Annotated in this window: 110 protein-coding genes and 2 tRNA genes (2 of these 112 cut by a window edge); 45 read left to right on the top strand and 67 right to left on the bottom strand. The window is 62.2% G+C overall.

The genetic code is table 11. The annotated features are described in order from the left end of the window. The 3 genes from DC522_RS06965 to DC522_RS06955 all read left to right on the top strand — a co-directional run. A protein-coding gene (locus tag DC522_RS06965; RefSeq protein ID WP_116527959.1) for a hypothetical protein crosses the window boundary here: on the top strand, positions 1-110 show its 3' portion. It extends 109 nt beyond the left edge of the window; 110 of the gene's 219 nt are visible here — the last part of the coding sequence; its start codon lies off the left edge, out of view; its stop codon occupies positions 108-110. 62 nt (positions 111-172) lie between these two features. Continuing rightward, the gene (locus DC522_RS06960) at positions 173-412 is read left to right on the top strand and encodes a DUF2188 domain-containing protein (RefSeq protein ID WP_116528004.1); all 240 of its coding nucleotides are present in this window, start codon (positions 173-175) and stop codon (positions 410-412) included. Between the two features lie 278 nt (positions 413-690). Then, positions 691-846: a hypothetical protein gene (locus DC522_RS06955; protein WP_245444023.1), complete on the top strand. Its 156-nt coding sequence runs from the start codon at positions 691-693 to the stop codon at positions 844-846. Between the two features lie 240 nt (positions 847-1086). On the opposite strand, the gene DC522_RS06950 is transcribed toward DC522_RS06955, so the two are convergent. From DC522_RS06950 to DC522_RS34685, 6 genes are all read right to left on the bottom strand, one after another. Further along, on the bottom strand, positions 1087-1332 hold the full coding sequence (locus tag DC522_RS06950; RefSeq protein ID WP_116527957.1) for a hypothetical protein: 246 nt from the start codon (positions 1330-1332) through the stop codon (positions 1087-1089). Next, entirely contained in the window at positions 1329-2081 is a 753-nt protein-coding gene (locus DC522_RS06945) for a Crp/Fnr family transcriptional regulator (RefSeq protein WP_245444022.1), read from the bottom strand. Before DC522_RS06945 ends, DC522_RS06950 begins: the two co-directional genes overlap by 4 nt. A 91-nt stretch (positions 2082-2172) precedes the next feature. Beyond that, positions 2173-2355 carry a hypothetical protein gene (locus DC522_RS06940; RefSeq protein ID WP_116527956.1) on the bottom strand — a complete coding sequence of 61 codons (183 nt, stop codon included), beginning with the start codon at positions 2353-2355 and terminating at the stop codon, positions 2173-2175. Between the two features lie 31 nt (positions 2356-2386). Beyond that, positions 2387-2569, bottom strand: coding sequence for a hypothetical protein (locus DC522_RS06935; RefSeq protein ID WP_116527955.1), 183 nt, complete (start codon positions 2567-2569; stop codon positions 2387-2389). Between the two features lie 1223 nt (positions 2570-3792). Next, positions 3793-4122 (bottom strand): response regulator transcription factor, encoded by a 330-nt coding sequence (locus DC522_RS34690; RefSeq protein ID WP_165820074.1) that lies wholly within the window; start codon positions 4120-4122, stop codon positions 3793-3795. 670 nt (positions 4123-4792) lie between these two features. Then, positions 4793-4930 (bottom strand): hypothetical protein, encoded by a 138-nt coding sequence (locus DC522_RS34685; RefSeq protein ID WP_165820073.1) that lies wholly within the window; start codon positions 4928-4930, stop codon positions 4793-4795. Positions 4931-5076: 146 nt separating this feature from the next. Here DC522_RS34685 and DC522_RS06915 point away from each other — a divergent pair, with 146 nt between their 5' ends. Continuing rightward, a complete protein-coding gene (locus tag DC522_RS06915) occupies positions 5077-5349 on the top strand; it encodes a sensor histidine kinase (RefSeq protein WP_116527951.1) in 273 nt (90 codons plus the stop codon). A gap of 339 nt (positions 5350-5688) precedes the next feature. Continuing rightward, the gene (locus tag DC522_RS06910; protein WP_116527950.1) at positions 5689-6045 is read left to right on the top strand and encodes a lysozyme inhibitor LprI family protein; all 357 of its coding nucleotides are present in this window, start codon (positions 5689-5691) and stop codon (positions 6043-6045) included. A gap of 234 nt (positions 6046-6279) precedes the next feature. On the opposite strand, the gene DC522_RS06905 is transcribed toward DC522_RS06910, so the two are convergent. The 3 genes from DC522_RS06905 to queA all read right to left on the bottom strand — a co-directional run bounded on the left by DC522_RS06905 (position 6280) and on the right by queA (position 8798). Next, positions 6280-6355 (bottom strand) — tRNA-Lys (locus DC522_RS06905). A 127-nt stretch (positions 6356-6482) separates the two neighbouring features. Beyond that, positions 6483-7664: a tRNA guanosine(34) transglycosylase Tgt gene (tgt, locus tag DC522_RS06900; protein WP_116527949.1), complete on the bottom strand. Its 1182-nt coding sequence runs from the start codon at positions 7662-7664 to the stop codon at positions 6483-6485. Positions 7665-7721: 57 nt separating this feature from the next. Then, positions 7722-8798 (bottom strand): tRNA preQ1(34) S-adenosylmethionine ribosyltransferase-isomerase QueA, encoded by a 1077-nt coding sequence (gene queA / locus DC522_RS06895; protein WP_116527948.1) that lies wholly within the window; start codon positions 8796-8798, stop codon positions 7722-7724. Positions 8799-8976: 178 nt separating this feature from the next. Here queA and DC522_RS06890 point away from each other — a divergent pair, with 178 nt between their 5' ends. Further along, on the top strand, positions 8977-9435 hold the full coding sequence (locus tag DC522_RS06890; RefSeq protein WP_116527947.1) for a hypothetical protein: 459 nt from the start codon (positions 8977-8979) through the stop codon (positions 9433-9435). 67 nt (positions 9436-9502) lie between these two features. On the opposite strand, the gene DC522_RS06885 is transcribed toward DC522_RS06890, so the two are convergent. From DC522_RS06885 to coaD, 4 genes are read right to left on the bottom strand one after another with little or no spacing between them, the layout of a single operon-like run. Further along, positions 9503-9970, bottom strand: a complete 468-nt coding sequence (locus tag DC522_RS06885; protein ID WP_116527946.1) for a peptidylprolyl isomerase — start codon at positions 9968-9970, stop codon at positions 9503-9505. A gap of 47 nt (positions 9971-10017) precedes the next feature. Continuing rightward, complete coding sequence (locus DC522_RS06880) at positions 10018-10530, bottom strand: hypothetical protein (protein WP_116527945.1); 513 nt, start codon at positions 10528-10530, stop codon at positions 10018-10020. Next, the gene (locus tag DC522_RS06875; RefSeq protein ID WP_116527944.1) at positions 10530-11078 is read right to left on the bottom strand and encodes a peptidylprolyl isomerase; all 549 of its coding nucleotides are present in this window, start codon (positions 11076-11078) and stop codon (positions 10530-10532) included. The genes DC522_RS06880 and DC522_RS06875 overlap by 1 nt, the downstream gene beginning before the upstream one ends. 32 nt (positions 11079-11110) lie before the next feature. Continuing rightward, positions 11111-11611 (bottom strand): pantetheine-phosphate adenylyltransferase, encoded by a 501-nt coding sequence (gene coaD / locus DC522_RS06870; protein WP_116527943.1) that lies wholly within the window; start codon positions 11609-11611, stop codon positions 11111-11113. A 505-nt stretch (positions 11612-12116) separates the two neighbouring features. Here coaD and DC522_RS06865 point away from each other — a divergent pair. Both DC522_RS06865 and DC522_RS06860 read left to right on the top strand, forming a co-directional pair. Further along, positions 12117-12602, top strand: coding sequence for a hypothetical protein (locus DC522_RS06865; RefSeq protein ID WP_133239245.1), 486 nt, complete (start codon positions 12117-12119; stop codon positions 12600-12602). 253 nt (positions 12603-12855) lie between these two features. After that, entirely contained in the window at positions 12856-14130 is a 1275-nt protein-coding gene (locus DC522_RS06860) for a glycosyltransferase family 87 protein (RefSeq protein WP_116527941.1), read from the top strand. A gap of 110 nt (positions 14131-14240) precedes the next feature. Here the strand turns inward: DC522_RS06860 and gyrA are convergent, their stop codons facing one another. Then, complete coding sequence (gene gyrA / locus DC522_RS06855) at positions 14241-16943, bottom strand: DNA gyrase subunit A (protein WP_245444028.1); 2703 nt, start codon at positions 16941-16943, stop codon at positions 14241-14243. A 1257-nt stretch (positions 16944-18200) separates the two neighbouring features. Beyond that, on the bottom strand, positions 18201-19055 hold the full coding sequence (locus tag DC522_RS06850) for a protein phosphatase 2C domain-containing protein (RefSeq protein ID WP_116527940.1): 855 nt from the start codon (positions 19053-19055) through the stop codon (positions 18201-18203). A 69-nt stretch (positions 19056-19124) separates the two neighbouring features. Between DC522_RS06850 and DC522_RS06845 the strand changes: the two genes are divergently transcribed. Continuing rightward, on the top strand, positions 19125-19763 hold the full coding sequence (locus DC522_RS06845; protein WP_116528001.1) for a MarC family protein: 639 nt from the start codon (positions 19125-19127) through the stop codon (positions 19761-19763). On the opposite strand, the gene DC522_RS06840 is transcribed toward DC522_RS06845, so the two are convergent. After that, a complete protein-coding gene (locus DC522_RS06840) occupies positions 19723-20025 on the bottom strand; it encodes a hypothetical protein (protein ID WP_116527939.1) in 303 nt (100 codons plus the stop codon). The two genes, DC522_RS06845 and DC522_RS06840, sit on opposite strands and share 41 nt — an antisense overlap. A 162-nt stretch (positions 20026-20187) precedes the next feature. Here DC522_RS06840 and DC522_RS06835 point away from each other — a divergent pair, with 162 nt between their 5' ends. Further along, the gene (locus DC522_RS06835; RefSeq protein ID WP_116527938.1) at positions 20188-20379 is read left to right on the top strand and encodes a hypothetical protein; all 192 of its coding nucleotides are present in this window, start codon (positions 20188-20190) and stop codon (positions 20377-20379) included. Between the two features lie 26 nt (positions 20380-20405). Here the strand turns inward: DC522_RS06835 and DC522_RS06830 are convergent, their stop codons facing one another. The 5 genes from DC522_RS06830 to DC522_RS34680 all read right to left on the bottom strand — a co-directional run bounded on the left by DC522_RS06830 (position 20406) and on the right by DC522_RS34680 (position 28262). Further along, positions 20406-20945: an RNA pyrophosphohydrolase gene (locus DC522_RS06830; RefSeq protein ID WP_245444021.1), complete on the bottom strand. Its 540-nt coding sequence runs from the start codon at positions 20943-20945 to the stop codon at positions 20406-20408. Then, on the bottom strand, positions 20945-21415 hold the full coding sequence (locus tag DC522_RS06825; protein WP_116527937.1) for a GNAT family N-acetyltransferase: 471 nt from the start codon (positions 21413-21415) through the stop codon (positions 20945-20947). Before DC522_RS06825 ends, DC522_RS06830 begins: the two co-directional genes overlap by 1 nt. A 2-nt stretch (positions 21416-21417) precedes the next feature. Further along, positions 21418-22530 carry a M20 family metallopeptidase gene (locus tag DC522_RS06820; RefSeq protein ID WP_116527936.1) on the bottom strand — a complete coding sequence of 371 codons (1113 nt, stop codon included), beginning with the start codon at positions 22528-22530 and terminating at the stop codon, positions 21418-21420. A gap of 110 nt (positions 22531-22640) precedes the next feature. Beyond that, positions 22641-23153: a single-stranded DNA-binding protein gene (locus DC522_RS06815; RefSeq protein WP_116527935.1), complete on the bottom strand. Its 513-nt coding sequence runs from the start codon at positions 23151-23153 to the stop codon at positions 22641-22643. Positions 23154-23363: 210 nt separating this feature from the next. After that, a complete protein-coding gene (locus tag DC522_RS34680; protein WP_305777709.1) occupies positions 23364-28262 on the bottom strand; it encodes a hypothetical protein in 4899 nt (1632 codons plus the stop codon). A 235-nt stretch (positions 28263-28497) separates the two neighbouring features. On the opposite strand from DC522_RS34680, the gene uvrA reads away from it, so the two are divergent. Next, positions 28498-31467 carry an excinuclease ABC subunit UvrA gene (gene uvrA / locus DC522_RS06805; protein WP_116527934.1) on the top strand — a complete coding sequence of 990 codons (2970 nt, stop codon included), beginning with the start codon at positions 28498-28500 and terminating at the stop codon, positions 31465-31467. Positions 31468-31488: 21 nt separating this feature from the next. On the opposite strand, the gene DC522_RS06800 is transcribed toward uvrA, so the two are convergent. After that, entirely contained in the window at positions 31489-32565 is a 1077-nt protein-coding gene (locus DC522_RS06800; protein WP_116527933.1) for a nitronate monooxygenase family protein, read from the bottom strand. Positions 32566-32707: 142 nt separating this feature from the next. Continuing rightward, positions 32708-33484 carry a DUF4239 domain-containing protein gene (locus DC522_RS06795; protein WP_165820072.1) on the bottom strand — a complete coding sequence of 259 codons (777 nt, stop codon included), beginning with the start codon at positions 33482-33484 and terminating at the stop codon, positions 32708-32710. A 229-nt stretch (positions 33485-33713) separates the two neighbouring features. On the opposite strand from DC522_RS06795, the gene DC522_RS06790 reads away from it, so the two are divergent. Together DC522_RS06790 and DC522_RS36810 are read left to right on the top strand one after the other, a co-directional pair. After that, on the top strand, positions 33714-34523 hold the full coding sequence (locus tag DC522_RS06790; protein ID WP_116527931.1) for a class I SAM-dependent methyltransferase: 810 nt from the start codon (positions 33714-33716) through the stop codon (positions 34521-34523). After that, complete coding sequence (locus DC522_RS36810; RefSeq protein WP_116527930.1) at positions 34524-34739, top strand: YidB family protein; 216 nt, start codon at positions 34524-34526, stop codon at positions 34737-34739. Here the strand turns inward: DC522_RS36810 and DC522_RS37190 are convergent. Beyond that, a complete protein-coding gene (locus DC522_RS37190; RefSeq protein WP_371679038.1) occupies positions 34733-34963 on the bottom strand; it encodes a diguanylate cyclase domain-containing protein in 231 nt (76 codons plus the stop codon). The two genes, DC522_RS36810 and DC522_RS37190, sit on opposite strands and share 7 nt — an antisense overlap. Continuing rightward, positions 34876-35880 (bottom strand): GGDEF domain-containing protein, encoded by a 1005-nt coding sequence (locus DC522_RS06775; RefSeq protein WP_116527928.1) that lies wholly within the window; start codon positions 35878-35880, stop codon positions 34876-34878. Before DC522_RS06775 ends, DC522_RS37190 begins: the two co-directional genes overlap by 88 nt. A gap of 211 nt (positions 35881-36091) precedes the next feature. On the opposite strand from DC522_RS06775, the gene DC522_RS06770 reads away from it, so the two are divergent. Together DC522_RS06770 and DC522_RS06765 are read left to right on the top strand one after the other, a co-directional pair. Then, complete coding sequence (locus tag DC522_RS06770) at positions 36092-36643, top strand: DUF2231 domain-containing protein (RefSeq protein ID WP_116527998.1); 552 nt, start codon at positions 36092-36094, stop codon at positions 36641-36643. A gap of 43 nt (positions 36644-36686) precedes the next feature. After that, positions 36687-36971: a porin gene (locus DC522_RS06765; protein ID WP_165820070.1), complete on the top strand. Its 285-nt coding sequence runs from the start codon at positions 36687-36689 to the stop codon at positions 36969-36971. Positions 36972-37024: 53 nt separating this feature from the next. On the opposite strand, the gene DC522_RS06760 is transcribed toward DC522_RS06765, so the two are convergent. Continuing rightward, positions 37025-37339, bottom strand: a complete 315-nt coding sequence (locus tag DC522_RS06760) for a hypothetical protein (RefSeq protein WP_116527926.1) — start codon at positions 37337-37339, stop codon at positions 37025-37027. Positions 37340-37571: 232 nt separating this feature from the next. Continuing rightward, entirely contained in the window at positions 37572-38402 is an 831-nt protein-coding gene (locus tag DC522_RS06755) for a hypothetical protein (protein WP_116527925.1), read from the bottom strand. A 248-nt stretch (positions 38403-38650) separates the two neighbouring features. Between DC522_RS06755 and DC522_RS06750 the strand changes: the two genes are divergently transcribed. From DC522_RS06750 to DC522_RS06740, 3 genes are all read left to right on the top strand, one after another. Then, positions 38651-39535, top strand: coding sequence for a calcium-binding protein (locus DC522_RS06750; protein ID WP_116527924.1), 885 nt, complete (start codon positions 38651-38653; stop codon positions 39533-39535). 89 nt (positions 39536-39624) lie between these two features. After that, positions 39625-40743 carry a mechanosensitive ion channel family protein gene (locus DC522_RS06745; protein WP_116527923.1) on the top strand — a complete coding sequence of 373 codons (1119 nt, stop codon included), beginning with the start codon at positions 39625-39627 and terminating at the stop codon, positions 40741-40743. A 149-nt stretch (positions 40744-40892) separates the two neighbouring features. After that, positions 40893-41048, top strand: coding sequence for a DUF1127 domain-containing protein (locus DC522_RS06740; protein WP_116527922.1), 156 nt, complete (start codon positions 40893-40895; stop codon positions 41046-41048). Between the two features lie 58 nt (positions 41049-41106). On the opposite strand, the gene DC522_RS06735 is transcribed toward DC522_RS06740, so the two are convergent. Further along, entirely contained in the window at positions 41107-41865 is a 759-nt protein-coding gene (locus DC522_RS06735; RefSeq protein ID WP_116527921.1) for a glucose 1-dehydrogenase, read from the bottom strand. An 85-nt stretch (positions 41866-41950) separates the two neighbouring features. Between DC522_RS06735 and trmFO the strand changes: the two genes are divergently transcribed. Then, a complete protein-coding gene (gene trmFO, locus DC522_RS06730; RefSeq protein ID WP_116527920.1) occupies positions 41951-43369 on the top strand; it encodes a methylenetetrahydrofolate--tRNA-(uracil(54)-C(5))-methyltransferase (FADH(2)-oxidizing) TrmFO in 1419 nt (472 codons plus the stop codon). 222 nt (positions 43370-43591) lie between these two features. Here trmFO and DC522_RS06725 read toward each other — a convergent pair whose 3' ends face one another. The 5 genes from DC522_RS06725 to yajC all read right to left on the bottom strand — a co-directional run bounded on the left by DC522_RS06725 (position 43592) and on the right by yajC (position 47816). Then, positions 43592-44434: a phytoene/squalene synthase family protein gene (locus DC522_RS06725; RefSeq protein ID WP_116527919.1), complete on the bottom strand. Its 843-nt coding sequence runs from the start codon at positions 44432-44434 to the stop codon at positions 43592-43594. A gap of 1 nt (position 44435) precedes the next feature. Beyond that, positions 44436-44822, bottom strand: coding sequence for an Mth938-like domain-containing protein (locus DC522_RS06720; protein ID WP_116527918.1), 387 nt, complete (start codon positions 44820-44822; stop codon positions 44436-44438). A gap of 4 nt (positions 44823-44826) precedes the next feature. Further along, entirely contained in the window at positions 44827-45765 is a 939-nt protein-coding gene (secF, locus tag DC522_RS06715; protein ID WP_116527917.1) for a protein translocase subunit SecF, read from the bottom strand. A gap of 12 nt (positions 45766-45777) precedes the next feature. Beyond that, entirely contained in the window at positions 45778-47385 is a 1608-nt protein-coding gene (secD, locus tag DC522_RS06710; RefSeq protein ID WP_116527997.1) for a protein translocase subunit SecD, read from the bottom strand. A 95-nt stretch (positions 47386-47480) separates the two neighbouring features. After that, positions 47481-47816 (bottom strand): preprotein translocase subunit YajC, encoded by a 336-nt coding sequence (gene yajC, locus DC522_RS06705; RefSeq protein ID WP_245444019.1) that lies wholly within the window; start codon positions 47814-47816, stop codon positions 47481-47483. Positions 47817-48040: 224 nt separating this feature from the next. On the opposite strand from yajC, the gene DC522_RS06700 reads away from it, so the two are divergent. After that, positions 48041-48916, top strand: a complete 876-nt coding sequence (locus DC522_RS06700) for an ATP-binding protein (RefSeq protein WP_116527915.1) — start codon at positions 48041-48043, stop codon at positions 48914-48916. A 231-nt stretch (positions 48917-49147) separates the two neighbouring features. On the opposite strand, the gene DC522_RS06695 is transcribed toward DC522_RS06700, so the two are convergent. The 14 genes from DC522_RS06695 to DC522_RS06630 form a co-directional block, all read right to left on the bottom strand. Continuing rightward, positions 49148-50188 (bottom strand): M23 family metallopeptidase, encoded by a 1041-nt coding sequence (locus DC522_RS06695; protein WP_245444017.1) that lies wholly within the window; start codon positions 50186-50188, stop codon positions 49148-49150. Positions 50189-50360: 172 nt separating this feature from the next. Then, entirely contained in the window at positions 50361-51038 is a 678-nt protein-coding gene (locus DC522_RS06690; RefSeq protein ID WP_116527913.1) for a protein-L-isoaspartate O-methyltransferase, read from the bottom strand. 7 nt (positions 51039-51045) lie between these two features. Next, on the bottom strand, positions 51046-51807 hold the full coding sequence (surE, locus tag DC522_RS06685) for a 5'/3'-nucleotidase SurE (protein ID WP_116527912.1): 762 nt from the start codon (positions 51805-51807) through the stop codon (positions 51046-51048). A 7-nt stretch (positions 51808-51814) separates the two neighbouring features. Continuing rightward, positions 51815-53170: a serine--tRNA ligase gene (gene serS / locus DC522_RS06680; protein ID WP_116527911.1), complete on the bottom strand. Its 1356-nt coding sequence runs from the start codon at positions 53168-53170 to the stop codon at positions 51815-51817. Between the two features lie 100 nt (positions 53171-53270). After that, positions 53271-54074, bottom strand: a complete 804-nt coding sequence (gene tatC, locus DC522_RS06675) for a twin-arginine translocase subunit TatC (protein ID WP_116527910.1) — start codon at positions 54072-54074, stop codon at positions 53271-53273. Next, complete coding sequence (gene tatB / locus DC522_RS06670; RefSeq protein ID WP_116527909.1) at positions 54074-54604, bottom strand: Sec-independent protein translocase protein TatB; 531 nt, start codon at positions 54602-54604, stop codon at positions 54074-54076. Before tatB ends, tatC begins: the two co-directional genes overlap by 1 nt. 67 nt (positions 54605-54671) lie before the next feature. Then, complete coding sequence (locus DC522_RS06665) at positions 54672-54911, bottom strand: twin-arginine translocase TatA/TatE family subunit (RefSeq protein WP_116527908.1); 240 nt, start codon at positions 54909-54911, stop codon at positions 54672-54674. 56 nt (positions 54912-54967) lie between these two features. Further along, positions 54968-56092: an ABC transporter ATP-binding protein gene (locus tag DC522_RS06660; RefSeq protein ID WP_116527907.1), complete on the bottom strand. Its 1125-nt coding sequence runs from the start codon at positions 56090-56092 to the stop codon at positions 54968-54970. Further along, positions 56089-56823, bottom strand: coding sequence for an SMC-Scp complex subunit ScpB (scpB, locus tag DC522_RS06655; RefSeq protein ID WP_165820069.1), 735 nt, complete (start codon positions 56821-56823; stop codon positions 56089-56091). Before scpB ends, DC522_RS06660 begins: the two co-directional genes overlap by 4 nt. Next, positions 56820-57629, bottom strand: coding sequence for a ScpA family protein (locus DC522_RS06650; protein ID WP_116527906.1), 810 nt, complete (start codon positions 57627-57629; stop codon positions 56820-56822). The genes scpB and DC522_RS06650 overlap by 4 nt, the downstream gene beginning before the upstream one ends. Before the next feature lie 39 nt (positions 57630-57668). Continuing rightward, positions 57669-58688 carry a beta-N-acetylhexosaminidase gene (nagZ, locus tag DC522_RS06645; RefSeq protein ID WP_116527905.1) on the bottom strand — a complete coding sequence of 340 codons (1020 nt, stop codon included), beginning with the start codon at positions 58686-58688 and terminating at the stop codon, positions 57669-57671. 72 nt (positions 58689-58760) lie between these two features. Continuing rightward, positions 58761-60206 (bottom strand): SPOR domain-containing protein, encoded by a 1446-nt coding sequence (locus DC522_RS06640; protein WP_116527904.1) that lies wholly within the window; start codon positions 60204-60206, stop codon positions 58761-58763. 106 nt (positions 60207-60312) lie between these two features. Then, positions 60313-62073 (bottom strand): arginine--tRNA ligase, encoded by a 1761-nt coding sequence (gene argS, locus DC522_RS06635; protein ID WP_116527903.1) that lies wholly within the window; start codon positions 62071-62073, stop codon positions 60313-60315. Positions 62074-62274: 201 nt separating this feature from the next. Continuing rightward, entirely contained in the window at positions 62275-63483 is a 1209-nt protein-coding gene (locus tag DC522_RS06630; protein ID WP_116527902.1) for a deoxyguanosinetriphosphate triphosphohydrolase, read from the bottom strand. A gap of 251 nt (positions 63484-63734) precedes the next feature. Here DC522_RS06630 and erpA point away from each other — a divergent pair, with 251 nt between their 5' ends. After that, the gene (erpA, locus tag DC522_RS06625; protein WP_116527901.1) at positions 63735-64061 is read left to right on the top strand and encodes an iron-sulfur cluster insertion protein ErpA; all 327 of its coding nucleotides are present in this window, start codon (positions 63735-63737) and stop codon (positions 64059-64061) included. A gap of 83 nt (positions 64062-64144) precedes the next feature. Then, positions 64145-65998 carry a hypothetical protein gene (locus tag DC522_RS06620; protein WP_116527900.1) on the top strand — a complete coding sequence of 618 codons (1854 nt, stop codon included), beginning with the start codon at positions 64145-64147 and terminating at the stop codon, positions 65996-65998. A gap of 119 nt (positions 65999-66117) precedes the next feature. Here DC522_RS06620 and DC522_RS06615 read toward each other — a convergent pair whose 3' ends face one another. Together DC522_RS06615 and aspS are read right to left on the bottom strand one after the other, a co-directional pair. After that, entirely contained in the window at positions 66118-68421 is a 2304-nt protein-coding gene (locus tag DC522_RS06615) for an NADP-dependent malic enzyme (protein ID WP_116527899.1), read from the bottom strand. Positions 68422-68854: 433 nt separating this feature from the next. After that, positions 68855-70663, bottom strand: a complete 1809-nt coding sequence (aspS, locus tag DC522_RS06605) for an aspartate--tRNA ligase (protein ID WP_116527995.1) — start codon at positions 70661-70663, stop codon at positions 68855-68857. A gap of 381 nt (positions 70664-71044) precedes the next feature. Here aspS and DC522_RS06600 point away from each other — a divergent pair, with 381 nt between their 5' ends. Together DC522_RS06600 and rnd are read left to right on the top strand one after the other, a co-directional pair. Beyond that, complete coding sequence (locus DC522_RS06600; RefSeq protein WP_245444015.1) at positions 71045-71431, top strand: hypothetical protein; 387 nt, start codon at positions 71045-71047, stop codon at positions 71429-71431. A gap of 44 nt (positions 71432-71475) precedes the next feature. Beyond that, complete coding sequence (gene rnd / locus DC522_RS06595) at positions 71476-72636, top strand: ribonuclease D (protein WP_116527897.1); 1161 nt, start codon at positions 71476-71478, stop codon at positions 72634-72636. 96 nt (positions 72637-72732) lie between these two features. Here rnd and DC522_RS06590 read toward each other — a convergent pair whose 3' ends face one another. From DC522_RS06590 to DC522_RS06565, 6 genes are all read right to left on the bottom strand, one after another. Continuing rightward, the gene (locus DC522_RS06590) at positions 72733-73356 is read right to left on the bottom strand and encodes a 2OG-Fe(II) oxygenase (protein ID WP_116527896.1); all 624 of its coding nucleotides are present in this window, start codon (positions 73354-73356) and stop codon (positions 72733-72735) included. Between the two features lie 105 nt (positions 73357-73461). Then, entirely contained in the window at positions 73462-74985 is a 1524-nt protein-coding gene (gene ppx / locus DC522_RS06585) for an exopolyphosphatase (protein ID WP_116527895.1), read from the bottom strand. A gap of 1 nt (position 74986) precedes the next feature. Beyond that, complete coding sequence (locus DC522_RS06580; RefSeq protein ID WP_371679036.1) at positions 74987-77194, bottom strand: RNA degradosome polyphosphate kinase; 2208 nt, start codon at positions 77192-77194, stop codon at positions 74987-74989. 107 nt (positions 77195-77301) lie between these two features. Then, positions 77302-77994 (bottom strand): DnaA ATPase domain-containing protein, encoded by a 693-nt coding sequence (locus DC522_RS06575; RefSeq protein ID WP_116527894.1) that lies wholly within the window; start codon positions 77992-77994, stop codon positions 77302-77304. Beyond that, positions 77987-79102, bottom strand: coding sequence for an AI-2E family transporter (locus tag DC522_RS06570; protein ID WP_116527893.1), 1116 nt, complete (start codon positions 79100-79102; stop codon positions 77987-77989). Before DC522_RS06570 ends, DC522_RS06575 begins: the two co-directional genes overlap by 8 nt. Before the next feature lie 32 nt (positions 79103-79134). After that, a complete protein-coding gene (locus tag DC522_RS06565; protein WP_116527892.1) occupies positions 79135-79665 on the bottom strand; it encodes a CDP-alcohol phosphatidyltransferase family protein in 531 nt (176 codons plus the stop codon). Between the two features lie 198 nt (positions 79666-79863). Here DC522_RS06565 and purM point away from each other — a divergent pair, with 198 nt between their 5' ends. Both purM and purN read left to right on the top strand, forming a co-directional pair. Further along, positions 79864-80931: a phosphoribosylformylglycinamidine cyclo-ligase gene (gene purM, locus DC522_RS06560; protein ID WP_116527891.1), complete on the top strand. Its 1068-nt coding sequence runs from the start codon at positions 79864-79866 to the stop codon at positions 80929-80931. Further along, positions 80931-81575 carry a phosphoribosylglycinamide formyltransferase gene (purN, locus tag DC522_RS06555; RefSeq protein ID WP_116527890.1) on the top strand — a complete coding sequence of 215 codons (645 nt, stop codon included), beginning with the start codon at positions 80931-80933 and terminating at the stop codon, positions 81573-81575. Before purM ends, purN begins: the two co-directional genes overlap by 1 nt. Positions 81576-81688: 113 nt before the next feature. Here purN and DC522_RS06550 read toward each other — a convergent pair whose 3' ends face one another. The 3 genes from DC522_RS06550 to ndk all read right to left on the bottom strand — a co-directional run bounded on the left by DC522_RS06550 (position 81689) and on the right by ndk (position 84950). Further along, entirely contained in the window at positions 81689-82051 is a 363-nt protein-coding gene (locus DC522_RS06550; RefSeq protein WP_116527889.1) for a hypothetical protein, read from the bottom strand. Positions 82052-82285: 234 nt separating this feature from the next. Further along, complete coding sequence (locus DC522_RS06545; protein ID WP_116527888.1) at positions 82286-84439, bottom strand: molybdopterin oxidoreductase family protein; 2154 nt, start codon at positions 84437-84439, stop codon at positions 82286-82288. 88 nt (positions 84440-84527) lie between these two features. Continuing rightward, entirely contained in the window at positions 84528-84950 is a 423-nt protein-coding gene (gene ndk / locus DC522_RS06540) for a nucleoside-diphosphate kinase (protein ID WP_116527887.1), read from the bottom strand. A 289-nt stretch (positions 84951-85239) separates the two neighbouring features. Here ndk and DC522_RS06535 point away from each other — a divergent pair, with 289 nt between their 5' ends. Continuing rightward, positions 85240-85644, top strand: a complete 405-nt coding sequence (locus DC522_RS06535) for a DUF2147 domain-containing protein (protein ID WP_116527886.1) — start codon at positions 85240-85242, stop codon at positions 85642-85644. Between the two features lie 133 nt (positions 85645-85777). Next, positions 85778-86134: a hypothetical protein gene (locus DC522_RS06530; protein WP_116527885.1), complete on the top strand. Its 357-nt coding sequence runs from the start codon at positions 85778-85780 to the stop codon at positions 86132-86134. Positions 86135-86175: 41 nt separating this feature from the next. Here DC522_RS06530 and DC522_RS06525 read toward each other — a convergent pair whose 3' ends face one another. After that, positions 86176-86883: a glutathione S-transferase N-terminal domain-containing protein gene (locus DC522_RS06525; RefSeq protein ID WP_116527884.1), complete on the bottom strand. Its 708-nt coding sequence runs from the start codon at positions 86881-86883 to the stop codon at positions 86176-86178. 188 nt (positions 86884-87071) lie between these two features. Here DC522_RS06525 and DC522_RS06520 point away from each other — a divergent pair, with 188 nt between their 5' ends. Beyond that, entirely contained in the window at positions 87072-87323 is a 252-nt protein-coding gene (locus DC522_RS06520) for a hypothetical protein (RefSeq protein ID WP_133239244.1), read from the top strand. A gap of 148 nt (positions 87324-87471) precedes the next feature. On the opposite strand, the gene DC522_RS06515 is transcribed toward DC522_RS06520, so the two are convergent. Continuing rightward, positions 87472-87930, bottom strand: coding sequence for a GNAT family N-acetyltransferase (locus DC522_RS06515; RefSeq protein ID WP_116527882.1), 459 nt, complete (start codon positions 87928-87930; stop codon positions 87472-87474). Beyond that, positions 87927-88571, bottom strand: coding sequence for a glutathione S-transferase family protein (locus tag DC522_RS06510; protein WP_116527881.1), 645 nt, complete (start codon positions 88569-88571; stop codon positions 87927-87929). Before DC522_RS06510 ends, DC522_RS06515 begins: the two co-directional genes overlap by 4 nt. A gap of 95 nt (positions 88572-88666) precedes the next feature. Between DC522_RS06510 and DC522_RS06505 the strand changes: the two genes are divergently transcribed. Both DC522_RS06505 and DC522_RS06500 read left to right on the top strand, forming a co-directional pair. Then, positions 88667-89077: a DUF4345 domain-containing protein gene (locus DC522_RS06505; protein WP_116527992.1), complete on the top strand. Its 411-nt coding sequence runs from the start codon at positions 88667-88669 to the stop codon at positions 89075-89077. Between the two features lie 205 nt (positions 89078-89282). Continuing rightward, positions 89283-90689, top strand: coding sequence for an adenylate/guanylate cyclase domain-containing protein (locus DC522_RS06500; RefSeq protein WP_116527880.1), 1407 nt, complete (start codon positions 89283-89285; stop codon positions 90687-90689). Positions 90690-90824: 135 nt separating this feature from the next. On the opposite strand, the gene DC522_RS06495 is transcribed toward DC522_RS06500, so the two are convergent. Continuing rightward, positions 90825-91328 carry a GNAT family N-acetyltransferase gene (locus tag DC522_RS06495; RefSeq protein WP_165820068.1) on the bottom strand — a complete coding sequence of 168 codons (504 nt, stop codon included), beginning with the start codon at positions 91326-91328 and terminating at the stop codon, positions 90825-90827. Positions 91329-91330: 2 nt separating this feature from the next. Then, positions 91331-92806, bottom strand: a complete 1476-nt coding sequence (gene gatB, locus DC522_RS06490) for an Asp-tRNA(Asn)/Glu-tRNA(Gln) amidotransferase subunit GatB (RefSeq protein ID WP_116527878.1) — start codon at positions 92804-92806, stop codon at positions 91331-91333. A 337-nt stretch (positions 92807-93143) separates the two neighbouring features. Here gatB and DC522_RS06485 point away from each other — a divergent pair, with 337 nt between their 5' ends. The 3 genes from DC522_RS06485 to DC522_RS37075 all read left to right on the top strand — a co-directional run bounded on the left by DC522_RS06485 (position 93144) and on the right by DC522_RS37075 (position 97320). After that, positions 93144-93479: a hypothetical protein gene (locus DC522_RS06485; RefSeq protein ID WP_116527877.1), complete on the top strand. Its 336-nt coding sequence runs from the start codon at positions 93144-93146 to the stop codon at positions 93477-93479. Between the two features lie 287 nt (positions 93480-93766). After that, positions 93767-94294, top strand: a complete 528-nt coding sequence (locus DC522_RS06480; RefSeq protein ID WP_116527876.1) for a hypothetical protein — start codon at positions 93767-93769, stop codon at positions 94292-94294. 338 nt (positions 94295-94632) lie between these two features. Next, positions 94633-97320: a hypothetical protein gene (locus DC522_RS37075; protein WP_165820067.1), complete on the top strand. Its 2688-nt coding sequence runs from the start codon at positions 94633-94635 to the stop codon at positions 97318-97320. A gap of 96 nt (positions 97321-97416) precedes the next feature. On the opposite strand, the gene DC522_RS06470 is transcribed toward DC522_RS37075, so the two are convergent. From DC522_RS06470 to DC522_RS06455, 4 genes are all read right to left on the bottom strand, one after another. Next, positions 97417-97716 (bottom strand): hypothetical protein, encoded by a 300-nt coding sequence (locus DC522_RS06470; protein WP_116527874.1) that lies wholly within the window; start codon positions 97714-97716, stop codon positions 97417-97419. A 5-nt stretch (positions 97717-97721) separates the two neighbouring features. Continuing rightward, entirely contained in the window at positions 97722-99236 is a 1515-nt protein-coding gene (gene gatA, locus DC522_RS06465; protein ID WP_205769526.1) for an Asp-tRNA(Asn)/Glu-tRNA(Gln) amidotransferase subunit GatA, read from the bottom strand. 126 nt (positions 99237-99362) lie between these two features. Then, positions 99363-99650 (bottom strand): Asp-tRNA(Asn)/Glu-tRNA(Gln) amidotransferase subunit GatC, encoded by a 288-nt coding sequence (gatC, locus tag DC522_RS06460; protein WP_116527873.1) that lies wholly within the window; start codon positions 99648-99650, stop codon positions 99363-99365. A gap of 305 nt (positions 99651-99955) precedes the next feature. Next, positions 99956-100657: a metal-dependent hydrolase gene (locus DC522_RS06455; protein WP_116527990.1), complete on the bottom strand. Its 702-nt coding sequence runs from the start codon at positions 100655-100657 to the stop codon at positions 99956-99958. Between the two features lie 132 nt (positions 100658-100789). Between DC522_RS06455 and DC522_RS06450 the strand changes: the two genes are divergently transcribed. From DC522_RS06450 to DC522_RS06400, 11 genes are all read left to right on the top strand, one after another. Next, positions 100790-102055 (top strand): ABC transporter substrate-binding protein, encoded by a 1266-nt coding sequence (locus DC522_RS06450; RefSeq protein ID WP_116527872.1) that lies wholly within the window; start codon positions 100790-100792, stop codon positions 102053-102055. Between the two features lie 2 nt (positions 102056-102057). Beyond that, a complete protein-coding gene (locus DC522_RS06445; protein WP_116527989.1) occupies positions 102058-103029 on the top strand; it encodes a carbohydrate ABC transporter permease in 972 nt (323 codons plus the stop codon). Then, positions 103026-103850, top strand: a complete 825-nt coding sequence (locus DC522_RS06440) for a carbohydrate ABC transporter permease (RefSeq protein ID WP_116527871.1) — start codon at positions 103026-103028, stop codon at positions 103848-103850. Before DC522_RS06445 ends, DC522_RS06440 begins: the two co-directional genes overlap by 4 nt. A 17-nt stretch (positions 103851-103867) precedes the next feature. Continuing rightward, entirely contained in the window at positions 103868-105004 is a 1137-nt protein-coding gene (locus DC522_RS06435; RefSeq protein WP_116527870.1) for an ABC transporter ATP-binding protein, read from the top strand. A gap of 65 nt (positions 105005-105069) precedes the next feature. After that, positions 105070-105630 (top strand): Holliday junction resolvase RuvX, encoded by a 561-nt coding sequence (gene ruvX, locus DC522_RS06430; RefSeq protein WP_116527869.1) that lies wholly within the window; start codon positions 105070-105072, stop codon positions 105628-105630. Between the two features lie 172 nt (positions 105631-105802). Further along, a tRNA-Gln gene (locus tag DC522_RS06425) sits at positions 105803-105876 on the top strand. A 315-nt stretch (positions 105877-106191) separates the two neighbouring features. Further along, positions 106192-106713, top strand: coding sequence for a hypothetical protein (locus DC522_RS06420; protein WP_116527868.1), 522 nt, complete (start codon positions 106192-106194; stop codon positions 106711-106713). Continuing rightward, the gene (locus DC522_RS06415; RefSeq protein WP_256369841.1) at positions 106685-107203 is read left to right on the top strand and encodes a DNA cytosine methyltransferase; all 519 of its coding nucleotides are present in this window, start codon (positions 106685-106687) and stop codon (positions 107201-107203) included. The genes DC522_RS06420 and DC522_RS06415 overlap by 29 nt, the downstream gene beginning before the upstream one ends. 442 nt (positions 107204-107645) lie before the next feature. Further along, a complete protein-coding gene (locus tag DC522_RS06410; RefSeq protein ID WP_116527866.1) occupies positions 107646-108398 on the top strand; it encodes an ImuA family protein in 753 nt (250 codons plus the stop codon). Continuing rightward, positions 108316-109821: a DNA polymerase Y family protein gene (locus DC522_RS06405; protein ID WP_116527865.1), complete on the top strand. Its 1506-nt coding sequence runs from the start codon at positions 108316-108318 to the stop codon at positions 109819-109821. The genes DC522_RS06410 and DC522_RS06405 overlap by 83 nt, the downstream gene beginning before the upstream one ends. After that, positions 109818-112682 carry the 5' portion of an error-prone DNA polymerase gene (locus tag DC522_RS06400; protein WP_116527864.1) on the top strand. Its footprint extends 393 nt past the window's final position, so 2865 of the gene's 3258 nt are visible here — the first part of the coding sequence; the start codon lies at positions 109818-109820; the stop codon falls past the right edge of the window. Before DC522_RS06405 ends, DC522_RS06400 begins: the two co-directional genes overlap by 4 nt.

The raw sequence follows: 112682 nt of genomic DNA, 5'->3' as shown, positions 1-112682 counted from the left end.
AGTCTCTCTTCGAGACATTGGACATGCCGCAAAAGCCCGATGCCTTGCGGATCTTGGATCAAGGTGGTGATGAGGTGTTTTTCTGGAGTCCAGAGCGCTCCAGCGCCTAAATCCAGAATTGCCCTCTCCTGGTATGCTGTTCGAGTTCATGAAAGCCAACGGGAGCATAGCTATGATCAATGTTCACTACAGGATCGTGGAACACGAGGGCGGGTGGGCCTACAAAGTCGAGGACGTCTTCTCAGAACGCTACGCCACCCATGACGAAGCACGCGAGGCTGCAGAGCGGGCTGCCGCAGGACAGAGGCGGCCGGGTACGACTGAGGACATCGAGTATCAGGATGAAGCGGGTAACTGGCACGAAGAAGTCTCTCAGGGAAAGGACCGGCCGGAGACAGACGTGACGGGATGAGCGGCTAGGCACATTTCAACACTGGCGGCTTGGAGGCCAGACGGTATTCTCGCCTTATTCAAGTCTGCCACAGGGCTGGCCGCAAAACGCTGTATGCTGATCAGAGGCGCGGCCGAAAAGGCAGCCGGAACGGCTACAGCATTCCGGAGCCCGAATGCGAGTGCATCAGCTATCCTTCTTCCAGTGAGGGATCTGAAGATGACGAGGGTACGGAAGCTGTACAGCAGCCCGAATGGGATCGATGGTATTTGATCCGGGATACATCGGGCGAGGTTTTCGTGAGACACGAAGCCAACTTGGCCTCTGGCGGCAATGTTGCTCATATCGAGGTTGGCGCCTTCCTGAGTTCCGGGCGCGGGCCTGAACACCAGGAACTGCTGCGCCTGATTGGAACACTGCTGGACGATGAGGCGGCTCACCCTTCACGGGCGTGAATCTGGCTGACCCGCTGGACTGCTCTTTGGTTAGGCTCTCTTATGGGTCAAACTAGGACCCCCTACCCTTCACCGTTTCCGGTGTTCAGGCCTTCGCGGAGATGCGGTTTACTTCCGAGAAGTGCCAGGAGACATTTCGAGTTCGCTCCATACTCCCGCTGAGCCCTCGATGCGGTACAGGTAAAATCACGCGGAATGCCCTTTGTGAAACCCGAAGCAGCGTATTCGAGCGCGAGCCGCCTACCGTGCCTTTGCGAGGCGCTGACGGATCCATTCCTGGGCTGCCTCCAGATCAGCATAGGTCGGGTGATCCGGACCTTCCAGGCGCCCGAACCCTGCTTCCAGGTACCAATGGCCGGATAGGCCGTCATACTGGTCGCCGAGTTGGGTCAGCACCGCGATAAGCCGCTGCTCCGCATCGAAGACCAGCATGCCCTCTTCATCAATGCCATTGGCAACACGCACAGGCTGGAGGGTGAGGGTCATACGACTGGCCGCTCCTGCACCAGATGAAGGTAGGTTGGGTCAAAGTCGCCGGCCTGCTTCAACTTCTCCCAATCAGGAACTTTCAGCCGGTCGCCTTTCAGCTCGATCAGGCCGTCAGCCCGCAGTTCCTGAAGCACTCGGTTGACGTGAACGGTCGAGACGCCGAGCGCATCGGCAAACTCGCCTTGGGTGATCGGCAGGTTGCAGGCATGGTCCTCGACAAGCCCCACCGCTCTCAGGCGCACCAGCAGCTCGCATAGGACGTGCGCCATCCGCGGGTAGGCTTCGCGCCGCCCGACGTTGAGCACCCACTCGCGGAAGATGGCTCCCTCCACCAGCGTCTCGCGCCAGAAGGCGGCGGCGATCCGGGGATAGCGCATGCAGAGATCCCACAGATCCTCATGGGTGATGAAGCCGACGCTGCACGGGGTCAGGGTGGCCACACTGATGTCCAGAACCTTCAGGTGCAGGCTCTGCACGTCGGGAACGTCACCCGGGATGCAGAAGGCCACGATCTGGCGCTGGCCGTCTCCGGTCATCTTATAGGTGCAGGTAAACCCGCTCAGGATTGTGAAAGACCGGGAGGGATGATCCCCCTCGCGCACGATGTCCTGATCCTCCTTGAGGACGGCCACCTGCATCGGCAGATTAAGGAGGGCCCGCCGCTCGTCATCGGTCAGGGTGAAGATGCTCTCCAGCTTGCGGATGAGTGGGCTGTAGTCGGGATGAGAGTTCTGAGGTGCAGCCAAGATGATGCCCCTGTTTGCAGGCGGGAGCGCACGTCTCTCTCAGCCACCAGTGCCTACGTAGTCGGATCGGCTGGTGATACAGGACAACGGCTCAGATCCGATCCTGTTCGAATGGGCGGACGTAATTCGCAGAGGACGGGTTTTTGACGATCACTGAGCGATGAGCGGGTGCATCCAACATAAGCCGCCGCCGGACGTGCCACTGGTCGAGGATCAACTCCAGTTGCCGGAGCAGGTCTTTGGCTTCGGTCACGTCATAGCCCTTCTCGATCATCCGCTCGATCCGGTCAATTTGCGCCCAAAAATCATGGAATGCGTGAGGTGCCTTGCCGGCTCTCAATGAGTTTGATCTTGGCATCCACCAGATCAGCCAGAGCGCTATCCGGCGTCATGGCCCGCAGATCCTTCGATGCTTGCTTGAGTTCAGCCAAGGTCGCTCCGTCGACAAGCCTTCGCCCTGCAATCTGCAATGCTTTTTCATAAACCATCTATAAATCCATTGATATCAAAAGAGCCGGCATGCAGCCTTTCAAATGCGACTTTCATAGGCTTTCCCGGAGGTCATTTCAGGCTGCTGGTGGCTCTGTTGGCCTGGCAGGTTTCTCGCCTTCCCAGAGCGTCTGCTCAACGCCCTTTGGATCTGACCAATGCACGACTTTCACGAAGTACTCGAAGCAGCCGTTCGTTGAAACCGCCTTGGCAACACAGGATACCTGCAACGTCCCTGGAGATCGTCACACAGGAAGGCAACGTGCTTCCGCCCCAGAACGGCACGGGTCTTACTCAAGCCGCTTGAACTTTGGCTTTATCTGTCTCCAAATGGATGAAACGGCCCACGGGCAGCTCGCCGAGGCCGATCCAGCTCTCGAAGCCGGTGTTCAAGATCATAGCGGCCACAAGCCTCCTCAAGGTACTCCCTATCGCGTTCTGCGTCCGTGGGCAGAAGATGATGCCTGAGTTGTCTCAGATGGCATCCTATTCTGTTGTGCCACGCATCCCAGTTCAGGGAGATGCTCGACAGGCGACGGAATGCCAAGTTGAGATGTGGAATGAAGGACCATGTCATAGCTCCTGGATGAGACATGAGCCTTCCTGGCATTCCCTAAGACGGTCTTCTTCTTTTTTCAGGGGCGCTCGGCGCACCTGAATTGTCAGCGGTGCCCTCCTGCTCTCGTCAAAAGCGAACGATGGCTTCTCCGCTCGACTGTGATCGTACGTCCTACCTTGGACGGGATTGGTGCGGACCTTGCGACGGAAAGGCGCGAGGGGACAGAGCCCTTGAGCGCGAACGGCCTGACCTCGTCCTCTGGCAAACCCATCAACTGGGCTGCGATTTCAACCTGACTGTCGATGTTGCCTGTAAGACCTTGGGCCGCCGTGACAGCATCCTCGATACTCGGCGGATCATGCCGCGTCCGCCTTCGGCTCTGCTCAGGCGGCCTTGTAGACTTCTCTTCCATTTTGACATTCTCCACCGTGCCAAAGGCCAACGCAGAACAAAGGCGATTGTGCGCCGCCCAATTGTCGCAGGAGTATGGAATACCGATATCAATGTCAGCCTCTGAAATTCCCCTCCCCTAGCGACTTTTGCCTAAGCCGGATGAGCGGACCGAAGCATCACTTCCGAGAGGTGCTGACTTCAGATGTGTGGTGTGCACCGAGATCAGCGGCTGAACTGGCTCAGGATGCCAGCCGGGCTGATCCTGCGGTTTCAGGCGAGGTTCATTTGCTCAGAGGCCCACATGGCCGCCTGGGTCCGGTTGGTGGCCTTGATCTTTCGCAGGATCGACTTGATGTGAACTTTGACGGTTGCTTCGGCCAACCCAAGTTCGCGCGCGATCAGCTTGTTGGAGCCTCCCTGGGTTAGACAGTGCACGATCTGAGTCTTTCGCCGTGACAGCTTGTTTGCTGTCGCTACAGCAGCAAAGTCGTTCACTGGGATGAGGGCAACAGGCGCCCCAGGCTTGGGTTGCTGATATCGCGAGGCCGCGCCGAACGCTGCGAAGAGCAGGTTTGCAGGGACGAAGGTTTCGCCCAGCATCACCAGCTCAAGCGCCTTGAGCAGCGCTTCGCGAGCCATTGTCGTCAAGCAGAACCCGTTGAGACCAACCTGTATGGCTAGAGCCAAGGATGTGGGATCCACGTGGTCAGCCAACACGACGATCCGGGCAGATGGACACTGAGTCTTCAGTGTCTCGATTGTCGCGGTATATCCATCACGTGTCGGGCTTTCGCAGACAAGATAAAGAGCCGGTTCATGATCCGACCCCGAGAATACGTCTGATGTGCTTGGGGACCCAGCAGACAGGACAGCAAAGCGTGTCCCGGAAAGCATGCTTCTGATGCCGGCGCTGAGAAGAGTGTTGGGGCAGATTAGGACCGTTGCAATGTGCGGCTGTGGATTGTGTGCTGTGGAGGACGCTTGCGTCCCAGATGCGAAGCCGAGATCCATACCTGTTCTGCCCCTTGTAGATTCATCGTTGAATGCAACGAACCTTGCGCCAGTCAATCCTGATGACCGGGCAAACCCATCGATTGAATAGTGTTGTCCTTGGAGAGCTGATCCACAGAGGCTGGATCACGAGCGACATCAACAAAGGTGAGACATCTTTGTTCCTCTCAGGCCATAACTCAGCCTGCGACATTCTAGGCCTGCCGCGACAGGCACCGTAACCCTGATCTGCGGGGGTGCCTAGAACGCAGGTTTCCGGCTATTGTTCCGGCTGCGGGTTCTGCATGGGAGTCGTTTTGTGCGCCCCCCGCTCCTCGAGCTCCGCCATTGCCTCAAGGTGCCAGGCGACATCAAGCAACTGTCGTTTCGCATCGTTCAGCGAGATCCAGTTGGCCATAGCGCGTGCGTCCTGGGCTTGCCGACGGTAATCGGCAGCTCGACCAAATCGTGGAACATACACGGCCCGCACACCTCGTTGACCGGTAAAGATCCTCAACCATTGGCGGCTGCCATTGTTCGCTGTCCGCTGACGAATTTCACGAAGTGCCGGACCGGGCCGTCCCTCTGGGGCTGGTCCTGAACGAGCTGGTGACGAACTGCATCAAGTATGCGGTCAAGGACCGGACGGACGCGTTCATCAAGGCTCAGTTTCGCGCGGATATCGGCACCACAAAGGCGCTGCTGCGCATCCAAGACAATGGCCTTGGCACGGGTGAACCGAGGCAGGGCAGCACGGGGCTTCGGCTGTCCGCTCCCTGGCATCTCAGCTCGGCCTCGGGCGCCTGCGTGACGATGATCTTCCCGTTGGTCGAATAGCCAGGACGGCGTAGGGACGTGCCACAGACCATCCGCGTCCCATGATTGAGGAGGGGGATCGAACGCATGAAGGTCCGCTCACCAGCTCAAAACAGATGTTCCGGTGCGGCCGTGATTTTTTAAGGCACACTGCAGCCCAACAGCGCCGTCGGATGGTGCCCGCACGAATGCTTTGAGTACCGATCCAGCGAGCACCGCCCAAGGATCTTCGAAAGCATGCTCCTCAGGCGGCAGGGCTTCACACGCCGTTAAGCCTGATCCGAACCTGAGCGATCCCGCAGGGAGCCTGCAACAGGCTGGATGGTTCTCCAGAGGTCGAACTACCGTGAGGAGACGCCGATGACCGGGGACACTCTCCCCCTTACCACCCTCTCGATCCTCCTCCTGATGGCCGCCAGACAGCCGGGGTGGGCTACCAGCTTCGACTGCGCCAAGGCCGAGACGGCTGACGAGAAGGCCGTCTGCGCCGATCGGCAGCTGAACGATGAGGATGTTGAGATCTCCGTCCTCTACTCTCAGCTGAAGCCTCTTCTGGGCATGGGTGCCCGCGGCGATATGGAAGATGAGCAGATCGCCTGGCTCAAACGGCGAGCGGCCTGTGGGGTTGATCGCGCCTGCCTGAGTAAAGCCTATGAGGACCGGCTCCGTCAGTTGAGAAGTGGCTTTGAGGCCCTCGCCAGGCGAGGACCATTCTGAGATAGCAATTCCGACATTCTGCTCGACCGCGCCGTTCAAAGGGCGAGATGAAGGAGCTAAATGGTCTCCGTGTCGAGTTTCAGGGCTCGGAGCGACTTACCTCACAGAACCGGCTTCCAAGCTCAGGCTCCTGGAACAGCGAAAAACCAGGGTGGCTCTCAGCGTCCGGCTACCTATTGGCTACCTGGGAGGAAACGGCTCAAAGGGCAGATGCCGGTAACCCTTTGAAGTTGTTGGTGAGCGCGCTGGGACTCGAACCCAGGACCCTCTGATTAAAAGTCAGATGCTCTACCGGCTGAGCTACGCGCTCCCAGAGGTGAGCCCGAAATAGGGACTCTTCCCCGGCGGGTCAATCGAAAAGCCCCGGTTTGGAGTCGAAATCCTCAACTCCGGCCCTCGAACCCTTGTTTTCCACGGCATGCAGCAGAAATTGGGCGTTATCCTTCCGCCGGCATGGCGATGTTGTCGGCGTGATGACCGATTTCGGGCTTGCTGTCCCGCTCGCCCTTGGCCCAGGCCTCCTTGATCTCGCCGATATGGTCCTCGAGCCGTCCCTCGGCGATAGCCTTGCGCAGGCCCGCCATCAGCTCCTGGTAATAGGCCAGATTGTTCCAAGTCAGCAGCATCATGCCCAGGATCTCGTTCGAGCGGACGAGATGGTGGAGATAGGCTCGGCTATAGGTGTTCGAGGCCGTGCATTTCGAGCTCTCGTCGAGCGGGCGCGTATCCTCTGCGAAACGCGCATTGCGCAGGTTCATACGGCCGTGCTTCGTGAAAACCTGTCCGTGGCGTCCGGCACGGGTGGGCATGACGCAGTCGAACATGTCCACGCCCCGGCGCACCGCCTCCACGATATCGTCCGGGGTGCCGACGCCCATGAGGTAGCGCGGCTTCTCCTTGGGCATGTGCGGCTCGACCGTTTCGATCATGCGCAACATCACATCCTGAGGCTCGCCCACGGCCAAGCCACCGATGGCATAGCCCTTCAGGTCCATGACCGCGAGTTCGCGCGCACTTTCAATACGCAGACGTTCCACAGCGCCGCCCTGGACGATGCCGAACATGGCCTTGCCCGGCTGGTCGCCGAAGGCGATGCGGCAACGCTCGGCCCAGCGGAGCGACAGGCGCATGGCCCGTTCGGCTTCTTCATCCGAGCACGGCAGCCGCACGCATTCATCGAGCTGCATCTGGATATCGGAGCCGAGCAGCCCCTGGATCTCGATGGAGCGCTCGGGCGACATGAAATGCTTCGAGCCATCGATGTGGGACTGGAAGGTCACGCCACTCTCGTCGACCTTGCGCAGCGCCGAGAGCGACATGACCTGGAAGCCTCCAGAATCAGTGAGAATTGGATAGGGCCAATTCATGAACTGGTGCAGGCCGCCCAGTCGCGCCACCCGCTCGGCGCCGGGGCGGAGCATGAGGTGATAGGTGTTGCCGAGCACCACATCCGCGCCAAGGGCCTTCACCTGATCCGGGTACATGGCCTTTACGGTGGCCGCCGTGCCGACCGGCATGAAGGCAGGTGTGCGGATAACGCCGCGAGGCATCCGAATCTCGCCGGTCCGCGCCGTTCCATCGCTCTTGGTCACGGTGAAGGTGAATTGATCAGTCGTCATTCGGTCCTCATGGGATCGGCTCAAGTCCTTGCGGGCACGAAAAGCTGAGATGGAGCGTCAACGCCGAAAGAGCAAACTTGCATCGCCATAGGAGTAGAAGCGATAGCCCGTTTCAATGGCATGCTGATAGGCGGTTCTCATGCGTTCCAGCCCGGCAAAAGCGGATACCAGCATGAACAAGGTCGAGCGCGGCAGGTGGAAATTGGTCATCAGCACGTCCACTGCCTTGAAGCGATAGCCCGGCGTGATGAAGATCGCCGTGTCGCCTGAGAACGGCGCGATGGTGCCATCCTCGCAGGCCGCACTTTCGAGCAGCCGTAATGAGGTCGTTCCAACCGCTACGATCCGCCCTCCCCGCGCCCGCGCCTCGTTGAGCGCCCGCGCGGTTTCTTCGGTGACCGTGCCCCATTCCGCATGCATGCGGTGCTCGGTGGTATCCTCGGCCTTCACGGGCAGGAAGGTGCCGGCGCCCACATGCAATGTCACGAAGTGGTGCGCGATGCCGCGCTCATCGAGACGACGGAACAGCTCGTCGGTGAAATGGAGGCCAGCCGTTGGAGCAGCAACCGCGCCTTCATCCTTGGCATAAACGGTCTGGTAGTCAGTCCTGTCCTTCTCGTCCGTCGCGCGCTTGCCCGCGATGTAGGGCGGCAGCGGCAGCTCGCCCAAGCGGGCGATGGCTTCGTCGAGGAAGGGCCCTGAGAAGGAAAAGCGAAGCGCCACATCACCGCCCTCAGCCTTCTCGAGCACTTCCGCATCGAGGCGCACGAGCTCACAGGCCGTGCTTTCGGATTCCTCGCCGAAGCGGATGCGGTCACCCACATTGAGCTTCTTGGCCGGACGCGCAAACGCGCGCCAACGGTCCGCCCCTTCCCGCTTGTGCAGCATGATCTCGACGCGCGCCGCCGTCTCCTCACGCACGCGCAGACCGTAGAGCCGGGACGGAATGACCTTGGTGTTGTTGAGCACCAGCACGTCGCCCGGCTGCAGAAGATCCGGCAGATCACGGACGATCCGATCTTCGAAACCACTATCGGGCCTGACGACCAGAATGCGCGCGGAATCCCGCGGCTCCACTGGGCGGAGCGCGATGTTCTGCTCGGGCAGCTCGAAATCGAAAAGGTCGACGCGCATGGGGTAAGTTTTGAAGGCCTTGTTTCGGGGCGCCGTTATCGGCCCGAAGCAGGCGCGCCGTCAATGGCCGCTATCCACCAAAGATAAAGCCGTTTCAGGCCTCTTCCTCTCAGGATAACTTGCCAAGAGCTCTCATCCTGTGAAACGATATTTCATGCAAATGTCGAAGGAGGCACTTATGGAAAATGCCGACAACAAGTCCCAGGCCAAGCCAAACCCGTTCCGCAAGCTGTGGCCCGATGTGACGACCGAAGAGGGTCGGAGCGAGGCCATCAAGGCTGGCGCCATTGCCCTGGCCTATATCGCCGTCTCCTATGTCATCGTCATCGCGCTCATCCTTACGACGGGCCAGGATCTGATGGGAGCCCTGGACGGGATTGAGGTTGCCATCTCCCTGGGCCTCAATGTTGTGGCCATTGTGATTGCAAGCCTGATGGCCTGGTTCCTCTACAAGCGCCAAAACTTCATCATTGCCTTCATCGGCCTCGCCTGGATCGTCCTTGAAGTCGTTATGAGGCTCGCGGCAGCCCCTGGCCGCGGCATTGTCGTTGCCGTCCTGGCTCTGCTCTTCAGCATCAATGGTGTGCGCGGCGCGTTGGCGGCCAAGAAGGCTCCGCAGGCTCCTGTCGGGGCTTAAAGCCTGCTCATGAAAAAACCTTCCGCCGCTGGCGGAAGGTTCAATACCTGTCAGATACGCCCGCTCTTTAGGCGACGTCCGCAGCAACCTTCATGGAGACGATGCGGTCCGGATCCTTCACGGGCTCGCCGCGCTTGATTTTATCCACGTTTTCCATGCCCTCGGTCACCTTGCCCCAGACGGTGTACTGCTTGTCGAGGAAGCGGGCGTCGTCGAAGCAGATGAAGAACTGCGAGTTGGCGGAGTGCGGGTAGTTGGTCCGTGCCATCGAGCAGGTGCCGCGCACGTGGGGCTCGGCGTTGAACTCGGCCTGCAGATCCGGCAGGTCGGAACCGCCGGTGCCGGTGCCATGGGGGCATCCGGTCTGGGCCATGAAGCCTTCGATCACCCGATGGAAGGCGATGCCGTCATAGAAGCCCTGGCGGGCCAGGGTCTTGATGCGCTCCACGTGGCCGGGGGCGAGGTCAGGGCGCATTTCGATGACCACGCGGCCCTTCGTGGTTTCCATGATGAGGGTGTTTTCCGGATCTGCCATCGGGTTCTCCTCTGGTGGCGTGTTCGGTCAAATCTGTTCGTGTTCGTTCACATAGGCTGAGCATCGACGAAACGGAAGGAGAAGATTCGTCCCGCAATCGCTGCTCCAAAGCTTTCGGTAAACGGAAAGGGCGTGCAGCGCTCGAAAGCCTCACGGACGGAGCGGGTGAAGGGCCCCCGCTGCTCCCCTTGGGTGCCCGGCTTGTAATAGGTGATCCGCGGTTGCCCGAGGACTTCGCCATTGCGCTTGAAGCTGAGGCGTAAGGTGATCTCCTGGCCGGAATAACCGCTCCCGCTCGGCGGGTGCCAGCAGGCCTGCAAAGCCTGGAAAACCTCGCGCAGGGTGTTGATGTGCGGAACCCGGTCTGCCTTCGAATTCGGCCTTACGACGCCTTGGATACCCTCAGGCAAGCTGGGCGGTGGCTCGAAGGGCTCATACCAGTCATCGTCACGCCTTTGAAAAAGCCCATCCTCCTGCGCAGCCGCCGCGGAAGCGAAGATCGTTGCGAGTAGGAACGCGGCGATAATCCGCCGCGCTCCGGATGGGAGATCGCACCGCATTACTTCGCGTCGGCGGCGAGCTGCATCTTCACGATCTTGTCGGGGTTCGAGACCATGCCGTTGGCGGCAGCATTCCCCTTCTTGATCTTGTCCGCCACGTCCATGCCGGACACGACCTCGCCGAAAAGCGTGTACTGGCCGGTGAGCGGGCCGCAGCCCTCGTAGCAGATGAAGAACTGGCTGTTGGCGGAGTCGGGGCTCTGCGAGCGGGCCATGCCGACGGAGCCGCGCTTGTATTGGGTGTTGGTGAACTCGGCCGGGATGTTCGGCAGGTTGGACTTGCCCGTGCCCGTGCCGGTGGGATCGCCCGTCTGAGCCATGAAGCCCTCGATCACCCGGTGGAACACGACGCCGTTGTAGAAGCCCTGCTTGGTCAGCGTCTTGATCTGCTCGACATGCTTCGGCGCCAGGTCCGGGCGCAGGCGGATGGTGATACGTCCGTCCTTGGTGTCGAGGAAGATCGTGTTCTGCGGGTCATTGGCCTGCTGGGCGGCTGCCGGAACAAGGCTGGCCAGCACGAGCGCAGAGGCTGCGAGCAAACGCTTCATGGGTTAGGTTCTCCTTCGAGGGTCGTGAAACTTTATGGCCGCTTGAATTTGGCCTTGAGGCGCTCCGCGACAAGGCCCGGCACGAAGGCCGAGACGTCGCCCCCCATGGCCGCGATCTGCCGGACAAGCGTGGCGGTAATCGGGCGAACCGGGGGAGAAGCCGGAAAGAAGAGGGTCTGGACGTCAGGCGCCATGGTGGCGTTCATCGACGCCATCTGAATTTCGTAGTCGAAATCCGTGCCGTCGCGCAGGCCGCGAACAATCAGGCTCGCACCATGACGCCGAGCGGCCTCCACCGCGAGATCGCTGAAGGTCGCGATCTCGAGCTCCACGCCCTTGGCCTGCAGCACGGGCCCACAGACCGCGCGCAGCATCTCGGCCCTCTCCTCGGCGCTGAAGATCGGAGCCTTCGAGGAATGGACGCCGATGGCGACAACGATCTTGTCCGCCACGCTGCAGGCTTGGCGCAGTACGTCCAGGTGGCCGTTTGTGACGGGGTCGAAGGTGCCGGTATAGAGGGCGATGTGTGTCATGGGCCAAGGTTATAAATGAGACTTTCGATCCCGCATAGGTTTGGGATAACGCCATCAAGGACCGGCTCGTGGGCGTGTGCTCCAAGACCTCCGTCAGCGAGAATCCGGGTGAGGACGCCAAGGCCTTCGCGATTCAGGCCGCACTAGCCCTGAAGGATATGGAGCGTGCGTTGACGCACCGCCACGGTTGAAGGATGGGAGCATAGCTATAATTAACCTTTCGTAAGGAGGTTTCTCATGGTGGCTCGTCTCATTATCGTCTTCGTGACTGCTCTTGCCGTCCTGGCTCCGGCCGTTGTCTCAAGCGCCCGTATTCTCGGTTAACGCAACTCTCCTGGGCATCTAGAGCCTATCCTGAATAGGACTCCCTTCTGCAGCTAAATTACGTTATCTTTGGCTGTATGGGGGTCTAATGTCTCGTCTCTTGCGCCTTTTAGGCTCATGGAGCCTTTCTCTTGGTTTGTTCCTTGGGCTGGTTTTCGTCTCGCAAGCCCTTGCAGAGCCCATGCGTAGCCCGATCCCGGCACAAGTTACACAAATCGACGGCTATCCCTTCCCGGCAAAGATCGCCGGGCTCCCGCGCAGACAGAGGACCGATTACAACGAGGCCGGTCTGGGTTTCAGCGTGCGCTATGAGGTTCCGGGCGAGACCTGGGCCGATATCTTCATCTACGATCTCAGTGAGGACCTGACATCGGCTGAAGCGCAGCAAGCCGCAGCCGATCAGCGAGAGATCGCTCTCAGCGACATCCAGACCGCCGTCTCCGCCGGAAGTTACCAGGAGGCGAAGGTCATCGCGAAATCGGAAGCAGTTCCCTACGCCATGGCTCACCTGACCATCACGCAGAAGGGAAAGACCCGGAATTCTTACGTGTTCATCACGGTCAGCAGGAAGAACTTCGTGAAGATCCGCTACACCACCTCTGCGCCCAATGCGGATCAGATGGCGGACAAATTCGCCGCGGAATACGCGCGTCTGTTGAGCCAATAATTCGAATGAGGGGTATGCGGAGGACAGCTCCGCCCCGTGCCTGCACAGCCAATCTAAGCTCCCCGGCATTCCCGTTCCGCACAAGACATGCCACTGCTGCCCCGGCAAGCCTCGCAACGCAGTTTAGGCTTTATTTGCGTCTGATCAGCAGTCTGTCGGCGAATAGCCTTGGATCACTCACCGAACAAGATCGCATCTTTTCGTGAAGCGGGGATGTTCTAGAAGGTCCGAGGCGCGAAGAGGTCTTGCAGAAATGGTAAAGCGTATTTCGATGGCGGTGCAGCACGTCGCCTCAGCCAGCGCGAAGTACATGGTCGTCGTTCTCCTGAGCCTTCTTGTGGGACTGCTCGTCGTTAATGTTCAGAGATTCTCCGGCATTCAAGCCAATCCGCTCTCGGGGGTGAGCACGGTCACAAAACTCAGGCCGCCCACTGATTTCGACGTTTTCTATCTGGTCGCCCAGATGGTCTGGCGGGGCGAGATCATTCAGGCCTATTCCTTCGCAACGATGGGTCCTCTGCAGGAGGCGCTGTCAGGCGAGAAGGTCTTCATGCCCTGGACCTATCCGCCACAGTTCAACCTGATCGTCGCCGCCCTCGCCTTTCTGCCGCTCGGGACGGCCTATACCCTTTTCACAGCCATCACGCTTGTGGCCTATCTGGCGATGCTGAAGGCTGTCGCGGGCAGGCACTTCACCCTTCTCCTCTTCCTGCTCTTTCCCGCCATTACCGTCACGATGGTGTGCGGCCAGAACGGGTTCCTGACCGGGACGCTGATCGGCCTCACCTGTCTGGGACTGCAACGACGTTCGGCTCTGGCCGGGCTGCCGCTCGGGCTGATGATCATCAAGCCGCATCTGGCGGTGGCCTTTGCCGTTTATACCCTCCTGTCCCGCAGCTGGGGCGCAGCAACGGTCGCCGCCGCAACGATCCTGGCGACATCCGCCCTCGCGACCCTCCTGCTCGGGCCCGAGATCTGGGCCGCCCTCCTCGCAGGCGTGCAGGAGGCGAAGGGCTATCTTGAGCAGGGGCTCTATCCTCTCTACCGGATGGTTTCGCCCTATGCCGTCCTTCGCTCCTTCGGCGCGCCGTCGTTTGCGGGAATGGTTGCGCAATTGGTGAGCGCAGTGTTCTCGCTTGTCGTCGTGTTTCTCGCCTGGAGACGTGGCTTCCCGGTGCGGCGGACGCTCGGTTTGGCAGCCGTCGCGTCCCTGCTGGTCAGCCCCTACGCCTATGATTACGACCTGCCGATCTACGGGATCGGACTTGCCTTGCTGATGCCGGATATCCTCCGGCTCGGGCGGCCTCTTGAGCAAGCTCTGGTCTTCGGCCTGAGTTTCGCGACAGGCGGCTTCGGCCTTTTGCTGAGCCAACTCAAGCTGACGCTCACAACGGAAGACATGTACCTGTCCGTGGCAGGCCTCACGCTTGCCGCAACACTCGGGCTCCTGTGGCGCATCGTGAACCGCGACCGTCCCGATGCGTCGCTCCACGAGCCGGCGGCTTTTGCCAAGCAGGCCGCACGGTAATCCCGATCAAGCTCAACAGCGGCATCGACGCAGACAGCGCTCGACGGCAAAAAAGAAAGGGCGCCTCTCGGCACCCTTTGGATTTGATCTGTGATGAGCGAGGCGAGGTCTTATTCCTCGCCGCCCTCGGCAACATCGCCCTCGGCTCCGGCGTCATCGGCGCCCTCGCCTTCCTCGCCCTCTTCACCCTCGATGTGCTCCACCGAGACCACGCGCTCCTTGTCGCGCGTGGAGAAGATGGTGACGCCTTGCGAGTTGCGGCCGACGACGCGGATGCCCTCGACAGGCACGCGGATCAGCTGGCCGCCATCGGTGACGAGCATGATCTGGTCGGCGTTCTCGACCGGGAACGAGGCCACGAGCAAACCGTTGCGGTTGTTGACCGCCATGGCCGTGATGCCTTTGCCGCCACGTCCGGTGATGCGGTACTCGTAGGAGAGCGTGCGCTTGCCGTAGCCCTTTTCGGAGATCGTCAGGATGCACTGTTCCTGCGCGCTCATCGCCGCATAGCGCTCCTGCGAGAGCGAGACGTTTCCGTTCTCGTTCTCCTCCGCATCATCGCCGCCTGCCGCATCGGCATCGCCGTTCGCCTGCTCGCCCATGACGGCGCGGCGCATCTTGAGGTAGGCGGCGCGCTCTTCGCCCGTCGCCTCCACGTGGCGCAGGATCGCCATGGAGATGATCTTGTCGCCTTCGGCCAGGTTGATGCCGCGCACGCCCATGGAGTCGCGGCCCTTGAACACGCGCACATCCGTCACGGGGAAGCGGATGCACTGGCCCTTGGCCGTGGTGAGCAGCACGTCGTCATGCTCGGAGCAGATCTGGACGTCGACGATATGCTCGCCCTCGTCCAGTTTCATGGCGATCTTGCCGCCGCGATTGACCTGCACGAAGTCCGACAGCTTGTTGCGGCGAACCGTGCCGCGCGAAGTCGCGAACATCACGTCCAGCTTGTCCCAGGACGCCTCGTCCTCCGGCAGCGGCATGATGGCGTTGATGCGCTCGCCCTGTTTGAGCGGCAGCATGTTCACCAGTGCCTTGCCCTTTGCGTTCGGAGCGGCGAGCGGCAGACGCCACACCTTCTCCTTGTAGGCCTGGCCTTCGGACGAGAAGAAGATCACCGGCGTATGGGTGTTCGCCACGAAGAGACGGGTGACGAAATCCTCGTCCCTCGTCGTCATGGCGGAGCGGCCCTTGCCGCCGCGGCGCTGCGCCCGATAGGTCGAGAGCGGCACGCGCTTGATGTAGCCGGCGTGAGAGACGGTGACGACCATGTCCTCGCGGGCGATGAGATCCTCGTCGTCCACGTCGGAGTCCCAATCCACGATCTGCGTCTTGCGCGGCGTGGCATAGGCCGTTTTGATCTCGGTGAGCTCGTCCTTGATGATGCCCATGATACGGGCGCGCGAACGCAGGATCTCGAGATAATCCGAGATCTCGGCCGCGAGCTTGGAGAGTTCGTCGCCGATTTCGTCGCGGCCCAGAGCGGTCAGGCGCTGCAGGCGCAGGTCCAGGATCGCACGAGCCTGCGCTTCCGAGAGACGATAGGTGCCGTCCGGATTGATCTTGTGGCGCGGATCGTCCACCAGCGCGATGAGCGGCGCGATGTCCTTGGCCGGCCAGTCGCGGCCCATCAGGGCCTCGCGGGCAGCGTTCGGATCGGGCGCGGTTCGGATGAGGCGGATCACCTCGTCGATATTGGCGACCGCAATGGCGAGACCGCACAACACGTGAGCGCGTTCGCGCGCCTTGTTGAGCAGGAACTTGGTCCGACGCGATACGACTTCCTCGCGGAAGTCGACGAAGGCGCCGATCAGGTCCCTGAGCGTCATCTGCTCGGGGCGGCCGCCGTTCAGCGCCACCATATTGGCGCCGAAGCTCGTCTGCAGCGGCGTGTAGCGGTAGAGCTGGTTGAGCACCACGTCCGCCATGGCGTCGCGCTTGATCTCGACCACGATGCGCATGCCGTCGCGGTCGGATTCATCGCGAAGATCCGCGATGCCCTCGATCTTCTTCTCGCGCACGAGCTCGGCGATCTTCTCGATCAGCGAAGCCTTGTTCACCTGATACGGGATCTCAGTGAAGATGAGCGCCTCGCGGTCCTTGCGGATTTCCTCCACCTCGGACTTGGCCCGCATGATGATGGAGCCGCGACCCGTGGTGTAGGCCGAGCGAGCGCCCGAGCGGCCGAGTATCAGCGCGCCGGTCGGGAAATCCGGACCGGGGATGATTTCGATCAGCTCTTCGGCGGAGATGGCGGGATTGTCGATGTAGGCCAGGCAGCCGTCGATCACCTCGCCCAGGTTGTGGGGAGGCATGTTTGTGGCCATGCCGACCGCAATACCGCCGGCGCCGTTGACGAGCAGGTTCGGATAGCGCGCGGGCAGAACCGTCGGCTCGTCCTTGGACTCGTCGTAGTTCGGCGTGAAATCGACCGTGTCCTTGTCGATGTCGTCGAGGAGCGGCATCGCCGCCTTGGCGAGACGGGACTCGGTGTAGCGCATGGCCGCCGGCGGATCGCCGTCCACCGAGCCGAAGTTGCCCTGCCCGTCCACGAGCATGAGCCGCAGCGAGAAGTCCTGCGCCATGCGCACCAAGGCGTCATAGATCGCGCTGTCGCCGTGCGGATGGTATTGACCCATCACGTCACCGACGATGCGGGCGGACTTCACGTATTTCTTGTCCGGCGTGTAGCCGTTCTCGTGCATGGAGTAGAGGATGCGCCGGTGCACGGGCTTGAGGCCGTCACGCGCGTCCGGGAGAGCGCGGCTCACGATCACGCTCATGGCGTAATCGAGATAGGAGCGCTTCATCTCATCGACGATGGAAATCGGCTTGATGTCGCTGGCCGGCTGGTCCCCCGCGGGGCCGCCGGAGCGGATATCGTTCGGATCGGTCAAGTTTGGTCTTTCTTAAAACGGTCTGCCCCTTCGCGAGAGGCGGCTGAATTGCCGCTTCATCAAGCCCTGAAGGCAGCCCCGCGAATCTAATTGAAATTCAAATCTTTAGATGGGCGAGAACGACGCATTTTTCAAGTTTTTTGAGCGGTTATCCAGAACGAAGGACACATAAAAAAGGGATATGTTTTTCAAATATTTAGGACGCTCCCGACCACAAGCTGGACCTCTCTCCCGCTGCGGCAGATTTCCTCTCCCGCCACAGGATTAAGGGGGGTTTCCGAATAAGCAAACAAGTTATTGATTGTCATTGCTTATCTCTTTCCGTCATCCCCGGTCTTGTCCCAGGGATCCACGTCTTTAATGTGCGGCGGTTCTTCGTCCTCGAACCGCGTCATCACCGGCCTTGTGCCGGGGATCCCGATTATGAGGCGTCGCGCTTTTCCCTGGTCGGGAAGGCCGAGACAAGGCAGGTCGTGACGGTGAGAATGTCATTCCCGGCCGGAGCGCAGCGGAGGGAGAATCATAGCGCAGCGCCTGATCGTGGATCCCCTTCCCGGTCCCTTCGGACTGATGGAGGATGACACGGGCGCAGAATGTCAAAGACCAAGCGGAAGCGTCCTCGGAAGCCGCACCGGCCCCGAGGTTCAGCAATCGAGGGAGGCGCGAGGAGCGGTCCGGCTCGATGTCTGAGATGTGAGAGGAACCCGACGGCCCCTCGCGCACGGTTCTTTTAGGCGGACAGGCGAGCCGAGGTTCAGCAACTGCCGCACGCGGACACTGCGGCTTGCCGCAGGCGGCGCACGACCAACCCCGAACCCCGAGCCGCAGCCTGGGCCTCCCGCCGGAGGAGGCTGCGTGACCTCACCCACGGGACCGCGCCCGACCCCGCAACTTACGACGCCTCGCGAGCGCGCCCCTCGGCAGGTCAGGACAGCCCCAGATATAGACACGGTTAGGACAAAAGTCAAGAACAAATAAGGAACATTCTTTCGTCGAGCCCTCCCTCGTCATGCCCGGGCTTGTCCCGGCCATCCACGCCTTTCGAACCACGGTGGATCAAAGACGGGGATCCCTGGGACGAGCCCGGGGACGACGAGGAGGGTTTCATTGACGATGCGAACAAACGTGGATGGTCGGCACAGGCTGCCCATGGCGCGGAGGGAGCAATCTCTATGCTCTCAACAGCAGCGCCGTCGTATCGTCGCTCAGCTTGAAGCGAGGAAAGAGCTTCCCGTCCGGATCGATCCGGGTTTCGATTTCCCGCGCCTTGCGGGCCAGGGGCTCCAGGCCGGAGATGATGGCGGCTTCCATCAGGGCCTTGGCGTCCATGGCCTCATAGAGATCGACCAGGGCCGAGAAGCCGTCGCTGGTGAGCAGGATCGTCGTGCCGTCCTCGCAGGGCACGCTCTCGTGGTGGAGGCGACCGGCGGCATCCGGGCTGAGGCTGAGCAAAGCCGCCGGAACGCCGCTCTTGCGCTGCCGCTCGCGGCGCTCGCCGAGCCAGGCGAGGAAGACGGGCTCACTCAGAATATCGTTAGGCCGGGAACCTGATGCCCGCATCAGCTCGGCGGCCTTGGCAGATTCGGTATCGCGCAGGCCAGGGGCCTCGCCCAGGGTCAGGACCGTCTCATCGGGCTGACGGACGAAGGCCGTGGTGTCGCCGAAAGTCCAGGCGTCCAGCCAGCTCCCTTTGCGTCGCACGAGGGTCATGGCGCCGAGCGGCCAGGAGACGAAATCCTCATGCCTCTCCTGCGGGGCAACGGCCCTATAGGCCGTGCGGGCCTCTTCCATCACGCGCCGGAGCAGGACCGCGCCGTCCTCAGCCCCAGGCGCGAGACTCGACAGGCGCTCATCAGCGAAGGCGGCGAGCCAGACCGCATCGCTCTTCGGGTGCATGACCGGAGCGGTGCCGGGGAAGATCGAGGTATCGATCACCCAGGCCCAATCCTGGCAGACGCCGCAGATGTCCTCGTTCGGCTTGTCCGGGTGTCCGGGCCAGCTGATCCGATCCAAAGTGGTGAACATCGTAGCATCGCCCCTCGCCAAATCCACTCGAGAACCCCATAAAGCAAAGCTGTGTTCAAGGTCCAGCCGATGCTCTTCGACTACATCTCTGCCGCCCTCGTGACCCTGCTCGTCACCCTCGACCCGCCAGCGCTTGCCCCCATGTTCATCTCTCTCACCCGAGGCATGAATGCGGACGAGCGCAAGCGTGTGGCCATCAGGGCCGGCATCATCGCCTTCTGCATCCTGGCTTTCTTCGGGCTCGGCGGAGAGATTCTCTTGAGGCTCCTGGGCGTGGGCATTCCGGCCTTCCGCATCTCCGGCGGCCTGCTGCTGTTCTGGATCGCCTTCGAGATGGTGTTCGAGCGTCGCAACGAACGCAAGCAGCATACGGCCGATGTGGCGATCACCGAGGATCACATCCGCAATGTCGCGGCCTTCCCGCTCGCCATTCCGCTGATGGCCGGCCCCGGCGCGATCACCGCAACCATCCTCCTCGCGGGACGGGCTGATGGTGATCCGGTCTATCTGGGCTTCCTGATCGCACTCATCGCCCTTGGTGTCGTGTGCTGCTTTGCCGTCTTCATGGCTGCGGAGCGCGTGTCGCGCATGCTCGGCATCACCGGAAACATCGTCCTGAGCCGCTTGCTCGGCGTGATCCTCGCAGGCCTCGCGGTGCAGTTCGTCATCAATGGCGCGGAAGCCTTGTTCCGGTCGCCAAGCCCCTAGGGTCGCCCGCCGCATGTGATGCGGTGGCTTGCATCCAGATCCAGGTGTTTGTCGCCCAGCCCACCATGTCGACCATGCCTTTGCGGCCAGCTTCGAGATTGTTGTCTTCTGCAGTAAGCATGATGCCATACGGCAACTCGATCAGCCTTTTCTCACCGCCGCTACGGACCCCTACGAAATAAGGGAATCCTTGCGGCCCGAAGGAGAAGAACGAACCGCCTGAATCGCCGTCCAAGCGGGCAGTATGGGCGCCGACCATCATAGCTGTTCCCTTCAATTCCACATCGCTTTGGATTTAGCGCCGCACAACTTTGGGCAGGCTTCCTTGTTGACCAGTGCCCGAGCAAATGTCTCGCCCTCATCGACGCGAAGACTTGGCTGCAGTCGAGTGCGTGCTAGATAAGGGGCGTCCACGGAGGAGAAATTGAAGAAAGCGTCCGAGTACCGCAAGCATGCCGAGGAATGCCGCGCTCTCGCCAAGCAGCTTCCGGAAGGCCCCCAGCGCGATCAGCTTCTGGAAATGGCGCGGACCTGGGACAATCTCGCCAATGATCGTGATGCCCTGGTGCAGAAACATCCCGAAATCGCGCAGTTGCCCGACAAGGACGAGGACTGAGACGCGTTGCGTGCAGGCTGGCGGGCTCAGCGGCTCGATGGCTGCGATATGGCGAAGGGCTTGAACGCCTCCGCCACGTGCTCATAGACCGCGCGCTTGAAGGGCACCACCAGCGCAGGCACTTCCGGCAGTTCCTGCCATCGCCATTCACTGAATTCGGGAACGGCGCTGCCGTGCGTCAGTGTCACGTCGATCTCGCTCTCATCCCCCGTGAAGCGCATGGCAAACCATTTCTGCCGCTGGCCGCGAAACGGAGAGAGGCGATGCGGCGGGCCGTCATAGGGTGCGAAGTCGTAAGTGAGCCAGGCTTCTATCTCGCCGAGATACATGGCGCTGGTGACGTTGGTCTCTTCCTGCAACTCGCGCCAGGCCGTCGTCAGCGGATCTTCGCCTGCATCGATGCCACCCTGCGGCATCTGCCATTCATGTCCCGGCGCAATGGTTTCGGGCCCATCGTCGCCAAGGCGTCGTGCGATCAGCACCTGTCCACGGCGGTTGAAGAGAGCGATGCCGACATTCGGCCGATACAGAGAACCCAGCAGAGAACTCACTTGGCGTTCCATCATCAGATCCCCTCGCCCGCATCCTTGATCAGGACATGAAGCCCAGGCTCCAGGACATCGGCTTCAAGAACCGCCCAACCCAAGCCTTCATAATAGGCCCGCCGGCGCTCGCGTGAGAGCAGATAGACCCGCTGCGCACCTGTAGCGAAGGCAAACTCCGTCGCTCTCTCGACGAGAGCCGCGCCAATGCCCTTTTGCCGGTACTCCGGTTCGACCCAAAGGGCCGCGACCCACGGCGTGTATTGAGGCCTTCGCTCCTCATCGTTGGCGATAACGGAGACCGCGCCGACGAAGCACTCGCCTTCATGCGCCACGAACGCTGTCGGAATGGGCTCGCTCCCGAAGCTCTGCCGCACGAGCCCCGTCAGCAGCTCCAATGGGTACCCCTCGTCCTTCCAGAAAGCGCGCCAGATGCGCTCCGCGACGACATCCGCAAAGCCTGACTTGTCGCGAAGATCGCTGATCGTCACCATGCTCAGCGCAGCGTCTCCATCAGGCGCTTCATCAGCTCCTGTCGAGGCGCGATGGTGGAAATCAGGCCGTATTCCTGCAGCGTATGCGCCCCGTTTCCGTCGATGCCGAGACCATCGAGGGTGGGCACGCCCAGAGCCGCCGTGAAATTACCGTCCGATCCGCCGCCGACGCGCGGCGCGGAGACGAGATCGAAACCGATTTGGGCGGCGAGCGACTTCGCGTGATCGAACAGCTTCGACGTGCCTTCCGTCCGCTCATAGGGCGGCCGGTTCATGCCGCCGGTGACGGTGATCTTGAAGTCCGGATTATGGGGCTTCAGGCCAAGGATCGCCTCGGTCAGCGCCTCGCCGTCAGCCACGGTCTCGACGCGCAGATCCACCGGGAAGCTGCAATGCTGCGGGATCGTGTTCACCGCCGTACCGCCGGACACCATGCCGATTGTCGTCGTGATGCCGCGCGCATAATTCGTCATCGCCTCGATGGCGAGGATCTGCCGTGCGGCTTCATGGATGGCATTGCGGCCTTCCGCATGGCGCGAGCCTGCATGAGCAGGGCGGCCCTCCACATGCACAGCGAAGCGCCCGACGCCCTTGCGTGCGGTCACGACCTGCCCGCCATCGCGGCTCGGCTCCGTCACCAGGGCATAGGCCGAGCGACGGGCGAAATCCTCGATGATGGGCCGCGTCATGGGAGAGCCGATCTCCTCGTCCGGCGTGACGAGATAGATGAGCGGACGCGCCGCCGTACCCTTGCGGGCGACCTCCTTGAAGGCTTCCAGGCTGAACCAGGCGCTCGCCTTCATGTCGTAGACGCCGGGACCATAGAGCCTGTCCCCCTCGATCCGCAGTGGCAGGTCGCGCTCGATCGTGCCGACGGGATGCACGGTGTCGAGATGCGACATGATCAGGATCGCCGGCTCGTCCGTCAGCGGCCCGGCGCGCAGGATCAGCGCATCGCCGAGCCCCTGCTCTCCCTTGATGCGCTCGATGGCGACCGGCGTATCCTTCATCTGCTCGACCACAAGGTCCATCATCAGGTTCACGCCGGCCACGTCATGGGTCGGACTTTCGGTGCGGATCCAGGTGAAGAGGGTATCGAGGGCTGGGGAGGTCATGGCTGCTTCAAATCACACAATGAACTTCAAATCACACAAGGAAAAAAGGCGGCTTGAGCCGCCTTTGTGTCTCTTTAGTCCCCTCGTGGGGCCCTGTCACGGGCTATCGACTAGAACGGGATATCGTCGTCGAGGTCGTTATAGCGCGATCCGCCACCGCCGCCCTGGGCCGGAGCCGGGCGCCGTTCCATGGGGGAGGCTCGGCCGAAATCGCCGCCGCGGCTGATCTGGCCCGGCTCCTCGTCGCCATACTCCGCCGCGCCGCCGCCCTGGCGGCCGTCCAGGAGCGTCAGCTCGCCGCGGAAGCGCTGCAGCACCACCTCGGTGGAGTACTTCTCCACCCCCTGCTGGTCGGTCCACTTGCGGGTCTGGAGCTGGCCCTCGACATAGACCTTCGAGCCCTTCTTCAGGTACTGCTCGGCGACCCGCGCCAGGTTCTCGTTGAAGATCACCACCGAGTGCCACTCGGTCTTTTCCTTGCGCTCGCCGGTGGCCTTGTCCTTCCAGCTCTCGGAGGTGGCCAGGCGCAGGTTCACCACCGGCTCGCCGTTGCTCAGGCGCCGCACCTCCGGGTCACGGCCCAGATTGCCCACCAAAATCACCTTGTTCACGCTGCCTGCCATCGGGCCCACTCCTGTTCACGTGAGGCCTGTTGTGGAACGGGAAGGCCGTCAGGACAAGCCGATCGTCATTCTTTCCCCAGGAAGGGCATCCTGACGGCCCTTTCCTGGGGCCATCGCCGAGCGGAGAGGAAAGTTCCCTCATGATAGGCAGAAACAGCCTTCCCCCATGGACTGTTCAGTCCATGGGGGAAGCTCCTTTACCTGGCCCTATCAGATGACGACGAAGTCGGCGAAGCCAATGGTCTTGTTCCTGCCGATATTGGCGAACACCACCTGACCGCCCGCAGCGCTGCCGTTGGAATCGTACCACAGGTTGCCGGTCCCCCTGTCGTAGCCGACGTAGTCGTTCGCATCCTTGGCCACCGCATTGTTCGTGAAATACGCCTTGTTGAGCACGCCCGTTCTGGACAGCTTCGCGAACACAGCGTTCTCCAGCTGGATCGTGTCGGAGGCTGCGCTCCAGTTCGCGATCACGTCCTTGTTGGACCTGGCATTCGGCCTCATGTCAAATACGAAGGTATCGTGCCCCGAGCCGCCATAGAGCCTGTCGTTGCCTGCTCCGCCGGAAAGCGTCGTATCTCCTGCGCTGCCTCTGATGATGTCGTTGCCGCCCAGGCCGAAGAAGACCTGATCGACATTCTTTCCGATAAAGGTGTCCGCCGACAGGGTTCCCTGAACCTTGATGACGTCATCGGCAGCCAGGCTCAGCGTCCCTAGCGCATTGAACTGCTCCAGGGAGAAGTTGATGACGTTATCAGATGCATCAAGACCATCCACCCCCTTGGCTGCGAGAGCTCCGATCTCCGCCGCCGCGACACCGGCGAGCGCCGCCCCTGTGTCAGACAAGCTCACCGTGTCACCGGCGGTCAGTGCCACATCACCGAGTGCGGCGAACTGGGCAAATGACAGGCTGAGCTGATCGCTCGAAGCATCGAGAGCGTCGATGCCTTTGGCCGCGAGAGCTCCGATCTGGGTCGCCGTGAGGCTGGCGAGGTTGGCGCCTGTGTCAGACAAGCTCACTAGGTCGCCGGCAGTCAGTGCCAGATCGCCGAGTGCAGCAAACTGAGCCACCGACAGGTTGAGCTGGTTATCGGACGCATCCAGCGCATCCACACCCTTGGCGCCCAGAGCGCCGATCTGCGCCGATGTGAAACCAGCGAGGTCGGCGCCCGTGCCAAATACGGTCACCGCGTCGCCGGCGGTCAGGGCCACATCGCCGAGCGCGGCGAACTGGGCACGCGACAGGCGGAGCTGATTGTCCGACGCATCCAGCGCATCGATGCCCTTGGCGCTCAGGGCTCCCATCTGCGCTACCGTCAGGGCGGCAAGGGACGCGCCCGTGCCGGATGCGGTCACCGCATCCTCGGCGGAAAACCTCAAGGAAGCGGTACCGGCGAGCACGGCAGCCTGAGCCGCACTCAGGATCAAGTTGCCGCTGGTGACGTCGATCATATCGAGGTTCTTCTTGCCCAGGTCGGTGATCTCGCTGAGCAAGAGAGACGCTAGTTCCGCAGCCATCCCTTTCAAGGTCACGTCGTCCGCCGCACCAAGGGATATCCCTGTCGCCGCGAGCGCCTTCGCCTGCGCGATCGTCATGTTCCATTCGTCGTCGAGAGCGTTGATCTTGTCGACGCCCTGGACCGCCAGGGCGCTGATGCGCTCTCCCGTCAATTCGGCGAGCCATGCGCTCGTGTCGAGCATGGTGATCGAATCCGCCGCCGTCAAACCGACCGCGCCGAGGGCGTTCAGCTGCGCCAGGTTCAGAACCAGGATGTCGTTGCTGGCGTTCAGGGAGACGACGTCCAGGTTCGCGAGCTGGGCGACCTTCTCAGGCGAGAGACCTCCGAGAGCCGCCCCGGTGTCGGTGAGGACGACGTTCTGGAGGCCCGTCACATCGACGCCGAGCAACGCATCGAGCTGGGCCACGGTCAGGGTGATCGTCTCGTTGCCGGGATTCGTCACGACGAAATGATCGACGCCCTTGGCACGGAGAGCCGAAAGCTGAGTTCCCGACAGGGTTTTGAGCTCGGTCAACGTCAAAGTGAGGGTGACGTCGTCGTTCGCCGCCAACGTGATCGGCGTATTCGCCAAAGCCTTTGCCTGAAGGAACGACAGGCTCAAGGCGGTGTTGTCGCCTTCCGCATCGATCACGTCGACGCCCTTCTGGCCCAACTTGGTGATCCGATCATCCGACAGGTTCTGCAGATCCGCCGCGGTAGCGTGCAGGATCACGTCATCGCCCGCGACGATCTTCATCGTTTCCGTGTTGGCCAGGGCAATGGCTTGAGCGATGGAGAGGTTCAGCCTGTTGTCCTGGCTATCTTGGTTCGTGACATCGATAAGATCGATGCCTTTGGCGGCGAGCTGGGTGATCTGAGTACCGCTCAGGGTCTGCAGATTGGCCGACGTATCGGCCAGGGTCACCACATCGTCTGCCGCCACCGTGATGTTCGCGCCCGCCAAAGCAGCCGCCTGCGCGACCGTGAGGGCCAGGACGTTGCCGGTAGCATCAACCTTATCGATGCCCTTGCCTGCCAGCTGAGCGATCAGTTCAGGCGTCAGGCCCTGCAGATTGGCCGCCGTATCGGCCAGGGTCACCACATCATCCGCGCTCAGCCGGATTTGCGTCGGGAGCAAGGTCACGGCCTGCTCGACCGACAGGCTCAGGGTATTCTCGGTCGAGTCGATGACGTCGATGAATTTGTCATTCAGTCTTAAGATTCCGGCGGGGGAGAGCGCCTGCAGCTTGGCCGCCGTATCCGCCAGCGTCACGGTATTGGTCGTCGTCAGCCCGACGGAACCCAAGGCATTGAACTGGTCCACCGTCAGGGAGAGCCGACCGTCGCCGGTCACCTGGATGGAATCGATGCCCTTCTGCGCGAACTTCGCAATCTGTTCAGGCGACAAACCTTCGAAGGCTGCGGCCGAATCGATGATCGTCGTGACGTCATCCGCCGCCAGCTTGATCCCGCCCAGAGCGTTGAACTCCGCCACATTGAAGGCATTGGCATTATCAGTGGAATCGAGAGTGATGTCGCCCTTGGCCGCAAGGGCCGTCAGCTCATCCACATTGAGCTTTTGCGTAAGCTCTGCGAAAGTGCCGCTGACGGTGACAATGTCGCCTTGCGCAAACACGATACCCGTGCCGGCCAGAGCGACCGCCTGATCGACGGTGAGGGGCAGGACGCTGTCCGTGGCATCGATCTTATCGATGCCTTTGACACCCAGCCGGCGGATCTGGTCAGGATCCAGGGTCTGCAGATTGGCCGCCGTGCCGGCCAGGGTCACTATATCGCCCGCAGACAGCGTGATGTTCGTGGCGAGCAGACCCACCGCCTGCGCGACGGAGAGGGTCAGGCTGTTGTTCTCGCCATTTGAGCTCGTGACATCGATCTTATCGATGCCTTTGCCAGCCAGATCGGCGATCAGTTCAGGCGCCAGGCCCTGCAGACTGGCCGCCGTATCGGCCAGGGTCACCACATCGTCCGTGCTCAGTCCGATTTGCGTTTCGAGCAAGGTCACGGCCTGATTGACCGACAGGCTCAGGGTATTGTCGGTCGAGTCGATAAAGTCGATGAGCTTGTCATTCAGTCCGAAGATTTCGCTCGGGGTGAGCGCCTGCAGGTTGGCCGCCGTATCCGCCAGCGTCACGGTGTTGCCCGCCGTCAGCGCGACGGACCCCAAGGCATTGAGCTGCGCCATCGATAGGGAGAGCTCACCCGGGTTGCCGGTCGCAACGATGGAATCGATGCCCTTTGCCGCAAACCTTGCAATCGCTTCAGGCGACAAAGCGCCGATGACTGAGCCCGCATCGATAATGATCTTGGAGTCATCCGCCGAAAGAGCGATCCCGCCCAGGGCGTTGAACTCCGCCACATTGAGGACCAAGGAACCCGCCCCCTCGGCATCGAGCACATCGACGCCTTTGGCCGCAAGCGCAGTGAGCTCAGGGACATTGAGTCCTGCTGCAAGCTCTTGGGAGGTGCCTCTGACGATGACAGACTTCTCTGACGTAAATCCAATACCCGTGCTGGCCAGGGCGGCCGCCTGATCGACGGTGAGGACCAGCGTAGTGTCCGTGGCACCGATCTTGTCGAGGCCCAGGACACCCAGCTTTTTGATCTCAGCAGGCGACAGGGTCTGCAGATTGGCCGCCGTATCGGCCAGGGTCACTATATCGTCCGCAGACAGCGTGATGTTCGTGGTCGCCAAGGCTTTAACCTGCGCAACATCGAGGCTCAGGGTACTACCGCCCGTGACTGCGATCTCATCGACGCCCCGGGCCGCCAGCTGGGTGATCAGAGTACCACTCAGCATTTGCAGATCGGTATCCAGGCTGGCCAGGATTACCTTATCACCCGCAGTCAGCTCGATAGTCGTCTCTAACAAGGCGCTAGCCTGCTCGACCGATAGCCTCAAGGTATCGTCGGTCGTGGAGTCAATGCGGTCGACACCCTTCTCGTCCATGCCCCGGATCCCGTTAGGGGAGAGAGCCTGCAGGTTGTCCGCTGAATCCTGCAAGACCACGACATCGGTGGCCACGAAATTGGACGCCGTCAGGACGGCAAGCTGTACGACCGACAGGGCAATCGGATTGCCGTCCCTTGAAAGGATCTTGTCATCAACATTGTCGAGCTTGTCGAGCTCGGCCGGGGTCAGGGTCGAGAGCACGACGGAGTCATCCTCGATGAGGATTTGGTCAGCGGCGTCGAGCCTGATGCCTCCAAGAGCCTTGAACTGGTCCACCCTGTAGGTTTGCTGGGCCGGCCCCGTACTACGGATGGAATCGAGCCCTTTTTGGGCAAGCGCCGCAAGCTCCGATGGGGTCAGGGTTTTCAGATTATCTGTTGAATCGAACAACTGCACGTTATCGGCAGCGACGAAACGAATATTTGTCCCGGCAATCGCCTTGGCCTGCGAAACGTTCCAAACAAAACCGTCACCCGTACATTCAATGAAATCGACATTATCGAGACCCATCTGGGCAATCTTGATCCCAGATAATGAGAACAAATTGGTGGCCGTATCTTGAATTATGACCTCGTCCTCGACATTAAACGGGCGCGTGGCAGCATCATATTGGGCAATGGTCAGGACGATTTGAGACACGGTATTTTCCTCCTAGTACGGTCCATCTTGTAACTTAGTATCAACATTTATGTCAATGTCATAACGTTTCACTAAAACACTCCGCCGCGAAAGCCCGATTGCCCTCCGTACACTCTTTGTTCTAGGATTTGAGACCTGGAATCATCCGCCGCATTGCATCGGCGGGTGGGACGTCACATATCCCGGAGCCGGCCTCTCAGGGCCGTTTTCCCCTCTTTGAAGGCTAGCTTAGGCCATGGCTAAACTCGACGAGCTGTTCAACCGCGCCAAGGCGGGCGACCCGAATGCGCGCGTGATCTCCGTGCGCGGCGCGCGGGAGCACAACCTGAAGAACGTCGACCTCATGGTCCCGCGCGACAAGCTCGTGGTGTTCACGGGGCTCTCGGGCTCGGGAAAATCATCGCTGGCCTTCGATACGATCTATGCCGAGGGGCAGCGGCGCTATGTGGAATCCCTCTCCGCTTACGCCCGCCAGTTCCTGGAGATGATGCAGAAGCCGGACGTGGACCAGATCGACGGTCTCTCGCCCGCCATCTCCATCGAGCAGAAGACCACCTCGAAGAACCCGCGCTCGACGGTCGGCACGGTCACCGAGATCTACGACTACATGCGCCTGCTCTGGGCGCGCGTCGGCATTCCCTATTCGCCCGCAACGGGCCTGCCCATCGAGAGCCAGACGGTCAGCCAGATGGTGGACCGGGTGCTGGAGCTGCCGGAAAAGACGAGGCTCTACCTGCTGGCCCCGGTGGTGCGCGGCCGCAAGGGCGAGTACCGCAAGGAAATCGCCGAATTCCAGAAGAAGGGCTTCCAGCGCCTGAAGATCGACGGCGAGTACTACGCCATCGACGAGGCCCCTGCCCTCGACAAGAAGTTCAAGCACGACATCGACGTGGTGGTGGACCGCATCGTGGTGCGCGCCGACATCGCCGCGCGCCTGTCGGAATCCTTCGAGACGGCGCTCGAACTGACCGACGGCATCGCCATCATCGAATATGCGGACGAGAAGGACGAGAAGGGCCAGCCGAAGCGCATCGTCTTCTCCTCCAAGTTCGCCTGCCCGGTCTCGGGCTTCACGATCCCCGAGATCGAGCCGCGCCTGTTCTCCTTCAACAATCCCTTCGGGGCCTGCCCCACCTGCGGCGGCATCGGCCACGAGATGCGCATCGATGAGGCGCTGGTGGTGGACGAGACGTTGTCGCTCAAGCGCGGCGCGATCATGCCGTGGGCGAAGTCCACCTCGCCCTATTACGGCCAGACGCTGGAGGCGATCACCAAGCACTACAAGGCCTCCATGACGAAGCCCTGGACGGAGCTTCCGGAAAAGGTGCGCGACGTCATTCTTTACGGCTCGGACGGTGAAGCCATCCGCATGGCCTATGACGACGGACTTCGCGCCTACGAGGTGAGGAAGCCCTTCGAGGGCGTGATCCCGAACCTGGAACGCCGCTACAAGGAAACCGAGAGCGAATGGGCGCGCGAGGAGATCGGCCGCTTCATGAGCGAGACGCCCTGCGAAGCCTGCGGCGGCAAGCGCCTGAAGCCGGAAGCTCTCGCGGTGAAGATCGCGGACTTCGACATCGGCGACGCCACGGCGCTGTCCGTGAAGGATGCGCATGAATGGTTCGGCGGCCTGTCGAAGAAGCTGACCAAGAAGCAGAACGACATCGCGGGCCGTATTCTCAAGGAGATCCGGGATCGTCTCACCTTCCTGGTCGATGTGGGTCTTGAATACCTCACGCTCGCCCGCTCCTCCGGCACGCTCTCCGGCGGCGAGAGCCAGCGCATTCGTCTCGCCTCGCAGATCGGCTCGGGATTGACCGGCGTTCTCTACGTGCTCGACGAGCCTTCCATCGGCCTGCACCAGCGCGACAACGACCGCCTGCTCGTGACGCTCAAGCGCCTGCGCGATCTCGGCAACACCGTGATCGTGGTGGAGCACGACGAGGACGCGATCCTCCAGGCCGATTACGTGTTCGATATCGGACCGGGCGCGGGCATCCACGGCGGCAAGATCGTCGCCGAGGGCACGCCCGACGAGATCATGCAGAATCCGAAGTCGCTGACGGGCAAGTATCTCACGGGCGAGATGTCCGTGAAGGTGCCGGCGCAGCGCCGCAAGCGCGATCCGAAGCGCATGCTGAAGGTCGTGGGCGCGAAAGGCAACAATCTCAAGGACGTGACGGCGGAGATCCCGCTCGGCACGTTCACCTGCATCACCGGCGTCTCCGGCGGCGGCAAGTCCACGCTCGTGATCGACACGCTCTACAAGGCGGTCGCGCGCAAGCTGAATGGCGCGCTGGAGCATCCGGCCCCGCATGAGCGCATCGAGGGGCTGGAGCATCTCGACAAGGTCATCGACATCGACCAGTCGCCCATCGGCCGCACGCCGCGTTCGAACCCCGCGACCTATGTCGGCGCCTTCACGCCGATCCGCGAGTGGTTCGCGGGGCTCCCCGAGGCGAAGGCGCGCGGCTACCAGGCGGGGCGCTTCTCCTTCAACGTGAAGGGCGGACGCTGCGAGGCCTGCTCCGGCGACGGCGTGATCAAGATCGAGATGCACTTCCTGCCCGATGTCTACGTCACCTGCGACGTGTGCAAGGGCAAGCGCTACGACCGCGAGACGCTGGAGGTGAAGTACCGCGACAAGTCCATCGCCGACGTTCTCGACATGACGGTGGAGGAAGCGCGCGACCTCTTCAAGGCCGTGCCGTCTATCCGCGAGAAGATGCAGACGCTCGCCCGCGTCGGCCTCGACTACGTGCATGTGGGCCAGCAAGCGACGACACTCTCCGGTGGCGAAGCCCAACGCGTAAAACTCTCGAAGGAGCTCTCCAAGCGCGCGACCGGCCGCACGCTCTACATCCTCGACGAGCCCACCACCGGTCTGCACTTCCACGACGTCGCAAAGCTTCTGGAAGTGCTGCACGAGCTGGTGGACCAGGGCAACACGGTGGTGGTGATCGAGCACAACCTCGAAGTCATCAAGACCGCCGACTGGGTGATCGACATGGGTCCCGAAGGCGGCAGCGGCGGCGGCCAGATCGTCGCGCAAGGCACACCCGAAGACATCGCCAAATCCAAGGACAGCCACACCGGCCGCTTCCTGAAAGAGGTGCTGGAGCGCAGGCCTCTGAAAAAGGAATCTTCAGGCAAGGAAGCATCGAAAAAGACCAAGAAGGTCACGCGTCAGGAGGCGGCGGAGTAAGGCGGCGAAAGCCGCCTCACGTCAGGCAGAGCGTGGGCTGAGCCTCTCCAGAGCTTCCTGAGCCAAGTACCTGGTCAGCTCCCCAGCAGGAAGCTCTCGGCTCAGGCGCGCCGCCTGGCCCGACCAGAGGGGCATGAAGTCGCCCGAACCGAGCGGCTCGGATTTCTGGCGCAGGGGCGCGAGCGCACCACCCGCAAGCGGAAACTGGGGCGCTGCTGCCGAGATGGGTCCCACCTCGCGCATGACCCGGTTGACGATGCCTCGGGCGGGACGCCCGGTAAAGACGTTCGTCAACGCTGTCTTTTCGACGCCGTCGCCTTTCAGCGCTTGTCTGTGAACTGGAGATATCGTGGCTTCCGGGGTGAACAGATAGGCCGTTCCGATCTGCACGGCCGATGCGCCCAACGCAAAAGCCGCGACGATGCCGCGCGCGTCGGCAATTCCGCCCGCAGCAATGACGGGCACCTTCACCGCGTCGGCCACCTGTGGCACCAGCGCCATGGTGCCGACCTGGGTCGAAAGGTCGTCGGTCAGAAAGATGCCGCGATGGCCGCCAGCTTCGAAGCCTTGCGCGATGATGGCATCACACCCCTCGCGTTCGAGCCAGCGCGCCTCGTCGACCGTCGTCGCGGACGACAGCATCTTGGCACCCGTCTCCTTCACACGCTTCAGCAGGCTTTGCTGCGGCAGCCCGAAATGGAAGCTCACGACCTCCGGCATGAACTCCTCCACGAGGCTCAAGAAAGTCTCGTCGAATGGGGCGCGGGTCGAGGGTGGCGTCGGCATGTCCGGGTCGAGCCCGAACTCCAGATAGTAATCCTTCAGGCGCTGTTTCCACGCAGCTTCCCGATCCGCATCGAAAACCGGCGATCGGTGGCAGAAGAAATTGACGTTGATCGGCTTCGAGGTTTTCTGACGGATCCTGGACAGTTCTTCCCGGGCCTTGTCATGGGTCAACATCGCGCAAGGCAGCGAACCGAGACCTCCGGCTTCCGAGACGGCGACGACCATGTCGGACAAGTTGGCTCCGGCCATGGGGGCCTGGATGATTGGAATCTCGATTCCCAAGAGATCAAGAATTCGCCGATCTTTCCACATGGCTGCTGCCTTTCCTGCCTGAGGAAGACACGAGTGCTAGAGCATCGGATCCAAAAGTGGAATGCACCTTTGGGATCACCTGTGCTCCTCTCCTCGTATCGTTCGGTCCGGAGATCCGGAACCACGTTCTAAACGCATGACGCTAGGGCGTCTTCAGCTCATCGTTCAGCACCATCGTATAGGCCGATGTATCGATCGCGGCCGGGCCTGCATAGGGATGGCTCAAGGCCAGGATGAAGTAGAGCGCAAGTCCCGTATAGGCTCCGTAGACGGAGAGAATGGCGATGTGCACGGGAGTGACCGGGAACACGAGGAAGCATCCGGCGATAATGCCGAAGCCCGTCAGGGCCATCCACCAGAACAGGCTGGGCAGGCCGCGGTGGAACAGCGACAACCGCGCCTTGCGGTGGTCCTGGAGGTCGTCCATGTTCGCGATCATGCGGGCGCGAAGGGATTGCTGCTGCGGGGTTTCGGCTCCCAGGTTGAGGACGCCGGCGTCGAGATCGTTATAGGCCCGCACTGCCTCCCTGCTGCCGTTCATGGGGGTGGATCGCTGCCATTCGCTTTGCAGCACAGCCGCGATGTAGGCTGCGAGCTGCTTGCGGAGCGCATCCTCCTCGGACCCGTTCCATTGATCCAGCTGCAGCGCGATATGCTCGATGGTCGCCACTTCCTTCGAAACGTCCTGCTGCAGGCTCGTATGGGCCGACTGCGCCTCCGCGAAGACAAGAGCAAGGATGAGGCCATGGACAGTGCCGATGCGAATGGCGACCGTTTCGACGACATCCCGTGTCCGTGTCGGCAGTTCGTCGCTCAGCCAACCGCGAACCAGGACGAAAGGAAGAACCGAGGCGGCGATGGTGGCGAGCATGGCCAGAACGCCGCCGAGCCAGCCTGGAAGCTGCAAAATCGCTGCCATGCTCTCCTCCTGGCCCGTGCCCCTGCCCATTTCAGTCCTGTCCGCTCCACACAGGAGAGCACGTCCTGCTCTCCCGCACCACGGCTTTTCCGGCGTACCCGGGAACAGCTCCGCCCTCGGTCTTCTCAGGATTGTCGGGCAGTCGGAGCCGAGACCCTACCCTTTTGAGACTCTTGCCCGCCTCGCCCATCGGCAGGATGATGGCGCGCTTTTTGCGGTGGAGGAGACCATGAGCGCCACCGATGCCGCCTTTGCCGGCTCGATCCCTGCCACTTACGAGCACTATCTCGGTGCGCTTCTCTTTGAACCCTTCGCCGAAGACCTGGCCGCACGGCTTAAGGGCGTCACCTCCGACAGAGTTCTGGAGACTGCGGCGGGAACGGGCATCGTCACCCGCGCCCTGGTGAATGTCCTGCCGCCCGAGGTCGAGATCGTCGCGAGCGATCTCAATCAGGCGATGCTCGATCTGGCGCAGACCAAGCTCCACGCGTCGAATGTGACCTGGTGCCAGACGGACGCGCAGACGCTCCCCTTCGAGGATAGCTCCTTCGATGCCGTAGTGTGCCAGTTCGGCGTCATGTTCTTTCCCGACAAGCCTGCAGCCTATCGGGAGGCGCTGCGCGTGCTCAAGCCCGGCGGACGCTTTCTGTTCAATGTCTGGGACAGTCTGGACGCGAACCTGGTGAGCAAGGTCGTGTCCGACCAAGCGATCGAAATGTTCCCCGAGGATCCGCCCCGGTTCATTGAGCGCACGCCCTTCGGCTATTTCGATCAGGACCGCATCGAGGGCGAACTCCAGTTGGCGGGGTTCGAAGACGTCACCATCGAGCCGGTCGAGAAGGTGAGCCATGCCATCTCTGCGCGCCACGCCGCCATCGGCCTGACCCAGGGAACGCCCTTGCGTGGAGAGATCGAAGCCCGCGCACCGGGCCGGCTCAACGAGGTCACGGAGAAAGCGACTCAAGCTCTCACCGAAAAGTTCGGTGAAGGGAGCTTTGAGAACCGCATGCGGGCGCTCGTCGTCACGGCCCGGCGTTAGATCTGCAGCACAAAAGACAACGGCCGCTTTCAATCGGTTCCTCCCAACCAACTGGCTGATGTCATCGGTCCCGATACTGTGGACGAACTCTCACAGCAGACTGGCATGCCGCAGCAGGATCTGCTGGCGGAACTCTCTCAGGAGTTGCCCGGCGTTGTCGATCAACTGACACCGCAGGGGCGGCCGCCGCGAGAGGATGAACTGCAGCACTATTGAGCGGCGGTCGGGGAACTGGCCGAGATGACGACATCTCGACCGTGATCTTTCGCTGTGTAAAGCGCAAGGTCGGCCTCCTGAAGCAAAGCCTTGACTGTTGTTGCGCGGTCAGAAGCGGCGCAGCCCACGCTGACGGTCACTTGAGCCTCGGGGCCCAGCATGGCTTTGCCGGCGGCGGAGAACGCACGTCTGACCGTCTCGGCCAGATCCTTGGCGTCCTCCATACGCATCGGCAGAATCGCCGCGAACTCCTCGCCCCCAGTCTGCCGTAGGATTTTTCAGGGAGGTGCTTCGTCAACACCTCTCCAAACAGCATGAGAACGCGGTCGCCCACCTCATGGCCATAGTGGTCGTTGAAGGTCTTGAAGTTGTCGAGATCGAAGATGAGACAGCTGACGGGCTTGCCTTCCCTGGCGTCGATGAGCCGTGTTGCGCGATGCAGGAAAGCACGCCGGTTGGGAATGCCGGTCAAAGGATCGATGAACGCTGCCTGCTTATAGCCCAGTTCGACATGTTCCTTGGCCATGGACAGAAAGATGAACGCCAGGGCCGGAGTATAGACCACCAGGAAAAGAGCCATCTCCGAGGACCATCGGTTGGCCAGAGCGTCGATCCAGGCAATCGAGGTAAGCGAGATCCCGGGCCAAGTCCGGATGATGTTGAAAATCGCCAGGAATATCAGGAGAACGACGGCGATCCGCTGAGAAGCGAGAGGATGCCTGGCATGACGCCAGAGTTCCCGGGCGCTGAGCAAAGAATAGACACCCGTCGTCAGCGCAACCAGGATCAGCCGGTAATCCTGCCTTTCATAGATGAGCGGGAAAGCTGCGATCCGCAGCACGACCCCAGTCAGGATGAGTGGAGGAAATCCCTTGCGGCCGTTGAAGATCCGGCAGCCAGCGTAAAGAGCCGCATAGGACAGCAGGCCGAGAACATTGCCCGTCAGAAGCGCCGGATAGGAGTTATGGGACCTGCCAAGGTTCGCGACCGCAAAGCCGGCCGCGATAAGACAGAAAGCTGCTCCCCACGGCAGGAGTGCGCGAACCTTTCGATTGAGTGTCCAGGCGAACACCAGCAGCGCACCGAGAACCACCGCGAGAAGGACAAAGGCAACATTGAGGGTGACTGGATCTAGGGTCATCGAAGCGGCGGCAAGGATTCGGCTGGTCGGTCGCAGAAGTAAAGGAGGCCCTGCACACCCCTTTCCCTAGGTAATGATTGCTAGTGCTATGTGCGATTAGCCTTCGGATGTCCAGCCCCACACGATGCTGGCATTGCTGCATGAACGGTGGCATAGGAACTAAGCCTTGGGCGCGGCATTCTCCTTTATCTTGTTTCATCGGGAGGATCCCATGGGCCGCTATCACCGCCATGGAGTCGAGAGCACGGCCGCCATTGCCGGGCATCCGCTCCACCACATGCTCATTGTCTTTCCGGTTGCTTTCCTGATCGGGGCTTTCGGGACCGACATTGCCTTTGCAAGCACAAGCAACCCCTTCTGGGCGGAGGCTTCCTACTGGTTGCTGATCGCAGGCATCGTCACCGCTCTGGTGGCAGCGATCCCTGGTCTCATCGACTTCGTGAGCATCGACCGGGTGCGCAACCTCTGGATCTCCTGGACGCATATGATCGCGAACCTGGTGGTCGTAGGCGTCGCCCTTGTGAATGTCGGTGTTCGTCTGGACGATCCCGCGGCGGGCGCTCAGGATTGGGGCCTCTGGCTCTCGGGCCTCCAGACCCTGCTGCTGCTCTTCAGCGGCTGGCTCGGAGGGGAAATGGCCTATCGCTATCGCATTGGCGCGATCCAGGATGAGAGCCCCCAAGTCGAGCAGTTCCATGTGGAGATCGACCGCAGCGGAGCCGCAGAATCCTACGACCGCCGCAGCGGCTCTGGCCGCCGGTAAGCGTCCTTTTCTTGTGGGCTTCCAGACGTTAAATTGGCAGCCCATGAGCCGCACGATCCTGATCCTCTCTGCTGCCTTGCTGGCGATGGGCGGCCCTGCTCTGGCAGCTTCCCCTTGCCCGCCTGGGTTCGCACAGCTTCAGAATTCGGACACTTGCGTGCGCATCAGCGGCCGTGTCCGGGCAGAAACAATCGTCGGCTCATCCCGCAGCCGTACATCCGACAGCGTGACGAGCCACGCGAGCGGGCGCGTCCGGATGGATGTGAGAAAGCAGACGGAATACGGACCCCTGCGCGCGGTGATCGGCGTGGACGGGTTCGGGCGTTAGCCTCTCTCCTCCAAATGAAAGGGCGCCCGAAGGCGCCCTGTTCGCTTTGCGGATCAGTACCCGTAATCGTAATATTCTTCGCGGTAATAGCTCCGAGACGGAGCCTCGTAATAGCGGTAGGACGGCTCATACGTGCGATAGACCGGGCGGGCTGTCGCGCCGAGAACGCCTCCAACGATGGCACCCGTTACACCCGCCGCGATAGCAGCATTATTGTTGCGCCGCTTCACGACATAGGCCTGAGCCTTGCCGTTCTTGTAATGGCCATAGGCATGGCCCTTGCCCTTGCCGGGACGAGCATCAGCCGCGCCGGAAAAAGACGTGGCCGCCAGAAGCGCCACGCTCATCGTCAACAGAAGCTTCTTCATCAATCGACTCCGATATCAATCTGGAAAGAACAAGACCTTTTATCGGCGCCAGTTCCGATTTTGTCTATTGCCGGCCTGTGCTGCGGCCTCGCAAAACAGATCGACAGCATTGAGAACATCCATATGAGAAATGTGCTTTGAATACGCTGAGCACGCCCACCATTGACCTTCTTGGCACGATCAAAACAAAAAGGGCCGGAAATCGGCCCCTTTCATTGCGCGAAAGAAACGCTTACTGCGCCGTCGAGCTGCTGCCCTGGGTATTGCCCTGCGAGGACGATCCATCCTGCTGCGGGATCGGCAGCTTCTTGGTGGATGTCGTCGCGTTGCTCTTCTCGAACGAAGTGTTGCCGCTCGAGGTGCCGCGCGTCGAGACCGAACCGGTCGTCGAGGGCGAGCTCGAGGTATTCACATCCGTCGAGGTGCGGGTGGAACTGCGGCGCTGCTCAACCGAGACGCCGACATCCGGCGAGGTATCGCGGGTGCGAACCGTCGTGCGGCGGTTCACGGACACGCTCGGCTCGTTCACTTCCTCGTAGCGACGCACCGTACGGCGACGAACCTCCACCGGCTCATCGACAACCTGATAACGGCGCTTCTTCACCGCGACCTTGTTGGTCTTCTTTTTCTTCACCGCCACCTTCTTCGTGGATGGCTTCTTCTTGATCACCGTGCGGCGAACCTCGGTGTCCGGCTCTTCAATGGTTGTCACGCTGCGACGGCGGGTGACGGAGACGCTCGGCTCTTCAACCTCACGGACGGTGCGGGAGCGAACTGAAACGCCCGTGCGCTCGCGGGTTTCAACGCCCACGCCGACACGCGTGCTGCCCTGCTCGCGGGTCGTCACGTCGGACTGCGAGGTCTGCGAAGACCGGGACGTCGTGCTGTCGCTGCGCTGGGTGCTGCCGGTCGCCTGCTCCTTGTCTCCTGATTGCTGCTTTTTGGGCAGCATCATCTGGGTGTCGGAGGTCGAGGACGAGGAGGTATTCGAGTTCGTCGTAGTCTGCGCGTAAGCCGTACTGCTCAACAGCAGAAGGGCCGCGCCAAGCGCGATCTTCTTCATGGTTTAATCTCCACTTAACTATAAGGTGGAGGAAGAACGCGCACCCTAAATTCCTGTTCCCAATTCCTTCAGTAGTATGGGAGCCCAATACTCTTAGCAGCTTTATGAATACCTGTTCATACTGCAACACCCTCTCGCTGGTTACGAAGCATTAACGTTACCCGGCCTTTCCCAAAACTGTGCAGCTAAAATTCAGATTCACCGCTCTAAGCTCAGGTTATTGAGTTACTCAGTGGGGATGCGCCGCCATGGCTATCTTTCAAGCGTTCAATGCCGCCGGTGTTGGCTTCAACATGTCCGGCACCAGTCCTTCCGGCTGGTCTTTCGTCAGTGCCGATCCGTATATCGAAACGGTCAAGACCTACGACGACGGCTTCGTTGCCGATTTCGACGTGTATGGCAGCTCCCTCATCGACGCTTATAGCGTCTGGTACGCCAGCAACGGATACGACGTCGTCATCGACGATCTGCTCTATGAGAATTACGGCAACGCCGTTCTGTCGATCCAGAATCTCGACCTTCATACGACGGTTGACGACCTGTATGCCTACGACTGGTATGTCGCTCTCAACCGCGGCCATGACACCTTCTACGGCAACGATTACGCGGACGTGATCCGCGGCGGTTATGGGAATGACGTGGTCTATTCCTATGGCGGCCATGACACCCTTTTCGGAGATGCCGGCAGCGACAAACTCTATGGTCTTATCGGAGATGACGATCTCTATGGCGGCACCGGTCGCGACTCGGTGAGCGGGGGATCCGGCAGCGACTATCTGAGCGGCGGCCTTGATATGGACACGCTGTTGGGCGGCACCGGTAGCGACTATTTCGTCTTCGACTCCACCGCCTCGATCTACAATGTCGATACGATCAAGGACTTCACGCCCGCCGACGACACCATCATGTTCGACAACGCCATCTTCACCCGCGTCGGGCCGAATGGCTGGCTTCCCGGCGCTGCGTTCCGGGTCGGCAGAGCCGCCGCGGACTCGACGGACCGCATTATCTACAACAAGGAAACAGGCGCCCTGCTCTATGACCAGGATGGCTATGGCGGCTACGGAGCCGTCAAGGTGGCTCAACTGAAAGCGTGGCTGCCGATTACGAAGTACGATTTCTACGTCCTCTGAACGCGACGGCATGTTCATGCCTTAAGCCCTGGCACTCGCCGGGGCTTTTCTTTTGGGGAACACCTCGTCCTGCTTGGCGTTGCGTTCCCATGCAGGACATCACGAACTCTCTCACCAACGCTCTCGAGCGATGGCAGAGCTTGTGGCCGAGCTGGTTGGTCACCCTCGCTTTTCTCGCTGTCGCAACCGTTCTCCTTCTCTTCCTTCATTCCCTCCTCCTCAGTGCTTTCAGGTTGGTGCTGCGCGGGAGGCTGGCGGAGTTCGGGCGCAAGCTGCTGCGCAGGATCGGCCCACCCACGAGACTCGGCATGCTGGTGCTTGGCCTTGGCGTCGTGGCCCAGGCTCTGCCGCGGCGCGGGGCGAGCTATGACCTGATCCAGTGGGGTCTGCTCTTCGGCTTCATCATCTTCCTCGGCTGGAGCGCGATCACCATCGTGAACACTGCCTCGGAGATCTATCTGCGCCGGGCGCTGAAAGGCTCCGAGGACAGCGTGCTGAGCCGCAAGCTCCTGACCCAGGTGCGCCTGCTGCGCAGAACCGTTGTGTTCGGCCTCGGTTTTCTTACGCTCTCCGCCATTCTCATGACGATCCCGTCCGTGCGGCAATACGGCGTGAGCCTTTTCGCCTCCGCTGGCGTCGCAGGCTTGGCCGTCGGCCTGGCCGCGCGGCCGGTCCTCTCGAACCTTATTGCGGGCGTGCAGCTCGCCATCGCGCAGCCGATCCGGCTCGGCGACGAGGTGCTGCTGGAGGGCGAGTTCGGCACTGTGGAGGAGATCCAGACCACGTATGTGGTCATCCGCCTCTGGGACTGGCGGCGGATGGTCGTGCCCCTCTCCTATTTCATGGAGAAGCCGTTCCAGAACTGGACCCGGCAATCGAGCTCGATCCTTGGCTCGGTGTTCTGGTACCTGGACTACGCCACACCCATCGACGAGGTCCGGGCCAAGTTCATGGAGATCCTGAAATGCTCCAAGTTCTGGGATGGCCAGGTCGGCGTTCTGCACGTCACCAACGCCAAGGAAAGCACGCTTGAGATCAGGGGCCTGATGAGCGCCGCCTCCTCGGGCGCCTCATCGGATCTCCGCAACGAGGTCCGCGAAAAGCTCATAGCTTGGCTGCGGGAAACCTATCCTCAGGCGCTCCCTCGCACACGGACCGAGGTTCTCGGCATCGCTCCAGAGGCCATTCCTGGCGCTCAGGTCCATTAACTTGGCATTAACTTGCCATGCTACTAAAGCATAACTGCCCTACATTATTACCGCTCCTCTTTTGCGGCGCGCAGGCATATATGCTGCATCGCACACAGCAAGAACAAAGGCCGCCGGCTATAGGGGTCGGCAACTGATAGGAGCTTCCAATGTTCGTGTCCTACATCCTCTCTAAAATCCGCGCTTATATGCGTTATCGCGAAACCGTCCGCGAGCTCTCCCTGCTTTCGGATCGCGAGCTCGACGATCTCGGCATCTCCCGCTTCCAGATCGAGAGCATCGCCCGCGAGCACGCTGTCGCGTAAAACGTAGCTGCACCGCAGCAAAGGTCTAGCCCGCTTCCAGCGGGCTTTTTCTTTTCAACTAGCGCCCGCCCGAAACCGGCAGAATGGCTCCGGTGATGTAGGACGCCGCGTCCGACATCAGGAACAGCACCGCTTCCGCGATCTCCTGGGGCTCGCCGATCCGTTTCATGGGAATGAAGGGCAAAAGCCGCTGTATGCGGCCCACGTCCTGCGTGCTGCGCTCATGGATGTCGGTCCGGGTCATGCCTGGCGAGACGGCATTGACCCGCACGCCCTCAGTCGCAAGCTCCCGTGCCAGACCGATGGTGAGGGAATCGATGGCGCCTTTCGAGGCGGCATACCAGACATATTCGTTCGGGCTTCCGAGATGGGCGGCCACGGACGAGATGTTGACGATGGACCCGCCTCCGCCGCCTCGGCTCTGCGACAGGCGCCGCGCCGCTTCTCGCGCCACGAACAGAGCGCCCGTCACGTTGATGTCGATGCATTCGCGCAGAGTCTCGGCGGAAGTCTCCGCGAGCTTGCCCGACTTGCCGGTAATCCCGGCATTGTTCACCACATGGGAAAGCGGGCCGAGCCGCTCCTCCGCTTCGTCGAACAGGCGCAGCACATCTTCTTCGACGGCAACGTCGCCTTGGAAGGCCAGAGCCTCCACGCCCGCAGCCCGGCAGATCTCGACGATCTCCTCGGCGGCCGCACTTTCAGAACGGTAGGTGATGGCCACATCATAGCCACGGGATGCGGCGAGTTGCGCTGTCGCCGCACCTATGCCGCGGCTGCCGCCTGTAATAAGGACCACCGGTCGCTGGGATTGCATGGTGCCTCAAACCTTTTTCAAAGCAACCGGCTCAGCTTGACCAAGGCTCCCATGGGAGTCAACAAGACCGCCCAGGAGAATGACCATGAGCAAGATCGAACCCATTCACGTCATCGGCGGCGGCCTCGCAGGCTCCGAAGCCACCTGGCAGATCGCGCGGGCCGGCGTTCCCGTCATCCTCCACGAGATGCGCCCCGTGCGCGGCACCGACGCGCACAAGACGCAAGGCCTCGCCGAGCTCGTCTGCTCCAACTCCTTCCGCTCGGACGATGCGGAGACGAACGCCGTCGGTCTGCTGCATCAGGAGATGCGCACCCTTGGCTCCCTCATCATGGCCAAGGGCGATGCCAACCAGGTACCCGCAGGCGGCGCGCTGGCGGTTGATCGTGATGGCTTCTCCGATGCCGTCACCGCGGCCCTCGAAGCGCATCCGCTCGTTACCATCGAGCGCGGCGAGGTCACCGGCATTCCACCGGAGGAATGGTCCTCCGTCATCATCGCCACCGGCCCGCTCACCTCGCCTGCTCTGGCAGAGGCGATCCTCAAGCTCACGGGCGAGACGTCGCTTGCCTTCTTCGATGCCATTGCGCCCATCGTCTATCGCGAGTCCATCAACATGGACATCGCGTGGTTCCAGTCGCGCTACGACAAGGTCGGCCCCGGCGGCACGGGCAAGGATTACATCAACTGCCCCATGACCAAGGAGCAGTACGATGCCTTCGTGGATGCGCTGCTTTCAGGCGACAAGACCGAGTTCAAGGAATGGGAGGCCGACACCCCCTATTTCGACGGTTGCCTGCCCATCGAGGTCATGGCCGAGCGCGGCCGGGAGACCCTGCGCCACGGCCCCATGAAACCCGTCGGCCTCACCGACCCGCGCAATCCCGACGTGAAGCCCTATGCCATCGTGCAACTGCGCCAGGACAACGCGCTCGGCACCCTGTTCAACATGGTGGGCTTCCAGACCAAGCTGAAATACGGCGCGCAGACCGGCATCTTCCGCATGATCCCGGGCCTGGAGAATGCCGAGTTCGCGCGCCTCGGTGGCATTCACCGCAACACCTATCTCAACTCGCCGAAGCTCCTCGATCCGACTTTGCGCCTGAAGGCGATGCCGCGCCTGCGCTTTGCCGGCCAGATCACGGGCTGCGAAGGCTATGTGGAGAGCGCGGCCGTGGGCCTGATGACCGGCCGCTTCGCCGCAGCCGAGCGGCTGGGCCATCCGATCCAGCCCCTGCCGCACACCACGGCGCTCGGCGCGCTCATCAACCACATCACGGGCGGTCATATCGAGACCATCGACGAGGGCCCGCGCTCGTTCCAGCCCATGAACGTGAATTTCGGCCTCTTCCCACCGCTCGACCGTGCACCGAAGGCGGAAGACGGCAAGCGCCTGCGTGGCTCGGCCAAGGCGGTTGCGAAGAAGAAGATGCTGACAGACCGCGCCCGCGCCGATCTCGCGGCATGGATGGCGGCGGCCAACATGCCGGCTGCGGCTGAGTAACAGCCGCTCCACTGTCATCCCGGGGCCGCGCAGCGGAGCCCGGGACGATTTACCGAACACTCTCCGCGTCATGGCCGGGCTTGTCCCGGCCATCCCGATACCGAAAAGTGCCGCGCTTCACGCAACCGGGATCACCGGCACAAGGCCGGTGATGACAAGGTGGGAGCCGAATAAAGAACCATCGCGAATGAATCCCCGCCTTCGCGGGGATGACACAGAGACCTAAAACGGCCCGCGCCAGAGTGTCCAGATCTTGCGCCAGTGCGGGATATCCACGGGCGTATGCAGCGGGTCGTAGTCACGCTTTTCCATCGCCTTCAGATAGGGCTCGACCAGGGCAAGCTGGCAGAAGGCGGGCTCGGCCGCGGACGGAATCGTGGGGCGCAAGGTTCTCACCTGATCGAGATGGCGGCGCGCGATAGCGCGCATGTCTGCGAGAGCGCTCTCGAGTCCCGGCCCGCCACGTCCGGTGACGATGTCATCCCGCACAACGCCATGACGCGCCAGAATGTCGGCGGGGATGTAGAGCTGTCCCTGACGCGCATGAATCGGGAAAGCGCGCAGCAGGCCGGTAATGGCATAGGCCACGCCCGCGTGGCCCGCGGCATCCGCCGTGCCGGGGTCCTTGCCGTCGGCGAGGATGATGCTGGAGAGCTGGATCAGGCTCGACGAGGTTTCGCCGCAATAGCCTTCGAGGTCGTTCAGGCTCGGCATGGGATCGTCGTAGAGATCGAACATGCGGGCATCGATCAGATCGACGAGCGACTGCCGGGGCAGTCTGAACTTGACGATGGTGTCGTCGAGCGCGGCAGCGACGGGATTGGCCCGCACATCCCCCCTCGCCTCGCCCTGCAGCGCATCGCGCCACCATTGCAGGCGGATTTCGCCGAGCATGGGCTCCCGCACGGATTCACGAACCCGGGCGATCTCAAAACTGAAGGCATGGAGCGCGAAAAGATAGGGCCGCTTCTCTGTCGGTGCGATCAGGTTGGCAAAATACCGGTCGGGGTCGGCTTCGCGGACGAGCGCCTCGCAATGGACGAAGTTGGATTGGGGATCGGCCATCTTAAGGTACGGCAATGAGGGCAGCGGCGACCTTTCGGTTTTCCGCCAGGAGGATGTTGTAGGTGCGCGTGGCTGCCCCGGTCTGCATCACGTCGAGGCCGATCTTGGCCTCGCGGAAACGCTCGCGACAGGCGCTGGGAATGGCGGCGACATCGACACCTGTGCCGAGGAGCAGCAACTCGATCTCCGCGGCTTCGGCGAAGATCGGCTCAAGGACCTCGTCGGTCAGCTCCGCGATGGAGCTGATGGGCCAGGCTTTGATGCCCGATGGCAGCGCGAGGATCGATCCACGATGAGACATGTCCGCGAAGCGAAAGCCGCCATTGCCGTAGGCATCGATCTGATAGCGTCCAGGCAGGAAGCCATCGTAGAGGCGGCCATCGCTCATGATTTTACTCCGCGGCTGCGGCCTTGCCCTCCGGCACCTTGACGGTCTCGGTTCCGCGCAGGCCGATATAGATCAGCATGGGCGAGGAGATGCAGATCGCCGAGTAGGTGCAGATCACCACGCCATAGAGCATGACCTGGGCGAATCCCTGGATCGCCTGCCCGCCGAAAATCACGAGGGCCAGGAGCGAGAGCGCCGTGGTTGCCGCCGTCATGATCGTACGGGACATGGTGTGGTTGATCGACAGGTTCAACAATTCTTCCGCCGGCATGGCCTTGTAGCGGCGCATGAGCTCGCGGGTACGGTCGAACACCACCACGGTTTCGTTGAGCGAATAGCCCACGATGGTGAGGATCGCCGCAATCGAGGTCATGTTGAACTCGTGACGGGTGATCACGAAGAAGCCGATGGTGAGCACGATGTCGTGGAGCGTGCCGATGATCGACGCCACTGCCAGCTCACGCTCGAAGCGGAACCAGAGATAGAACAGGACCGCGAGCACCGAGAGCACGACGCCGATGGTGCCGGACTGAACGAGCTCGCCCGACACGCGCGGCCCCACCGTCTCGACGCGGCGGAAGTCGTACTCGGCGCCGAAGGTATCGCGCGCCTTCTGCACCACCGCCGTCTGCGCGGCCTCGCCGCCGGGCTGGATCGGGAAGCGCAGCGAAACCTCGCCGGCGGTGCCGAATTCCTGCACCTCCACATCGCCGAACCCGAAGCCCTCGGCGGTCTGGCGGATCTGGGCGACATTGGCCTGGCCGGACTTGGCCTGGATCTCCATGAGCGTGCCGCCCTTGAAGTCGATGCCGAAGTTGAGGCCTGCGGTCATGAGCATGATCGCCGTCGCCACCGAGATCAGCGCCGACAGCGGGAAGGAGAAGCGCCTGAAGCGCATGAAGTCGAAGTGGGAGTTTTCGGGCCAGAGGCGAACGAGGCGCACGATACTCACTCCTTAGAACGGAAGAACTTTGGGGCGCATCCACTGATACCAGAGCGCGATCATCATGCGCGTCAGGGTGACGGCGGTGATCACCGTCGTGAGGATGCCGAGAATGAACACGACCGCGAAGCCGCGCACGGGACCGGAGCCGAGGAAGAACAGGATCACGGCGGCAATCGCCATGGTGCTGTTCGAGTCCACGATGGTGGCGAACGCCCGGTCGAAGCCGGCCTGGATGCCGGACACGATGGAACGTCCTGCGTGAACCTCTTCACGGATGCGCTCGTAGATCAGCACGTTGGAGTCCACCGCCGTGCCGATGGTGAGCACGATGCCCGCGATACCCGGCAGGGTGAGCGTGGCCTCCAACACCGACATGAGACCGAAGATCAGGCCCACATGCACGAGCAACGCGATGTTCGCGATGAGGCCGAACACGCCATAGGTAGCGAACATGAACATGATGACGAAGATACCGGCCACGTAAGTTGCCATCTTGCCGGCCTCGATGGAGTCGCGTCCGAGGCCCGGACCGACGGTGCGCTCTTCCACGATGGTGAGCTTGGCCGGCAGCGCGCCGGAGCGCAGCATGATCGCCAAGTTGTTCACCTGTTCGATGGTGAAGCTGCCCGAGATCTGGCCCGAGCCGCCGGTGATCGGCGATTGGATCGTGGGGGCGGACACGACTTCGTTGTCGAGAACGATGGCGAGCTGGCGGCCCAGATTCTCGGTCGTCGCCTGGCCGAAGCGCTGAGCGCCGCGGATGTTGAAGCGGAAGTTCACGATGGGCTGGTTGGTCTGCGGATCGAACGCTGCCTGAGCATCGGTGAGGTCGCCGCCTTCCGCGATCACGCGGCGTTCGACGGGAACGCGCTGGCCGCCCGCATCGCGCATGGGGAGCATGTCCACATCGGTCGCGCCGGGTTGAGCCAGAAGGCGGAATTCCAGGTTACCAGTCTCACCCAGAAGCTCTTTCAGCTTCTGAGGGTCCTGAAGGCCGGGAACCTGCACGAGCACGCGGTCCGCGCCCTGGCGCTGAATGCTGGGCTCCGTGGTACCGCCGAAGTCGACACGGCGGCGGACAACCTCGATGGACTGATCGACGGCGCGGCGGACCTTCTCGTTGATGCCCGCATCCGTATAGGTCAGCGCGATCGTGCCGTCCGGCGCCTCGTTGATGGCCACGGCCGCGTTGCCGGTCTGGCCGAGCATGGCATTGCCGACCGGCTGGGCCAGCTCGCGCAGGCGCGGCATCAGGCGCTCGCGGTCTGCCGGGTTGGGCACGCGGATCTGCACGCCGCGCGGAACGGTCTGAATGCCGTTCTGGGACACGACCCGGGTGTCGCGCAGGATGCGGCGCACGTCATCGCGCAGAAGGTTGATCTGGGTGCGCATGAGATCCGCCTCATCCACCTGGAGGAGAACGTGGGAACCTCCCTGCAGGTCGAGGCCGAGAACGATGGCGCGCGAGGGCACGAGCCATGATGGAACCCAGCTCGGCACGGCGCTCAAATAGGCCTGGCGCTGCTCACGAGACATCATGCTCGGAACCGCCAGCAGCAGACCGATGATGATGATCGCCAGGGTGGCGAAGATCTTCGACTTCGAGAAGCGCAGCATCGTCAGCTCAACCTTTCTCAAACGCTTTTTCCGCACACGCGGTGCGGCGAACCGGCCCTCAAGGGCTTCAAGCCCGAGGGCCGGCTTTCTTGATTTTACGCCTTCACCGGCTCGCTCTTGGAGCGGACCTCGGAGATCATGGCGCGGGCCACCTTCACCTTCACGTTGTCGGCGATCTCGACCTCGACGTCAGCCGAATCCTCGAGCACCTTCGTCACCTTGCCGATGATGCCGCCGGAGGTGACGACGGTGTCGCCGCGGCGCACGTTCTTGATCATCTCCTGGTGAGCCTTCACCCGGCGCTGCTGCGGACGGATGATCAGGAACCACATGATCACGAAAATCAGGATGAACGGGACGAACTGGATGATGGCATCCATTCCGCCCCCGGCAGCGGGGGCCCCTTGTGCGAAGGCAGGTGAAATGAACAAGCGGCTCTCCATGGATAAAGGCGCGAGGCGGGCACTTCTCTAAGGCCCACCCGCGCCAGACAGGATTGAAAGTGGGCGGACTATACCGATCGACTCCACGAAATCAATGAAGTTGGAGGCCTTTCCTAAGCCTCCTGCGGGCTTTCCGACTCCTCTTCCATGGACCGGAGGGCGGTTTTTGCGCTAAGCACGGCCTCCTCACCGTTTCTTGATGTCAGATGCCCATGTCCGCAGACCTCACCTCCCCCGAATCCATGGCTCTCCTGAAGCGCATTGCCGACGCCCTGGAGCGGATAGCCCCTGCAGGCGCTCCCCAGGCCAATTTCGCGGCAGCGGATGCTTTTGTGTGGCACGCGGCGGCCCGCCGGCTCTCGCCTGTGCCGAAGGTGAACCGGGTCGAGATGACCCTGCTGAGAGGCATCGACCGGGTGCGGGACCAGCTCGCCGAGAACACCGCCCGCTTTGCCAGGGGCCTGCCCGCCAACAACGCCCTGCTCTGGGGCGCACGGGGCATGGGCAAGTCCTCCCTGGTGAAGGCGGTCCATGCGGAGATCAATGCCACAAAGGCGGCAGACGCTCGCGCCCTCAAGCTCATCGAGATCCACCGAGAGGATATCGAGACCCTGCCCGACCTGATGGGCATTCTACGCTCCGACCCGCACCGCTTCATCGTCTTCTGCGACGATCTTTCCTTCGATGCGGACGACACCTCCTACAAGTCTCTGAAGGCAGTGCTGGAAGGCGGCATCGAGGGCCGGCCGGACAACGTGATCTTCTACGCCACGTCCAACCGCCGCCACCTGCTGCCCCGCGACATGATGGAAAACGAGCGCTCGACCGCCATCAATCCCGGCGAGGCCGTGGAGGAGAAGGTGTCGCTGTCCGACCGCTTCGGCCTGTGGCTCGGCTTCCACAAGTGCAGCCAGGACGAATATCTGGACATGGTCTTCGGCTATGTGAACCATCTGGGGCTCGATGCCGACCGTGATGCCATCCGCGCCGAGGCGCTGGAATGGGCCACCACCCGGGGCGCCCGCTCCGGCCGCACGGCCTGGCAGTTCATTCAGGATCTGGCGGGCCGCCTGGGCAAGGCAATTTAAGCACCTTTCCAACAGCACCATCCTCATCCTGAGGAGGCGCCGAAAGCGCCGTCTCGAAGGAGGCGCCAGTGCACGCTGGAATCTCCTTCGAGACGCAGACTTCGTCTGCTCCTCAGGATGAGGGCTGCGATTTCGATGATTATAAAGACAAAAGGACGGTGGCTGAGCTCCACCGTCCCCTCGCTTGATCAGCCTCGGGTCTCGAAAGCCAATCTAAACCTGTCGTCGAACTTAGTCCGCGAGATGCTTCATCGGGTCGACCGGAGTCGCGCCCTTGCGGATCTCGAAGTGGAGCTGCGGCGAGGTCACGTTGCCGGTCTGGCCGGAGGTGGCGATCACCTGACCGCGCTTCACCTGCTCGCCGCGCTTCACGCTGAGCGAGCCGTTGTGGGCGTAGGCGGAAACGTAGCCGTTGTCGTGGCGGATGAGGACGAGGTTGCCGTAGCCCTTCACCTCGCTGCCCGCATAGGTCACGGTGCCGGCCTCGGCAGCCTTCACTGGCGTGCCCTCGGGAACGGCGATGTTGATGCCCTCGTTGCCGCCATTGGCGCCGAAGCCTGCGATGACGCGACCGCGGGCCGGCCAGCGGAAGTTGCTGGCTGACAGGCTCGCCGTCTGCTCGGGCTCAGCCACCGGAGCCTTCGCGGCCTCAGGCTGCGGAGCCGACGCGGGAGCAGGAGCCGGAGCGACTGACTGCGTGGCAACCGGAGCGGGCTTCACGGGCTGGGGCTCAATGGCCGCAACCTTCTGAGATTCGACAGGACGTGCTGGCGACACGAGCGGTTCATTCGTGGCCGAAGCGACCTGCTGCATCGGAGAGGACTTGGCGGGTGCCGGAGCCGGAGCGGCAACCGGGGCCTGCGCCTGCTGCACGGAAGAATTCATGCCGGGACGAACGCGCCGGGATGTCTCGACAGGAGCCGGCTCATTGTTCACCGCGACCTTCGTCTGATCGACGAGGCGCATCTTCGGCTGGGCAGGAGCGGGGGTCATCGCGACGGGACGGGGCTGCTGCTGGACCGGAGTGGCGACGGGGGCCGATGCCACGCGCGAGGGCTGAGACAGCGGCTGAGCCTGCACCGGGGGTAGCGCCTGCGCCTGAACGGGAGAGGTCGGCATCGGAGTCGCTGCATAGGACGGAGCGGGTTGAGATGCCGTAGGCGTGCCGGGCGCGACGCGTTCGCTGTTCGCAAACGGATTCGAGAACGGGTTCTCCGAGAACCGCAAGCTCTCGCCACTACAGGCAGCCGCCGCACTGCCGATCAAACTCACCAAAGCGATCCGCGAAGCCGCAACCCAATGCCCAGAACCCACACGCAAACGCATGACTTAATTACCCCAACCGCACGCAACTCGATGGGGCCATTAAAACCCTGTTCAGGTTAAGCAAGGGTTGACGACATGAACATTGTCGTAACCGTGCCGCAAAAATTTTTCGATTTGATCAGAGTGTCGCCGCAATGCCGGTGACGAGCGGGGAAATGCGCAACGGCGCTCCCAGGTTCCGGGTGAATTCCCCATCCGGCAAACGCTCGATCTGCACGAGGCGCGGGGCTCCGTCCTGTGTCAACGCTCCCACGAGACGCCCGCCGGGACCGAGCAGCGATGTCAGCGTCTGCGGAATTTCAGGTCGCGCGCCGTTGAGCAGGATGCGGTCGAACCGCTCGCGCACACGCGCCGCAAGACCGTCACCGATTTCCATGCGCACTTTGCCTGCTTCCACGATCTTGAGATGCTGGGCTGCGCTTTCAGCCAGCGTGTTGAAACGCTCGACCGTCGTCACCTCCGCACCGAGATGCGCCAAGAGTGCCGTGACATAGCCGGTGCCGGTGCCGACCTCGAGAACGCGTTGCCCAGGCGCGACACCCAGCGCCAGCAGCATCGTGGCCACCGTGCCCGGCGCGGTCATCGTCTGCCCGCAGGGAAGCGGCAGAGCCACATCGGTGCGAGAGAGATCACGGAAACGGCGCGGCGCGAACACATCGCGCGGCACGAGTTCCATGGCGCGCAGCAATGCCGTGTTGCGAATGCCCTTGGCGCGCAGCGACAGGACGAACGATGCAACGCCGATAGCCTCCTGCTCACTGCGGGCTTCCGCTTCGGAGAAGGGCTCTCGGCTCATCGTGTCTCTACCCGAAGGCTTGCGCGTAACGCGTGAGCGTGGGCTCGTCGGTCATGTCGATGCGCAAAGGCGTGACCGCGATGCGCTTGTGGGCGAGCGCCCATAGATCCGTGCCGTTGCCGGGCGTGAACGGGCCACGCTCGAACGCGATCCAGTAATAGGGATTGCCGCGTCCATCGAGCCTCGCATCAAGACGCAGAAGTTCCTGCGTGCGCTGCCCCTGATTGACCACCGCCGTGCCCTGAACCTCCTCCGGCTCGCAATCCGGAAAGTTCACGTTGACGAGAATGCCCTTCTCGATGCCCGCATCGATGATCTTGCGGATGATGTTCGGGCCGTGATGCTCGGCGCAATGCCACCGAGGAGAATTCCGCGTGCCGGGCCCATAAGCCTGCGAGAGTGCGATGGAGGGAACGCCGAGAAGCGTGCCCTCGATGGCACCAGCCACCGTGCCGGAATAGGTCACGTCCTCAGCGGCATTCTGCCCACGATTGACGCCGGAGAGCACGAGATCCGGCTTATGTTCGCGCATCAGCTCGCGCACGCCCATGATCACGCAATCCGTCGGCGTGCCCTTCACGGCGAAATGCCGGCTGGAAATTTCGCGCAAGCGCAACGGATCGTTGAGCGAGAGCGAATGCGCGACGCCGCTCTGGTCCGTCTCCGGCGCCACCACCCACACATCGTCGGAAAGATTGCGGGCGATGGCCTCCAGGGTCTTCAACCCTGGAGCATGAATGCCGTCGTCGTTGGTGCAGAGAATGCGCATGTCAGCCTCAGGCCTCGATGCGGGTGAGACCGCCCATATAAGGCTGCAGAGCCGTCGGGATCGTCACGCTGCCATCCTCGTTCTGGTAGTTCTCCAGAACCGCAACGAGCGTGCGACCGACGGCAAGGCCCGAACCGTTGAGCGTGTGCACGAAGCGCGGCGACTTCTCGGAGGCCGAGCGGTAGCGGGCATTCATGCGCCGTGCCTGGAAGTCGGAGCAGACCGAGCAGCTCGAAATCTCGCGATACGTCCCCTGTCCCGGCAGCCACACCTCGATGTCGTAGGTCTTGGTCGAGGAGAAGCCCATGTCGCCCGTGCAGAGCGTCAGGGTGCGGAACGGCAGCTCCAGCTTCTTCAGCACGTTCTCGGCGCAGGTGAGCATGCGCTCATGCTCTTCCGCCGACGTTTCCGGCGTCGTGATCGAGACGAGCTCGCATTTGACGAACTGGTGCTGGCGGATCATGCCGCGTGTATCGCGACCGGCAGAGCCCGCCTCGGCGCGGAAGCTCGGCGTGAGCGCGGTAAAGCGCAGCGGAAGCTCCTCCTCGGAGAGGATCTGCTCGCGCACGAGATTGGTGAGCGTGACCTCCGCCGTCGGAATCATGCCGTAGCGGGTATCCTTGATGATCTTCCGCACAGCCTCACGCGGCTGGCCCTCGAAAGCAGCCACAACCGCTTGCTCAAGAGAGTTGCCGGGGAAAGCCCAGAACTGATCGTCCTCGAACTTCGGCAGCTGTGCCGTGCCGAACATGGTGTCGTCGCGCACCAAAAGCGGCGGGTTCACTTCCGTGTAGCCGTGCTCGCTGATGTGCAGGTCGATCATGAACTGGCCGAGCGCGCGCTCCAGGCGGGCGAGCTGGCCTTTGAGGATCACGAAGCGAGCGCCCGACATCTTGGCGGCGGTTTCGAAATCCATCAGGCCGAGGGCCTCGCCGATTTCGAAATGCTGCTTGGCGTTGTTGATCGTCGGGGGCGTGCCGAAGCGATGGCGCTCCACGTTGCCGTGCTCGTCGGAGCCGACCGGAACGTCCTCCTTGGGAATATTCGGGATGGAGGCGAGAGCCTCGAAAAGGGCCTTGTCGGCGGCGCGCTCGGCCTCCTCCAGCTCCGGCATCGACTCCTTGATGCGGGCGACCTCCGCCATCAGCTCCTGCGCACGCGCCTCGTCCTTCTTGGCCTTGGCCTGGCCGATCTCCTTCGACATGGCGTTGCGGCGCTCGGTGGCGGCCTGCAGCGCGGAGACGGCAGCTTTGCGGGCATCGTCGAGGGCGACCAGGCGCTCGGACAAGGGCTCCATGCCCCGGTTCCGGAGGCCTTTGTCGAAAGCCGCGGGATTCTCGCGGATGGAACGGATGTCGTGCATGGGAGTCTAGGACCTGCTTGATGATGCGGCCTGCCCTTAGCACAGACCGCCCCGTTGTTCACGCCAAGGTTGAACGGCCTTCCGGAGGCTTTTTTGGGCCTTACCCTTCCGCCGCACGCGCGGCCTCGGCTTCCGCGCGCCTCTTCTCCACCATGCGGACGGAGAAGATGGACGCCTCGTAAAGAAGCAAGGTGGGGACCGCAAGGGCGAACTGGCTGATCACGTCAGGCGGGGTCAGAACCGCCGCAATCACGAAGACGACAACGATGGCGTAGCGCCGCTTTTCCTTCAGGAACTGCGAATCGATGATCCCGGCGCGGGCCAGAAGGGTCAGGATTACGGGCAACTGGAAGCAGATGCCGAACGCGAAGATCAGGGTCATGATCAGCGACAGGTATTCGCTGACCTTCGGGAGAAATTCGATGGCCGGGCCGCTTTCCGTCGCCAGTTGCTGCATGCCCACGGAAAAACGCATGAGCAGCGGCATGGCGATGAAGTAAACGCAGGCTGCACCGATGGCGAAGAGAACAGGCGTCGCAATGAGGTACGGCAGGAAGGCCCGCCGCTCGTTCTTGTAGAGCCCCGGCGCCACGAACTTGTAGATCTGCACCGCGATCACCGGGAAGGCCAGGAAGCCAGCACCGAAGGCCGCCACCTGGATTTGCGTGAAGAGATATTCGAGGCCGTGCGTATAGACGAGATGCGCCTTCTCGGGCGAACCGACCGCCAGCACATAAGGCCACACGAGCGCATTGTAGATGTACTTCGCGGCGGCAAAGCAGACGAAGAACATGGCGACGAACGCCACCATCGCCTTGATGAGGCGAGAGCGCAGCTCGGTCAGGTGCTCGATCAGAGGCGCGCGCGATGCCTCGACCTCATCCTCTTCAACGGCGGTGGTCATCAGGCTTTCGCGTCCGTTTGTTCTGGAGCCGATTGAGCAGCGGCAGCTTTCTTCGCCTCGATCTCGGCCTCACGGCGCAGGGACTCGGCTATGGCTTCAGCCGGATCGTCCATGGGCGGGGGCGGCAAATCGACCTGCGGGAGCGGAGTGGTCGGCGCAGGCGCCCGGCCTTCCACGATCGCCTGGATCGACGCGTCCCCGGTGGGCTGCTGCACAGGGGCTTCGGGCGAAGCCACCACCGGCTCCTCGACAGCGTCCTTCAACTCATCCCGGATCGTCTGGATAGGGTTGAAATCCGTGTTGAGAGAAGAAACGGAGTCGTTGACGCCCTGAAGCTGCTTCTTGACCTCGTCGAGCTCGGCTTCGCGCATGGCCTCGTTGAACTGGCCCTGAAACTCCGCCGCCATGCGGCGAAGCTTGCTCGTGACCTGTCCAACCGTCCGCAGAGCGCGCGGCAGGTCCTTTGGGCCAATCACGATCAGCGCGACGGCGCCGATCACCATGACCTCACCCCAGCTCATGTCCAACATGGCGTGGCCTCGACCCTGCCTTTACTCAACTCACCGCAGCCACGAAGAGCGGCTGCTACCCAAGAACTCAACCGACCTTGTGGTCCGTCGTCGCGGCGTTGGTCTGCGTGCCGGCCTGATGATCGATCGTGCGCACGGGCTCGGAAGGCGGCACCGGCTTTGCGGTATCGTCCTCGCTCATGCCCTTCTTGAAGGCTTTGATGCCCTTGGCAACATCACCCATCAGATCGGAGATCTTGCCGCGTCCGAACAGCAGGACAACGATCAGACCGACAACGATCCAGTGCCAAATACTAGCGCCACCCATGGCAATCCTCCTGCGCCCCGAGAGGCGCGAACTTGGAATATGAACTCGCCGTCAACCTAGGCGTCCGACGCGGCGAAAACAAGGACATCCTTTGGATCAACCTCGATGCCCACATCCTGTCCTTCCCTCACGCCAACGGGATCGTGAACGCGGGCCTGAAGCGGCCGGTCGAGGCCCGGGACATCGATATGCACCAGATCGACCTCGCCGAGAAAGCGGCGTGATACCACACGTCCCGGCAGGCAGAAGCCTTGAGGCTTGAGCCTCACCCCTTGCGGCCGCACGCAGACGATGGCCGGGCCATCCCCCAGATGCGGGGCGGGGAACACGCCCACCGGACAGGTCACCTGCCCGTTTTTCACGGTGCCTTCGATCTCGTTGAAGTCGCAGAAGAACCGGGCCGCAAAGAGATTGACCGGCTTTCGGTAGATCTCCTCGGCAGGTCCCTGCTGGACGATGGTGCCGGCGCTCATCAGAACGATCCGGTCCGCGATCCGCATGGCCTCTTCCGGATCATGCGTGACCACGATGGTCGTAGCGCGGGTTTCTCTCAGGATTGCGACGGTCTCGTCGCGGATCGCATCGCGCATGCGCCGGTCGAGGTTCGAGAATGGCTCGTCCATGAGCAGCACGCCGGGCCTCGGCGCGATGGAGCGTGCCAGCGCCACGCGCTGCTGCTCGCCGCCGGAGAGCGTGTGAGGGAACTCGTTGGCGTAATGCTCGAGGCCCACGCGGGACAGGGCGCGGCGGGCGGCGATATCGGCCTCCGAGGCGGAGAGGTCCTTCAAGCCGAACATCACGTTCTGCAGGATCGTCATGTGCGGGAACAGGGCGTAATCCTGGAACATGAGGCCGATGCCGCGCCGCTCCGGCTCCACGAAATTCTTCGGCCCGCTGACCTCGCGGCCATCCATCAGGACCCGACCGGAGGTGGGAGCCTCGACGCCCGCCGCAATACGCAGAAGCGTAGTCTTGCCGCAGCCCGAATGACCAAGAAGGCAGACGAGCTCACCCGGCTCGACGATCAGAGACACGCCCTTGAGGACTTCGGTGGAATTGTAGGTCTGGACAATGTTCTCGAAGGAGAGCTGGGCCGGAATGGACGCGCCAGCCGTGCCGCGCTGCCCCCATCGGGGCAGCCGGAAACGGTCGCGGGCGGACACGGCTGGCTTGTCGCTCATTCCCCGCTGGTCTCGCCGGTCCCGGTCTGGTGCATCTCAAGTGGCTCCTGGAAGAGTTCGTCCTGATCCAGGGGATCCTCATCCTCGCGCAGCGCCTCCGCATCGGAGGGCACCGGCACGGACATGTCGGAGGGCACGCGCCCTTCGATGAAGCCTGCGCCCTTGAGTTCCTCGAGGCCCGGAAGGTCCTCGATGGCATCAAGACCGAAATGGTCCAGGAAGGCGGGCGTGGTGCCATAGGTCACGGGTCGGCCCGGCGCCTTGCGGCGACCGCGCAGGCGGATCCAGCCGGTCTCCAGCAGCAGGTCGAGGGTGCCCTTGGAGGTGGCGACGCCACGGATCTCTTCGATCTCGGCGCGGGTCACCGGCTGGTGATAGGCGATGATCGACAGGGTCTCCATGGCGGCGCGGGAGAGCTTGCGTTGCTCCACCACGTCACGGGCGAGCACGAAGGCAAGATCGCTCGCGGTGCGAAACGCCCATTTGCCCGCCACGCGGACGAGATTGACGCCGCGGAGCGCATAAATCTCCTGCAGGTCCTCAAGGATCTTCTGGATATCCGCCCCCTCCGGCAGGCGGCCGGCCAGTTCGTCGGCGCTCAGCGGATCAGCGGAGGCGAACAGCAGCGCCTCGGCAATGCGGATCGCCTCGCCATGGTCGGGCATGCGGTTCTCGACGGAATTCTCTTCGGGAGCCTCGACGTCTTGGATTTCGGCTGTTTCATCCATCATGATTGGGCTCCTGTCTCGGCCGGGTCGGCAACGGGTTTGACCCAGACCGGAGCGAAGGCTTCATCCTGCCTCATCGTGAGCTTGCCCTCGCGGACCATTTCCAGGGTCGCGGACAGGGCGGAGGCCAGAACGGTCGGCCGCATGGAGGGTTCGACCATGTATTCCACCAGATAGGTATCGAGCGTCACCCAATCGCTCAAGTGGCCGACGAGCCGCTCCAGCGCCTCGCGGGCATCGATGAGTGACCAGACATTGCGCTTGTGCAGGGAAACCTTGCTGTTGAACTGCACCTGACGCTGCTGCGCATAGGCCTTGAGCAGGTCATAGAGGCTCGCCTCGTAGCGGGCGTCCCGGTTGATGACGACAGGCTCGGGCGCGCCTCGGGCGAACACGTCGCGGCCCAGCAGGGAGCGCTCGCCAAGCTTCTTGGCGACCTCACGGATCGCTTCAAGGCGGCGCAGGCGCAGGGCCAGTGCCGTCGCCAGATCCTCCGCGCTCGGCTCCTCGCCTTTTGGCGGCTCGGGCAGCAGGAGGCGGGACTTCAGATAGGCGAGCCAGGCCGCCATCACGAGGTAATCTGCCGCCAGCTCCAGGCGCATGCGGCGCGCCTCTTCGATGAAGGCAATGTATTGCTCGGCCAGAGCCAGGATGGAGATGCGGTGCAGGTCCACCTTCTGGCGGCGGGCCAGCTCCAGCAGAAGATCGAGCGGGCCTTCGAAGCCGTCCACGTCCACGAGGAGCGCGGGCTCGCTTTCCGCGCGCTCGGCGGCGGGCTCGACATCCTCAAAAGGTAAGGGCTTGGCCATGGACGATACTCAACTGAAGCGGGTTCGACCTTGGGACGCTTAAGACGTCATCGCAAGCGCGGCGTCGAGTCTTGCACGCGCATCCACAGGATCGAGCGGCTCCGGCTCGTGCCGGATGCGGGAAAGCGCAGCCTCGGCTCGCCTTAGGGAAGCCCCTTCAAGGATGGGCGCCCCCTCGGCCACAGCCGACATTTCCTCTATATCGCCATTGCAATGGAGAGCCATGTCGCAGCCTGCCGCAAAGGCAGCTTCGGTCTTTTCCCGGAAGGAACCCGACAAGGCCTTCATGGACAGGTCGTCGGTCATGACGAGGCCGTCATAGCCGATATGACCCCGGATGATCTCCTCCATGATAACTGGGGATGTCGTCGCGGGCCTCTCCGGGTCGAGCGCGGTGTAGACGACGTGAGCCGTCATCGCGAGAGGCATATCGGTCAGCATGCGGAAGGGCGCGAAATCGTGGCGCTCCAGCTCCTCGCGGGAGACATCCACCACCGGAAGCGCCAGATGGCTGTCGGCCCCTGCCCGACCATGGCCCGGCATATGCTTGACGACCGGCAGGACGCCGCCCGCCAGGAGCCCTTCGGCGGCAGCCCGGCCGAGGACGGCCACCTTCTCCGGCGTCTTGCCATAGGCCCGATCGCCAATGACGTCGTGAGCGCCCGGCGAAGGCACGTCGAGCACGGGCAGGCAATCCACGGTCACGCCAACGGAGCGCAGGTCATGGGCGATCAGGCGCGCGCCGAGGCGGGCGAGTTCCCGCTGAACCAAAGGATCGTTGGCGTGAAGGGCGCCGTAAGTGGCGCCGGACGGGTATTTCGGCCAATGGGGCGGGCCCATGCGCTGAACCCGGCCGCCCTCCTGGTCGATCAGGATGGGGGCATCCTCGCTTCCGATCGTTTCCCGCAAGGCGGCGCAGAGCGCCCTCACCTGTTCAGGATTGTCGATATTCCGGCGGAACAGGATGAATCCCCAGGGAGCAGCCTCCTTGAAGAAGGCGATCTCATCGGGGGTGAGCTCATGGCCGGAACAGCCAGCAATAAAGGCGCGGGTTTTCATGCCCGCGCCTTACGTCCCTTGGATGGAAGGGTCAAGGAGTCTTGTCGGCCAAGTTACCGGCCAAGTCTGCCTTTAATTCTTAGCCACGAAGCACTGGCCGCCCTGCCCCTGCAGCTTGGAGCAGAGAGCGGAAGCCTCATCCCGCGACATGGGTCCGACCCGGACGCGGTAGATCGTGTTGCCGTTCACCTCGGCCTTGCGGATCAGGGAAGATGCGCCGGCCAGATCAGGATACTTGCGCTGATAGGAGGCAAAGGCCGAAGCCGCCGCATCCTCCGTGTTCGCCAAGCCTAGCTGGACCGCATAGCCGCCTGCGGTGGTCGTATCCGCCGTCGCCGCAGGAGCCGCCACTGGAACCGGCTGGGCCGAGGCAACCTTCTGCGGCGCAGGAGTGGCGGCAGGCGTTGCTGCCACCGGCGTCGCGGCTGCAGGAGCTGGCTTCGGCGTGGGAGCCGGCGCTGCAGGCGTCGCCGCAGCAGGCTTGGGCTGACCAGAAGCCGTCTGAACCGCTGCGGGCTGTGCTGCCGGGGTAGCCGGCATGGTCATGGTCGGAACCGGAGAAGCAGCCGGAGCAGGCTCCGGCGCTCCAACCACGGAGCCATCGGGGCGGATCGTGACCGTTCGCACCTTGCGCGGCTCACCGAGGTTCAGGCTGTTGGACGCGCCGCGAGCTTGACCGGACGCACCAGGAACGGTCGTACCGGTGGCATCTGCCACGGCTCCGCCAGTCGAACGCACGGCCTGCTTCACATCGACAGGCTGCTCCTCGCGGTTCACAACCTTGGTCTCGGTCTGCTGAGCGCGCTCGTAGATCTGCTTGTTCTGGTTCGGGATCTCGACCCCGCCCGGATTCTGCGGCTGCACCTTCACCGGATCGGTGGTTGCCTGGACCAGGATCGGCTTACCGCTTGTTCCAGTCGGAGAACTGGCGAAGAAATAGGCACCACCGCCCCCGATCACGATAGCGCCGACAACGGCGCCGATGGCGATCAGGCCCTTGCGGGACCGGGGCTTCTCGACCGCCGGATAATCCAATCGCTCAGGCCCTGCGTAAGCAGCGCCGTCATAGCCGTCCGCACCGTCGTCGTAATACTCGTCCGCATAGGCGGCCTCGTTGTAGGCATCCTGCTGAGCCGGGGCGGGCTGCTGGTAGCCATAGGCCTGGCCATTGCTGCGCGGAGCCTCGGGCTGGGGGGCATAGCCGCCGGTGTTGAAATCGCGGACGCCGAACTCGGTCGAGCGCGCCTGCGGCTGAACCTGGCGAGGAGCCGGCGTCACAGTGTCGCGGGCCACAAAAAGATCGTCGATAGCAGACGACTGCTGGCGCGGATGCGCAGCACCGTCATTGGCCAAAATGGCCTGAAAAGGGTCGTCCTGGCCCACGATCCGGGCCAATTCGGCCAGCGGATCGTTGCTGCGCGGTGCGGCGGGCTGGACCTGAGGGGAGCCCGCCTGGGCAAGGTGCCGCTCGATCTCGTTGAGATCGACGGCAAAACGGGGCTTCACTGATTCGCTCATGCGCCGGTTCTCCAGTTACGCGACAGGAGCCCAAACGCTCCGCCGGCACGACGTGACAGCATCCGGCACAAACCTCCCCTAAGCGGCTGAACCGCTTATGAAAATGTTAGCGCATTTCATCGGGTGCCGTGACGCCCAGGATCGCGAGGCCAGATGCGAGCACACCCTTGAGGGCATGCACGAGAGCGAGCCTCGCTTTCGTTGAATCTTTATCAGTTAGATTAACAAAGCGTAATTGCGGCAAGTCTTTGCCCTTATTCCATAAGCTATGGAAGGCGCTGGCGAGGTCGTAGAGGTAGAACGCGACCCGGTGCGGCTCGTGTGCTTCGGCGGCAGCCTCCACCACGCGCGGGAACTGGGCGATGCGGTGGATGAGATCCGTCTCCGACTCATCGCTGAGAATCGTGAAGTCGGCCTTCTCGAGTTGCATGGCCGAGAAATCCTCGCCGGGATACGCCTCCGCCGCCTGACGGAAGATCGAGGCGCAGCGGGCATGGGCGTACTGAACGTAGAAGACCGGGTTGTCCTTCGATTGCTCGACCACCTTGGCAAGGTCGAAGTCGAGCGGGGCATCGTTCTTGCGGAAGATCATCATGAAGCGCACCGCATCGCGGCCCACCTCGTCCACCACGTCGCGCAGAGTCACGAAGTCGCCGGAGCGCTTGGACATCTTCACCGGCTCACCACCACGCAGGAGCTTCACGAGCTGGCAGAGCTTCACATCGAGGTCGCCCTTGTTGTCCGTGACGGCCTTCACGGCCGCCTGCATGCGCTTCACGTAGCCGCCGTGATCCGCGCCCCACACGTCAATCATGGAGGCGAAGCCGCGCTCGTACTTGGAGCGGTGATAGGCGATGTCGGAGGCGAAATAGGTGTAGGAGCCGTCCGACTTCAGCAGCGGACGATCCACCTCGTCGCCGAAGGCGGTGGCGCGGAAGAGAAGCTGCTCGCGATCCTCCCAATCCTCATCCTTCTGCCCCTTGGGCGGAGGGAGGCGGCCCATATAGACCAGATCGCGGCCACGCAGCTCGGTGATGAGCTCCTTCACCTGATCGACGGGGGGCTGCTGCAGGGAGCGCTCGGAGAAGAACACGTCGTGGTGGATGTTGAGCACCGCGAGATCGTTGCGGATCATGTCCATCATGGCGTTGATGGCGGCCTCGCGCACGAGCGGCAGCCACTCGGCTTCCGGCTTGTCGAGCAGGCTCTTGCCGTGCTCCTTCGCAAGGCGCTCGCCGACGGGCTTGAGGTAATCGCCGGGATAGAGGCCTTCCGGGATCTCGCCGACGTCGTGGCCCAGGGCCTCCTTGTAGCGGAGATAGGCGGAGCGGGCGAGCACATCGACCTGCGCGCCCGCATCGTTGATGTAGTACTCGCGGGTCACCTCGTAGCCGGCGAAGTCGAGAAGTCCGGCGAGCGCATCGCCAAACACCGCGCCACGGCAATGGCCCACATGCATCGGGCCGGTCGGATTGGCGGAGACGTATTCCACGTTGATGGGCTCACCCGACCCCTGCCCGCTACGGCCAAAGCCGTTGGTATCCACCACGGCGGCGCGCAGCACCTCGTGCATCACCTGCGGCGCCAAGCGGATGTTGATGAAGCCGGGGCCCGCGATATCCACCTTCGTGACACGCGGGTCATTCTGGAGATCGGCCACGAGCATCTCGGCGAGAGCGCGCGGGTTCATGCGCGCCTCTTTCGCCAGCACCATGGCGGCGTTGGTGGCGAGGTCGCCATGGGAGGGATCGCGCGGCGGCTCGACCACGACGCGGCTCACGTCCAGCCCCGATGGAATTTTTCCCTCGCCCGCCAAACGGCCAAGCGCATCGGCAACCCGCTTCTCAAACAACCCGAAAATGTTCATGGCACTTCATCTCAATGGGCGACTGGCCCTGATCACAGCCGACAAAACGCTTCGCAAGCCCTCATCCTGAGGAGGCCTGCAAGGCCGTCTCGAAGGATCAGGGCGTCTCCAGAGCACTCTGGATCATCCTTCGAGATGCCGCTCAAGCGGCTCCTCAGGATGAGGTCTGCGTTGGTAGACTTTAAAAAGACTGAGCCGCGCCTACCGCAAGTCCGGCGTTACGTCAAACAGGCGTCGGTGTTCAAGGATGGCATAACGGTCCGTCATGCCTGCGATGTAATCCGCCACGCGGCGGGCGAGACGCGGCTCGTCGTCCCTGGGGAGATCCGCCTGCCACTCCTCCGGCATCAGCTCGGGCTCGGCCTTGAAGCGATTGAACAGGTCCCGCAGCACCTGATCTGCCTGGGCGCGGACACGCATCACCTCGGGATGGCGATACATGCGGGAATAGAGGAAGCGCTTGATGGCAGCATCGGCCTCGCGCATCTCCTTGGAAAAGCATACCATCGTCTCGCCGGCTTTACGGATATCCTCGGCGCTCTTGGGCGCCAGAGCCGCGATCCGCCGGTCGCCCTCGGCCACCACGTCTTCCACGAAGCGGGTGATGACCCGCCGGGTCAGCTCGTGGATGCGCCGGGAGAGTTCGAGATTCGGCCAGCGGCTGTCGATCTCGGCGAGAATCCCCTCGAGGAACGGCACCTCGCGCAGATCGTCGATCTTGAACAGCCCTGCCCTCAGGCCATCGTCGATGTCATGGGCGTCATAGGCGATGTCGTCGGCAATCGCGGCAGCCTGGGCCTCGCCGCTGGCGAAGGTGGCGAGTTCCAGATCCTGAACGGCATTGTATTCCATGATCGCAAGCGGCACGCCGCGCTCGACATAGCGCAGGGTCGGCTTACCCTCCGCATCGAGCAGCGGTCCATTGTGCTTCACCAGCCCTTCCAGTGTCTCCCAGGTGAGGTTCAGGCCATCGTAATCGGGATAGCGGCGCTCAAGGCGCGTGACGACCCGCAAGGCCTGGGCATTGTGGTCGAAGCCACCGAAGCCCGCCATGCACTCGTCGAGCGTATCCTCACCCGTGTGGCCGAAGGGCGTGTGGCCAAGGTCGTGGGAGAGCGCCAGCGCCTCCGCCAGATCCTCGTCGAGACCAAGCGAGCGGGCCAAGGCGCGGGCGATCTGGCTCACCTCGATGGTGTGGGTCAGGCGCGTACGGAAATGGTCACCCTCGTGATAGACGAAGACCTGAGTCTTGTGCTTGAGCCGCCGGAAGGCCGAGGAATGGATGATCCGGTCCCGGTCGCGCTGGAAATCGCTGCGGGTCGGCGACACCGCCTCAGGATACAGCCGACCGCGGCTCGCCCACGGATCGCAGGCATAGGAGGCTCGCCATCTCTCGCCAAAGGGCCGCACGGATCATCCTCGGGTTGAAGCCTCGTCAGGGCGCACTTACCTTGGTCTTTAGAGCATGATTCAGGAAAGTGGCATCCGGTTTCCCGATAAAATCATGCAGATCAAGAGCTTGTCCAAGGTTAGGGTAATTTGCTGCTTTGCAGGAAGCAAATTACCCTAGGATTTGTTGAATCAGCGCATTTTCTGACGGCGAACCGGTATCCACTTCGCCTGAAAATGCTCTTATGTCCTTATAAGGACCGGAAAGACCCATGACTGGAATTTCCCTGACTGAACGCGCCGCCCGCCGCATCAACGAGATCATGGCCTCGGAACCTGAAGGCTCGATGCTGAGAATCAGCGTCAATGGAGGCGGTTGCTCCGGGTTCCAATACGCCTTCGACGTGGACCGGACGCGCCAGAACGACGACCTCGTGATCGAAAAGGACGGGGCGACCGTCGTGGTGGACGAGGTATCCATCCAGTACATGGACGGCTCGGTCATCGACTTCGTGGACGACCTGATCGGCCAGTCCTTCAAGATCGAGAACCCCCACGCCACCGCTTCCTGCGGCTGCGGCACGTCGTTCTCCTTGTGAAACTCTGTCCCTCGTTCTAGCCTCCCGTGAAGGTTTTCCGGCCTGGAGCTTTGAGGGCTTCAGGCCTTCTTCTTCGCGGGGATATGATGAAGCTTCTTCACCGTTCAGGCGTATGCGCGCTCGCCCTGATGGCCGGCACCGCGGTCATGCAGTTCGAGCCGACGGTTCTTCGTGATCTTGCCTTTGGCAACGGCACGCAGCACGTCGCTGTCGGGGCCGTGAAAACCTCGCTCTGGAGCGCGGCCCTCGCCCAATCCTCCGACAGCTTCGCGCTCGAGAATGTCCGCTTCACCTGGGGCCCCCTTACCTATGAGGCGCAGCGGATCGAGTTCACCGGTGTTTCGGTCGCGCGTCAGGAACTCGAGTCCCTGTTTTCCTCCAGCGCCGTCTCCCTTGCGGATCGGCTTTCCAAAATCGATGCCAAGCAGGTGATCATTCCTGAGCTCAAGGTCACGCAGAAGCTCGGCAAGGAAACGCAGACGAGCCTCTACCGGAACGCCACGATGTCCGACATCGTCCGGGGCAAGGTGGCCTCGACGGTCATCGAGACTACGGCCATGGAGGAGACCGGCGAGAAAGGCCCTACCCTGATCAGCTATGGCCGAACCACTGTCACCGACCTTGACCTCCCCACTTTCGTGAAGCTCTTCGAGACGAAGGATGCCTCCGCACCCTTGAGCCGGATTCATGGCGCCTTTTCCATCGAGAAGGTCGACGTGACCGATGCCGGGGGTAACTACAGCACCCAGATCGCCCGCATCAATGGTCGGGACCTCATCGCTCGTCCGACGAAGGATTCCTGGAACGGCACCATCGCTCTCATCAAGGAGCTTTCCGACAAGGAAAAGACCTCTCCTGAAGAGGAAACCCGCATCCTGCTGACGGCAGCCGATCTTCTCGGCGCGTTCGATGCGGGTCTCGTTGAAGCCACCGGCATCACCTTCAAGGATGACAGCAAGGAGAGCAAGGGAACCGGCTCTGTCGCCCGTGTGGCTTATACCGGCGCCACCGGCTCGCAACCCGCCGAAGTGCGCGTGGAGGGCATCGCGTTCAAGGACACGAACGCCAGCCTGAAGATCGGCTCGATCAGCCTCACCGGGTTTTCCATCACGCCGACACTCAATGGCCTGAAGGCTCTCGAAGGCAAGCCGCTGACGGACCTTGATCATGCCGCCGTGCGCAGCCTCATCCCGACGCTCGGAACGCTGCGCATCACGGACATGAGCATCGATGCTCCCGCGGCCGAGGACAAGCCCAACGAGCGCGTGAGCGTCGTTTGGGGGCTCATGGAGGTGACGGCGGACAAGCCCTTGAACGGCATCCCGACGAATATCCGCTTCGAGCAGCGCAATGTCTCCATGACCCTTTCGGACAGCAGCGACGATGAGCTTGCCCAGCAACTTCAAGCTCTCGGATACAAGTCCATCGACAGCTCTTTCGTGTTGGCTGCCACCTGGAACGAATCCACGCACGAGATCGCCATCAAGGAATTCTCGATGGACACCAAGGACGTGGGAAGCGTGCGCCTGACGGGCCTCATCGGCAATGTCAGCCCGGATCTTTTCAGCCCCGATGAAGCAACCGCTTCAGCCGCTCTGATCGGTGCGAAGGCGAAGTCGGCCAACGTCGTGGTTGAGAATCGGGGATTGGTCGAGCGCTATCTCGCCAAGGCCGCGAAGGAAGAAGGGACAACGCCCGAGGCGCTGCAGAAAATGTATTCAGGCGCTACGCCGCTCGTTCTATCGAGCATGATCGGCAATTCGGAGCAATCCCGGACATTAGGCCAGGCCATTGCTCGCTTCATAGAGAAGCCTGGCAAGCTCACGATCGAAGCGCAGCCAAAGAACCCTTCCGGCTTCGGTGTGATGGACGTGATGCTCGCGTCCGATCCGAAATTGTTGCTGGAGAAGCTCAAAATCACCGCGAAGGCGGAGTGATCGCACTGCTCGTCATCCCCGGACTTGTTCCGGGGATCCACGCCTTTAACCCGCCCTAAGACGTGGATGGCCGGGACGAGCCCGGCCATGACAAATAATCGATATCTCTCGAGATCGGATCAAATCAGCTGCGGCTGGTCCTGCTCGGCGGCCTGTGCCTCCACCACGGCGATGGCCGTGATGTTCACGATACCGCGCGCCGTGACCGACGGCGTGAGGATATGCGCGGGCTTCGCGGGACCGATGAGGATCGGACCGACGGGGAGCGAATCCGCCAGGATCTTCGTGAACTGAAAGGCGATGTTGGCCGCATCCAGGTTCGGCATGATCAGCACGTTCGCTTCGCCCTTCAGGCGCGATCCGGGATTCACACGGTCGCGGATCATCTGGGAGAGAGCGGCATCCGCCTGCATCTCGCCATCGACTTCGAGATCGGGCGCGCGTTCGTTGATGCAGGCGAGCGCCTCGCGCATCTTCACGGCAGAGCGCGTATCGGCCGCGCCGAAGTCGGCGTGGGAGAGCAGCGCGATCTTCGGCTCGATGCCGAAGCGGCGCACGTGGCTGGCGCAGGCAATCGCCATGTCGGCGATCTCCTCCGCGCTCGGGTCGAACTGCACATGCGTGTCGGCGAGGAAGTATGCGCCCTTTGTCGTGATGACGAGCGACAGAGCCGCCATCTCGTGCACGCCGGGGGCAAGGCCGATGATGTCCTTGATGTGTTTCACGCGGGACTGGAAGCGCCCCTCGAGACCGCAGATCAGCGCATCCGCATCGCCGCGCCGCACGGCGAGTGCACCGATGACCGTGGAGTTGGTGCGAACCAGCGTTTTTGCCGCATCGGGGGTGATGCCTTTGCGGCCAGCGGCTTCCACGTAGGACGCGACGTAGTCGCGATAGCGCGGATCGTCCTCGGGGTTCACCAGCTCGAAATGCTTACCGATCTCCATCGAGAGGCCGAAGCGCTTGATGCGCGCCTCCACGACGTTCGGACGGCCGATCAGGATGGGCTTGGCGATGCCTTCCTCGACGATGACCTGCACCGCGCGCAGCACGCGCTCGTCTTCGCCCTCGGCGTAGATCACACGCTTCGGGTCGGATTTCGCCTGGGAAAAGAGCGGCTTCATGATGAAGCCGGAGCGGAACACGAAGCGGCCGAGGGACTCGGTGTAAGCCTCCAGATCCTCCAGCGGGCGCTTGGCGACGCCCGAATCCATGGCGGCCTTCGCCACAGCCGGCGCGATGCGCAGGATGAGACGCGGATCGAAGGGGCTCGGGATCAGTGACTTGCGGCCGAAGGGATGCGCCTCGCCGCCATAGGCGCGCGCCACGACTTCTGACGGGGCCTCGCGGGCAAGGCTCGCGATCGCCTTCACGGCGGCGGCCTTCATCTCCTCGTTGATGGTGGTCGCACCCACATCGAGCGCGCCGCGGAAGATGTAGGGGAAGCAGAGGACGTTGTTGACCTGGTTCGGGTAATCCGAGCGGCCCGTGCAGATCATGGCGTCGGGGCGCGCGGCCTCGGCGTCTTCCGGCATGATCTCAGGATAGGGATTGGCGAGCGCGAGGATGAGCGGACGCGGCGCCATCTTCGCCACCATCTCGGGCTTCAGCACGCCGCCGGCCGAGAGGCCGAGGAACACGTCCGCATCCGGGATCACGTCACTGAGCGTGCGCGCATCGGTCTTCTGCGCATAGACCGACTTCCAGCGGTCCATGAGTTCGTTGCGGCCGTCATGGACCACGCCTTCGATATCCGTGACCCAGATGTTCTCGCGCTTCGCGCCGAGCGAGACCAGAAGATTGAGGCAGGCGAGCGCGGCAGCGCCGGCGCCTGAGGTGACGATCTTCACCTCGGCGATGTCCTTGCCCGCGAGTTCAAGCGCGTTGGTGACAGCCGCGCCCACAATGATGGCAGTGCCATGCTGGTCGTCGTGGAAAACCGGAATGCCCATGCGGGCCTTCAACCGCTCCTCCACCTCGAAGCATTCAGGCGCCTTGATGTCTTCCAGGTTGATGCCGCCGAAGGTGGGCTCGAGGGCTGCGATCACCTCGACGAGCTTGTCCACATTCTTCTCGGCCACCTCGATGTCGAACACGTCGATGCCGGAGAACTTCTTGAACAGGACCGCCTTGCCCTCCATCACGGGCTTGGAGGCGAGCGGGCCGATATCGCCCAAGCCCAGCACGGCGGTGCCGTTGGAGATCACGGCCACCAGGTTCTGGCGGGAGGTGAGATTGGCGGCCTCATTCGGATCGGCGGCGATGGCCTCGCAGGGGGCGGCAACACCCGGGGAATAGGCCAGAGCCAAGTCGCGCTGGTTGCCGAGAGGCTTGGTGGGTTGGATCTCGAGCTTACCAGGGCGCGGATGCTGGTGATAGAACATCGCCCCCGATTTCAGATCCTGCGAGATGTTCTCTCCCATCGCCGACGCTCCTTACACCAGCCGTTTAACTTGAAAGGTCCTTGTGCGCGCCCTTAGCCATCGCGTCAATGTTCTTCTCTCGCGGGGAGAGGAGACGAAGGATGCAGGCATGACAATTCTGCCCGGAACGCAAGACGGTCGGGAAGATGAAGCGGTCCGTCTCCCCCCTCGCCTCCTGCAGGACGAAATAAGGCACGGGCGATGCGAGACCGGGCGAGTGGACGAACCGGCAGGACCGTGCGCCCTCCCGGCACTCTCCACGTCATCCCCGGACTCGATCCGGGGATCCACGCCTTTTCACCGCCTTGGTTCTCAAGACGTGGATGGCCGGGACAAGCCCGGCCATGACGACGGCAGGTACGATCTCGACGAGGTGGAGTGACAAGCCGGCGACGACGCGGCTACTGACTTCACGCCCCCGGAGCGAGGCTCATTATTTCTCCGGCAGGTGCGTCCGGATGTGCAGCTCACGCAACTGCTTGGGTGTCGCCTCGGAGGGCGCGCCGAGCAGCAGGTCTTCCGCCTTCTGGTTCATCGGGAAGAGCGTGATTTCGCGCAGGTTCTGCGCGCCGCAGAGCAGCATCACGATGCGGTCCACGCCGGCCGCCATGCCGCCGTGGGGCGGTGCGCCGTACTGGAAGGCGCGGTACATGCCGCCGAAGCGCTCCATCACTTCCCTTTCGCCGTAACCTGCGATCTCGAAGGCCTTCACCATCCGGTCGGGGCGGTGGTTACGGATCGAGCCCGAAGCGATCTCGTAGCCGTTGCAGGTCAAGTCGTACTGGAAGGCCGTGATCTTGAGGATCCTGTCCCTGTCCGACGGATCGAGCGCCATGAAGGCGTCGTGGTCCATGTTGCCCATGGAGAACGGGTTGTGGGAGAAGTCGATCCTCTTCTCGTCCTCGTTCCACTCGTATTGCGGGAAGTCGACGATCCAGCAGAAGGCGAACTGGTCCTTGTTGCCAAGACCCAGCTCGTCGCCGATGCGCACGCGCGCCTTGCCGGCGAGCGAGGCTGCCTTGTCCTCGACGCCGGCCGAGAAGAACACCGCGTCGCCAGCCTTGATGCCGGCCTTCTCCCGGATGATGGCCTGCGCTTCGTCAGGGATGAACTTGGCGATGGGGCCCTTGGCCTGGATCTGGCCGCCTTCTTCCTCGAACACGATATAGCCGAGGCCGGGCGCACCTTCCGTACGGGCCCAGTCGTTGAGCTTGTCGAAGAAGGAGCGCGGCTGCGAGGCTGCGCCCGTGGCCGGAATGGCGCGCACCACGCCGCCGGACTTGATGACGTTCTTGAACGCGTTGAAGGTCACGTCCTCACGCTCGAACACCTCCGACACGTCGGCGATCACGAGCGGGTTGCGCAGATCCGGCTTGTCGGAGCCGTATTTCAGCATCGCCTCGAAATACGGGATGCGCGGGAACACATCCGTCACTGGCTTGCCGTCCGCGAACTCCTTGAACGTGTCTCGGATCACCGGCTCCATGGTCTGGAAGATGTCTTCCTGCGTGACGAAGCTCATCTCCACGTCGAGCTGATAGAACTCGCCCGGCAGACGGTCGGCGCGCGGGTCCTCGTCGCGGAAGCACGGCGCGATCTGGAAGTACCGGTCGAAGCCGGACATCATGATCAGCTGCTTGAACTGCTGCGGGGCCTGCGGCAGCGCGTAGAACTTGCCGGGATGGATGCGCGAGGGCACCAGGAAGTCGCGCGCGCCTTCGGGCGACGAGGCCGTCAGGATCGGCGTCGTGAACTCGAAGAAGCCGCTCGACTTCATGCGGTTGCGCAGGCTGTCGATGATGGCGCCACGCTTCATGATGTTGTTGTGCAGCTTCTCGCGGCGAAGGTCGAGATACCGGTACTTGAGGCGGGTCTCCTCCGGGTATTCCTGGTCGCCGAAGACCGGCATCGGAAGCTCGTCCGCCGGACCAAGCACCTCCATGTCGGTGATGTAGACCTCGATCATGCCGGTGGGCAGTTCCGGGTTCTCGGTGCCGGCCGGGCGCTTGCGCACCTTGCCGTCCACGCGGATCACCCACTCGGAACGTGCGGTCTCAGCCAGCCTGAAGGCCGGGGAATCCGGATCGATCACGCACTGCGTCATGCCGTAATGGTCGCGCAAGTCGATGAACAGCACGCCACCGTGGTCGCGGATGCGGTGACACCAGCCGGAAAGGCGGGCCGTCTGGCCGACATCGGATTCGCGGAGCGCGCCGCAGGTGTGAGTACGGTAACGGTGCATGGAGGCGGACATGGAAAAAGCCTGCTGGTTCGGAGTTACGCGCAACATCCATGGGAGGCCGGGGAAGTCAAGGCGGAAGGCTGAAATGAGCGCGGATGGGCCGGATTTCAGCTCTTCCTTTGTCGCAGCCCTCCGTCATGGCCGTCCCCGGACATGATCCGGGGATCAGTCCCGGCCATCAACGTCTTGAGAACCGCTGAGCCATGAAGACGTGGATACCCGGGACGAGCCCCGGGGTGACGTGGTGGGAGTCATCCCGGGCGGCGCGAGCCGATCCGGGATCGCGTGACCGACGCTCTCCTCGTCATGGCCGGGCTTGTTCCGGCCCTCTTTTCTGTCCAAATCCTTATTTTTCAAGGCTTTTCCCTTGAAGAACAAAGCGTGAATTACCATATCAGCCTCATGATGACGAACCACGCGACAACCCTGCTGCAACATGGCCGGAACGCTCCCAACGAGGAGCGGATCGAGGGGAATTGGCACGTCTATCCCTTTGATGGCGCGCTTGAGATCGACTATGTGGACCAGGCCGGCAACCCGACCCGGCGCTGGGTGATCGCGCGCGAGCTGAAAGTGGGCCCTGGCAAAATGCTCCTAGGCGGCATCGACATGGCCGATGACGGCTATCGCGGCTTCCGGGTGGACCGGATCGAGCGCCTGGAGGATGCGGAGACCGGCCTCGTGGTCCACCGCAACATCCTGGATTGGCTCATGAAGCGGGCCGAACGGCAGGCAAAAGAGCGGAGGAAAGCCCTCCGCAGAGCTTAAGGGGGAGTCGCCTGCATCAACAGGTTCGGCTAAAAGACTTCTCCATGGATTTGATTACGACCACCGAGGCGCTCGAAGCCGCCTGCTCCCGCCTGAGCCAGCACCCGTTCGTCACCGTCGATACGGAGTTCCTGCGCGAGACCACCTATTTCCCGAAGCTTTGCCTGATCCAGATGGCAGGGCCGGATCCTTCGGACGCCTATCTCATCGATCCGCTGGCCGAGGACCTCAGTCTCGCGCCCTTCATGGCGCTCATGGCCAACATGAGCGTGGTGAAGGTCTTCCACTCAGCCCGGCAGGATCTGGAAATCATCTGGAACCTTGGCAGCATCGTCCCCGATCCCCTGTTCGACACCCAGGTGGCCGCCATGGTCTGCGGCTACGGCGATTCGGTGTCCTACGAACAGCTGGTGAACGATCTCGCCAAGGCCAAGATCGACAAATCCTCCCGCTTCACCGACTGGTCGCGCCGGCCCCTCACGGACGCACAGCTCACCTATGCGCTCTCGGACGTCACCCATCTGGTGAAGGTCTATGAGGCGCTGATGGCCCAGCTTGAAAAGAACGGCCGTCTCGGCTGGCTGAGAGAGGAGATGTCCATCCTCACCTCTCCGGAGACCTATCAGGCGGATCCGAACAACGCCTGGCGTCGGCTCGGCGGCCGCCTGCGCAAGCCGAAAGAGATCGCCGTCCTCATGGAGGTCGCCGCCTGGCGCGAGCGTGAGGCGCAGAACCGCGACGTACCCCGAGGGCGCATCCTCAAGGACGATGCGTTGATCGACATCGCCACCTCTGCTCCCCGCAGCGTGGAGGCTCTGGGCCGCTTGCGTTCGATCCCCAACGGCTTTGAGCGTTCCCGCACGGGCGCCGATATCCTGGAAGCCGTGGAACGCGGCGTCACCCGCGATTTCGCCAGCATCCCCGTGCCGGAGCGCAGCCGGGGCCGTGGCAATACGGGTGCCGTCGTCGATCTCCTGAAGGTCCTGCTCAAAGCGGTGGCCGAGCAGGAAGGCGTGGCTCCCAAGATCGTCGCCACCGTCGAGGAGCTGGAAGCCATCGCCGAGAGCGACACGGCGGACGTGCCCTCCCTGCACGGCTGGCGCCGGGCTCTGTTCGGCGAAAAGGCGCTCGCCCTCAAGAACGGCCAGCTCGGCCTCGTGCTGGAGCGCGGGCGGGTGAAGCTCAAGGCGATTGCATCGGAATAAGCACCGTTCACAAACGAGACATTTGTCTCCTACCGCCATGGCCGGCCTTGCGCCGGCCATGACGAAAAGATCCTTCTATGTTTCAAGAATTGTGGCTTACCGCCCGAAGATGCCCTTGAAGAACTGGGCGACCTTGTTGTGCTTCTTCTTGCGGTCCACGTCCGCCTGGCTCTTCACCCAGGCGATCTGGACGACGCGACGCTCGCCGGCGAACGGCAGGTGGCCATGCCAGGAATTGTCGGAGCGCAGGAAGGCGAACATGGTGCCCATCATCGGCGGCACTTCCAGCTTGTAGGGCTCAAAATTCTTGCCGTCGTAGAGCACGCGGAGACGGCCGCCATCGTCCTTCTGCCACTCGTCATTCATGTAGACGAGCATGGTCATGACCTTGGATGGACCGTCCGTGTGGATTGCGCCGTATTTCGGCTGCGAGCGCTTCATGATCGTGGTGAGGCGCGGATAGGGATGCAGGTCGATTCCGAACTTCTTTGACAGGGCCTCCGTCAACTCGGGGCCTTCGAGTTCCTCGATGAGCTGCTTGAAACGGCCATGCAGCTTGACCTCGTCGACCGTGAGATAACCCGGCTTGTCGATCTGCGGAAAGTCGCGCCGGAGCTCCTCGATCGCATCTTCCTTCAGGAATCTGGACGCCAGAAGATGATCGTAGGGGTCACGCGAATGCTGCGCGTTTCCGACCGCGGATAGGTTGATAAGGCTCATTAATTACTCCCGCTTGAGCCCCCTATTGGCTTTCTGATCGGGGCTCATCTTACCTTTCGGCAAGGTTGCACTGAGTGATCGAAAAATCAAACCCTCGGCAGCTGCTCAGCCCACGATCTCGATCGCCGACTCCATGTTGAGGAGCTTGGCGAGCGACCTGACCCGGCCCACGAGCCGCTCATTGGCGAGATCCTCCAGGTGAGGCGGCAATTGCAGCACCACCTGGCCGCCCCGCACCCGCAGGGGGGCGTGCGGCAGGATACCTTCCATCGACACCGAAACCGGATAGGCGACGCGCATGAGCGCCGCGAGCAGGCGCGCGCGTTCCAGATAGCGCGGCCCTGCCAGAGACTTGATGCGCGAGCCCACCTTGTCCGGCGAGAGGCCCTCGTGGCGGAAGAAAATCGAGAGCGCGAGATAGGCGCGGCCCGGATGATCGAGGCCGGCGAAGGCGCCGTAGGCGATGAGGTTGAGGCTCTGCTCGCCCCGGTAATCGGGATGAGCGCGCCAGCCGATATCGGCGAGCAGGCAGGCAGCACGGCGCAACCGGGTTTCCGTCTGGGTTTCCGTGACGCCCAAGCTCTTCATGAAGGCTTCGGTCCACTCGCAGAGTTCCTGGCCATGGCGCGGGGAACGGGACCGGAGCAGGTTGAGGTCGCTGGCAGCGGCAAGAAGCGGATCGCGCTTCTGCGTAACCGGATCGAGCTTGTCGTAGAGCACGCCCTCACGGACGCCGAAGGCGGAGATGGCGACCTCCTTCGGCTCACCGAGCCGAATGATCTCTTCCAGCACGATCGCGCCATAGGCCAAAAGCGGCCTGCGGGCCTCGGAGACGCTCTCGATATCCTTCAGGGTCTTGGCGTCCGCCTCCTCCACAAGGTGCAGGAAGTCGAGACCATCTTCCGGGTTGAGAAGATAGCCATGCATCACATGGAGTGGGTAATCGCGGGCCGCCTGGTGCAGACGCGATAACGCGCGCCAGGTGCCGCCGACCGCATAGAAGGTGCGTCCATGCAGGTTTTCGAGATACTCCGGAGCGCGCTCCAGGGCTGTGCGCACGATCTTCTGCGCCTTCTTGAGCGAGCCGCCACTCATGTCCTGAAGGGCCAAGCCGCCGAGCGGCATCGTGATGCCCTTGCCCACGGACGCGCCCTTCACATCCACGAGTTCCAGGCTGCCGCCACCCATGTCACCCACAATGCCATCCGGCTCGTGGAAACCAGCCACGATGCCCAGTGCCGAGAACCGCGCCTCTTCCGCACCCGACAACAGGCTGATGGGGCAGCCACAGGCCTTTTCCGCTGCTTCCAGGAAGGCAGGGCCGTTGGAGGCATCACGTGCGGCGGCGGTGGCCAGCACGAACACGTCGGACACCTGCATCGTGTCGCAGAGCACTCGGAATCGGGCGAGTGCGCGCAGCGCCCGGTCCACCGCCTCCTCATCCAGCTGGCCTGTCGTCGCCACATGACGGCCGAGCCCGCAGAGAACCTTCTCGTTGTAGATCGGCGTCAGGGCGCGAGCCATGCCCTCGTAAGCCACGAGACGCACGGAGTTCGAGCCGATATCGATGATGGCGACCGGATGCCCGATCTTGAGCCTGCCTTGCGCTTCGCTGGCGAGGATCTGCATGTCAGCGCTGCCCACGTTTTGCGAGCGCCTTGGGGCTCGACGTCTTGAGGGATTTTCCGCGTCCGGAAAGACTTGGGTTCGTCATGAAATACTTGTGAGCGTTGAAGGGTTCCTCGCCCTTGGCCGGAACGATGCGCCGGCTCGTGCCATCCGACAGAACATTCCAGCTCTGCTCGTTGTCGAGGAGATTGGCGAGCATGATCTGATCCAGCACCTGCTGATGGACGGTGGGGTTGATGATGGGCAGCAGTGCCTCCACGCGTCGGTCTAGATTGCGCGTCATCAGGTCGGCTGAGGAGATGTACACATGCGCCTTGGGATTCGGCAGCCCATGGCCGTTGCCGAAGGCATAGATGCGCGTGTGCTCCAGGAAACGTCCGACGATGGACTTCACGCGGATGTTTTCCGACAGGCCCTTGATGCCGGGCCTGAGGCAGCAGATGCCACGCACGATGAGATCGATCTGCACGCCCGCCGCACTCGCATCATAGAGCGCGTCGATGATATCGGCGTCGACCAGCGAGTTGCACTTGCCCCAGATCGCTCCGGGCCGCCCGGCTTTGGCATGAGCGATCTCCTCCTGAATGTGCTGAAGAAGACGCTTTCTCAAGGTCAGCGGCGAAACCGCCATGCGCTCCAGCTCCGCCGGCTCCGCATAGCCGGTCACGAAGTTGAAGATGCGCGACACGTCCCGGCCGATCACGGGATCGGCGGTGAAGAACGAGAGGTCCGTATAGATGCGCGCCGTGATCGGGTGGTAGTTGCCCGTGCCCACATGGCAATAAGTGATGAGCTGGCTGCCCTCGCGCCGCACAACCATGGAGAGCTTGGCGTGGGTCTTCAACTCGATGAAGCCGAACACCACCTGAGCGCCCGCGCGTTCGAGGTCGCGGGCCCAGCGGATATTCGCCTCTTCGTCGAAGCGGGCCTTCAGCTCGACGAGAGCTGTGACGGACTTGCCCGCCTCCGCCGCCTCGGCAAGAGCAGCGACGATGGGTGAATCCGACGACGTGCGATAGAGCGTCTGCTTGATCGCGACCACGTTCGGATCGCGTGCCGCCTGACGCAGGAACTGCACCACCGCGTCGAAGGATTCATAGGGGTGATGGACGATGATGTCCTTCTCGCGGATGGCAGCGAAGCAATCGCCGCTGTGTTCGCGGATGCGCTCGGGGAAGCGTGGATTGTAAGGCTTGAACTTGAGATCGGGGCGTTCGAGCGCAACGAGCTGCGAGAGATCGCGCAGGCCCATCATGCCCTCGACGACGAACACCTCGTCGCTGGAAACCTCCATCTCCTCGGCCACGAAGAGGCGCAGATCCTCCGGCATTGCGGCCTCGACTTCGAGGCGGATCACGCTGCCGCGACGGCGCTGCTTGAGGGCGGTCTCGAACAGGCGCACCAGATCCTCGGCCTCTTCTTCCACTTCGATATCGGAGTCACGAATGACCCGGAAAGCGCCCTGCCCCTGCACCTCGTAGCCTGGGAACAGGCGGCTCGTGTAGAGCACGATCATCTGTTCGAGCGCGATGAAGCGAGCGGATCCCGTCTCGGAGAAATCCGGCAGGCGGATGAAGCGCTCGGCGCGCGATGGCAGGCGGATCAGCGCGTTCAGCACCTTGCCGTCGCTCTGACGCACGAGCTTGAGCGCGATGGACGAGCCGAGGTTCGGAATGAACGGGAACGGATGCGCCGGGTCGATGGCGAGCGGCGTGAGAACCGGGAAGATGTGGTTGAGGAAGTAATCCTCGAGCCAGGAGGCCTCAGGCTTCGTCAGGCCCGCGCCCTCCACGAGAACGATGCCCTCCTCCTGCAGCCTCTCCCGAAGCTCGCCCCAGCGGCGCTGCTGGTCGGAAGCAAGATTCGACACCTCGACGGAAATCTTCGCCAGCTGTTCCTGAGGCGAGAGCCCGTCCTGCGAGATGGTGGAGACGCCGGAGCGCACCTGTCCGCGCAGGCCCGCGACGCGGACCATGAAGAACTCGTCAAGGTTCTCCGCCGAGATGGAGAGGAAACGCAACTTCTCCAGCAGCGGATGGTTGCGGTTGTTGGCCTCTTCGAGCACCCGGTGATTGAACTGCAGCCAAGACAGCTCGCGATTGATGAAGCGCTGCGGAAACTGGCGCAGCACCGCGCCGTCGAGCTCGATATCCGGCGGGGCCTTCGGCAAGGGGGCCTCGCTGACAATCTCCACGTCCCTTAAGGCCATCGTATTACGCACTTCGACCTCCGCCGTTTCCTTCTTCGGCGTCCGTTTTGCTCTGGGCTTCGTGACAGTTTCACGAAGGTTCGACGACAATGCGGTGGGATCAGGCTTCACTCGATTTCATCCGTTTCCTGCGAGGCTCCGAGGATCTCGGCCGCGATGGCCCGCGACACACGACGGCCCCGGCTGAGCGCCTCCTTGTCGAGAAGCGCCACCAGTTCCGAAGCCTTGGCCAGAGATCGCTCGATCCGAAGCGAAATATAGTCGACAACGGAAGTGTCGACCACGAGTTGCCTGTCGACGAAGAGCTTGACCAGAACGGCCTTGAGCAGGGCGTCGTCCGGCGCGTCGAGCGTCACGCTCGGAGCAAGCCGCAGGCGCGAGAGCAGATCCGGCGTCTTCAGCCCCCAGCGGTCCGGCGGCGTCTCGCTGGTGATCAGAAGATAGGCCTTTTTCTCCCGCGCCAGATTGAGCAGATGGAACAGGGCCGCTTCGTCCCGCTCGGCCCCATCCATGTCCTCGATGGCAAGGGCCCCGTTGGAGACAAGATGCGGAACCTTGTCGTGCGTGATCTCGGACGCATCGATGGTCCAGGCGTGGGCGTTCGTCGCCCAGATGGAGGCGAGATGACTCTTGCCGCTGCCTGGCGGGCCGATCAGCAGGAGGATCGTATCCGGCCAGTCCGGCCAGCTTTCGATGAGGCCATAGGCCTGTTCGTTGGAAGGACTGACGAGGAAATCCTCCGCCCCGAAGCGCGGATCGAGGGGCAGATCGAAGGCCAGCTGCTTGGGCGCATCACGCATCGAGATCGACCTTATCCTCGACCTTCGGGTGGATGATCACCGGGCCGCCCGGGCCGCGATAGAGCGGGCTCGCCAGGTACTGGCTCAATGCAAAACGCGCGATCACGCCCATGGCGGCGGCGAGCGGCACGGCGAGCAGCAGCCCGACGAATCCGAAAAGCGCACCGAAGGCGAGCAGTGCGAACATGAGCCAGACCGGGTGGAGGCCCACCGAGTCGCCCACCAGCTTGGGCGAGAGGATGTTGCCTTCCACGAACTGACCGAACACGAAGATGCCGAGGGTTGCCAGGATCATGGTCCAGTCGGGCCAGAACTGCACGATGGCGACACCCATGGAGAGAATGAGGCCGGTGAGCGAGCCCACATAGGGGATGAAGCTCAAGAGGCCCGCGGTCATGCCGATGAGGGCGCCGAAGTTCAGGCCGATGACGGCAAGGCCCACCGCATAGAAGGTGCCCAGAATGATGCACACCAGAGCCTGCCCGCGCACGAAACCCGCAATGGCCCGGTCGATGTCACGGGCGATGGCGCGGATCGTGTCCCGCTGGCGAACCGGCATCCAGGAATCGACCGTCTTCACCATGCGATCCCAGTCGACCAGCATGTAGAAAGCGACCACCGGCGTCACCACGAGCAGGGAGAAAATGCTGAGCAATGCCTGCCCACCGGACCACAGCCCCTGCAGGAAGGTGGCGATCCAAGCAAGGCCTTGGCTGATCAGGTTGCCGACGGAGGTCTGCATTTCCGGTAGGGAACCGTTCGCCCCAAGCCGCAGGAGAAGAGGCCTCAACTGCTCGCTGGCGAGTTCCTGGAGCCTTGCCACGTAGCTCGGAACCCGCTCCACGAAGGCGCCGACCTGCTGCACCGCGAACGGCACCAGGATCATGAGGGTAATGATGAAGACGAGGACGAAGAGTACCAGGATGAGAAGGCTCGCGCCCAACCGCCCGATCCCGATCTTTTGCAGCCGATCCGCCAGAGGATCGAGCAGATAGGCCAGAGCAAAGCCCGCCACGAACGGCAGAAGAATGCCGCGAAGGACGAAGAGCAGAAACACTGCCACGACCAGCGCTGCAATCCAGAACCCGATCTGCCGTTGGATCGTCATTGGTACTCCATAGCCCGAAACGGTGAGAGCCTTCAGCCTGCCATGTGCCGCAGCCAGCCGCCGAGATAGGCACCTGCGGAAGCTACGGTCAAGGTGGCGACAGCCAGCATCACGATATCCTCAAGCCCTCCCAATTCGACCCCATAGGCGTTGGCGGCAAGCGCGAAGGCCGCAAAGCCGATCTGCGCGCCCGTATTCAGCTTGCTTACGAGGATCGGCTTGATCTCGACCGGGCGGCTCATGACCCAGGACAGGAGCACGGCCGACACGATCATGGCATCCCGCGACACCACGACGATAGCAAGCCAGCTCGGGATCGCCCCCACCACCGCCAGGGACACATAGATCGATACCAGCAGCGACTTGTCGGCCAGAGGATCGATATAGGCCCCGAACTCGCTTTTCATGTTGAAATGCCGGGCAATGAACCCGTCGACCGCGTCCGAGACGCCTGCCACCACGAACAGAATGAAGGCCGCCGCCCATCGTTGCTGCATGATCATGACGATCACGATGGGGACCATGATGAGCCGGGCAATGGTGATGAGGTTCGGGATGGTCATCGTGCAACGATGATGCCGGGTCGGGGGGATAAGTTCAATGTTTGGAGTTAAGGAAAGGAAATATCTTACACGGTCTCCTTCCGTCATGGCCGGGCTTGTTCCGGGGATGACGATGTCACTGTCGTTTGTAGAAAAGCTGAAACCCCTTGCCTCCCGCCCTCTCTAGCCTTACTCCCCACCCCAACACGGGGTGTGCCCATGACCGAGAAGCAGACGAACGGCCTGACCTATGCCCAAGCGGGCGTCGATATCGACGCGGGCAATGCCATGGTCGACCAGATCAAACCCTTGGTGCGGTCCACGCGCCGCCCCGGGGCGGACGCGGAGATCGGCGGTTTCGGTGGCCTCTTCGATCTCAAGGCAGCCGGCTTCAAGGACCCGATCCTGGTGGCCGCCAATGACGGCGTAGGCACCAAGGTGAAGATCGCCATCGACACCGGCATTCACGACACGATTGGCATCGATCTCGTGGCCATGTGCGTGAACGATATCATCGTTCAGGGCGCGGAGCCCCTCTTCTTCCTCGATTATTTCGCGACCGGAAAGCTCTCACCCGAGGTAGGCGTCCATATCGTGAAGGGCATCGCCGAGGGCTGCCTCCAGGCAGGCTGCGCGCTCATCGGCGGCGAGACGGCCGAGATGCCGGGCCTCTACGCCAAGGGCGACTACGATCTCGCGGGCTTCGCGGTGGGCGCAGCCGAACGGGGCACGCTTCTGCCCAAAGACGTGAAGGTGGGTGACGTGCTCATCGGCCTGCCCTCGTCGGGCGTTCATTCCAACGGCTTCTCGCTCGTGCGCCGGATCGTGGATCACTCTGGTCTCTCCTGGAATGCACCGGCTCCGTTCGCTTCCGACAGGACGCTGGCCCAAGCCCTGCTCGAGCCGACCCGGATCTACGTGAAGGCCCTCCTCCAGGTCCTGAAGGGCGGCGACGGGATCAACGCCCTCTGCCACATCACCGGCGGCGGCTTCCCCGACAATATTCCGCGCGTGTTGCCCGACGGCGTCGGCGTGCGGCTCGATCTGAACGCTATCCCCGTCCCGCCCGTGTTCGGCTGGCTGAGCCGTGCCGGCGGCGTGGCGGAAGCCGAGATGCTGCGCACCTTCAACTGCGGCATCGGCATGATCGTGGTGGCGAGTGCCGACAAGGCAGACGCGGTCATCGAGCGCCTTCGTCAGGCGGATGAGAACCCGGTCCGCATCGGCGAGACCATCGCCCATGCGGGCGGCGAGCGCGTGCAGACCGCAGGGTCACTGAAGCTCTGATGGCCCGCCGCGTTGCCGTTCTGATTTCCGGGCGCGGGTCCAACATGGTCTCGCTGATCGAGGCCGCATCCGCGCCCGGCTTCCCGGCCGAGATCGCCCTCGTTCTCTCGAACCGCCCCGATGCGGCCGGGCTCGAGCGCGCTCGGGCTGCGGGTATCGCGACGGCCGTCATCGATCACAAGTCTCACCCCACCCGTGAGGATTTCGAGCAGGCCATGGATGCGGTGCTGAGCGAACACCGCATCGAGTTCATCTGCTTGGCCGGCTTCATGCGCGTGCTCACCGACTGGTTCGTGGAGCGCTGGGCCGGAAAGATGATCAACATCCACCCTTCCCTCCTGCCCCTGTTCCGCGGCGTGCACACCCATCGCCGCGCGATTGCAGAAGGCGTGCTCATCCATGGCTGCACGGTGCATTTCGTGGTGCCGGAACTCGATGCCGGCCCCATCATCGCCCAGGCCGCCGTGCCGGTGCTCCCCGGCGACACGGAAGAGAGCCTCGCCGCGCGCATTCTCGTGCAGGAGCACCTTCTCTATCCGCAGGCCCTGCGCATGGTCTGTGACGGCAGCGCCCGTCTCGAAGGCGGACGCGTCGTGTTCTCTCGAAGCTGGGACGGCAAGGGCGCCCTGCGCTCGCCTGTTTGACCGACCCTCCCTCGTCATGGCCGGGCTTGTCCCGGCCATCCCGATCCGTAGGGCGCTGCGCTTCTCATCATCGAGATCACCGGCACCAGGCCGGTGATGACATGGGTGATTGCTTACAGCTGCGGACGCTGCAGCTTGCACGCATCGATGGCCGAGAGCGCCTTTTCGCGGGCGGCTTCGTTGAACACGCCCGTATCGCGGTAAGCCCGCACCTCATCGGCACTCAGGGCGCGCATGGTGCGGCCCGCATAGCAATCGCACTTCTTGCTCAAGGAAATCTCTGTGACGCCCTGCAGCTTGGCCTGAATGATGGCGCAGGCTTGGCTCACGCGCTCGCGCAGCTCGGAAACGCTGGCGGTCTTGAGAGCCGGATCGGGCTCGTACATCGTGGGCGTGCTGGAAGCCGCGGCAAAGGCTGCCGTGGCGCTGCTGCTGATGGCCGCAGCCGTCAGCAGCGCGCGGAAGGTCGAAATCATGGAAAGCTCCCCAGGGAACAATGTTCATGTCGGAGCTTAAGAACAGCCTTGGCCGTTTCGGTTCAAGGCTTACGCGAAAATAGGCTTAAGAAGGTCTCACCGGCTTCCGCAGCCTCAACCTCATCCTGAGGAGCAGACTGCGTCTGCGTCTCGAAGGAGGATCCAGTTGCGCGCTGGAGACGCCCTCGCCCTTCGAGACGCTTCGCTCCTCAGGGTGAGGGCTGTATTTCGTTCTTAGCCGGCAACCGGCTCAGTCCTTTCACGAACAGTGACGACAGGTGTCTCGACCTCCAGATCCGCACCGACCCTTTCAAGCGCCACCCGGTTGTCGTGGAAGGCAGCCCCGCCATAGGGCGCCACCTGATCGCCACCGGTGAGCGTGTTGATGCCGCGGCCCAGAGGATGCGCCTTGTTGGGCCAGATGCCTTCCGCGATCAGCACGCCACGACGCACGCCATCGAACAGACGCGCTCGCAGGAACACCTCGCCGCGATGGTTCCTGAGCTTCACCCAGTCGCCGTCGGCAATACCCTGCCGCTCCGCATCGAGCGGATGGAGCATCACCTCGGGCCTGCCCTCCTTGGCAACCGAGCCCGGCGTCTCGGTGAATGAGGTATTCAGGAAGCTGCGGGCCGGGCTCGTGGCGAGACGGAAGGGATAATCGCACGTCGCATCTTCGATGACCGCCCAGTGGTCAGGCAGCGCGGGCATGTTGGCGTAAGGCCCCATCGGCCCGTTGTTGTAGGACGGGACCGACGTCCAATCGGGCTTGAACCGAAACTTGCCGTCCGGATAGCCGAAGCCTTTCAGATAATGCGCCTCCTCGAAGGGCGGCTGCACATCCTTATGGACCGCAAGCTCCAACTCCTCGATGCTGCCCCAGCCGGAATTACGCAGGGTCCAATCGATGATCTCGCGTGGCTCCATGTCGAAGCCACGATGCTCGGCTCCCAGGCGCTTGGCGAGTGCGCGTGTCACCTCGTGGTTCGACCAGCATTCGCCGGGCGGATCGATGAGCTTCGGGCCGATCTGGAAATGTTGGTGTCCGCCGCCGGAATACAGATCGTCGTGCTCCATGAACATGGTCGCGGGCAGCACGATATCGGCCATCATCGCCGTCTCGGTCATGAACTGCTCGTGCACGCAGACGAACAGATCCTCACGCGCGAAGCCCTGCTTCACCAGCTCCTGCTCCGGCGCAACGGTGACCGGATTGGTATTCTGGATCAGCATCGCCTTGATCGGCGGACCATTATAGAGCGCATCAGCGTCGCCGGTGAGCACCCGGCCGATCTGCGACTGGTCGAGCTGACGGATCGAGCCGTCGATGGCCTCATGACCTTCGATCAGCGCCTTGTTCCACTTGAAGATGCCGCTGTTCGAATGGAACGCGCCGCCGCCTTCGTATTGCCAGGCACCGGTCACCGCCGGAATGCAGGCAGCCGCATGCATGTTGACCGCGCCGTTGCGCTGGCGGCCGAAGCCGTATCCGAGGCGGAAGAAGGTGCGCTTGGTCTCGCCGACGAGCTTTGCGAAAGCCTCGATCTCCTCGACCGACAGGCCAGTGATGTCCGAGGCCCAGACGGGATCACGGGTCTTGAGATGTGCTTCCAATTCGCGAGGGTGATCGGTGTAGCGCTCCAGATAATCCCAATCCGCGTAGGAATTGCGGAAGAGAACATGCATCACCGCGCAGGCGAGCGCGCCGTCGGTGCCCGGCTTCACCAGAAGCGCCATGTCGGCCTGCTTCATGGTGGCGTTCATGTAGATGTCGATGGCGACGATTTTGGCCCCGCGCTCCTTCCGGGCGCGCATGGCATGAGTCATCACATTGACCTGGGTGTGGACCGGGTTCGTGCCCCAGATCACCACGCAATCGGAGACCGCCATCTCGCGCGGGTCGGAGCCTGCGAGCTTGCCCGTGCCGGCCACATAGCCGGTCCAGCCCATGGGCGTGCAGATGGTGGAATACTGGCCGGAATATTTCTTCACATGGCGCAGGCGGTTGATGCCGTCGCGCATCACGAGGCCCATGGTGCCCGCGTAGTAGTAGGGCCAGACGGACTCTGAGCCGAACTCGGCTTCCGCCTTCAGGAAGGCCTTCGCGACGGTATCGAGCGCCTCATCCCATGAAATCCGTTCGAACTGGCCCGATCCCTTCGGGCCCGTCCGCTTCAGCGGATAGAGCAGCCGGTCCGGATGGTGAATGCGCTCGGCATAGCGCGCCACCTTCGCGCAGATGACGCCCGCCGTGTAGCTGTTGGTCTTGGCCCCGTGCACACGCCCAATGCTCTTGCCGTCGATCACCTCCACGTCGAGGGAGCAGGCAGAGGGACAATCGTGCGGACAGATCGAGGCGCGGCGGTCGATGCGAGGAGCTTGGTTCATGGCAGGCGCATGATGACGGAGCAGGAGGCCAAAGAAAAGGCCGCCCTGAAGGCGGCCTGATCATTTTGCTCGGAAAGCCGAAGAAGGCTTAGCCGACGATCTCGTTGCCCGAGAAGAACTGGGCGATCTCGATCTTGGCGTTCTCGATGCTGTCGGAGCCGTGGACCGAGTTCTCGCCGATGGACTTGGCGTAGAGCTTGCGGATGGTGCCCTCGGCGGCGCTCTCCGGGTTCGTGGCGCCCATGATCTCGCGGTAGCGGAGAACGGCGTTATCGCCTTCGAGAACCTGCACGACGACCGGGCCGGAAATCATGAAGTCCACGAGCTCACCGAAGAACGGACGCTCCTTGTGGACCGCGTAGAAGGTCTCGGCCTCGCGGCGGGACATGATAATGCGCTTCTGGGCGACGATGCGCAGGCCGGCGTTCTCGATGACGGCGTTGATGGCGCCGGTCAGGTTACGCTCGGTTGCGTCGGGCTTGATGATGGAGAAAGTACGCTCGATGGCCATGACAGGTCATCCTTTTAAGAGAAGAAATCGGGAAAGTCCGGCGCTTATAGCGGCGAGGCCCCTCCCCCTCAAGCGCCTTTTCGCGATTGCGAAGGATATCGTAAAGACAGGGAGGCGGGTTTCGCTGGGGCAAAATCTGCTTCCTGGGCACCTGATTGAGCATCGCTCTTGCCGAAGAACCGACATCCGCTTCTTCGCGCGATGCTCCTGCTCCGGTTGGAAAGCTGGGCCGCTTCCCCTAGTCTCTTCCCCTGATCGGTCCAGTGAAGACCGACTTGGAGGGAAAATCATGAAGTCTCTACCCCTTGCCGCCCTCGCACTTTTTCTTCTGACGGGGGCTGCCTACGCCCAAGCTCTGGACCCGAGTGGAACCTACCTCAGCGAGAGCGGCGAAACCCGGGTGCGCATCGCCAAATGCGGGCAGGTCTATTGCGGAACCATTATTTCCATCCAGGGCGATGCCAAGGACGTGAACAATCCGGACGCCAACTTGAGGGGTCGCAGCCTTGTCGGAGTCCAGATGATTTCGAACATCCAGCCTTCCGGCAACGGCTTCACCGGTCAGCTCTACAATTACAAGGATGGCAAGATCTATACGGGCAAGATGACCTTCGAGGGCAAGTCCATGCAGCTCTCCGGCTGCGTCCTGGGCGGCCTCATCTGCCGGTCGCAGACCTGGGCTAAGCTGAATTGAATTGAGCTTTCTGGCCACTGCAGCAGCTGAGGGGAACCTGAGCTACTGCGGCTAGGCTTAAATGCCTTCATCGCTCGACGCATGCAAAGCTACGTGATAACGAAGCTTCGAAGAGATTACTGGAGCTTCCCTCATGTTTAGGCCTCTCTTGGCGCTTGCATTTATCGTGACCGGCATTGGCACCGCTCGAGCCGAGTGTTCCGTAGCCACCCAGAAGCGCTGGGAAAATGCCATGAGTGAGATAATGCAGATTGAACGCCTCCGCGTTCGAATGACCTTGGAGGAGGAGACGACCAACATCAGGTTTCAATGCAGGGTGAAGGATGTTCTTGTCGAGATCTCCGCTGCTGCCAAAGAATACTTCCCTGCCTGCGACCCGCATGTTGCCGACAACGCCCATGTCGCGGTCCTGAAAACCGAAAATGCCCTTAGCAAATTTGATGCGTCCAAATGCTCAAAGACGCAGGCAGCCTCCACAAAAAAGAAATAGCGGCCCGGCTTCCGGGCCACCCTCTACGCATTTGCCTTCTGCTACCGCGCCCTCTGACCGAACAGCACGGCCTGAACGGCGGGGTCCGTCAGATCGGTCTTGGTGCGATCCTCAGCCCCAACCTCAAGGGCGCGCTGCACCGCCGGACGCTCAAGCACAGCATTGAGCCAGCGCTTCACGTGCGGGAAATCCTCGATGTTCTGGCCCTGGCGCTCCCAGAGCTTGGCCCAGGGGGCGATGGACATATCGGCGATGGAATACTCGCCCGCCACGTATTCCCGGTCCGCCAGACGCTTGTTCAGCACGCCATAGAGACGGTTGGTCTCGTTGGTGTAGCGCTCGATGGCGTAAGGCACCTTCTCCGGTGCGTAGATGCGGAAATGGTGTGCCTGGCCGAGCATGGGGCCGAAGCCGCCCATCTGCCAGAACAGCCATTGCTCCACCTCGACGCGTCCGCGCTCGTCCTGAGGATAGAACTTGCCCGTCTTTCGGCCGAGATATTGCAGGATCGCGCCGGACTCGAACACGGAGATGGGCCGCCCGTCCGGCCCCTGATGGTCGACGATGGCCGGCATCTTGTTGTTGGGCGAGATGCCTAAGAACTCAGGCTTGAACTGGTCGCCCTTGCCGATATTCACCGGGTGGATTGCATAGGGCAGCCCGCATTCCTCGAGCATGATGGTGATCTTCCACCCGTTCGGGGTCGGCCAGTAATAAAGATCGATCGGTTGTTGGGCGGAAGCCGCCATGACACGCCTCTCCTTGTGTAACGACACAGGTTGATGAGCAGAAGTTAGGGTATCGAGCGCGGTCTCGCACCCTCAAGGCCCGTGGTTTGCGGTGGATAGAGCGCATGGCTGACCACCCGCACTTGCATGTTCTATTGTTTCATATGAAATAAATCGAGCGCAAGTTGAATGCGTCTATGGGGGATCTCATGATGAACCGTATTGTCAGCACGGCACTCGCCGCGACCATGGCCCTTGCCATTGTCGGCAGTGCCCAGGCCGTTGAGACGAAGCCGAAGAAGGAGCCGACTGCGGCCCAGATCGCAGCCCGCGAGCGCATGACCAAGTGCAGCGCCGAATGGAAGGAAGCCAGGGCCGCTAAAAAGATCGAGCCCGGCATGAAGTGGCCAAAGTTCTGGAGTGCCTGCAACACGCGGCTCAAGGGCGGCACGAGGGCTTGAACTTTATCAATTGACTGCCTCGTCATCCCCGGGCTTGTCCCGGAAATCCACGTCTTGAGACTGCAGAGGTTCAAAGACGTGGGTGGCCGCAACGAGCGCGGCCATGACGAAAGGGCTCGGGCAGAATACGCCGCACCCAGCGTTGTTCTCACAGCTTCTTCTTGAAGCCCTCGTGAGAGCGTGAAAAGCCCAGCCGCTCGTAGAAGCGGTGGGCGTCCTTGCGGGCCTTGTTGGAGGTGAGTTCGAGCATGGCTGCGCCACGGGCGCGGGCCACGCTTTCCGCATGGGCCATCATCTTCGCACCGATGCCGCCGGAGCGGCGCGCGGCCTTCACCTTCACGCTCTCCACCTTCACGCGAAGCGCCCCGCGCCCGGTGAGGTTCGGGATGAAGGTGAGCTGGAACGTGCCGATGACCTCATCGCCGTCCACCGCCACGAACAGCATGTTCTCGGAGCTTTTGGCGATGGCAGCGAAAGCGGCCTCGTAGGCAGGCTTGGTCTCCGGCGACCAAACGTCTCCGTGTGTACCGAGTTCATCCTCCTCATGGAGGCGGATGATTGCCTCCAGGTCCTCCGCCCTTGCCTCGCGAAACTCCAGGGCGCTCATGCGGCGACCCGGGATTCCATCGGCAAAAGGTTCTGCGGGAGTTTCAATCCCGGCAGAGCTTCCATGCGCCTCAGCCAGGCGCTGAGGTGAATGTAGGGAGCAAGATCGATCTCCGCCTCGCCTGCGAAAGCCAGCACGCCGAAGATGTCGATATCGGCAATCGTGACGCCCTCCCCGACAATCCAGTTGCGACCCGCCAAATGCCGGTCGAGCACCTTGAGAGCTGATGCGGCCTCGGCGGCGTACATCTCCAGGATCTCAGGCCCGGCCTGACGGAAGCCGCGCTTGACGCCGCGCGTGCGATAGACGGATGGAGCGAGACGGTCGAAATCCCAGTAGAGCCACTCGCGTGCCTGCAGCCGCTCTTCGAGGGTAGCGCCCCCGAACTTGCCGAGCGTATCCGCGAGATATTCCAGGATGGCCGCCGACTGGCACAGATGCCGCCCGTTGTTTCGGTCGGCCAGCAGCGGCACCTGACCGTAGCGCTGCTTGGCAAGGTAAGCCGGCTGCTTGTGAGCACCCTCGCGCAGAGGCACATGCACGTAGTCGAAGGCCTCCCCAGCCAGAGACAGCATCAGGCCGACCTTGTAGGTGGGGCCCGACAGGGCAATTCCATGAAGTTCAAAACGCGCGGGCACCATCGGCTCCTGTGAGCAAGTTTCGTGAGGCCAAGCTAAAGGATTGCGTCTCGAACCGGAAGGAGCAGAATTCCAAGGGAGGACCAGTTATGCCCAGCATGGATCGCGAGCGGAAGCTGTTGCAGCAGACGATTGCCATCGTGGCCACCATTCCCGTGGCAACGGGGCTCTATGGCGTCCTTTTCGGGCAGGCCCTCACGGGCGATGCGGTGAGCATCTCGGCGGAGAGCCATTTCCGCTTCATGTCCGGCCTCCTGCTCGGCATCGGGCTGTGCTTCTGGAGCACGCTGCCCGGCATCGAGGACAAGACAAACCGCTTCCGGTTCCTGACACTGCTCGTCGTCATCGGCGGCTTGGGCCGCCTGATCGGCCTCGTGCTCACCGGCCTGCCTTCGTTCTTCATGATGGGAGGCTTGGTTCTTGAGCTCATCGTCACCCCGGTTCTGTGTCTATGGCAGACACGGGTTGCGAACCGTTACGCGGAAGAATACGGCGTGGCAGAAACGTAAAAGCCTTGTCCGCGCCATCAATTTGCCTCCTCGTCCGTTTCTGCTGCACGATTGCGCGCTCAAATCCTTGTTTTGCAAGCCTTTGAGCCCGTGAAGTGCTATTCTGAAAGCGTATAGAATGGCATCATGCAAGCGTGCCCAACGCATATCGTAGCATCGATGCTCAAGACTCAAGGCGTACCTGAACCTCGAAGGAGGTCGGACCATGAGTGAAGCTCAGAAACTCCTCACAATATTGCGCCAGACGGCAGATCCCGACGCCGTCGATGCCATCGAGCACCTGATCCACGACGCACCGGATCATGAACTGAACCGCATCAATGTCCTGGCTTTTGCCGCGAAACATCATCTCGACGAGGAGAGCACCATTGCCGCCTTCCTGCACGCTGCGCGGCTGGGCCTTTTCGAGTTGTCCTGGAACGTCCTGTGCCCGGGATGCGGCGGGGTGATGGATGCAGGCGCAAGCCTGAAGTCCTTGAAGAAAGAGGAATACAGCTGCGCTCTCTGCGCTGCCGGATACGAACCCACCCTCGATGAAATGGTCGAGGTGACCTTCACGGTCAGCCCGCGGGTGCGCAAGATCGCGGCGCATGAGCCCGACAAGCTTCCGATGCCGGAATACTTACGCCAGATCTTCTGGAGTTCGGGTGTCGATCTGCCGGAGGATTTCGAAAAACAACTCGAGGAAGTCATGCTCGATTCCGTCGAGCTTCCTCCCGGAGAGCGGGTCATCCTGTCCCTGCAGCTCCCCCCGGCATTCGTGATCGTCTTCGATCCTGTGACCCATGCCACCCAGTTCGTCGAGGTTAAAGGCGAACCCACTCGCGAGCGCCAGAATCTGTCGCTGATCCTGACGGAGCAGCCTGCCGAGAACGACACGGTGGAGCTGCGCCCCGGCCCCGTCCGCCTCCTGCTCGAGAATCACACCAAGAGGCGCACGCTTCCGGCTGTGTGGCTCGCCAACGATGCCCTGCATCACTTGATGGAGCATCGTCGCCCCTTCCTCACTGCCAAGCGCCTTTTGACGAACCAGACATTCCGGGACCTCTACCGCACGGAAACGCTCGATATCGATCAGCGACTGAAGATTACGAGCCTCACCTTCCTCTTCACCGACCTCAAGGGCTCGACAGAGCTCTACGAACGTGTCGGAGACCTCGTGGCCTACGATCTGGTGCGTGAGCATTTCCGCGTGCTGAATGAGATCGTAGCCTCCGAGGCCGGGGCCGTGGTGAAGACCATCGGCGACGCCGTGATGGCGACCTTCCCGACGCCGGATCACGCCGTCTCCGCTGCGCTCAGAATGCGAGAGGCCATGCGCACGCTGAACGAGCAGCGTGGACATGAGGACCTTCTGCTCAAGATCGGCATTCACGAGGGCCCATGTCTTGCCGTCGTGCTCAACGAGCGGCAGGACTATTTCGGGCAGACCGTGAATATCGCCTCAAGGGTCCAGAACCTTGCGAACTCACGCTCGATTTATGCAACCGGAACCGTGATCGAGAACCCTGAAGCTCTTGAGATCATCGAAACGCAAGGCCTGCACCCGACCCTGCAGAAAACGACGCTTCGAGGGATCAACAACGAGTTCTCGGTTTACGAGATTCCGTGAAATCGCTCCCTCCATGTCATCACCGGCCTTGTGCCGGTGATCTCTGTCGCTCTTGCCTCAGGATGAGGACTGAGGGTCTTAAAAACGAGATGGCCGGGACAAGCCCGGCCATGACGAGAGTGAGAAGCCCTCGCCTCAGAGATCCTTCTCGAAGTGATATTCCGACGAGTTCGAGATGTCACCGAGGTCGCGCCGCCGGTCCGTCTGCGTGTAGCCCAGCTTCTTGTAGAGCCGGTGCGCATCGGTGAAGCGCGTGTCGGACCAGAAGAACATGCACGTCGCACCCTTCTCGCGAGCGTGGCGCTCAACGGCGCGGACCAGCGACGAGCCGAGGCCTCGGCCGCGTTGGTCGGGGCGCACATAAAGGCGGTGAAGCTCCGCCGTAGCGGCTCCGGGAAAATCAACGGAGACGCAGGCGCGGATGCGTCCGCTCTCGTCCTCCGTCACCCATAGAACGCCATCATTCTGTCGAGGCGATCCCGGCGCACGAAGATCCCTCAGGTCGTCGTGGGGATCGATGAAGCAGCCGGGATAGTCGGCGAAGCAGAGGGACAGAAGCCCGAAGAGATCCTGCGCATCGCGATCTTCCGCGATGCGCAGGACAAGAGCGTTGTCAGCGATTTTGAACGCCTCGCTCACGATCACTCGATCCCGAGCTTGGACTTCAGGATCTCGTTGACGGCCTGCGGGTTGGCCTTGCCGCCGGTCTGCTTCATCACCTGGCCGACGAACCAGCCGAGCAGCGTGGGCTTGGCTTTCGCCTGCTCGACCTTGTCCGGATTGGCCGCGATGACCTCGTCGATGGCCTTCTCAATGGCGCCGGTATCGGTCACCTGCTTCATGCCGCGCTTTTCCACGATCTCACGCGGATCACCGCCTTCGGTGAAGACGATCTCGAACAGGTCCTTGGCGATCTTGCCGGAGATCACGTTCTCGCCGATGAGCTCGATGATGGCGCCGAGCTGCTGAGCGGAGACCGGCGATCCCGTGATATCCTTGCCTTCCTTGTTCAGGCGGCCGAACAATTCGTTGATGATCCAGTTCGCGGCGGCCTTGCCATCGCGGCCCTTCGCGACTTCCTCGAAGAAGTCGGCGGAAGCCCGCTCAGCCACCAGCACGCCGGCGTCGTAGGACGAGAGGCCGTAATCGCTCATGAAGCGGGCCTTCTTCTCGTCCGGCAGTTCCGGCAGGTGCTGGGCGAGATCGTCCACGTAAGCCTGGTCGAATTCGAGCGGCAACAGGTCCGGATCGGGGAAGTAGCGGTAATCGTGCGCCTCTTCCTTCGAGCGCATGGAGCGGGTTTCGCCCTTGCCCGGATCGTAGAGGCGGGTCTCCTGCTCGATTACGCCGCCATCCTCAAGGATAGCGATCTGGCGACGCGCCTCATACTCGATCGCCTGGCCGATGAAGCGGATGGAGTTGACGTTCTTGATCTCGCAGCGGGTGCCGAACTCCTCGCCGGGACGGCGGACGGACACGTTCACGTCGGCGCGCAGATTGCCCTTGTCCATGTCGCCGTCGCAGGTGCCGAGATAGCGCAGGATCGTGCGCAGCTTGGTGACATAGGCGCGCGCCTCGTCAGCCGAACGCAGGTCCGGCTTCGACACGATTTCCATGAGCGCCACGCCGGAGCGGTTGAGATCGACGAAGCTCATGGTGGGGTGCAGGTCATGGATCGACTTGCCCGCGTCCTGTTCAAGGTGCAGGCGCTCGATGCGCACCGTGATCGTCTCAGCCGTTTCCGGCACGTCCACGGTCACCTCGCCCTCGCCCACGATGGGGCTTTTGTACTGGCTGATCTGGTAGCCCTGCGGAAGGTCCGGATAGAAATAGTTCTTGCGATCGAAGGTGCTCTTCAGGTTGATCTGCGCCTTGAGGCCGAGGCCCGTGCGGATCGCCTGGCGGACGCATTCCTCGTTGATGACGGGCAGCATGCCGGGCATGGCCGCATCCACGAGAGAGACATGGCTGTTCGGATCGCCGCCGAAAGCCGTCGAGGCGCCGGAGAACAGCTTGGCCTGGCTCGTCACCTGGGCGTGGATCTCCATACCGATGACGATTTCCCAATCGCCTGTCGCGCCTTTGATGAGCTTCTTAGGATTGACCGGAGCGTTCATAAGCCGTGCGCCTTTATCTCTAAAGCATCGGACGTGAAAAGTGGATTCCACTTTTGGGATCGGTCCGATGCTTGCTTCCATTAACGAGCGCATCATGTGACGCGGAAAACCGGGTCCACTTTTCCGCACGATGCGCTTGTGTTTCCTGCCCGGAGTAAGAGCGACGCGAAATCGGGTCAACCCCTTTCGAGATGAACAGACGTTCAGATTAGCGCCTCATAAGGCTAAGATTAATTATGATTTATGTACAGGGACTTAAGATAATTGCCACGCTGGCATGAAACCGCATCCAATATCAGGCGTTGAACGGGAGGTAAAACGGTCAAGGAGCTTAAAAATGGCTATGGATCCCATGGATCGCGAACCGAACGTCTACAATCGTGAGACCAACGTCTACGATACGGACCGTCGCGGTTCCAATACTCTTGCTTACGTGATCGGCGGTCTTGTTATCGCCCTGGGCCTGCTGGCTTTCCTTTTCTATGATGGCGGCAACGAGCCCAGCACGACCGGCAGCACCGGCACGCAGACGGAAAGCTCTTCGCCGGCCACGGGCTCGAGCGGCACGGGCGCCACGGGCGGTTCGTCCACGGCTCCGGCCACTCCGACCACCCCGGCACCTGCTTCGCCGGCCCCGGCCTCTCCGTCGGCCCCAGCTTCCCCGCAGCAGTAATCTCGCGTCCAGCGTAATGCTGCGTCACAAGGGCCTGACCCCGGTCAGGCCCTTTTCTTTTGGCTCAAAGCCCTGCCCAGCTAGAGCCTCGGACCAAAAGTGGATTTGCACTTTCGGGATTCATCCGATGCTCCCTCCATAGAGCCGCGCATCATTGAAAGCGGAACCGGAGGTCCACGTCAGTGAAAACCGGGGCCACTTTTTAAGCACGATGCGCTAGGAACAAAGCCGAAGCTTGAGCGGTTACGCCTGTCGACCCCCCAAGGCACCGCATCAGGAGCATAGCGATGGCAAGCAAATCGAGCTTCACCCCCGAGGAATGGTCCCGTCTCGTTGCAAGCCCGGTAGTGGCCAGTATGGCGATTACCGCCGCGGACCCCGGCGGGCTCTGGAGCCTGCTCCAGGAATCCATGTCGAGCGGCTGGGCACTTCTCGAAGCCAAGCAGGACGCGCAGGCGAACCCTCTCGTGAAGGCGGTGGCTGACGACATCTCGAATGCGGACACGCGGGATGCCGTGCGCCATTCCTTTCAGGCGCAGTTCAAGGGCAGCCAGTTCGCCGACATCAAGCGCAAGGCCATCGAGGAATTGACCGCGATCTCGAGCCTGCTCGACGCCAAGGCGCCCGACGAGGCAGCGGCCTTCAAATCCTGGATTTGGAGTGTGGCGCGAAAATCCGCGGAAGCGGGCAAGGAAGGCGGCTTCCTCGGCTTCGGCGGCGTAGCGGTGAGCGACGCTGAAAAGGCGACGCTCGCAGATATCGCAGCAGCGCTGGGGAACCCGGCAGGATCCGGCGCAGGACTTGCAGAAACCTAGGGCATCGGCCCCGGCTTCCCCGCAGCAGTGATCTCGCATCCGGCGTACGCTGCATCACAAGGGCCTGACTTGGTCAGGCCCTCTTCTTTTGACCAGCATAAAGGAATACGACCACCCAAAGCCTCGACCGAACAGGCATTTCCCAGACCTGAGAACACGCTCACCGCGCAAAGTCCGGCTGCATTTTTTGCACTGATGCAATTACCACCAACTAGGATTCAAGTTCGCTATGATATAACTTTATAGCATTGCATGAATCAGACAGCCATCTCGGCCGAGCTTCATGCATGATTGCAATTGCCCCGATTTTCGGATCAGGCCTTCAGCGAGATACTCCCGTGTCGACCAGGAAAAAGAAGCTCTCCTCTGTCTTTGCCATTCACACCTGGGCTGAGAAAGCCAAAGGTGACCTTGCGGGTACCAAGACCCTTCTGCCGGTAAAGAGGTACAGCACCGTCTCGGTCGAGAAGGACGCCTATATGGCGACAATGACCCTCACCAAGAGCGCGACGACGGCGCGCTCCACCTCCAAGGTGTCAGGCGTCCTGATCAACGGCACGGACGGTTCCGATACCCTTACGGGAGGCACCGGCGGCGACACCCTCAACGGCGCCGGCGGCAATGACACGCTTTTCGGCGGCGATAACACGGACCGTCTCAATGGTGGTGCGGGCGACGATCTGCTCGATGGCGGTGCCGGCTCAGACATTATGGCGGGCGGCACGGGCAACGACACTTACATCGTCGATACCACGCGCGATTCCATCTCCGAACTCGCCAGCGAAGGCATCGATACGGTACAGTCCTCCGTATCCTTGTCGCTCGGCTCGAACATCGAGAATCTGACGCTCACAGGCACGGCAAATCTCAACGGCACCGGCAACAGCCTCAATAACGTGATGATCGGCAATGCGGGGAGTAATCTGCTCCAGGCCGGCGGCGGGAATGACACTCTCGATGGTGGATCGAATGTAACCGGCGCCATCGACACGCTGGCAGGCGGCGCAGGCGACGACGTCTACATCGTGCGCAGCGCCACTGACATCGTTCGCGAATATGCCGGTGACGGCAACGACACTGTTCAGACGGCGCTTGACTACACGCTCGGCGCCAATGTCGAGAACCTCGCTCTCACAGGCTCCGCGAACCTGTCCGGCACGGGCAATGAACTCGCCAACCATATGATGGGTAACGATGGTGCCAACCTGTTGCAGGGGCAGGCCGGCAATGACACGATCGTCGGTGGCGCGGGCAACGATACTATCGGTGGCGGCACCGGCAATGACGTGCTGACCGGAGGCGCAGGTGCGGATCTCTTCCGCTTCGCGAAGGCGGGCGGTCAGGACACGATCACCGATTTCGACGCGATGCAGGGTGATCTCATCGACCTCACCGGTACGGGAATTACCGGCATCGAACAATTGCAAATCGCCTCATCGGGCTTGAATTACGTCATCGGTCTCGGCGACGGCACGACGATTACGTTGGCCAATAGCACGGCGCCTCAGGCAAACTGGTTCAAGTTCGACCCTGCGCCCCCTCCTGGCGGGGGTGGCGGCACCGGAGAATCCATCTTCACCTGGGAGGGCACGACTCTACCCTCTTATTGGGGTGGCAACTTCCAAACGACAGGCGGCCTTTCCGCCATGGATCAGGTGAAAGCCACCGGCGCCAACACCGTCACTCTCGTGCCGAATTTCTTCATGGCGAACCAATACAGCAATGAGGTGAAGCTCATCAATCTGAGCACAGATCCAACGAAGCCCTGGTTGAGTGAAAGCGACACCTTCGCTCAGGTCCGGCAAGCTGTTCTCGATGCGACGGCACGTGGTCTGAAGGTGGTTCTCAAGCCGCATCTCGAGACTGACAACCGCGTCTGGCGCGCCGACATCGCACCCACCGATCCCAAAGCTTGGTTCGCCAGCTACAAGGCCATGATGGTGGAATACGCCAAGGTCGCTCAGGCCGCTGGTGCATCCATGATCTGTGTCGGCACCGAGATGAAGAGCATGACGGACCCCACCAAGGTCTGCAGCGATGGGATGACCTACACCCAGAAATGGGTGGATATCATCTCTGCCGTGCGCAGCGTCTTTTCGGGCCAGGTCACCTATTCCTCGACCTATGAGGAAGTGACCAAGGTCGGTTTTTGGGACGCTGTCGATAACATTGGCGTCAATCCCTATATTCCGCTTTCAACCAGCAACACACCGACTGTCGATCAGATGGTGGATGCCTGGATTCAACCGCATTTCAACAGCTGGATTCGGGATACCTTGTACCAAGGCAAATCGGCCATCGAGTACTATAAGGCTCTCTCCGATCAATACGGCAAGCAGGTCATCTTCACCGAAGTCGGCTACCGCAGCATGGACGGAGCCAACAAGGATCCGGGTCTTCATGGCGGCAGCGGCACCGTCGATTACCAGGAGCAGGCGGATGCCTACACGGCCCTGTACAAGGTGATGGAAAACTACGGCGGGCGCTGGCTCGGCGGCTCCTTCCTCTGGAGCTACTATCCCTATGCATCCAAGCAGGAAATGACAGCGGCGGGGGTCTCCGAACTCGACTATACCACCCAATGGAAACCCGCGAACGACATCATCACTGCGAATTATTCGAGCCCCGACCACGTGACGGGACTCATCTGGACGGGAACATCCGGCAACGACAAGCTCGATGGCGGATATCACAACGACACGCTGAACGGTGGCTCAGGCAATGATACCCTGTGGGGTGGGGCTGGCCACGACATACTCAGCGGCGGCACGGGTGTGGATCGTTTCGACTTCGGAGCATCAAACGGCACCGACACGGTTACGGACTTCGACATGGCGACTCTGGGCGAGGTCATTTCCATCGCCAAGAACGTGAACGGTCTTTCCCTCAGCACCTTCGAGGAGCTGATAGCCCGCACCACGATGTCGGGAACGGATACGGTCATTGATCTAGGCGCAAACAACAGCATCAAGCTGGTCAATGTCGACAAGACCATACTCAATGCAAACCACTTCCTCTTCATCTAGAAGAAAAAGCGGCGCGGAGATCATCCGCGCCGCCTCCCCTTCAGAACAAAGGCCGCGACGTCGTCGCGGCCTTCGTCGTTTAAGAATGCACGATCATCAACGCTTCGCCACACGGCGCGCCGCATAAGCACCACCGGCCCAGAGAAGCGCTGCGATGAAACGTACGGGAAACAGCGTCAGCGCGTCGGCGCGCACCGGCGCGATCCACGGAATGCCGATGAGGCTGATCACGTACGACAAGAGGATCGACAAGCCGAGCGCCGCGATGGCGGCGATCAGGATCTTGCCGAACTGATCGGCCTTCCAGCCGAGCAGCACGGCAACAATGATCAGAACCGGATCGAAGGCTGCGGGCAGCCAGTCCCAGAGATGAACGACGGGAACCGTTGGACCCACTTGATTTAAGCCCACCAGGGCTGCGGCAGCTTGATGCGTCCGGCAGCGTCTTCGATCACCTGACCGACGGCGAAGAGGGTTTCCTCGTCGAAGGCGCGGCCGATGAGCTGGAGGCCGAGCGGCAGGCCCTGCGAGTCCAGGCCAGCCGGAACGGCGAGACCCGGAAGGCCCGCCATGTTCACGGTTACTGTAAAGATGTCGTTGAGGTACATCTCCACCGGATCGCCGGAGCCCTTCTCGCCGATGCCGAAGGCAGCCGACGGCGTGGCGGGCGTCAGGATCGCATGAACGCCCTGCGCATAGACCTCCTCGAAGTCGCGCTTGATCAGCGTTCGGATCTTCTGGGCGCGGACATAATAGGCGTCGTAATAGCCCGCCGAGAGCACATAGGTGCCGATCATGATGCGGCGCTTGACCTCGCGACCGAAACCGGCGGCGCGGGTCTTCTCGTAGAGATCGACGATGTCCTTGCCGTTCTCGCGCAGGCCGTAGCGCACGCCGTCATAACGGGCGAGGTTCGATGAGGCCTCGGCCGGGGCCACGATGTAATAGGCCGGCAGCGCATACTTGGTGTGAGGCAGGGAGACCTCGACGATCTCGGCGCCGGCGGCGCGCAGCCATTCCGCACCCTGGTGCCAGAGCTGCTCGATCTCGGATGACATGCCATCGACGCGGTATTCCTTCGGAATGCCGATCTTCAACCCCTTGACGCCGCGCGTGACGGCAGCCTCGTAATCCGGAACGGCTAAGTCGACGCAGGTCGTGTCCTTGGCATCGGGCCCGGACATGGAGCGCAGCATGATGGCGGCGTCGCGTACCGTGCGGGTGATGGGGCCGGCCTGGTCGAGAGACGAGGCGAAGGCGACCGTGCCCCAGCGGGAAACGCGGCCATAGGTCGGCTTGATGCCTACGGTGCCCGTGAAGGCCGCCGGCTGGCGGATCGAGCCGCCGGTGTCGGTCGCGGTCGCGCCCAGGCAGAGGTGCGCGGCCACAGCCGCCGCCGAACCGCCGGACGAGCCGCCGGGGACGAGATGCTTGCCCTCGATCTGGCCCGAAGCGCCAGCACTCACATTCGAGCCCTCGCGGCGCCAGGGCGACACGACCGGACCGAAGGCACTGGTCTCGTTGGAGGAGCCCATGGCGAACTCGTCCATGTTGAGCTTGCCGAGCATGACGGCGCCGTCGTTCCAGAGGTTCTGGGTGACGGTGGACTCGTAAGGCGGGTTGAAGTTGCCGAGGATCCTGGAGGCAGCGGTGGAAACCACGCCTTCCGTGCAGAACAGGTCCTTGATGCCGAGCGGGATGCCTTCCATCGGGCGAGCCTCGCCCTTGGCGATCTTCTCGTCGGAGGCCTTGGCCATGGCGAGCGCCTTCTCGGGCGTCTCGAGCACATAGGCGTTCAGCGCCCTCGCCTTCTCGACGGCGGCGATATGGGCCTGCGCGAGCTCGGTGGCGGAGAAGGTCTTGGCCTTCAGGCCCTCACGGGCTTCGGCAATCGTGAGATGGGTCAGTTCGGTCACGGGACTTGATCTCTGTTCCAACGTCATGGCCGGGCTTGTCCCGGCCATCCACGCCTTATTCTGCGGGAGATCCCCGGGCCGCGTGTCGCTTGCCTCGCCCGGGGATGGTTGAAAAAGGCTGAGGCCTTATTCAACCACTTTCGGCACCAGGAAGAAGTTGTCTTCCGTGGCGGGGGCGTTCTGGACGATCTTCTCAGGATGGCCGCCATCGGTCACGCCGTCCTGGCGCTTCTTCATGATCATGGGCGTCACGGAAGTCATGGGCTCCACGCCGTCCACGTTCACTTCGTTGAGTTGCTCGACGAAGGAGAGAATCGCGTTGAGCTCGCCCTGGAGGTGAGGCACCTCCTCATCCGTCACGGCAATACGCGCCAGATGGGCGATGCGGCGGACCGTTTTCTCATCGACCGACATGAATGGTCATACCCCTTGGAAATCTGATCGGCGGGCTATAGCACCCGCCCGCCTCAGGGGGCAACGGCGGATGTTGGGAAGGTCCGTTTCGGCCATCCTTCGTCATGGCCGGGCTTGTCCCGGCCATCCCGTTTTAAGACCCTCCGCCCTCATCCTGAGGAGGTCGCGCAGCGACCGTCTCGAAGGAGCTTCCAGAGAGCACTGGATCCTCCTTCGAGACGCAGCCTGACGGCTGCTCCTCAGGATGAGGTGAGAGTGTGGAAACGGAGATCACCGGCACAAGGCCGTGATGACATGAGAGGCAGTCAAACCCGCACCGCCACGGTCTTGTGCGGCACCACGACCTGGACGCCCTTGCCTTCCAGGGCCGCCACGAACCGGTCCGCATTGGGGACGAGCGGCGGGAAGGAGGCGTAGTGGCAGGGAATGACCGCCTTCAGGCCGCTGAAATAGCGCTGGACGGCCAAGGCCGCGACCTCCGGCCCCATGGTGAAGCGGTCGCCGATGGGCACCATGGCCACTTCCGGCTGGTGGATTTCGGCGATCAGGCCCATGTCGCCGAAAATATCCGTATCGCCCATATGGTAGACGGTGGGCTCCCCCGGCGCCTTCACGATGATGCCGTTGGCGGAGCCGAGGGGGAAGTTCACGTCCATCTCCACGAGGCCGGACGAATGGTCTGCCCGCACAAGCGTGACGGTAAAGCCGCCCTGGTCCGTCGTGCCGCCGGTATTCATCGGGTCAATGTTCTGAACGCCCTGCTTCGCTAGGTACATGCAGAGTTCGAAATTGGTGACGACCTTCGCGCCTGTCGCCTTCGCGATCTCCACCGTGTCGCCCACATGGTCGCCATGGCCGTGGGTGAGCAGGATATGGCCCACGCCTTCGATGGTCTTCGCCCTGTCACCCTCGAAAGCCGGGTTGCCGGTGAAGAACGGGTCGATGAGCACGGCCTTGTCGGCGAAATCGAGCCGGAAGGCGGAATGTCCAAACCAAGTGATTTTCATGGGAGCACCTTCGCTGAAACGAGCATGAAGATGGGGCAAGGCCGATGCGCGGCCATGTTCCAAAGGAACAAAGAGCGGGTCCTCAGGCTTGTCAACCTAAGCAATAAACATGAACCCTGCTGGAGGATAGCCATGTCCCGACTCATCGCCAGTCTGACCCTTGCGGCCGGCCTTCTTACCTCCGCCAGTGTCTCTGCCGTCGAGATTTCGATTTCGTGCAGCGCGCTCGGCAAGGAATATGAAATCTGCAAGCAGGGCGTCGATGCCTGGGCCAGTAAAACCGGCAACACGGTCAAGATCGTCTCGACCCCGAACTCCGCAACCGAGCGCCTCGCTCTTTATCAGCAGTTGCTGGCCGCCGGCGCGGGCGATGTCGACGTGTTCCAGATCGACGTGGTGTGGACCGGCATTCTCGCCGATCATTTGCAGGACCTGACCTCGAAGGGCCAGGGCGTTGTCGGCGAGCATCTTCCCGCGATGGTCGAGACGAGCCGCGTGAACGGGAAGCTCATGGCGATGCCCTGGTTTGCCGATGCGGGCCTGCTCTATTATCGCAAGGACCTGCTCGACAAATACAAGCGCCCCGTGCCGCAGACTTGGTCCGACCTGACCGAGACGGCCCGCATGATCCAGGAGGGCGAGCGCAAGGAGGGCAAGGGCGATTTCTGGGGCTATGTCTGGCAGGGTCGCGCCTATGAGGGCCTGACCACCGTCGCTCTCGAATGGATCGCCTCCTACAACGGTGGCACCATCGTCGATGAAAAGGGCGAGGTCACCGTCGAGAACCCGAAGGCTGTCGAGGCCCTGAAGACGGCGGCAGGCTGGGTCGGCGCCATCACGCCGGAAGGCGTGCTCAACTACACGGAGGAGGAAGCGCGCGGCGTCTTCCAGGCGGGCAACGCCGCCTTCATGCGCAACTGGCCCTATGCCTGGGCACTGGCTCAAGGAGCGGACAGCAGCATCAAGGACAAGGTCGGCATCGCGCCCTTGCCGAAGGGAGGTGCGGACGGGCGTCATGCGGGTACGCTGGGCGGCCAATTGCTCGCCGTCTCCAAGTACTCCAAGAACGCCGATGCCGCGACCGATCTCGTCATGTACCTGACCGGCCAGGAGGAGCAGAAGCGCCGCGCCGTCCAAGGCTCGTTCAATCCCACCATCGTGTCGCTCTATGGCGATGCGGACATTGCGAAAGCCAATCCGTTCATCGGCGATCTTGCGGATGTGTTTGCGAATGCGGTCGCACGCCCGGCGACGGTGACGGGACAGAACTACAACAAGGTCTCGACCGAGTTCTTCAACGCCGTCCACCAGGTGCTCTCGAAGCGAGCGGAGCCCGCGCAGGCGCTCAACCGCCTCGATCGTGATCTGAAGCGGATCAAGCGCAGCGGCTGGCAATGATCATGTCGGGCGCGACCATCCGGGCGACCGCCCCTGCGCGTGAAGCCGTGCGGGGCGGCCGTTCCGCCCTCACCCGCTCGCGCGTCAAGGCGGCGTGGATCTTCATCGCGCCGACGCTGATCGTGCTGGCGCTCATCGCAGGCTGGCCTCTCGCGCGCACGATCTGGTTCAGCCTCACGGATGCGAACCTCAACAGCCTCAACGATTACGAATTCATCGGCCTCGAGAACTACATCGCCAATTACGACGGCGAGTGGTTGGGCCTGCTCACCGATCCGGACTGGTGGCGCTCGGTGTGGAACACGGTGTGGTTCACGGCGATCTCCGTCTCCATCGAGACCGTGCTCGGCACCATCGTCGCGCTGATCCTCAACGCGTCCTTTCCCGGACGCGGCATCATGCGTGCCGTCATTCTCATTCCCTGGGCCATCCCCACAGTGGTCTCGGCCAAGATGTGGAACTGGATGCTCCACGACCAGTTCGGCGTGATCAACGACATGCTCCTGCGCCTCGGCCTCATCGCCGCGCCGATCACCTGGACCGCCAACCCCGACACGGCGCTTTGGACCGTGATCATGGTGGACGTGTGGAAGACCACGCCCTTCATGGCGCTGCTCATTCTCGCAGCCCTGCAGATGCTGCCGGGCGATATCTATGAGGCCGCGAAGGTGGATGGCGTGCATCCCGTGAAAGTCTTCTTCCGAGTCACGCTGCCGCTGATCAGGCCGGCGCTCATCGTTGCCGTGATCTTCCGCGCGCTCGATGCGCTGCGCGTCTTCGACCTGATCTACGTGCTCACCGCCAATTCGCAGGACACCATGTCCATGTCGGTCTATGCACGCCAGCAGCTCGTGGACTTCCAGGAGGTGGGCCTCGGCTCGGCAGCCTCGACTCTCATCTTCCTCATCATCGCCCTTCTCATCGTCATCACCATGGCCGCGGGCCGGGTTCGGCTGGGAGGTGAAACCCGATGAAAGTGCTGACCCGGATCGGCTTCTGGCTGCTGGTTGTGGCCATCGGCTTGTTTTCGATCTTTCCGTTCTACTACGCGGTGATCTCGTCCTTCCGCTCGGGCTCGGATCTCTTCAAGGTGGCCTATTGGCCCGAGCGTCTGGACTTCTCCAACTACATCGCCGTGTTCGAACGCCAACCCTTCGGCACAAACATCTTCAATTCGGTTGTCGTCGCGGGCTCCGTGGTGGCACTCTCGCTCGGCTTAGGCATCACGGCGGCTTATGCCTTCGGACGCATCCGCTTCCGCGGCCGATCGCTGCTGCTCATGACCATTCTTGCGGTCTCCATGTTCCCGCAGGTGGCGGTGTTGTCGGGCATGTTCGAGCTGATCCGGAGTTTCGGACTCTACAACACCCTGCCCGGCCTGATCCTCGCCAACCTCATGCTCACCCTGCCCTTCACGGTCTGGGTGCTCACCACCTTCATGCGGGAATTGCCGAAGGAGATCGAGGAGGCCGCTTTCGTGGACGGAGCAACACCCTGGATCGTGGTGCGCCGAGTCTTCCTGCCATTGATGATGCCGGCTGCCGTCACCACGGGACTCCTCGCCTTCATCGTCTCGTGGAACGAGTTCCTCTTCGCCCTCACCTTCACCCTGACCAACGAACAGCGCACCGTGCCGCCAGCCATCGCGCTCATGAGCGGCTCAACGGCCTACGAACTGCCCTGGGGCACGATCATGGCGGCTTCCGTCATCGTGACGGTGCCGATCATCGCGTTGGTGCTGATCTTCCAGCGCAAGATCGTGGCGGGCCTCACCGCAGGCGCGGTCAAGGGATAATTTCAAGGACTTTTCAGATGGCTGACGTCGTTCTCAAAAATGTTCGCAAATCCTTCGGCCGGGTCCATGTAATCCACGGCGTGGATCTCGACATCAAGGACGGCGAGTTCATCGTCTTCGTCGGCCCTTCCGGCTGCGGAAAATCCACGTTGCTGCGCCTCGTCGCAGGCCTGGAGGACATCACCTCCGGCGATATCTTCATCGGCGGCCAGCGCGTCAACGATCTGTCTCCTGCAAAGCGCGGCATCGCGATGGTGTTTCAATCCTATGCGCTCTATCCGCATATGAACGTCTACGACAACATGGCCTTCGGCCTGGAGCTGGCGAAATCGTCAAAAGCTCAGATCGACGCCAAGGTGCGCGAGGCCGCGCGCATGTTGCAGATCGAAAACCTTCTCGATCGCAAACCCCGTCAGCTCTCCGGCGGACAGCGCCAGCGCGTCGCCATCGGCCGCGCCATCGTGCGCGATCCGAAGGTTTTTCTCTTCGACGAGCCTCTCTCCAACCTCGACGCAGCCTTGCGCGTGCAGACCCGCATCGAGATCGCCAAGCTCCACACCGACACCCGCGCCACCATGATCTACGTGACCCACGACCAGGTGGAAGCAATGACGCTCGCGGACAGGATCGTGGTGCTCAACGCCGGTCGCATCGAGCAGGTCGGAACGCCATTGGAGCTCTACCACCGCCCGGCCAATCTCTTCGTCGCGGGATTCCTCGGCTCGCCGCAGATGAACTTCATCACCTGTGTCGTTTCCCATATCGACTCAGACGGCGTGCAGGTGCAGTTGCCCAATGCCAGCATGATCACCGTTCCGGTTTCATCGGATGGCGTGCACGTGGGCGAGACCGTGACGCTCGGCATCCGGCCTGACCATGTGAAAGTCTCCGCTCAAGGCACTGTCACCGGACGCATCGAGCTGGTGGAGGAACTTGGCGAGAACCACCTGCTCTATGTGGATTTCGGTAAGGACCGCCATCTCACAATCCGCGAGCCGGGCGATGCACGTCATGAGGTCGGACAGGAGGTCAGCCTCCTGCTGGCGCCGGAAGCCTGCCATCTGTTCAAGGAATCGGGCGAGGCCCTGCCCATGCTCGCCCCCACCGGGGCTCCCATGGCCCGGTCGCCGTCTCCGGCGACCAGCGCCGCCTGATCTCGACGCACGCCAACTTCCTCTATACTGGCTATCATAGAGACAGTGCCGTGAGGAGGCTGCCCATGACATCGAGGGATGACGAGCTGATCGCCTTTATCGAAGGTTTGAGCCCCCGCGCGCGCCTCATGGGCGTCGATCTCGGCACCAAGACCATCGGCTTGTCCCTGTCCGATGTGGAGAAGCGGATCGCGACGCCGCTCGAGACCATCAAGCGAGTGAAGTTCACCCCCGATGTGCAGCACATCAAGGATCTGGTGGAGCGATACGAGGTCGGCGGACTCGTCTTCGGGCTGCCCCTCAACATGGACGGCACCGAGGGCCCCCGCTCGCAGGCCACCCGCGCCTTCGTGCGCAACCTAAAGCCTCTCCTGCCACTGCCCGTGCTGTTCTGGGACGAGCGCATGTCCACCATGGTCGTGACCCGCACCCTCCTCGACGCGGATGCCTCCCGAGCCACGCGCGCCGACGCCGTGGACAAGATGGCCGCCGCCTACATCCTGCAAGGAGCCCTCGACCGCTATGAGCGGATCGCGGCTGACGCCGAGGCCGCCCACGACGAGGCCGAATACCGGGCCGGCCTCGGCCTCGACCCGCCTCCCGAAAGCGGCGACATGGACGACTGAGGCCTCACCTCAGCGCCAAGCTTGAGGCACCTGTCATTCAGATGTCAGAAAGCCGTCGAATGGGGTTGACGCACCCGCAAAAGCAGCCTATCTGACCGGCACTCGCTGAGTTCGCCGCCCGCGGCCCGGACCTTTCATTCTCCGGAATTCCAAGCGGCTCAAGGACTTATGGTGGGGGATAGTTTAATGGTAGAACAGCGGACTCTGACTCCGTTAGTCTTGGTTCGAATCCAGGTCCCCCAGCCACTCAGTTTAGCCTGCTAAATCAAGGGTTTAGCGGGTTTTTTCATGCCCAAGATCGCCGGATTTTATGTTGCAAGCCGCTGCAACACATTTCCTTCATTCACAACGGTTTCTGAAGCGTTGCATTTTGCTCCGTGCAACACGGAAGCAACACGTTTGGATCTAAACAAGATGGGAAATTGCCGGGGAACATACCAGCCAATTTGGAAAGCTACTTCCAGGAACAATCCGTCTCCGGGACACCCTGGGTGACTGTTACATCGGTACTGCAGACGCGGTCGGCGGCGAGTTTTGGAATCTCGTAGTGCCGTCGAGGACATGGACCACATCAAGTCTGATAAGCTCAAGCTGCTGCGCCGGAAGATGTGGGAGGCCAATCAAGCTGGCGTGAATCTGCGCGTCATGACGGATTACGTTGAGCGCCTCTCAGGTCCACCGCCCTCCTTCAAGCGTCGAACTGATGATCTACTCGGGTTCATCATTTCGAAAGCGCAGCCGGTCACGACGTTGGTACCGATCTCGACAAACATGAGCAAGGTCGCCCAGGCCATAACCGTCGTCTGGATCGACGATCCTAACGAGCTTCGCTTCTACATCGAATATTTGGCTGAACGTGGATTTGTGAAGGCAGGTGAGAGAGGCGCCCATCTTGATGTGCAGCTCAGGCCAGCGGCTTTCATTTATCGAGAAACCGAATTGAAGCAAGCTCTGAGTGTCCCCGCGGCTTTGTGGCCATGTGGTTCGGAAACGAAATGGGAGATCCCTGGCAGTACGGCCTTGAGCGAGCCATTACCGATGCGGGATATGAGGCATTCCGTATCGACAAGCACGAGCATGTGAACCGCATCGACGACGAGATTCTGGCGCAGATCCGCACCTCCCGGAGTGCGACATGGTTGTCGGGGGGTGGCCATGCCAAGATCTTAGTCAGGCTGGACGTGTGGCGGGAATCGGCGGTGATCGGTCCGGTCTTGTAAATGAAGTACTCCGCCTTCTCGCAGGTGCCCGCCGGAAGCCACAGTTCGTGCTAGTTGAGAATGTCGCTTTTGCTTTGCATCTCCAAAAGGGCCGTGCAGTAGACCATGTCGTCCGGCAGTTTGAGGACCTCGGTTACCGCTGGGCATATCGTATCCTCGATACGCAGGAGTTCGGCCTGCCACAGCGGCGCCGCCGGCTTTTTGTGCTTGCTGCGCGGGATCTTGATCCGGCAACTAATCTGTTTGATGGAGCATCTGAGCCCCAAATATTTGTGGAGCCGAAGCAAATTGGATTTTACTGGACGGAAGGGAACCGGGGGATCGGCTGGTCTCCTGAAGCTATCCACCCCTAAAGGGAGGCTCTGGGCTGCCTATCCCATCTCCACCAGCATTGTGGGACCGTACCCGCCGTACTTTCTTCTGCCCGAGGCGTGAGGATGCCGAAAGGCTCCAAGGCTTTAGCACGTGTTGGACTGCTCCGGTCGCGGACAGTGGGCTTCCAGATCGTGTTCGCTGGCGCCTTGTAGGCAATGCAGTCAGCGTTCCTGTAGTGCTTTCCAATTCATATGGAATTTATCTCCATCCATTTGAGTTGACTCTCCTCCAACTGCTGAATCCAGTAACCCTATTAGAGTAAGGCGGTTAGATGTAGACATGGGTATATAAGAATGTTTGCTCAGGCCAAGTAACATTCTTCTCCCCACAATTAACAGGCTTTCCGCGTCAGATTGACTCTGAGACAAACGAGAACATACTAGGAACATCTTGAAACGACGGACAGGTTGGGCAAGGCGCATGCGTGCCGGGCAACAGACAACGCTTGCCGATTTGCGGCACCAGATTGAGCGCCTCGAGAGTGGGCGCCTCCGGCGCCGCCCCCTACCCTTCGCCATTGCTGCCATTGATCAGCGCCTTCCTCAAGGTGGTCTCGCCCTTGGAGCGCTGCACGAGATGATCGAAGGAGGTCCTGCCGCCGAGTTCGCCGGCACCGCGACCCTCTTCGTCGCCGGGATCGCCGCCCGTCTCAAAGGGCCGGTGCTCTGGTGCCTCAGCCGTCGTGATCTGTTCGCTCCCGGTCTGATGAGTGCAGGCCTGCACCCTGACCGTGTCATCTACGCAGAGACCTTTCGCGAGCGTGAAGTGCTGGCTGCCATGGAAGAAGGCCTGCGGGAGCAGGGCCTAGCAGCCGTAATCGGTGAAGTGACGCGGCTTGGGCTGACAGCATCCCGCCGCCTGCAGCTTGCGGCCGAGGCATCTGGCGTGCCGGCTCTTGCGCTCCGACGCTGGTGGACGGTCGCCGAAAAGGAGCTGACCGGTCTTCCCTCTGCAGCGGTTACGCGCTGGCGCATCGCTCCTTTTGCATCCCATGCCCCGCCAACACCGGGTTTAGGCCATGCCCGATGGCACGTCGAACTTCTGCGCTGCCGCGGCGGCGAACCCTATTCCTGGATTGTTGAGGCATGCGATGCGAAGGGTCGTCTCGCTCTACCTTCCGACTTGGCCGACCGATCGGATCAGGCGCCGCAACGGCGCGCCGCCGCCGGATGAGCCTCTCGTTACCGTAAAAACGGAAGGATCGCGCCGCCTGGTCGGCGCTGTAGACCAAGCTGCATACCGCCTTGGTCTGCGTCCTGATCAGACGATCACCCACGCTCAGACATTGGTGCCGAACCTGCACATTGTCGAAGCGAGGCCGGAAGAGGACGAGGCCTTGCTTATTGAGTTGACGCGGTGGTGCATCGGCTACTCGCCCATCGTCGCTCCCAATCCTCCTGATGGCGTGTGGATCGACATTGCCGGCGCGGCCCATCTGTTCGGCGGCGAGGACAAGCTGGTGAGGCACCTCGTCAATCGCCTCACGACCCAAGGCATCCATGCCGCTGCCTGCGTGGCTGATGCACCAGGCACTGCGTGGGCCGTTGCGCGATTTGGCAGGGAGATTGTCGTTCCATCAGGTCGCGCCATTGAAGCCGTCGCCAGCCTGCCAATCCCCGCCTTACGTCTGCCAGTCGCAACAATCGAGGCGCTCCATCGTCTAGGGATCGAACGAATTGGCCAGCTCGCGGCCATGCCGCGCGCGCCGATGGTCCGCCGCTTCGGCAAGGATGTGGCGCTCCGGCTCGACCAAGCCTTCGGCCATGTCTTTGAGCCGCTCAACCCACTTATTCCCAAGGAAACGCCGATGCAGCGCGTGTCCTTCGCCGAGCCGGTCGGAAGGCTTGAGGATCTGCAAAGTGTGGTGAGGCGGCTTACCGAGCGGCTCTGCCGCGATCTCGAGCGCACAGCTCTTGGCGTACGCCGTCTCGATCTCGTGTTTGAGCGCATTGATCGCCGCAGTGTCGCCCTTCGGGTCGGAACGGCAAAAGCAACACGTGAGGCAGGCCATCTCGCAAAGCTCTTTGGCGAGCGTCTGCAAACCGTCGATCCCGGCTTCGGCATCGAAGCGGCGATGCTGATCGCCAGCAAGGTTGAACCGTTGAGCGAGAAGCAAGTCGCAGCAAAGGGCTTGGCTGAGGGCGATGCTCCTGATGTGGACTTGAGCCGTCTCGTTGACAGGCTCGGCGCACGGCTTGGACCCAAGCGGGTCTATCGTCTCGTTCCGGTCGAGAGCCGTATACCGGAAAGAGCTATGAAGCGCATCCCGGCTCTGACACCTCCCACCGGTGTCGTCTGGCCAGAGGCCTTGCCCCGGCCGACGCGCCTTCTCGATCCACCGGAGCCTGTGACTGCGACGGCACTACTGCCAGACCATCCGCCAGCCTTTTTCGTCTGGCGCCGCGTTCGCCATCTCGTGGTCAAGGCTGATGGACCTGAGCGCATCACGGGCGAGTGGTGGAAGTCGGAGAACGAGCGCGCTTCCCTGCGCGACTACTACCGCGTCGAAAATGAGCAGGGTGCGCGCTTCTGGATCTTCCGCGATGCGCCGGCCGATCAGGGCGGCCGTTGGTGGCTGCATGGGCTGTTCGCATGACCTATGCGGAGCTTCAGGTCACGACGCACTTCTCGTTCCTACGTGGAGCATCGAGCCCCCGCGAGTTGTTCGAACAGGCAAAGCTCCTTGGCCTTCCGGCGCTTGGGATCGTCGACCGCAATTCGCTCGCAGGTATCGTGCGCGCCTATGAGGCAGCTAAGGAAACCGGCGTGCGCCTCGTGGTCGGCTGCCGGCTCGATCTCACGGATGGCACGTCGCTCCTGGTCTATCCCACAGACTGCGCAGCCTATTCCCGCCTGTGCCGCATGCTGAGCCTCGGCAAGAGTCGGGCTGGCAAAGGCAAGTGCGCTCTCGTGTGGGAGGACGTGGAGGCCTGGAATGAGGGCTTGCTCGCAGTGCTGCTCGGCGATCATGCGGATGAGGCCTTGTCGCTCAATCTAGGTCGCTTGAAGCGCGTGTTCAGGGATCGCGCCTACATGGCGTTGATCCGCCGCTTTGCTCCCGACGAGCATCTGCGCTTGTGGCAGGTCGAGCAAGCCGCGCGGGCTGCTGGCGTGCCGACGGTCGCGATGGGCGATGTCCTCTATCATCATTCCTCGCGCCGGATGCTGCAGGATGTGGTGTCCTGCATCCGCCAGGGTTGCAGCATCGATGAGGCTGGCTTCCGGTTGGAACGGCACGCAGACCGCTTCCTCAAGGATCCGGCTGAGATGGCGCGACTCTTCGAGAGGCACCCTGAAGCCTTGGTTCGAACGGGTGAGGTCGTCCGGCGCTGCCGGTTTTCCCTTGATGAACTGCGATATCAGTATCCGAGTGAGACAGAACCAGGTGAAACCGCTCAGGAGAAATTGGAGCGGCTGACCTGGGAGGGAGCCAAGCGGCGATATGGAAAAGACCTGCCGGATCGGGTTGCCGCGCAGCTGCGGCATGAGCTCACCCTGATTGAGAGCCTGAACTATGCTCCTTACTTCCTGACCGTTCATTCCATCGTGAGCTTTGCTCGCTCCAGAGATATCCTGTGCCAGGGACGTGGCTCGGCGGCTAATTCTGCCGTGTGCTACGTGCTCGGCATCACCTCCATCGATCCCGTTCGTTCCGAGCTTCTCTTCGAACGCTTCATCTCCCAGGAGCGCAACGAGCCGCCAGACATCGACGTGGATTTCGAGCACGAGCGGCGCGAGGAGGTCATCCAGTGGATCTACGACACCTATGGCCGGAACCGAGCGGCGCTCACGGCCGTAGTAAGCTGCTACCGTGCCCGTGGGGCGGTGTGCGAGGTGGGCAAGGTCCTCGGAGTGCCGGAGGACGTGACGGGCGCCCTGTCGAGCCTAGTCTGGGGTTGGAGCGCTGACGGCGTGAGTGAGAGCGAGGTCAAGGAGCTAAACCTCAATCTCGATGATCCGCGCCTGCGCTTAACCCTGGAGCTCGCACGCGAACTTATTGGCGCCCCGCGGCATCTCTCGCAGCACCCCGGCGGCTTCGTGCTGACGCAGGATCGCCTTGATGATTTGGTGCCCATCGAACCTGCCGCGGTGGAGAACCGGCAGGTCATCGAATGGGACAAGAACGACATCGAGATCCTCAAGTTCATGAAGGTCGACGTTCTCGGTCTCGGCATGCTCGGATGCATGCGCCGCTCCTTCGAGCTTCTGCGGGAGCACAAGGGCATCCGTCACGACCTCGCGTCCATTCCGGCAGAGGATCCCGCGACCTATGCCATGATCCGTCGTGCTGATACGGTCGGCACGTTCCAGATCGAAAGCCGGGCGCAGATGGCGATGCTGCCGCGGATGAAGCCTAGGACATTCTACGATCTGGTGATCGAGGTCGCAATTGTCCGGCCGGGCCCGATCCAAGGCGACATGGTTCATCCCTATATCCGCCGGCGGGAAGGCCGGGAGGCGGTGTCCTATCCGACGCCGGAGCTGGAGCGAGTGCTCGGCAAGACGCTCGGTGTCCCGCTCTTTCAGGAACAGGCCATGCGTGTGGCTATCGAGTGCGCCGGCTTCACGCCATCAGAGGCCGACCAGTTGCGCCGCTCCATGGCGACTTTCAAGTTCAAAGGCGATGTGTCGAAGTTCCAGACCAAGCTGACCCAAGGCATGCTGGCGCGGGGCTACACGCAGGTATTCGCCGAGCGTATCTTCAAGCAGCTTGAAGGCTTCGGCTCCTACGGCTTCCCGGAAAGTCACGCCGCATCCTTTGCCCTGATCGCCTATGCTTCGTCCTGGATGAAGTGCCACCATCCGGACGTGTTCTGCTGTGCACTCCTCAACTCGCAGCCCATGGGCTTCTACGCGCCGGCGCAGATCGTACGAGACGCCAGGCAGCACGCGATCGAAGTGCGTCCCGTCGACGTGAACCATTCGCGCTGGGACTGCACGCTGGAGCCGACCGGCCGGAAGGGCCGCTTCGCCGTGCGTCTTGGGCTTCGCATGGCGAAGGGCCTCGCGAATGCCGACGGCGCCATGATCGTCCTTGCACGCAGTGATGCTGCCTTCGCCTCAATCGAGGATCTCTGGCTTCGAGCCAAGGTGCAGATGGCCTCGCTTGAGCGGCTCGCCGAGGCCGATGCCTTTGGCTCCTTAGGCCTCAATCGGCGGGACGCGATCTGGAAGATCAGCGGATTGAGCGACGCGCCCCTGCCGCTCTTCGCGGCAGCGGACGAGCGCGATAACCAGTTCCATGCGGAGGTCATCGAACCGGAGGTGTCGCTCGTGCCGATGACAGAGGGGCGAGAGGTGGTTGAGGATTACCGCTCGAAAGGTCTGACACTCAGGCATCATCCGGTCGCTTTTCTGAGAGGGGAGCTGGAGCGTCGTCGCATGATCCGCTGCACCGATCTCAAACGGATTCGTGACGGTCAACGCGTCACCGTCTCCGGCCTTGTCCTTGTGCGT

This window comes from Microvirga sp. KLBC 81, assembly GCF_003075415.1.
In the GTDB taxonomy this organism is placed as follows: Bacteria; Pseudomonadota; Alphaproteobacteria; order Rhizobiales; family Beijerinckiaceae; genus Microvirga.
The sequence above is the reverse complement of the archived record's forward strand: the minus strand, read 5'-3'. Positions and strand labels throughout refer to the sequence as shown.

What these genes read in the sequence shown, in the direction of transcription:
- DC522_RS06420 (WP_116527868.1), top strand. Translation starts at nt 106,192, where the DNA reads ATGGACCACATCAAGTCTGATAAGCTCAAGCTGCTGCGCCGGAAGATG.
- DC522_RS06485 (WP_116527877.1), top strand. Translation starts at nt 93,144, where the DNA reads ATGGCTATGGATCCCATGGATCGCGAACCGAACGTCTACAATCGTGAG.
- DC522_RS06405 (WP_116527865.1), top strand. Translation starts at nt 108,316, where the DNA reads ATGCGAAGGGTCGTCTCGCTCTACCTTCCGACTTGGCCGACCGATCGG.
- DC522_RS06575 (WP_116527894.1), bottom strand. Translation starts at nt 77,994, where the DNA reads ATGCGTGATGCGCCCAAGCAGCTGGCCTTCGATCTGCCCCTCGATCCG.
- DC522_RS06445 (WP_116527989.1), top strand. Translation starts at nt 102,058, where the DNA reads ATGTCGGGCGCGACCATCCGGGCGACCGCCCCTGCGCGTGAAGCCGTG.
- purN (WP_116527890.1), top strand. Translation starts at nt 80,931, where the DNA reads ATGGCCCGCCGCGTTGCCGTTCTGATTTCCGGGCGCGGGTCCAACATG.
- secD (WP_116527997.1), bottom strand. Translation starts at nt 47,385, where the DNA reads ATGCTGCGCTTCTCGAAGTCGAAGATCTTCGCCACCCTGGCGATCATC.
- DC522_RS06765 (WP_165820070.1), top strand. Translation starts at nt 36,687, where the DNA reads ATGAGCCGCACGATCCTGATCCTCTCTGCTGCCTTGCTGGCGATGGGC.
- uvrA (WP_116527934.1), top strand. Translation starts at nt 28,498, where the DNA reads ATGGCTAAACTCGACGAGCTGTTCAACCGCGCCAAGGCGGGCGACCCG.
- DC522_RS06550 (WP_116527889.1), bottom strand. Translation starts at nt 82,051, where the DNA reads ATGATTTCGACCTTCCGCGCGCTGCTGACGGCTGCGGCCATCAGCAGC.
- aspS (WP_116527995.1), bottom strand. Translation starts at nt 70,663, where the DNA reads ATGCACCGTTACCGTACTCACACCTGCGGCGCGCTCCGCGAATCCGAT.
- DC522_RS06525 (WP_116527884.1), bottom strand. Translation starts at nt 86,883, where the DNA reads ATGGCGGCTTCCGCCCAACAACCGATCGATCTTTATTACTGGCCGACC.
- DC522_RS06875 (WP_116527944.1), bottom strand. Translation starts at nt 11,078, where the DNA reads ATGAAGCGTTTGCTCGCAGCCTCTGCGCTCGTGCTGGCCAGCCTTGTT.
- DC522_RS06880 (WP_116527945.1), bottom strand. Translation starts at nt 10,530, where the DNA reads ATGCGGTGCGATCTCCCATCCGGAGCGCGGCGGATTATCGCCGCGTTC.
- DC522_RS06650 (WP_116527906.1), bottom strand. Translation starts at nt 57,629, where the DNA reads ATGGCCAAGCCCTTACCTTTTGAGGATGTCGAGCCCGCCGCCGAGCGC.
- DC522_RS06940 (WP_116527956.1), bottom strand. Translation starts at nt 2,355, where the DNA reads ATGATCGAGAAGGGCTATGACGTGACCGAAGCCAAAGACCTGCTCCGG.
- DC522_RS06825 (WP_116527937.1), bottom strand. Translation starts at nt 21,415, where the DNA reads ATGGTGACGATCAGCGATCTTCGCGACAAGTCAGGCTTTGCGGATGTC.
- DC522_RS06620 (WP_116527900.1), top strand. Translation starts at nt 64,145, where the DNA reads ATGATGAAGCTTCTTCACCGTTCAGGCGTATGCGCGCTCGCCCTGATG.
- gatC (WP_116527873.1), bottom strand. Translation starts at nt 99,650, where the DNA reads ATGTCGGTCGATGAGAAAACGGTCCGCCGCATCGCCCATCTGGCGCGT.
- DC522_RS06615 (WP_116527899.1), bottom strand. Translation starts at nt 68,421, where the DNA reads ATGGGAGAGAACATCTCGCAGGATCTGAAATCGGGGGCGATGTTCTAT.
- DC522_RS06960 (WP_116528004.1), top strand. Translation starts at nt 173, where the DNA reads ATGATCAATGTTCACTACAGGATCGTGGAACACGAGGGCGGGTGGGCC.
- gyrA (WP_245444028.1), bottom strand. Translation starts at nt 16,943, where the DNA reads ATGAAGCGCTCCTATCTCGATTACGCCATGAGCGTGATCGTGAGCCGC.
- DC522_RS06820 (WP_116527936.1), bottom strand. Translation starts at nt 22,530, where the DNA reads ATGACCTCCCCAGCCCTCGATACCCTCTTCACCTGGATCCGCACCGAA.
- ruvX (WP_116527869.1), top strand. Translation starts at nt 105,070, where the DNA reads ATGACATCGAGGGATGACGAGCTGATCGCCTTTATCGAAGGTTTGAGC.
- DC522_RS06935 (WP_116527955.1), bottom strand. Translation starts at nt 2,569, where the DNA reads ATGGTTTATGAAAAAGCATTGCAGATTGCAGGGCGAAGGCTTGTCGAC.
- trmFO (WP_116527920.1), top strand. Translation starts at nt 41,951, where the DNA reads ATGAGCAAGATCGAACCCATTCACGTCATCGGCGGCGGCCTCGCAGGC.
- DC522_RS37190 (WP_371679038.1), bottom strand. Translation starts at nt 34,963, where the DNA reads ATGGAGGACGCCAAGGATCTGGCCGAGACGGTCAGACGTGCGTTCTCC.
- DC522_RS06515 (WP_116527882.1), bottom strand. Translation starts at nt 87,930, where the DNA reads ATGAGCGCCCTGGAGTTTCGCGAGGCAAGGGCGGAGGACCTGGAGGCA.
- nagZ (WP_116527905.1), bottom strand. Translation starts at nt 58,688, where the DNA reads ATGAAAACCCGCGCCTTTATTGCTGGCTGTTCCGGCCATGAGCTCACC.
- DC522_RS06700 (WP_116527915.1), top strand. Translation starts at nt 48,041, where the DNA reads ATGTCCGCAGACCTCACCTCCCCCGAATCCATGGCTCTCCTGAAGCGC.
- DC522_RS06510 (WP_116527881.1), bottom strand. Translation starts at nt 88,571, where the DNA reads ATGGTGCCCGCGCGTTTTGAACTTCATGGAATTGCCCTGTCGGGCCCC.
- serS (WP_116527911.1), bottom strand. Translation starts at nt 53,170, where the DNA reads ATGCACGACATCCGTTCCATCCGCGAGAATCCCGCGGCTTTCGACAAA.
- DC522_RS06580 (WP_371679036.1), bottom strand. Translation starts at nt 77,194, where the DNA reads ATGGCCTTAAGGGACGTGGAGATTGTCAGCGAGGCCCCCTTGCCGAAG.
- DC522_RS06545 (WP_116527888.1), bottom strand. Translation starts at nt 84,439, where the DNA reads ATGAACCAAGCTCCTCGCATCGACCGCCGCGCCTCGATCTGTCCGCAC.
- DC522_RS06570 (WP_116527893.1), bottom strand. Translation starts at nt 79,102, where the DNA reads ATGACGATCCAACGGCAGATCGGGTTCTGGATTGCAGCGCTGGTCGTG.
- surE (WP_116527912.1), bottom strand. Translation starts at nt 51,807, where the DNA reads ATGCGCATTCTCTGCACCAACGACGACGGCATTCATGCTCCAGGGTTG.
- purM (WP_116527891.1), top strand. Translation starts at nt 79,864, where the DNA reads ATGACCGAGAAGCAGACGAACGGCCTGACCTATGCCCAAGCGGGCGTC.
- gatB (WP_116527878.1), bottom strand. Translation starts at nt 92,806, where the DNA reads ATGAACGCTCCGGTCAATCCTAAGAAGCTCATCAAAGGCGCGACAGGC.
- argS (WP_116527903.1), bottom strand. Translation starts at nt 62,073, where the DNA reads ATGAACATTTTCGGGTTGTTTGAGAAGCGGGTTGCCGATGCGCTTGGC.
- DC522_RS06850 (WP_116527940.1), bottom strand. Translation starts at nt 19,055, where the DNA reads ATGTTCACCACTTTGGATCGGATCAGCTGGCCCGGACACCCGGACAAG.
- DC522_RS06890 (WP_116527947.1), top strand. Translation starts at nt 8,977, where the DNA reads ATGGAAAATGCCGACAACAAGTCCCAGGCCAAGCCAAACCCGTTCCGC.
- DC522_RS06865 (WP_133239245.1), top strand. Translation starts at nt 12,117, where the DNA reads ATGCGTAGCCCGATCCCGGCACAAGTTACACAAATCGACGGCTATCCC.
- DC522_RS06735 (WP_116527921.1), bottom strand. Translation starts at nt 41,865, where the DNA reads ATGCAATCCCAGCGACCGGTGGTCCTTATTACAGGCGGCAGCCGCGGC.
- DC522_RS34685 (WP_165820073.1), bottom strand. Translation starts at nt 4,930, where the DNA reads ATGGCCAACTGGATCTCGCTGAACGATGCGAAACGACAGTTGCTTGAT.
- DC522_RS06830 (WP_245444021.1), bottom strand. Translation starts at nt 20,945, where the DNA reads ATGATGGAACGCCAAGTGAGTTCTCTGCTGGGTTCTCTGTATCGGCCG.
- ppx (WP_116527895.1), bottom strand. Translation starts at nt 74,985, where the DNA reads ATGCAGATCCTCGCCAGCGAAGCGCAAGGCAGGCTCAAGATCGGGCAT.
- DC522_RS06660 (WP_116527907.1), bottom strand. Translation starts at nt 56,092, where the DNA reads ATGAGCGACAAGCCAGCCGTGTCCGCCCGCGACCGTTTCCGGCTGCCC.
- DC522_RS06885 (WP_116527946.1), bottom strand. Translation starts at nt 9,970, where the DNA reads ATGGCAGATCCGGAAAACACCCTCATCATGGAAACCACGAAGGGCCGC.
- DC522_RS06775 (WP_116527928.1), bottom strand. Translation starts at nt 35,880, where the DNA reads ATGACCCTAGATCCAGTCACCCTCAATGTTGCCTTTGTCCTTCTCGCG.
- DC522_RS06450 (WP_116527872.1), top strand. Translation starts at nt 100,790, where the DNA reads ATGTCCCGACTCATCGCCAGTCTGACCCTTGCGGCCGGCCTTCTTACC.
- DC522_RS06590 (WP_116527896.1), bottom strand. Translation starts at nt 73,356, where the DNA reads ATGAGCCTTATCAACCTATCCGCGGTCGGAAACGCGCAGCATTCGCGT.
- DC522_RS06845 (WP_116528001.1), top strand. Translation starts at nt 19,125, where the DNA reads ATGCTCTTCGACTACATCTCTGCCGCCCTCGTGACCCTGCTCGTCACC.
- DC522_RS06950 (WP_116527957.1), bottom strand. Translation starts at nt 1,332, where the DNA reads ATGACCCTCACCCTCCAGCCTGTGCGTGTTGCCAATGGCATTGATGAA.
- DC522_RS06840 (WP_116527939.1), bottom strand. Translation starts at nt 20,025, where the DNA reads ATGATGGTCGGCGCCCATACTGCCCGCTTGGACGGCGATTCAGGCGGT.
- tatC (WP_116527910.1), bottom strand. Translation starts at nt 54,074, where the DNA reads ATGACCACCGCCGTTGAAGAGGATGAGGTCGAGGCATCGCGCGCGCCT.
- DC522_RS06500 (WP_116527880.1), top strand. Translation starts at nt 89,283, where the DNA reads ATGAGTGAAGCTCAGAAACTCCTCACAATATTGCGCCAGACGGCAGAT.
- DC522_RS06535 (WP_116527886.1), top strand. Translation starts at nt 85,240, where the DNA reads ATGAAGTCTCTACCCCTTGCCGCCCTCGCACTTTTTCTTCTGACGGGG.
- DC522_RS06720 (WP_116527918.1), bottom strand. Translation starts at nt 44,822, where the DNA reads ATGAGCGATGGCCGCCTCTACGATGGCTTCCTGCCTGGACGCTATCAG.
- DC522_RS06505 (WP_116527992.1), top strand. Translation starts at nt 88,667, where the DNA reads ATGGATCGCGAGCGGAAGCTGTTGCAGCAGACGATTGCCATCGTGGCC.
- queA (WP_116527948.1), bottom strand. Translation starts at nt 8,798, where the DNA reads ATGCGCGTCGACCTTTTCGATTTCGAGCTGCCCGAGCAGAACATCGCG.
- DC522_RS06480 (WP_116527876.1), top strand. Translation starts at nt 93,767, where the DNA reads ATGGCAAGCAAATCGAGCTTCACCCCCGAGGAATGGTCCCGTCTCGTT.
- DC522_RS06725 (WP_116527919.1), bottom strand. Translation starts at nt 44,434, where the DNA reads ATGGCCGATCCCCAATCCAACTTCGTCCATTGCGAGGCGCTCGTCCGC.
- DC522_RS06690 (WP_116527913.1), bottom strand. Translation starts at nt 51,038, where the DNA reads ATGAGCCGAGAGCCCTTCTCCGAAGCGGAAGCCCGCAGTGAGCAGGAG.
- DC522_RS06665 (WP_116527908.1), bottom strand. Translation starts at nt 54,911, where the DNA reads ATGGGTGGCGCTAGTATTTGGCACTGGATCGTTGTCGGTCTGATCGTT.
- DC522_RS06740 (WP_116527922.1), top strand. Translation starts at nt 40,893, where the DNA reads ATGTTCGTGTCCTACATCCTCTCTAAAATCCGCGCTTATATGCGTTAT.
- tgt (WP_116527949.1), bottom strand. Translation starts at nt 7,664, where the DNA reads ATGACGACTGATCAATTCACCTTCACCGTGACCAAGAGCGATGGAACG.
- DC522_RS06410 (WP_116527866.1), top strand. Translation starts at nt 107,646, where the DNA reads ATGCGTGCCGGGCAACAGACAACGCTTGCCGATTTGCGGCACCAGATT.
- DC522_RS06800 (WP_116527933.1), bottom strand. Translation starts at nt 32,565, where the DNA reads ATGTGGAAAGATCGGCGAATTCTTGATCTCTTGGGAATCGAGATTCCA.
- tatB (WP_116527909.1), bottom strand. Translation starts at nt 54,604, where the DNA reads ATGTTGGACATGAGCTGGGGTGAGGTCATGGTGATCGGCGCCGTCGCG.
- DC522_RS06910 (WP_116527950.1), top strand. Translation starts at nt 5,689, where the DNA reads ATGACCGGGGACACTCTCCCCCTTACCACCCTCTCGATCCTCCTCCTG.
- erpA (WP_116527901.1), top strand. Translation starts at nt 63,735, where the DNA reads ATGACTGGAATTTCCCTGACTGAACGCGCCGCCCGCCGCATCAACGAG.
- DC522_RS06760 (WP_116527926.1), bottom strand. Translation starts at nt 37,339, where the DNA reads ATGAAGAAGCTTCTGTTGACGATGAGCGTGGCGCTTCTGGCGGCCACG.
- DC522_RS06755 (WP_116527925.1), bottom strand. Translation starts at nt 38,402, where the DNA reads ATGAAGAAGATCGCGCTTGGCGCGGCCCTTCTGCTGTTGAGCAGTACG.
- ndk (WP_116527887.1), bottom strand. Translation starts at nt 84,950, where the DNA reads ATGGCCATCGAGCGTACTTTCTCCATCATCAAGCCCGACGCAACCGAG.
- DC522_RS06750 (WP_116527924.1), top strand. Translation starts at nt 38,651, where the DNA reads ATGGCTATCTTTCAAGCGTTCAATGCCGCCGGTGTTGGCTTCAACATG.
- DC522_RS06565 (WP_116527892.1), bottom strand. Translation starts at nt 79,665, where the DNA reads ATGACCATCCCGAACCTCATCACCATTGCCCGGCTCATCATGGTCCCC.
- DC522_RS06440 (WP_116527871.1), top strand. Translation starts at nt 103,026, where the DNA reads ATGAAAGTGCTGACCCGGATCGGCTTCTGGCTGCTGGTTGTGGCCATC.
- DC522_RS06455 (WP_116527990.1), bottom strand. Translation starts at nt 100,657, where the DNA reads ATGAAAATCACTTGGTTTGGACATTCCGCCTTCCGGCTCGATTTCGCC.
- scpB (WP_165820069.1), bottom strand. Translation starts at nt 56,823, where the DNA reads ATGATGGATGAAACAGCCGAAATCCAAGACGTCGAGGCTCCCGAAGAG.
- rnd (WP_116527897.1), top strand. Translation starts at nt 71,476, where the DNA reads ATGGATTTGATTACGACCACCGAGGCGCTCGAAGCCGCCTGCTCCCGC.
- DC522_RS06770 (WP_116527998.1), top strand. Translation starts at nt 36,092, where the DNA reads ATGGGCCGCTATCACCGCCATGGAGTCGAGAGCACGGCCGCCATTGCC.
- DC522_RS06815 (WP_116527935.1), bottom strand. Translation starts at nt 23,153, where the DNA reads ATGGCAGGCAGCGTGAACAAGGTGATTTTGGTGGGCAATCTGGGCCGT.
- coaD (WP_116527943.1), bottom strand. Translation starts at nt 11,611, where the DNA reads ATGACACACATCGCCCTCTATACCGGCACCTTCGACCCCGTCACAAAC.
- DC522_RS06435 (WP_116527870.1), top strand. Translation starts at nt 103,868, where the DNA reads ATGGCTGACGTCGTTCTCAAAAATGTTCGCAAATCCTTCGGCCGGGTC.
- DC522_RS34690 (WP_165820074.1), bottom strand. Translation starts at nt 4,122, where the DNA reads ATGCTGGGCGAAACCTTCGTCCCTGCAAACCTGCTCTTCGCAGCGTTC.
- DC522_RS06640 (WP_116527904.1), bottom strand. Translation starts at nt 60,206, where the DNA reads ATGAGCGAATCAGTGAAGCCCCGTTTTGCCGTCGATCTCAACGAGATC.
- DC522_RS06745 (WP_116527923.1), top strand. Translation starts at nt 39,625, where the DNA reads ATGCAGGACATCACGAACTCTCTCACCAACGCTCTCGAGCGATGGCAG.
- DC522_RS06790 (WP_116527931.1), top strand. Translation starts at nt 33,714, where the DNA reads ATGAGCGCCACCGATGCCGCCTTTGCCGGCTCGATCCCTGCCACTTAC.
- DC522_RS06530 (WP_116527885.1), top strand. Translation starts at nt 85,778, where the DNA reads ATGTTTAGGCCTCTCTTGGCGCTTGCATTTATCGTGACCGGCATTGGC.
- DC522_RS06520 (WP_133239244.1), top strand. Translation starts at nt 87,072, where the DNA reads ATGATGAACCGTATTGTCAGCACGGCACTCGCCGCGACCATGGCCCTT.
- DC522_RS06860 (WP_116527941.1), top strand. Translation starts at nt 12,856, where the DNA reads ATGGTAAAGCGTATTTCGATGGCGGTGCAGCACGTCGCCTCAGCCAGC.
- DC522_RS06795 (WP_165820072.1), bottom strand. Translation starts at nt 33,484, where the DNA reads ATGGCAGCGATTTTGCAGCTTCCAGGCTGGCTCGGCGGCGTTCTGGCC.